Here is a 115,343-nt window from a genome sequence, read left to right as displayed (position 1 = left end):
CCTGACGTCCCGGCCCCGTGAGGGCCGCACAGCCGCCTGTGCGGTCCTCCGGTACCGGCCGACGGGTTCCCGGGCGTCGCGACGCCTCGCAGGCCGTGTCCGGGCCGTCTGTGGACGCGGGCAGGCGGGGGAGGCGGGCGGTCGCAGGGGGCGCCAGGAGTGCCCGGGCCCGGGAGTCCGGCGCGCACCGGGAGTCCGGCGCGCACGGGGATCCGGAGCGCATCGCGAGGCCCCGCCGAGCCTCCAAGATCCTTCGATTTCTTCCCACTCCCGCCGAACTCGGCCGAGTCCGGCGGGTCCGTCGCACCCCGCCCGGCCAAGTGCCGCGTACCGCAGGCGAGTTCACCAGCGTTCGGCAGGGGGCTCCTCGGAGTGCGGCAGGGGCCCCTCGGGGATCGGCACGGTGCCGGGGAGTCCGGCCGGGCTCCGGGGAATCCGGGGAAGCCGGGCTCCGGGGAATCCGGGAAATCCGTCCGGTCCGGCCGTGAACTTTCTTCCGTCCTGGGCCATCGAATGCTGTGTACGGGCCCGGGCAGGCTGGTGGGGAAGCCGGTTGCACCGGGACGCCGCGGCGGGCCCGTGCGGCAGCCGGCGCGGCCCGACCAACCGCGCCACGGACGAGCGAGGAGTGACGGCGTCATGACACAGCAGCACGGCACCACGGGACGCCCGCCGACGGCCGCGGACGTGCACGGGGGGACGTCCGGACCACAGGGCGACCCGCTTCTCTCGTCGGGTGTCCCGTCGTCGGGTGTCCCGCGCTCCCGCGCCCGGTCCCGTGCCGCACGGTTCGCCGTCGCCTCGACCGCGCTGCTCGCCGCCGGTGTGCTGCTCACCGGCTGCGGCGACCCCGAGGGCTCGGGCGACGCGGCACCGCGCAAGGTGTCGGGTGGTGCGGCCCCCGCGGGCGGGGACGCGGGCGAGGCGTCGGCCAAGCCGTCGGGCAGCAAGGACGGCGGCTCCGGCGCGGACGGTTCGGGCACCGAGGCGGGCGGCGGGTCCGCCTCGGGCTCCTCCGAGTCCGGCGCGTCCGCCACTCCGTCGTCCGGCACGGCCGGGGGCTCCGGTGACGACGGGGGCGGATCAGGGGCCGGCGGTCCGGCCGCCTGCACGACGGGCGATCTGCGGGCCTCGGTCGGACCCAACCATCCCGGCGCCGGGCAGCAGAACTTCTCGCTGGTCCTGACGAACCGCTCCGGCAAGACCTGCACCGTGCGCGGCTACCCGGGCATGGCCTTCCTCGACGGCGCGGGCGAGCAGGTCTCCTTCGACCCGCACCGGATGGGCGGCGCCCGGACCACGGTGCGGCTGGCGCCGGGCAACAGCGCCTGGGCGCCGCTGACCTGGTCCAACCCGGAGATGACCGGCGTCACGACGGTCACGCCCGCCACGGTGGAGATCACGCCGCCGAACCAGACGACCTCGCTCAAGGTGCCGTGGAACGACACTCCGGTCACCAACACGGGCAAGGCGTCGGTTCCCAAGATCGGCCCGCTCGCCCCCGGCTCCGGCGCCTGAGACCGCCGCGCGCGGAGAACCGGCGGAGCGCCGCGGACCCTTCCGCCGTACGCCCCCGCGCCGCCCCCGCGCCCGGCCCCGGACCGAACGCCCCGCTCGCGCTCCCCTACGAGAGCGGGGCGTTCGCATGCCCGCGCGATCCGGAGGGCTCCGGCTCGGCCCCAAGTGACGGGGTGCAGACCCTAGTTGCGGGGCCAGACCTCGGACACGGCGTCCTCCACGGCGGACCCGGCGGAACGTGTACCGGAACCCGGGCCGGAGCCGGTCCGGCCCGCGGGCAGCCCGGACGCTCCGGAGGCCCCGGAGAGCCCGGGCAGCAGCTGGGCGGCCAGCAGCGTCGACAGCGCGGACGTGTCACCGCTGCCGCCGTCCGTGCGCAGCACGACCGGACGCGGTGCCCGTCCCGCCAGCGCCGCACCGACGTCGAGCCGCCGGCGCGCCAACTCGTATTGCAGGACGGCCCGGTTGTCCCGGTACGCCTGGGCGAGCCGGCGCTGTGCCCGCGCCTCGTTCTCGGCGGCGATCAGCCCGCTGCGGCCCCGCGTCTCGATCTCGAACCGCACCTTCTGCGCCTGCGTCTCCTGCTGCTCCAGCAGCTGGGCGACCTCTTCGCGTGCCTTGTTCAGCGCCGCCTTGACCTCGACGAGCCGGGCGTCCCGGACCTTCTTCGCCCGCTCGATGTCCATCTGGAGGCTGTCGATACGGCGCTTGCGGGTCAGGCCCCACTCCTGCTCGTAGGCGGTGCGCTCCTTGGCGACGCGCTCCCGTGTCGCCAGGTGCTGCTGGTACTGCGTGGGCAGCTGCACATCGGGGATGTTGGCGCCGGTGATGCGGACGCCGTAGCGGGACAGCTGGCGGTTGAGCAGGTCCTGCATGTCGGCGACGTCGGAGCCGCGCAGATCGTAGGCGCGCTCGGTGCGCACCCGGCGGCCGCGCTGCCGGATGGCGTCCTGGACGGCGCTGGAGAGCACCAGGTCGAAGTTGCCGGCGCCGATCGTGCGGACGAACAGCACCGCGTCGGTGATCCGGAACTTGAGGAAGAAGTCGATGGCGCGCAGCGGCACGTTCTCCTGCGTGGGGCAGGCCACGACGGGCGCCGAGTAGGGGATCTCGGTGGCGGTGTCGACCACGAAGTCCACACGGGACCACGGGTGCCACAGATAGTGCCGGCCCGGGTCGAGGGTGCGGGTGATGGCGCCGTAGCGGGTGAGGATGCCCGTGGTGCCCTGCTCGATCTCGACGATGGACGAGCGCCACCACCACAGGGCGCCCGCCAGCAGGAACGCCAGCCCCAGGAGGTAGCCGACGACGGCGAAGACGCCCCAGGCCGCGCCGGCGGCCCCGCCGTCGTCCCGGACGGCCGCCATGACACCGGCGGACAGCGAGAGCAGTCCCAGCCAGAACGGGACCATCCACCACACACGGCGCCGGTGCCGGGGGATGATCACCGGCACGAGCGTGCCGGCCTCACCGCCCCGCAGCAGCTGCGGGATGTCGCCCCAGGGGGCCACCTCCTCCGTGATGACGGACCTGTGGTTCGTACGTGCGCTGCTCACTGACCGGCCTCCCCGTACTGGCTGTCCACGCTGTCCCCGCCGAAGGCGCCGTCTGCGCCGTCCGGGAAGGCACCGGCTGTGCTGCCCGGGCTGCCCGGGCCGTCTGCGCCGTCTGTGCCGTCTGTGCGGACTGCACCGCCTGTGCCGTCCGGGCCGGCGGCCGGGACGGTCGGGCGCTCGGCCTCGCGCAGGGCGCTGATCTCCGCCTCGCGCTCCTCGATGCGCGCGGCGACCTCGGCGAGCCGTTCGCGGACGGCGGTCACGTCCTGCGCGGAGAACAGCTCGGTGTCCCGCTCGCCCACCAGCTCCCTGGCCAGGGCGAGGAAGTCGACGCCGGCCGCGCCGTCCGCCGCGCCGTCGCCGCCGACCCGGATCAGCCGCGGCAGATGGTCGGCGACCTGCTCCAGGGTGTCGAGCACCTGCTGTTCGTAGCGGTACTCCAGGATCTCGGGGGCCTCGGCCGCCGTCACCGCGCGGATGTCCAGGGCCTGCGCCTCCAGCAGTGCCGCGTTCGCCTTCGCCTCCGACTCGGCCTGCACATAGCGCTGCCGGGCGAGCGCCTCGGCACGGTTGGTCTCCCGCTCGACGGCGGTGTCCATCTGTGCCTGGTGCTGGGCGATCTCGGCCTGGATCGCGGACAGTTCCTCCTGCCGCGTGGCCAGTTCCTTGCTCAGATCACCCTCGTCCTGTTCCTTGCGCAGCTGCAACTCGTACTCGTGGGTGTACGCCTCCTTGGCGACGCGCACCATCTCGGGCGACGCCAGGTCCATCCGGTAGCCGCGGTCGGAGGGCTCGGCGTGGGTGATGTTGGCGTTCGTCAGCTCGACCGCTGGCCGGAACTGCTGGTTCAGCTGCCCCAGCAGCCGTCCCGTGTCCTCGCCCACCATGTCGTAGATCCCGGCGGCCTCCTGCTCGTAGATGAGGCTGCGGATCGTCTCGCTGACGGCGTTGCCCAGCTTCTCCTCGAAGCCGCGCACCGCACCGAGCGTGTAGACGAACTCGACCGGGTCGCTGATGCGGAACTGGATGAACAGGTCGATGGACGCCTTCACCCCGCCCCGGGTCGGCGCCTCCCGCACGGGTGCGTTGAACGGGTACTCGCGCGTGGTGTTGACGATGTACGAGACGCGCTTCCACGGGTTGAGCAGGATCACCCGGCCCGGGCCCACCACCTGTTCGAGCTTGCCGAAGCGGGTGATCAGCGCCTGGCAGCCGTCCGGGACCATCACCATGCCCTGCCGCCACCACACGAAGGCCACGGCGCCCAGCGCCAGCACCCAGTAGTGCACGCCGAACAGCGGGTTCGTCCAGGCGCTGCCGTCCGTGAACGAGGACGTCAGCGAGGTGATCACCGTGCCCACCACGCCGATCACCAGCAGCAGCGACACCGGCAGCATGCTGAGGAACGAGCGGCCGCGCGGCATCACCATCGGGCAGATGGTGTGCACCTGCTGAAGGCCCTCGCGGCTCTGGCCGCTGTGGTTCAGCTCCTCGCCCGCGTCGTCCAGCGGGACGGACTTCTGCTCCATGAGCGTCTCGATGGAGCCGCCCTGTTCGCGTGCGGCGGGGAAGTCGGACGGGTCCATGCCGTCCTCGCGCCGCTGCCCGCCCTGGCCCTGCTGTCCCGGATCGCCGTGCCCTGCGCGGCGGCGCACCTCCTCCTCGGCGGCCTCGCGCGCGCTGCCGCCGGAGGCGACGGCCTGCGCGGCTCTGCGCACGCTTTCGCGAGCACTGCGTGTGTCCCGCGGACCCCGTGCCATAGGGTCCCCCCTTCCTTGTGCCGGGTACCGCCGGCGGCCGTACCCGGGTCTTGCGGTGTGTGGGGGGACGCCTTCCGCGGATGTCAAGACCGTAAGCGTCAGGGTCACGGCAGGATTCCGGGCCGTCCCGCTGCCGGGTCCACGCAGCCGCCGGGCCGTTCCGGCCGCCCTTTCTCCCCGGGGCGCTGTTCCGACCGCCCCGCCGCACGCACCGGGGCCCCGGCCGCGGGGATGCGGCCGGGGCCCCGGCGGGCGCCGTGCGTACGGGAGACGTCGGCAGAGACCAGTCGGACGTCGGCGGGCATCAGCAGATGCCGACGGGCGTCCGCGAGTTCGGCAGACGTCAGCTGTCAGCAGGCACGGTCAGCTGTCAGCAGGCACGGCCCGAGTAGGCGTAGCTCCACTTGGTGTCCTTGGGGGCGCGGATGGCGCCGCGCGCGGACACGCACCCGGAGGCACGTACCCCGTCGGACCAGAACTCCTGTGCCTTCGTGTTGTGGAACGTGCGCGCGCCCTGGAGGTGGCCGCGGACGGAGACGCCGACGTTCGTGTCGTAGACGGGATGCTGGTTGCGGAAGCTCTGCCACACCCACAGGTAGCCGTAGTACAGGTTGCACCGCTTCGAGTGGTAGAGCTTGACGGAGCCGATCGTCGAACCGGACCGCTTGATGTAGCCGGTGGAGCCGATCTGGCGGGCGTCCTTGCAGACGGCGGCCTGCCGTGCCGCCGTGCCGTCCAGGCGCGGGGCGGCCCGGCCGTCGGCCGACGGGCCGCGCTGCGGGGCGCGGTCGGCCGAGGCCGCCGCGGGCGCGACGGGGAGCAGCATGCAGGCGGTGGCGACGGCGGCCACGGCGCCCTTACCGAGCAGGGTGGAGCGCATCGAGCGCATGGGGTTCCTCTCTCAGTAGCCGAAGGGTGAGAGCAGACCTTCAGGACATGTCGGTCATGCACGGCACTGTAGGAGCGGTTCTCCCCGTCGGCAGGAAGGTGCGGGCATCACCCACCCGTCGGGGGAAGCCGTAACGCCGTTGCGGCGCGGGCGAGTTGGGCGCGCACGCCGGTGGTGCGGGCCGCCACGGGCACCCCTCGTCGGATCCCCGGCGCGCGGACGCCGGGCCGCCCGGCCTGCCGCCCGGTCTCGCGTCCGGCCTACCGTCGGACGTCCGCCGCCCGGGCCCCGCCGGTGACCACCCCGGGGTCGGGTGCGAGGTACTGCCCGGCGTCCCGGACCAGCGCCAGCGTGAGGGCGCGGAAGATCCGGACCTCCGCATCGTCGTCGCCCGCGCGCACCGCCAGATAGCTGCTCTCCCAGGGCGCGTCCAGCACCGGGACGAACACCGCGCCCGGCCAGGCGTAGTAGCGCGCGAAGGACTTCAGCCCGGACCCGGCCGCCCGCCCGGTCACCACCCCCGTGAGCACCTCCTGCGGCGTCACGGCGCAGTCGGCGCTGCGGCGCCCGGCCCCGTCCCCCACCTGCCCGAAGTACAGGTACTCGGTGAACGGTCGGGGCGTGTGCCCGGGGACGCGGAAGAACGGCAGCTCCGCCACGTCGGCGAGGGTGGCGCCGGTGGCGGCCGCGTCGGCCAGGGACGTACGGGCGTGCACCGCGACGATGCGCTGCTCGGTCGTCAGCACATCGGCCCGTACCCGCTCGTCCCCCGGCACCGGGCGGACGAAGGCGACGTCCACCCGGTCCTCGACGAGCGCCGTCGCGTGCTCGGTGAAGTCCAGCTGGCGGATGCGTACCGGCACCTCGGGGCGGGCCCGCCGGTAGGCGTTGATCGCGGCGGGGGTCAGCTCGGCCGAACCGTGCCCCATGATGCCGACCCGCAGCGGCCGCTGCGGCTTCCTCCGGCTCCCCGGACGGCCTGCCTCCACCAGCTCGCACACGTCGTCCACCGCCGCGTCGGCCGCCTGTAGCAGCGCCCGCGCGTGACCGGCCAGCCGTTCGCCGGCGGGCGTCGGCACCACCGGGCTGCTCCGGGTGAGCAGCCGTGTGCCCAGGTCCGACTCCAGGCGCCGCACATGCTGGGTGACGGCCGGAGGGGACAGGAACAGCCGCGCGGCGGCCCGTGCGAAGTGGCCCTCTTCGACGACCGCCAGGAAGGAGGACAGCAGTCGGAGATCCACAGGCATGGTCTCCAGCGTACGACCGGCCCCCGGCGCAAGGGCCAGGCGTTCACGATTCGTGAAGCCGTGCGGCGCGCTCCCCCTCCGCGGCCGTAGGACTGCACCATGACTCCCCGCGCCCCCACCCCGCCGGACAGACCGTGCCCGCCCTCCGCGCCGTCGTCCGCCGTGCCCCCCGGCCCGGCCCCCGAACCCGGCACAGCAGCACCCGGTCCCGGCCCCGGCACGGGCCCTGACTCCGCCGCCGGTTCCGCCTCCGGCAGCGGCCCGGTCTCCGGGCCCGGATCCGCCTCCGGCACCGGCCGCCACGGCATCCGCGCCGCCTGGATCATGCTGGCGTCCGGCTGGAGCGGCAACCAGTTCTCCGCGCTCCTCGGCGCCTACCGCACGGAATCCGGACTGTCCGAGTCCACCGTGACCGGCCTCTTCGCGCTCTACGTCGTCGGGCTCGCCCCCGGCCTGCTGCTGGGCGGCCCACTGGCCGACCGGACCGGACGCCGCCCCGTGGCCCTGCTCGCGCTCGCTCTCAACCTGCTGTCGACCTGCATGCTGATGGTGGGCGCCGCGCACCCGGCGTGGCTGCTGGCCGGCCGCTTCGTCACCGGAGTGAGCGCCGGTGCGCTGCTCGCAGCGGGCAGCGCGTGGATCAAGGAACTGTCCGCCGGTGCGGCGGAGCACACCGCCGCCCGCCGCGCCGGACTGTTCGTCTCCGGCGGCTTCGCGACCGGCGGCCTCGTCGCCGCGCTCATCGCCCAGTGGGCGCCGCACCCGATGGTGACCGCCTACCTCCCGCACCTGGCTCTGACCCTCGCCGCCGGCGTGGCAGCCCTCCCCGCGCCCGAAACCCTGCCCGGCCGCGCCACCGGCCGCACCCCTGGTCACGCCCCTGGTCACGCCCCTGGCTGCGCCCCTGGCCGTCCCCCGGAGCCGCCGCACCCGGACGGCCCGGGCCCCGCGGCCCCGGCGCCCCGGCAGCACGCCGTGCCCACCGGGCCCACCGGGCCCCGCCCGCACGAGCGGCCGCGCCACTCCTTCGCCCGGTCCGTACTGCCGCTCGCGCCCTGGGTGTTCGCCGCCCCGACCATCGGCTTCGCCACCCTGCCCGGGCTCGTCGACGGCGGACTGGACGGCTGGCGGACCGTGTACGCGGGCCTCGCCACCGCCGTCGTCCCCGGCAGCGGGCTCCTCGCCCAGCCGCCCGGACGACGGCTGGCGGCCCGGCACCCCCTGGCCCCCGCGCTCGCCGCCCTGGTGACGATCGCGCTCGGCCTCGTCCTCGCCGTCCTCGCCACCCTCGCCGCGGCGGCCCACGGACCGGCCCTCGCCCTGCTGGCCGCCGCCGTGCTCGGCGCGGGATACGGCCTCGCGCTCTCCTACGGCCTCACCAGGGTCGCGGCGCTCGCCCCGCCCGACCGGCTGGCCCGCCTCACGGCCCACTTCTGGACGCTCGCCTACACCGGGATGTTCGCCCCGTACGTCGTCACGCTGCTCAGCGGACCGTTCGACCCGCCGGTCCTCCTCGGCGCGGGCGCGGTCCTCGCCCTGCTCACCGGCGTCCTGCTGGCGGTGCTGCACCGCACACCCGCCCCGCGCCGCCCGGACGCCGGCGGAGCACCCTGACAGTTGCCAGGTTCCCGGCCCGCCGGACCACCGCCATGGTGGAGACATGCCGGGAACGCCCGACAGCAGCACAGCGGCCACAGCTGCTGCGGCGGCTACAGCTGCACAGCTGCACAGCTGCACAGCTGCACAGCAGTACAGCTGCACAGCGGCTTCGGCGCCGTGGTGCTGCCGGGGCGTGCACCGGTCACGGGGGAACACGGGGAAGTTCACAGGGAGGGCCACGGCCACGGGGGACACGGTGGCCCTCCCGTGAACGCCCACTGGGCAAAGGCCGTGTCAGTCCTGCTGCGTGTCCGACGGCAGCTTCCGGATCTTCAGGTCCTTCGCGTCGTCGGAGCCGAAGCCGTGGTCGAGCAGCTTGGCCGCGTCCTTGTAGCGGTCCTTGCTGTTGAGCACGGTGCCGACGAGGCTCTTGTCGCCCCGCTTCGCCGCGAACACCAGGCACTCACCGGCCTTGCTGGTGGTGCCCGTCTTGATGCCGATCGCGCCGTCGTAGGCACCGAGCAGCTGATTGGTGTTGTTCCAGGTGTAGTACCGGGTACGGCCGTTGGCCGCCGGCGCCTCGCCCTTGAACTCCTTGGTCTTGACGACCTTGCGGAAGAGCGGCTTCTGCATGGCGTGTCCGGCCAGCTTCGCCAGCTCGTCGGGGGTGCTGACGTCCTCGCCCGTACCGTCGAACGTCGTGAACTTCGTCTTCTTCAGCTGTAGTTCACGCGCCTTCGCGTTCATCTGTGAGACGAAGGAACGCACCCGCTCGGCCCGGCTGTCCCCGTCACCGAAGGTGTCGGCGAGCGCGTACGCGGCGTCCGCGCCGGAGGGCAGCAGCGCGGCGTACAATAGCTGCTGCACGGTGAGCTTGTCGCCGGTCTGAAGGTCGGCCGTGCTGGCGTGGTGCTCCGTGACGTAGTCGCGGTACGCCTGCTGCACGGGAACCTTCTGCTGGAGATCGAGCTTCTCCTCGTCGAGGACGACCGACGCGACCATGATCTTCGTCGTGCTCGCGATGGGCCGCGCCGTGCCGCCCTCCTTGTCGAACAGCGACGTGCCGCTCTCCCCGTCGACCAGCGTCGCGCCCTTGGCCGCGACCGACGGCGCCGGCTTGCTGTCGGAGGTGACGGCCCCCGCGACGAGCGGGGTGACGCCGATCAGCGCACCGCCTGCCGCGACGGCGGCAACTGTCTTGCCTATGACCGAACTTCTCGCACGCATGGAACTCCGTTCGCCGAACGGCGGCCCGCACGACCCGCGCCCGCCTCAAGATCACGCCCGCACCCGACCGCCGCCGCCTTCGCGGGGGCAGTGGCGGCGGCAACCGGGGCGGACACCGAGGTTCGATGCCCGGCGGAACGGAAAAGTTCACAGCTGCGGAAGAAAAATTCCCCGCCGGTCAGCGCCCGCCACGCCCCGCACACCGGCACGGTGACGACGCCAAGTCCCCGACCGGCGGGCTCACTTCCCGTCGGCGGTGGTCCGCTCGATCCAGTCGCGGTGGGCGGTCAGGTCGGTGTAGATGCCGGGCCCGGTGGCGCACTTCGGATCGGCGTCGCCGTCGCGGCTGGTCGCCCCGACCAGTTCCCACCGCCCGGGACGGCCCTTGATCTGCGGCCCGCCGGAGTCGAGCACGCACGCCTGGGCGTTCTCGACGGGGCTGTCGGTGCACAGCTCGTTGTCCTTGTTGAAGTTCTCGCTGCACCGGTCGCCGGGGACGATCTCGGTGTCCAGCTCCTGCAAGCGGATCGGCGGGTCCGGGCACTCGTTGCCGTCCTCGCAGGTCATCCCCCAGCCCAGGATCCGGGTCTCGGTACCCGTCGGCGCGGAGTCGGCCAGCTTGACGGGCTGCGCGTCCACGGGGTGGTCCAGCTTCATCACGGCCACGTCGTCGCGGAACGGCTCGTAGGAGAAGTCCGGGTGCGCGACGATCTTGGTGACCTTCGCCTCGGCACCCTTCCTACGATCCGGGTCGCCGATCCGCACGGTCAGCTGCTGCGGTTCGACGCCCACCGTGCAGTGCCCGGCGGTCACGAGCCAGTCCCGCTTGATCAGCGAAGCTCCGCAGTAGTGGTGGCCGTCCTTCTGCACGCTCGCCATGAACGGGTACGGCGACGTGGCGTCGTGCCCCCCGATGATGGCCGAAGCCTGCGGTGCCACCGCCATGGTGAGCGTGACCGCCCCCGCCACCGCGCACAGTGCCGCCTTGCCGCGCTTGATCATCAGTCCTCCTGCGTCTCGTCCAGCTCCGGTCACACACGAGGCCCGGGGGCGACGTCGGAACGGACCCGGCCCAAGGGCTCCGTGATCCCGCCGATCGTGACCCGCCCGACGCCCACGGCACATCACCCTTCCCGCCCGCGCGGGACCGCCCGGAAGTCGTACGGCCCCAGGGCCGGCTGATGCCACGGGATGATCGCCGGGACGACCGGGGGACTACGGAACGGCCGGGCGGCACGGCCGCGGGATCGCACGAGACCGACGGACGGATCGCCGCCCGCGCGCACCGGAACGACAGCCCGCGAACTCAAGGCAACAACGCGCACCCAAAAACGACGAGGGCCCCACCGGCGAACCGGTGGGGCCCTACGTTCCAGCCCGGTGAGGCTGTGGCGGAGGATACGAGATTCGAACTCGTGAGGGGTTGCCCCCAACACGCTTTCCAAGCGTGCGCCCTAGGCCTCTAGGCGAATCCTCCGCGGAAGACAGTACAGGACACCGGGGGGTGCTCGCGAACTCGGACGGGGGGTCGGTGATCGGTTCGTACGAGCGGTGCGCGATCAGGTAGTGTTGGCGCCAGCCCCTCACGTGGCGTTATCCGACTGAACTCCCCCAGGGCCGGAAGGCAGCAAGGGTAGGTCGGCTCTGACGGGTGCGTGAGGGGCGTTTTCGTGGCCCGGGTCACTTGTCGCCGCTCCCTTATATCGTCGGGGGTGTGTCGTCCCTCGCTCTGTACCGCCGCTACCGGCCCGAGACCTTCGCAGAGGTCATCGGGCAAGAGCACGTAACCGATCCGCTTCAGCAGGCGCTGCGCAACAACCGCGTCAACCACGCCTATCTCTTCAGCGGCCCGCGCGGCTGCGGCAAGACGACGAGCGCGCGGATCCTGGCCCGCTGCCTCAACTGCGAGCAGGGGCCGACCCCGACGCCGTGCGGCGAGTGCCGCTCCTGCCTCGATCTGGCGCGGAACGGGCCCGGTTCGATCGATGTCATCGAGATCGACGCCGCCTCGCACGGCGGCGTGGACGATGCGCGTGACCTCCGTGAGAAGGCGTTCTTCGGCCCGGCGTCGAGCCGGTACAAGATCTACATCGTCGACGAGGCGCACATGGTGACGCCGGCGGGCTTCAACGCTCTGCTGAAGGTCGTCGAGGAGCCGCCGGAGCATCTGAAGTTCATCTTCGCGACGACGGAGCCGGAGAAGGTCATCGGCACGATCCGGTCGCGGACGCACCACTATCCGTTCCGGCTCGTGCCGCCGGGGACGCTGCGTGACTACCTGTCCGAGGTGTGTGAGCGCGAGAGCATCCCCGTCGAGGACGCCGTGCTGCCGCTCGCCGTGCGGGCGGGCGCGGGGTCGGTGCGTGACTCGATGTCGGTCATGGACCAGCTCCTCGCCGGCGCGGGCGCGGACGGTGTGACGTACACCATGGCCACGGCGCTGCTGGGGTACACGGACAGCGCCCTGCTGGACGACATCGTGGACGCCTTCGCGGCGGGGGACGGCGCCCGGGCGTTCGAGATCGTGGACCGCGTCATCGAGGGCGGCCACGATCCGCGCCGTTTCGTGACGGATCTGCTGGAGCGGCTGCGGGATCTGGTGATCCTCGCGGCGGTCCCGGACGCCGTGGAGAAGACGCTGATCGACGCCCCGGGCGATGTCGTCGAGCGGATGCGTGCCCAGGCCGAGGTGTTCGGCGCCGCTGAGCTGAGCCGCGCGGCGGATCTGGTGAACACCGGGCTGACGGAGATGCGGGGCGCGACCTCGCCCCGGCTCCAGCTGGAGTTGATCTGTGCCCGGGTGCTGCTGCCCGCTGCGTACGGCGACGAGCGTTCGGTGCAGGCGCGGCTGGACCGGCTGGAGCGGGGCGTGGCGCTGGGTGCCGCCATGGGCGCACAGTCCGCCCCGGCTCCGGGCCCGGCCCCCGCCGCTGCTCCGGCGCCCGCGCCCGTACCTGCTTCCGCGTCCGGGCCTGCACCTGCTTCCGCGTCCGGGCCTGCGCCTGCGCCCGCTCACGCGCCGGGGCCGCCTGCCGGTCAGCCGGTGGCCGGCGCAGCCGAGGTCGCGCCGCAGTCCGCCGGCCCGGGTGCGCCCGGCGGCGCGCCCGCGGGCGGCGCCCCCGAGGCGGCGCCGCAGCCGGCGGCCGAGCCGGGGCGCAGGCCGGGCGCGTGGCCGGGCGGCACCGGCCCGGGGGGTGCCGGACAGGCCGGACAGAGCGGACAGGCCGGGCAGAGTGGCGCCGGAGCGGGTGGTTCCGGTCCGGGCGGGGAGCCGGGCCGTCGTCCGGGTGCGTGGCCGACCGCCGGTGCGCCGACGGGCGGCCAGACGGCTCCTGCTGCTCCGGGCGCGGGCGCGGGTCCCGCGGGCGGCCCGCCGCCGTCGGGCGGCCCCGGGCCGGCCCCCGCCGCGCCCCAGGGCCAGGCGCCGGTGGGGGATCCCACACAGGTGCGGCAGATGTGGCCGCAGATCCTGGAGGCCGTGAAGAACCGCCGTCGCTTCACCTGGATCCTGCTCAGCCAGAACGCGCAGGTCGTCGGCTTCGACGGCACGACGTTGCAGATCGGGTTCCCCAACCCCGGCGCCCGCGACAGCTTCGCGAACGGCGGCAGTGACGAGATCCTGCGGCAGGCGCTGCACGACGCGCTCGGTGTCCAGTGGAAGGTCGAGGCGATCGTCGACCCGTCGGGCGGTGGCCAGGGGCCGGGCGGTCCGGGGGGCTCGGGCGGCCCCGGCGGCGGTGTGCGGGGGGCGGCGGCTCCGGCCGCGCCCGCTCCGCCGCAGCCGGGTCCGTCCCCCGCGCCGCAGGCTCCGGCGCCGCAGCAGCCGCAGGCGGGCCGGCCGCAGCAGTGGTCGGCTCCGGCCGCCGCGCCGTCGCCGGCTGCCGCGCCGTCCTCGTCGGGCGGGGCGCCGTCGGACGGGGCGCAGGCCGGGCCGGGCGCCGAGCCACCCGCGCAGCGCGGGGGCGCGGGCCCTGCCGGTGGAGCGCCATCCGCCGGGCTGGAGGACGACATGCCGGCGGAGGACGACCCGGATCTGGACGACTCCGCCCTGTCCGGGCACGACCTGATCGTGCGCGAGCTGGGCGCGACGGTCATCGAGGAGTTCCAGCACGAGTGAGCCGTGGTGAGCCACGGGTGAGCCGCCTCGAAGCATGAGCGAGCCGTGCGCGCCGCGGAGGGGGCCCGACGAGACCGGCCGTGCGGGTCCGTACCGCGCCGGGGCGGTCGTCGGGCCGGGAGCCGGAGGTCCCGGAGGCCGCTTCTCCGAGTTCTCGGGGATCTCCGGGTTCTCGGGGTTCTCCGGGTTATCCGGCTTCTTCGGGTTCTCCGGGCGCGGAGCGGCACCCGTGTGTGAGCACGTAGGCTCGTAGCCGAGGGGCGGAGCCCGGCGGACCGGTGTACCGGAGCGCCAGGGTCCGGATCCCGGAGTACGGACAAGCCGTCGAGCGAGCCAGGAGCGATGTCGTGATTCCCGGTGGTGGGCAGCCCGATATGCAGCAGCTGCTGCAGCAGGCACAGAAGATGCAGCAGGACCTGGCCACGGCGCAGCAGGAGCTGGCCGAGTCGTCCGTCGAGGGCACGGCCGGTGGTGGTCTGGTGAAGGCCACCGTGAACGGCTCGGGAGAGTTGCAGGGCCTGGTCATCGACCCGAAGGCGGTCGACCCGGAGGACACCGAGACCCTCGCGGATCTCGTCGTCGCGGCCGTCCGGGACGCGAACGAGGCGGTGCAGGAGCTACAGCAGAGCAAGCTCGGGCCGCTCGCGCAGGGCATGGGCGGCGGCATGCCGGGCCTGCCCTTCTGAGGTTTCCGGAAGGGTCCGGGGCGCGTCCCCGGGCCCTGTCGGGCGGCTAGTGGGGGGGCCGTGCGGGCAACTACCGTACGGAGAGCGGTGGTCCGCGGTGCGGCGGGCCGGCGCGGCAGGCCCCGGAGCAGGTGGCAAGGGCGCCGGGAGCGGGCGGAAAGCGCGAGGAGCCCGAAGTTCTCGGGGACCCGGGGGCCCGGGACCCCGAGGAACCCGGAGACGGGGCCCGAGGCGCGACCGGCCCCAGGACGAAGCACAGAACCCGAAGCACAGAACCGGAACGCAGAACCCGGAACGTGGAAGCCGGAACGCAGACGGAACACAGCAGCCGGAAGACAGAAGCCGGAACACAGAAGGCGCGAAGGAGTCGGAGCGCCCCGGGCGGCGCTCGGACGGCAGAGCACAGGAGCAGGAGCGATCCGTGTACGAGGGCGTGGTTCAGGACCTCATCGACGAGCTGGGCAGGCTGCCCGGCGTCGGTCCCAAGAGCGCGCAGCGGATCGCCTTCCACATCCTCCAGGCGGAGCCGGCCGATGTGCGCCGTCTCGCGCACGCGCTGACGGAGGTCAAGGAGAAGGTCCGGTTCTGCTCGGTGTGCGGGAACGTGGCGCAGGAGGAGCAGTGCCGGGTCTGTCTGGATCCGCGCCGTGATCCGGCGGTCATCTGCGTGGTCGAGGAGCCGAAGGACGTCGTCGCGATCGAGCGGACGCGGGAGTTCCGCGGCCGGTACCACGTGCTGGGCGGGGCGATCAGCCCGATCGAGGGCGTCGGCCCGGACGATCTGCGCATCCGTGAGCTGCTGGCCCGGCTCGCGGACGGCACCGTGACCGAGCTGATCCTGGCGACGGACCCGAATCTGGAGGGCGAGGCGACGGCCACGTACCTCGCGCGGATGGTGTCCGCGATGGGGCTGAAGGTGACGCGGCTGGCCAGTGGGCTGCCCGTCGGCGGGGACCTGGAGTACGCGGACGAGGTCACCCTGGGGCGGGCCTTCGAGGGGAGGCGTCTGCTGGATGTGTGAGGTGAAGCACAGACGGGCGGGGTCCGCGGGGAGCCGGCACGGTCCGCGCCGCAGAATGCCGCCCCGCTGTCCCGGGCTCCTTTCCGGAGCTCTCCCCGCATCCGCGGGGCATGTCATCAGCCGCCCGTGCCCACGCCCCGACGTGCCGGGGTCCGACGCCTGAGCCGTCCGACCCCGCGGGGCCCTGAAGGGGAGAAGGTTGCCCGATGTCCGATGCGACGCTGAACACGATCACGAACAGCCCGGACGACTTCGCCGTCCAGATCTCCGACCAGGTGCAGAGCTTCATCGTCTCGGTCGCCGAGGTCGCCAAGGGGGACGATCCGGACAGCGCCGTCCCCTATCTCCTGCTGGAGGTCTCCCAACTCCTCCTCGCCGGCGGCCGGTTGGGCGCGCACGAGGACATCGTCCCGGACGAGCGGTACGAGCCGGACATCGGACCCGAGGCGGACGTGGACGAGCTGCGGGAGCGGCTCGCCGCGCTGCTGGACCCGGTCGACGTCTACTCCGAGGTCTTCGACCCGTACGTGCCGCGTTCCGCGCCGGTGGCCTGCCGGATCTCCGACGACCTCGCCGATGTCGTCACCGATCTGCGGCACGGCATGGCGCACTACCGCGCGGGGCGCGTCAGCGAGGCCCTGTGGTGGTGGCAGTTCTCCTATCTGTCGAACTGGGGCCCGACCGCTTCGGCGGCGCTGCGCGCCCTCCAGTCCCTCGTCGCGCATGTGCGGCTCGACACCCCGCTGGACGAGCTGAACGGCCTGGACACCGACAGCGACGCGCAGGAGAACGGCGACCTGGAGGACGAGGCGGGGGCGGTCATGGCCGCGGAGATCGCCGAGCCCCTGGGGCTCAAGAACGGCTGAGCCGCGCCCCGGTCGTCCCCGCTGCCGGGCCGGCCGCAGCGCCGAGGTCGAGCCCCAGGTGGGTGCGCAGAGCCGTGTGCCCGTCCGGGGTGAGGGCGAGGGCGCGGGCGGTGCCGGCCGGGGTGAGCCAGCGTGCGGCGAGGGCGTGGGCGCACAGCGCGGCGCCGACGGCCCCGGCGAGATGGGTGCGGCGTTCGGTCCAGTCGAGGCAGGGCCGGACGGCGGGGCGGCGAGTGCCGCGCGGCACGGTGATGCCGAGCCCGGCCAGCCAGTCGGCGCCGTCCGGGGTGAGGCTCAACCCCTGTTCGTCGTCGAGCAGTCCGCGCCCCACCATGGCGTCGGTGATCGCGACGCCGACGGTGCCGGCCAGATGGTCGTAGCAGGTGCGGGCGAAGGCGAGGGCGCGGCGGCGGCCCGCGGCGGAGAGGGTGCGCACCGGGGTCGCACGGGCGGGGGCGAGCGCCGCGAGATCCTCGACGACGGCGGCGACCCGGCCCCCGGCGAGCCGGACGTAGCGGTGCCGGCCCTGCCGGACCTCGGTGAGCAGGCCGCCCCTCACGAGCGCGTTCAGATGCGAGGTGGCCGTGGACGCCGCGACGCCCGCGTGCCGGGCGAGTTCGCCGGCGGTCCATGCCCGGCCGTCGAGCAGGGCGAGACAGAACCGGGCACGGGTGTCGTCCGCCAGCAGCCCGGCGACGGCGGCCAGATCGGGGGCCGTGCCGGGAGCCGCGTCCGCGCGGGGCGCCGCATGCCCGGCGGACGCGGTGTACGGGGAAGCCATACGGCGAGTGTGCCGCCGGGACACTTCGGTGGGCACGGAAGGGTCCCGGCAGGGGTGCACGGCTCAGCCCCGGGCCTGCGGCAGGATGCCCGCGGCGCGCGCGTCCCGGAGCCAGGAGGGGAACTCGGACATCAGGTTCCGGTAGAGCGCGTCGTCGGAGTGTTCCCGGGGGCAGTGGCCCGCCGGGAAGAAGCCGGCGTTGTCGACGAGCCGTTTGCCCGGGGCCGGCAGCTCGTCGAGCTTGCGCAGGAAGTCGAACTGCTTGCTGTCGGTGTCGCCGAAGCCCACGAACTGCCAGAACAGCGGCAGCCGTGCGGCGGTGCACAGCACGTGTTCGGCGGCGGCGCGCGAGGTGGGGCCGCCGTCCGTCTGGAAGACGACGAGCCCCGGTGCGGTGGTGCCGGAAGCGGTGTAGTGGTCGATGACCGCCTGCATCGCCACGTGGTAGTTGGTGCGCCCCATGTGGCCGAGCGCGTCGTGCAGCGCTCCGACGCGGTCCTGGTAGGCGTCGAGGCTCAGTTCGGCGGTGCCGTCGACCTCGGTGGAGAAGAAGACGACCGGCACGATGCCGTCGTCGTCCAGATTGGCGGAGAGCCCGAGCACCTGTTCGGCGAGGTGCTGGACCGTGCCGTCCTTGTAGTAGGGGCGCATGCTGCCCGAGCGGTCCAGCACGAGGTAGACGGCGGCGCGCTGTCCGGCGAGTCCGGCCTTCTCCAGGGAGACCCGCGCGCTCTTGTACAGGCTGACCAGGCCCGGCGCTCGGGCGGTCACCTTGTCGAGGCGGATCGCCGGGGCGTCGGGCCCGGCAGTGGTCTCCGTGCGGTGCGCGGGCCGCTTCACGTAGTCGATGGCCATGCAGTCCCCCCAGGGTGCGGAGCGTCGGGCGCCGGTGCGGAACAAGGGCACAACAGTACGGGCATATGCTGATGTGCCGGTGATCTCCTGGTGTGCCCTCTCCGGCGGGAGCCCGGGCGGGCGCGGGAGAGTCCGCGGCCCAGGGAAGCGCCCGGAGCCTCGTGAGCACAGTCACGTTTCCGTGTGGCCCCGGAAGCAGCGGGCAGGGGATCGGCTGGGCGGGGCCGGGACCCGCCCGGTCGATACACTGAGCCATCAGTGGGCCTCCTGACTGCCGGGCAGCGTCGCGCGGAGCGCCAGGGGCCCGGAGAGTGATTCGAGGAGCGAGCACACGTGGGCCTTGTCGTGCAGAAGTACGGCGGCTCCTCCGTTGCGGATGCCGAGGGCATCAAGCGCGTCGCCAAGCGGATCGTCGAAGCCAAGAAGAACGGCAAGCAGGTTGTCGTTGTGGTTTCCGCGATGGGCGACACGACGGACGAGCTGATCGATCTCGCCGGAGAGGTGTCTCCGGTCGCCTCGGGGCGCGAGTTCGACATGCTGCTGACCGCAGGGGAGCGCATCTCCATGGCGCTGCTGGCGATGGCGATCAAATCCCTCGGTCACGAGGCGCAGTCGTTCACCGGCAGCCAGGCCGGGCTGATCACGGACTCCGCCCACAACAAGGCCAGGATCATCGATGTCACCCCGGGCCGTATCAAGAGCTCGGTCGACGAGGGCAACATCGCCATCGTGGCCGGTTTCCAGGGCGTCTCGCAGGACAGCAAGGACATCACCACGCTGGGCCGCGGCGGTTCCGACACCACGGCCGTCGCGCTGGCCGCCGCGCTGAACGCGGAGGTGTGCGAGATCTTCACGGACGTCGACGGTGTGTTCACCGCCGACCCGCGGGTCGTCAAGAAGGCCCGGAAGATCGACAACATCTCCTTCGAGGACATGCTGGAGCTGGCCAGTTCCGGCTCCAAGGTCCTGCTGCACCGCTGCGTCGAGTACGCGCGCCGCTACAACATCCCGATCCACGTGCGGTCCTCCTTCTCCGGCCTGAAGGGCACGTGGGTGAGCAACGAGAAGCCGGACGGGCAAGGGGAAGAGTCGATGGAGCAGGCGATCATCTCGGGTGTCGCACACGACACGTCCGAGGCGAAGGTGACGGTCGTCGGTGTGCCGGACAAGCCGGGCGAGGCCGCGGCGATCTTCCGGGTGATCGCCGACTCCGAGGTCAACATCGACATGGTGGTGCAGAACGTCTCCGCCGCCTCGACCGGGCTGACCGACATCTCCTTCACGCTGCCCAAGGCCGAGGGCCGCCGGGCGATCAGCGCGCTGGAGAAGGCGCAGAGCACCATCGGCTTCGACTCGCTGCGCTACGACGACCAGATCGCCAAGATCTCGCTCGTCGGCGCCGGCATGAAGACCAACCCGGGCGTCACGGCGACGTTCTTCGAGGCGCTGTCCAACGCGGCGGTGAACATCGAACTGATCTCCACCTCGGAGATCCGGATCTCGGTGGTGACGCGCGAGGAGGCCGTGGGCGACGCGGTCCGCGCCGTGCACACGGCGTTCGGCCTGGACAGCGACTCCGACGAGGCGGTCGTCTACGGCGGCACCGGCCGCTGACACCCGCGCGCCGGCGCCCGCGGGCCGGCACCGGCCTCTGGCGGGCGGGCCGCCGGCGGCGGAGAATTCGCTCCCCGTCCCCTGCAACCGGCAGGACGGCGGGGAGCGTCTTTGTCCGCCTCCGGCATCGTCGGTCTCCTGCCGGGCCCCAAGTGCGCGTCTTCACGACCGAGTTGGCGTGCCCGGGCACCGGGGAGGCCGGGACGGCCGGAACCAACGGGGTATCGAGGAAGAGCTGGTACGTATGAGGGCATACACCGTGCTTAGGGGCGCAATGCCTTTCGCGTACAACCCTGACGGGGGGAAGCGTGTCAAACAGGCGTGGCAGAGGTACTCGGAATCGCAACGGCCCCTGGGCGCGTCGGCTCCACAGCCGGAGGCATGCCCGTGATCGCCCCCTGGCCTGCCGCGCGCCCCGCCCGACTGCACGGACAGCGTGGGGACACTGACGACGCGATGGCAGCGGGCACCACAGTCGACCATCTGACCGAGACCTACCGCGCCCACTACAAGTCCCTGCTGGGGCTCGCGGCGCTCCTGCTCGACGACACCGCCTCGTGCGAGGACGTCGTCCAGGAGGCGTTCATCCGGGTGCACTCCGCCCGGAAGCGCGTCCGCGACCCCGAGAAGACCCTCGCCTATCTCCGGCAGACGGTCGTGAACCTGTCCCGCTCCGCGCTGCGCCGCCGCATCCTCGGGCTGAAGCTGCTGTCCAAGCCGATGCCCGACATGGCGAGCGCCGAGGAGGGGGCGTACGAACAGCTCGAACGGGATCAGTTGATACAGGCGATGCGCGGCTTGCAGCGGCGCCAGCGGGAGGTGCTGGTGCTGCGGTATTTCGCGGACATGACCGAGGCGCAGGTGGCCGAGGTGCTCGGGCTCTCGCTCGGCTCCGTGAAGGCTTACGGGTCGCGTGGCATCGCCGCGCTTCGCACCGCCATGGAGACCACGTCATGAGCGCGGCCCCGGGCCGCCCGGAGGGCGGCGGACAGGAGAGGTCCGGAAACGGACCGGAACAGAACCTTCCGGAGCAGGGTTCTCCGGCACAGAACCCCTCGGAGCCGGATTCCCCGGAGCGGGAAGCCCCGGAGCGGGATTCCTCCGCACCCGGGCGCGACGCCGGACGTCCCCGCCCGGACGGCTCGTCCACGCAGCAGCAGCCGGAGCCGTCCCGGGCGCCGGAGGCGGCCGAACCGGCGCAGTCGGCACCGGTCGCCGGCGCCGCGTCCGACGGCCCGGCCCCCGGCGGCGGCGCGGACGCCCCCGGCGGACCGGCCGAGATCTCCCTGGACGACGACGCCGGGCTGAACCCCGAGGAGGAGGCGCTGCGCCGGCTCCTCAAGGACAGCGTCGACGACCTCGAACCCTCGCCCGACTCCCTCGACCATCTGCGCCGCGCGGTGCCGGCCCGGCGGGCGCACCGCCGCCAGGCGGTGGTCGGCGGTGTGGCCGCGACGCTGGTCGCCGTCGTCGGTGTGCCCGCGCTCTTCTACGGCGGCGTCGTGCCCGGAATCGGCGACGACGAGCACCCGTTGACGGCCTCCAGCAGCCACGGCGAGACGCACGGCCCCGAGGGCGACTCCGGCGACAACCGGGGCAAGGGCCACGACAAGGACAAGGGCGACAAGAGTCACGACAAGGACAAGGGTGGCAAGGGGGGCGGTGACGCCCACCCCTCGCCCTCCGGCGGCCCCGGCCAGGACGGCGCCGATCCGGACGACACCCTCTCCGCGAGCGCGCCCTCCTGCGGCCGCGAGCAGCTGAGCAACGCGACGGCCCAGGCCGGCGCGCCGGACGGCCAGGGCACCGTCTACGGCAGCTTCACCGTCACCAACAGCTCCAGCGACGCGTGCACCGTCGACGGCAGCGGCATGGTCAACGCCTCGGTGCAGGGCGGCCCGGAGCGCGCGCGGGTCACCGTCGTCGACCACACCCCCGGCGACGCGGCTCCCGGCCTCGGCGACCCGGCCGCCGCCTCCGACGATCTGGTGCTGCGGCCCGGCCAGGCGTACATCGTGAAGTTCGCCTGGGTGCCGCAGGGCGGTTGCAACGGCAACGCACCGACGCCGGACGGCAGCCAGGGCGACCCGGAGGTTCCCGATCCGGGAGCGGGCGGCGACGGCGGGGACTCCTCCAACGGCGGCGGCGACGGCGGCGGCAACGGCGGCACCAACCCCGGCGACGGCGGTGCCGGCGGCGGCTCCGGCGAGCCGGGCGGCGGGGGCGAGGACACCAGCGTCGTCCTCACGCACACCCCGGAGGCGTCCGGGCAGCCCGTCGCGCAGACCCGGCTCCAGGGCGGCTGCGGAGGCGGCACCGTCTACCGCACGGGAGTGCTGCGGGGCGAGTGATCCGGGCCGGACTCCCCGGGGACGCGGGACGGGTCCGGGAGCCCCGGGCGGCCGGAGCGCGGCCCGCTGGTCGTACCGTGGGGGCGTGTACCGGTTTCTGCTGACCCCGCGGTGGTGGGGGATCAACGTCTTCGCCGTACTGGCGATTGCGGTCTGTCTGGTGATGGGCAGCTGGCAGCTCAGCCGCTTCGACGCCCGCGTCGACCGCCATCAGCAGCAGGAAGAACAGGAGGAGCAGGCGGCGCACGCGAAGGCCGAGCCGCTCGCCCGGCTGCTGCCGGTCTCCGAGGACACCGTCGGCCGTACGGCGAAGGTCACCGGGCGCTTCGACAGCCGGCATCCGCTGCTCGTCCCCGACCGCGACATCAAGGGCACGGAGGGCTTCTACGTGCTCTCCCTGCTGCGGCCCGAGGCGGCCGGCGCCAAGGCCCTGCCGGTGGTGCGGGGTTGGCTGCCCGGCAGCGCGGACCCGGCGCGGGTGCCGGAGGCGCCCCGGGGCGAGGTCACCGTCTCCGGTGTGCTCCAGGCGTCCGAGTCGCAGAACGACGCCGGACCCGGCGCCTCGGGCGGGCTGCCCGAGGGACAGCTCGGGTTCATCAGCGCGGCGGCGCTCGTGAACGTCGTGCCGTACCAGGTCGAGAACGCGTGGATCACCCAGCAGCACACCGACAAGCCGTTGCGGGCCGTGCCGCCGGTCGCGCCCGACAACACCGGGCTGGACATGAAGGCGTTCCAGAACCTGGGCTACACCGCGCAGTGGTTCCTCTTCGCCGGGTTCGTCGTCTTCATGTGGTTCCGCTTCTTCCGTCGCGAGGTGGAGATCGCCCGCGACGCCGAACTGGGGCTCGCGCCCGGCCCGGACGACCCTCCGCCCCCCGGCGGCTCCGCCACCGATCCGGAACCGCCGCACACCCCGGACCCCGCCGCGGACTCCGGCCCGCGGACGGACCCCGGCGACGCGCCGCGGGCGGATGCCGCCGGGCCGGATGCTGCGCCGGACACCGACCCGGCCCGGGAGCCGGCGGCGGCCCCGGCGCAGCGCACCGCCCCGGCGGCCCCCGCTTCCACTTCCACGACGCGCTGAGGACCGGTTCCGGGCGCGCGAGGGCGCCCGGAACCGGATACGGTCAGTGCGGCCCGGACGGCAGCTCGGGGCTCTTCGGCAGATGCCGCAGCGCGAAGTCGAGTTCGAGGCGGACCTGCTTGATCCGCTCCTCGACGACGAGCGAGCCGTGCCCCGCGTCGTACCGGTAGACCTCGTGCGGGTGCCCGCGCTCCTCCAGCCGCCGCACATAGTTCTCCACCTGCCGGATCGGGCAGCGCGGATCGTTGACACCGGCGGAGATGTACACCGGCGCCTGCACCTTGTCGACGTAGGTGAGCGGGGAGGACGCCTCGAAGCGTTCCGGGACCTCCTCGGGCGTGCCGCCCAGCAGGGTGCGGTCCATGGACTTCAGCGCTTCCATCTCGTCGTGGTACGCCGTGACGTAGTCCGCCACCGGGACGGCGGCCAGGCCGAGCGTCCACGCCTCCGGCTGGGTGCCGAGCCCGAGCAGGGTGAGGTACCCGCCCCAGGAGCCGCCGGAGAGCACCAGCCGGTCGGGGTCGGCCAGGCCGGAGCCGACGGCCCATTCGCGTACGGCCTCGACGTCCTCCAGCTCGATGAGGCCGACGCGGTGCTTGAGCGCGTCCGTCCAGGCGCGGCCGTACCCGGTGGAGCCGCGGTAGTTGACGCGGACGACGGCGAATCCGTGATCGACCCAGGCGGCCGGCTGGCTGGCGAAGGAGTCCGTGTCGTGGTGGGTGGGCCCGCCGTGCACCTCGAAGATCGTCGGGAACGGGCCCTCGCCCGCGGGCTTCTGCACCAGGGCGTGGATCGTCCCGCCGGGCCCCTCGACCCAGGCGTCCTCGACCGGCACGGAGCCGGGCGCCGTCTCACCGGGCGGATCCAGCACGACCTCGCCCGTGGTGGAGCGCACCTGGGGTGGCTGCGCCGCCGAGGACCACAGGAATTCCACGCTGCCGTCGGGGCGTGCGGTGGCGCCGGAGACCGAGCCGGCCGGGGCCTCGATGCGGGTGCGCTCGCCCGTGGCGAGGTCGTAGCGCCACAGTTCGTCGCGGGCGCGGTAGGAGTGGGCGATCAGCAGGGCGCTCGCGTCCGGGTACCACTCGGCGCTCACATCGCCCGGCAGATCCAGCTCCAGCTCCGTGACCTCGCCCGAGAGCGGGTCCCAGATCATGGGCTCCCAGCGGCCGCGCCGCTGGTGGCCGATCAGCAGCCGGGCGTCGCCGGCGACCGGCGCGAAGCCCAGGACGCCGAGGCCCAGTTCCTTCGTGCCGCCCTCGGTGTCGTCCAGCTCGGCGACCGTCGTGCCGTCCGGGCGGACGACGCGGAGCGCGGAGTGCATGGCGTCGCCGTGCTCGGTGTGCTCGATCACCAGCAGCGTGCCGTCGTGCGAGAGATCGCCGACGCCGGCGGACTCGCTGTGCCGGTAGATCTCCTCGGGCGTCCCGGCGCCGGGTCGGACGACATGGATCGTCGTGCCCTCCTCGTCGGTGGAGCGGCCGATGACGAGCGTGCCGTCCCGGCCGATCGCCAGCCCGGCGGGGTAGGCGGGGGCGAGCGCGGGGACGGCCGGTACGTCGGCGCCGCCGGTGAAGGGCTGGCGCATCCAGACGCCGAACTCGTCACCGTCGGTGTCGGAGAACCACCAGATCCACTCGCCGTCCGGCGTCAGCGTGCCGTCCGTCGTGCCGTTCGGACGGTCCGTGACCTGGCGTTGCTCGCCGGTCGTGCGGTCCCAGGCGTACAGCTCGAAGGTGCCCGTCGCGTTGGACACGAACAGCGACCGGGCCGGTGCGTCCTCGGCCCACTCCGGCAGCGAGACACGCGGCGCCCGGAACCGCTTTTCCCAGTCGGGCAGTGCGTTGCGTTCCATGCGCACCATTGTGGAGGTCCGCGAGCCCGAGTGGGGCGCCTGTGGATAACTCTCCTCTACGGTGTACGACCGCGGCTGGTCCGAGCCCCCGGTCCGGGGCCGCTCGGGAGCTGGTCGGGGCTGGTCGGGAGCCGCTGGGAGGGCCGCTCGGGGTCCCGTCCGCGGTCGGTGCGCGGCCGGTGCGCTGCCGGTCCACGGCCGGTTCGCGGTCGGTTCCGGGGAGGGGTTCCGCCCCGGGGCGGGTGCGGCCCCGGCGGCGCAGTAGAGTGCGGCCGGTCCCCTGCCGAAGCCCCGTGTGGGCCCCGCGACGCCCGAGGTAGCCGCTCCGTGCCCCCCGAGAACCCCGACACCCGCGACGTGTCCGACGGCCCCGTCGACGGCTCCCGGGCTCCCGGGGCTTCCGGCCCGTGCGCCGGCTCCGCCGCCCGCGATGCCTCCGGGCTTCCGGCGGACGTCACCGTCGTCGGCGTCGGCGCCGACGGGTGGGCCGGGCTGCCGGAGACCTCCCGTGCGGCGCTGCGCGAGGCGGAGGTGATCCTCGGCGGTGCGCGCCAGCTGGACCTGCTACCCGGCGAGTGCGCGGGCACCCGGGTGCCGTGGCCCGTACCGCTGCGGCCCGCCGTGCCCCGGCTGCTGCGCGAGCACGCCGGGCGCCGTGTCGCCGTGCTGGCTAGCGGTGACCCCCTGCACTACGGCATCGGCCGTGCGCTGCACGAGGAGTTGGCGCCCGGCGCTCCGCGTGTGCTGCCGCACCCCTCGTCCGTCTCGCTCGCCTGCGCACGGCTGGGCTGGCCGCAGGAGGACGTGGAGGTCGTCTCCGCCGTGGGCCGGCCGCTCGCGCGGGTCGCCGCACTGCTGCACGAGGGGCGCCGGCTGCTGGTTCTCAGCTCCGGCGCCGGCACCCCGGGCGAGCTGGCGGCGCTGCTGTGCGAGCGGGGCTTCGGGCCCAGCCGGATGCGGGTGCTCGAACAGCTCGGTGGGGAGCGGGAGAGCGCGTACGAGGGCACGGCCGACGCCTGGGCGCATCCGCCCGGCGACCCGCTCAACATCGTCGCCGTCAGCTGTGTCCGGGCCGGGAACGCCGACGGCCCGCGGCTCGGCACCGTCCCCGGGCTGCCCGACGCCGCCTACGAGCACGACGGCCAGCTGACCAAGCGGTATGTGCGTGCCGCCACGCTCGCCGCGCTGGCGCCTGCACCCGGCGAACTGCTGTGGGACGTCGGCGGCGGGGCGGGCTCGGTCGCCGTCGAGTGGCTGCGTGCCCATGCCGCCTGCCGGGCCGTCGGCGTCGAACGCGATCCGGAGCGTGCCGCGCGCATCGCGCGCAACGCCGAACGGCTCGGAGTGCCGGCTCTGCGCGTGGTGACCGGCACGGCACCCGGCGCGCTGGCCGGACTCCCCACACCGGACGCGGTGTTCATCGGAGGCGGGCTGACCACGCCGGGTCTGCTGGACGCCTGCTGGGAGGCGCTGCGGGAGGGCGGGCGGCTCGTCGCCAACACGGTGACGCTGGAGTCCGAGGCGCTGCTCGCCGAGCGCTGCCGCCGCTACGGCGGTGAGCTGGTCCGGCTCGCGGTCGCCCATGCCGTGCCGGTCGGCGGGTTCACGGGGTGGCGGCAGGCGATGCCGGTGACGCAGTGGTCGGTCATCAAGCGGGAGGCCGGCCCGGCGGACGGCGACACCGCAGCCGACCGGCCGGTAGTCGGCGACAGCAGTGGCGAACAACCTTCAGGAGGCGGCAGATGACGGTCCACTTCATCGGCGCGGGCCCCGGCGCCGCCGATCTGATCACCCTGCGGGGCGCGCGCACGCTGGCCGCCTGCCAGGTCTGCCTGTACGCCGGCAGCCTCGTACCGGACGAGCTGCTGGCGGAGTGCCCGCCCGGTGCCCGCCTGGTGGACACCGCGCGGCTCGACCTGGACGAGATCACCGCCGAGCTGGTGCGCGCGCACGAGGCGGGGCACGACGTGGCGCGGCTGCACTCCGGCGACCCGGCGGTCTTCAGCGCCGTCGCCGAACAGATGCGGCGGCTGGACGCGGCCGGTGTGCCCTACGAGGTGGTGCCCGGTGTGCCCGCCTTCGCCGCGGCGGCCGCGGCGCTCAAGCGGGAGCTGACCGTGCCGACCGTCGGCCAGACCGTCGTGCTGACCCGGGTGGCACGGCAGGCGACGCCCATGCCCGAGGGCGAGGACCTCGCCACGCTCGGCCGCAGCGGTGCGCTGCTGGTGCTGCACCTGGCCGTCCGGTACGCGGACGAGGTCGTCGCCGAACTCCTGCCGCACTACGGAGCCGACTGCCCGGCGGCCGTCGTCGCGTTCGCGAGCCGGCCGGACGAAGTGGTGCTGCGCGGCACCCTCGGCGAGATGGCCGCCCTCGTGCGGGACGCCGGCATCAGCCGTACCGCGGTCATCCTGGTCGGACGCGCCCTCGGCGCCGAACAGTTCGGCGACAGCCATCTGTACTCGCCGGAGCGCGACCGCGGCAGCTGCCGGAGCGCCCGCGACAGCTGAGGTGGCCTTCCGCTATGCGCGCGTGGCGGAAGTTTTCCGCTCCGGCTGCTCCGTTTCCTCCGGCTGCCCCGTCGAGCGGTCGTCCGCCTTCCGCCGCGTGTGCCGGGCGCCTCCCGTCGCCGGGCCGTCGCCCAGCTGTGCCTCCAGACCGTCCAGGAGGTAGGCCAGGCCGGTGGTGAAGCTGCCGGTCCAGTCGTCCTCGTGGAGATAGCCGTTGGCGGCCAGTGTCGGGTACCGCTCCCGGTCGGCCTGCAACGCCTGCTGTCCCAGGCGGCGTTCCTCGTCGGAGATCCGCAGAGCCGTCTCCGACGAGGCCGAGCCCATGACGTGGTGGTAGAGCGCCCAGGTGGCGGCGGAGAGCCCCGCCCCGGCGAACCCGGCCCGGGTGAGCGTCGACTGGAGGATCTCCATCCAGGGGAGGAAGTTGGGCCCGATGGTCGGCGGCACGGGCCAGAGGCCGGATGGGCGCCAGAGGCCGGATGGGCGCCGGGGCCGGTTCAGCGCACCGTGCTGCGGCCGACGACGGTGCCCGCCCGGTCGATGCAGACCACGTCCACCCGTACCGGCGCGCCCCGCAGCACCGCGAGCGCCTCGTCGCGGGCCGCCGCCGCGACCAGATCACCCAGCGGTACCCCCGCGGCCGCGCACAGCTGGAGCGCGGCAAGTCCCGTGTTGGCCGCGGCGACGTCCTCCGCCAGCTGTGTGTCCGCGCCGCCCCGCTGTGCCAGGGAGGCCAGAAAACCCTTGTCCACCTGCGAACGCTTGGAGTGCAGATCCAGATGGCCCGCCGCCAGCTTCGACAGCTTGGCGAAACCGCCGCAGATGGTGAGCCGGTCCACGGGATGGCGCCGGATGTACTTCAGCACGGCGCCCGCGAAGTCGCCCATGTCCAGCAGCGCGTCCTCGGGAAGCCCGTACTCCGCGACCACCGTCTTCTCCGACGTCGACCCCGTGCAGCCCGCCACATGGGTGCGCCCCGCCGCCCGCGCCACGTCCACACCCCGGCGGATGGAGTCGATCCACGCCGAGCACGAGTAGGGCACGACCACGCCCGTCGTCCCGAGGATCGACAGCCCGCCCAGGATGCCGAGCCGGGGGTTCCAGGTGGAGCGGGCGATCTCCTCGCCGTGGTCCACGGAGAGCGTGAGCTCCACGTCGCCGGCGCCACCGTTCTCTTCCGCTACGCGCGCGATGTGCTCGCGCATCATCTGCCGGGGCACCGGGTTGACCGCCGGTTCGCCGACGTCCAGAGGAAGCCCCGGGCGCGTCACCGTGCCCACGCCCGGTCCCGCGCGGAAGACGACACCCGAGCCGGGCGGCAGCGCACGCACCGTGGCACGGACGACGGCGCCATGGGTGACATCGGGGTCGTCCCCCGCGTCCTTCACCACACCAGCTGTGGCGGTCCCGCTCTCCGCGTCCAGCTGTTCCACCGCCAGCGCGAACGACGGTGTCTGGCCCTTGGGCAGGGTGATCGTCACCGGGTCCGGGAAGTCGCCGGTCAGCAGTGCGGTGTAGGCGGCGGTCGTGGCGGCGGTCGCGCAGGCACCGGTCGTCCACCCCGGCCGCAGACGGGTGTGCTTGAGTTGGGCGCCGCGGCCCCCTTGCGCCTCGCCCGTCGGCCCGGGCAGCGCGCCGGCCGCCTCGCGTACCTCACTCACGATGGGAACCGCTTCTCGTGCACGTGCTGATCCTCGGCGGGACCACCGAAGCCCGCCGGCTCGCCGAACTGCTGGAGCCGGAGCCGGTACGCGTCACCAGCTCCCTGGCCGGGCGGGTCGCCGGGCCCCGGCTGCCCGTCGGCGAGGTACGGGTCGGCGGGTTCGGCGGGACCGACGGCCTGGTGCGATGGCTGCGCGCACAGCGCGTGGACGCGCTCATCGACGCCACCCATCCCTTCGCCGAGACGATCAGTTTCCACGCGGCCGAGGCCGCGGCCACCGCCCATGTTCCCCTGCTCGCGCTGCGGCGCCCCGGCTGGGTCCCGGCCGAGGGCGACACCTGGCACACGGTCGGTTCCCTGGACGAGGCCGCCGCCGCGCTGCCCGGGCTGGGCAGCCGGATCTTCCTCACCACGGGCCGGATGGGCCTCGCGGCGTTCGCGGGCCTGCGCGACCTGTGGTTCCTCGTCCGTTCCGTCGACCCGCCGCAGGGCGCGTGCCCGCCGCGGATGGAGGCCCTGCTGGAGCGGGGCCCGTTCACGCTGGAGGGCGAGCGGGCGCTGCTCGCACGGCACCGGATCGACGTGCTGGTCACCAAGGACAGCGGCGGCGCGGCGACGGCACCCAAGCTGACCGCGGCCCGCGAGGCGGGCGTCCCCGTCGTCGTGGTCCGCCGCCCTCCGGTCCCGGACGGCGTCCCCGTGGCGACCACGGCGGATGAGGCCGCTGCCCGGGTGCGCGCGATGGCGGCCCCCGCCCCGTGACAGGCCGGACGGAGACCGGCGGCAGCGGCGCCGGCGGCCGTCCACCGCCGCATGCCGCCTCCCGCCGGCCGCCGCACGCCGTTCGCCGGTTGCTTCACGCCTTCCGCGCGGGCTCCGGGCCCGCCGGGGCGTCCGGGCCGGTCGTGGCGTCCTGGCCGGGCCGGGCCTCCGGCTCGTCCGGGTAGCGCCGCGGCGTCCAGACCGTCTCCCCGCCCGTACCGCGCCGCACGGCCCGCGTCCGGGAGGAGCCGACGATGAGGAGGGTGCGCATGTCCACCTCGTCCGGGTCGAGTTCGGCGAGGCGGACCGTGCGCACGCTCTCGCCGGTCCCGCCCACATCACGGGCGAGGACGACGGGCGTGTCCGGAGCGCGGTGTTCGAGCAGCAGCTCGCGGGCCTTGCCCACCTGCCAGGTGCGGCTGCGCGAGCCGGGGTTGTAGAGCGCCAGCACGAGGTCGGCCGAGGCGGCGGCGCGCAGCCGGTCCGCGATGACCTCCCAGGGCTTGAGCCGGTCGGAGAGGGAGATCGTGGCGTAGTCGTGGCCGAGGGGCGCACCGGCGCGCGCGGCGGCGGCGTTCGCGGCGGTCACCCCCGGCAGCACCCGAACGGGTACGTCCGTGAACTCCTCGGCGCAGGCGGCCTCCAGGACGGCCGTGGCCATCGCGAAGACACCGGGGTCGCCGCCGGAGACGACGGCCACACGGCGGCCCCGCCGGGCCAGCTCCAGGGCGAACTCGGCGCGTTCGGACTCGACACGGTTGTCGCTGCCGTGCCGCCGCTGCCCGGGGCGCCCCGGTACCCGGTCGAGATACGTGGTGTAGCCGACGAGGTCGTCGGCCGCCGCGAGGACGCCCCGGGTCTCGGGCGTCAGCCACAGCGGCCCCGCGGGACCGGTACCGACGACGGCCACCTCGCCCCGGGCACCGGACGTGGCGCCGGTACCGCCGCTGCACTCCGCGCCGTGCCGGCCGCGTCCGCCGTCCGTGCCGTGCGCCGCTGCGTGCGCGTCCGGCTCGTGCTGCCCGGGCTCCGGCTGCGGCCCCTGCCCCTGCCCCTGCTGCCCGGGTTCCGGCTGCCGCTCGGACTCCGGCTGCCGTCCGGATCCCGGCCCGGGCCGCGGTGCGGTCAGCGGCGCGACACGGCTCGGCAGCACGGCGACCGAGAAGTACGGCACGGATCCGGCGTCGGCCGCGGCCAGTTCGCCGGTGCGCTCGCCCTCCATCGTGGCCCGCTCCACATAGTGCGCCTCGTCCAGCCGCCCGGCCCGTTCGAAGGCCCGGCGGACCTTGGGGTAGGTGCGCCCCAGCTTCATCACCACGGCGGCGTCGGTCGCGGCCAGCCGCGCCGTCAGCTCCTCCTCGGGCAGGGTGCCCGGCAGGATCGTCAGCACCTCCTCCGCCTCGGCCAGCGGGGTGCCGAGGCGCGCTGCGGCGGCGCTGACCGAGGTGACGCCGGGGACGACCTCGGTCGGATAGCGGTGCGCAAGCCGCTTGTGCATGTGCATGTAGGAGCCGTAGAAGAGCGGATCGCCCTCCGCGAGAACGGCGACGGTGCGCCCGGCATCCAGATGCGTGGCCAGCCGGGCGGACGCCTCGGCGTAGAACTCCTCCAACGCGCCCCGGTAGCCGCCGGGATGGTCGGTGGTCTCCGTCGTGACCGGGTAGACCAGCGCCTCCTCGATGTGCTCGGGCCGCAGATGCCGGGCGGCGATCGAACGGGCGATGGAACGGCCGTGGCGCGCGCTGTGGTACGCGACCACATCCGCCTCCGCGATGGCCTCCACCGCACGCACGGTCATCAACGAGGGATCACCGGGGCCGAGTCCGACACCGATCAGCCGGCCCCGCGCGGCGCCGGACTCCCTGTCGGCAGCCGCCTCGGCCGCGCCGTTCGCGCCCGCCACGCCGTACACGCCCTCCGCGCTTCCCGAGCTGTCCGCGCCGTGCCTGCCGTCGACGTTGTCCGTGCCGTTCGTGCCGTTCGTGCCTTCCGTGCCGGTCACGCCGTTCGCACCGCTCTCGTCCCGCACGCCGCTCACTCCTCCTCACTCGCGATGGCGTTGAGCGCGGACACCGCGAGCGCGCTGCCGCCGCGGCGCCCGTGGACGACCAAGTGCTCCAGCCCGGACGGGTGTTCGGCCAGCGCCTGCTTCGACTCCACGGCACCGACGAAGCCGACCGGTACGCCGATCACCGCAGCGGGGCGCGGCGCACCCGCCTCGATCAGTTCCAGCAGCCGGAAGAGCGCGGTGGGGGCGTTGCCGATGGCGACGACGGAGCCCTCCAGCCGGTCCTGCCACAGATCGAGCGCCGCGGCGGTGCGGGTCGTCCCCAACTCGGCGGCGAGCCCCGGAACGGCGGGGTCGGCCAGCGTGCACAGCACCTCGTTGTCGGCGGGCAGCCGCCTGCGGGTCACACCGCTGGCGATCATGGCGACGTCGCAGAGGATGGGCGCCCCGGAGCGCAGCGCCGCGCGCGCACGTTCGACGACCCGGGGCGTGTAGGAGAGATCCCGTACGAGGTCGACCATTCCGCAGGCGTGGATCATCCGCACCGCAACCTGGCTGACATCGGCCGGCAGCCCCGCCAGGTCCGCCTCGGCGCGGATGGTGGCAAAGGACTGCCGGTAGATGGCAGCACCGTCCTTCTCGTACTCGAACACTGTGCTCTCACTCATCTGTTTGCCGCACGCCGGCCGCGGCGGCGACCACGCGTGCTGCCGCCACGGTGGCGGCGAGGTCGGAGGGGGAAACGGGCGGTACAGGGGAACCGGGGGAAACCAGGGAGGCAGGAGCGGCAGGGGAGACGGGCGATTCCTCGGGGGTGCCGTCCCCTGCCGCGCCCGCGCCGTGGACAACGGTGACGCGATAGCCGTCCGGCCCGGCGACGACGTCCACCCGATCGCCGGTCGGGCGTCCACAACGCCGCTCACAGCCGGACCAGTGGACGGGAAGCGCGGTGTGTCCTGCCTCGACTCCCGTGCCTTCGAGGGGAGTTGCCGCCGCGTGTGGTACTCCGGCTGACGCACCGTCCGGGGCCCGCAGCGTGGCGGCGGCATCGCCCCGCACATCGGCCAGCGACTTGGCGCAACCCGGGCGCCCCGCGCAGGAACTCACCCCGCGCCAGGGCGAGTCCGGCTCGGTGACCAGCCCCGCAGCGCGCAGCTCCGCCAGAGCCGTCGCCACCTGGTCGGCGGGCACGCGGGGGACGACGACGCTGCGCCAGGGCGTCACCCGCAGCTCGCCACCGCCCGCACGGTCCGCGAGGTCGGCGAGCAGCCGGAAGCCTGCCGCCGACGCCCGGCCGAGCGGTGCGAGCACCACCAACGAGGCGTCTTCGTACGGGGGTTCGGGCAGGTACTTGTCTGTCCGGGGCGACTGCGGAGGCCCGTCGGCGGATGCCGCGGTTGGCCCGTCGGCGGACGTTCCGGCCTGCGCGTCGGTGACAGCTCCGCGCTGCACGTCGGCGGACGTCCCGGTCTGCGTGTCGGCGGTCGTTCCCGGGCGCGCGAGGTCGTCGGAAGCGGGCGCCGAGCGCGGGTACGGGGTCGGGGCCGGGTAAGGGTACGGAACCGTGCCCGGCGCGGCGGCATCGGGGCGCGCGGAGCCGGCGGGGAGCGCGACGGGTACGTCGTCCGCCCGCACAGGAAGGCCGGCGCCGGTCAGCCGACGCACCACACGCCGGGTGAACTCCCGTGCGCCTTCCGGGAGATCACGCACCCGCCAGGCGCGGATGCCGTGCTCGTGTGCGGCCTCCAGAAAGGCCGTGGCGGCGAGCAGTGCGGCACGGGGAGCGTCCGGAGCCGCCACCGAAACGGCGTGGGGCGCGTCTCCGCAGCGCAGCAGCCCGACGTCCGGCGTCCCTGGGGCGGTCCGCGTCCCGGAGCCGGCCCCGGGGGGTCCTGCGCCGGGGACGGACGCGAGCAAGGTCACATCGGCGCCCAGCGCGGCGACATCCCCGCGCCCGTCGTCGAGCGCGAACAGAAACCGGCCGGAGAGCGCGCGTACGGCATCGTCCGCGCACAGCAGGCGGTCCAGTTCGGTCAACCACGGTCGGATGTCCCGGTGGCCGTGCCCGTCGAGGCCGGACAGCGGGCTCGCCACGATGTTGCGTACGCGCTCGTGCGCGGCGGACGGGAGCAGCCGCGCGGTGGTGAGCGCGTCCGCGAGGTCCGCCCCGCAGTCGGCCGGGAGCCCCCGGAACTGCACGTTCCCGCGCGAGGTGAGGTGCAGCGCACCGTCGCCGAGCCGCTGTGCGAGGTCGGCGAGGGCCCGGGCCTGGCCGGAGTCGAGCACCCCGCCCGGAATGCGGACGCGGGCCAGCGCGCCGTCGTCCGCCGCGTGCAGACGCAGCGCGCCCGGGCAGGCGTCGTCACGCTGACGTGCCCGACCGGTCGTCCGGTCGCACGTGGGCGCGACCTGCCGGGCGTGCGCGGCGGGGGTGGGGGGCGTGGCCATGGCGGCGAGCATACCCACCGCGCCCCCTCGCGCCCCCGGCCAGGCAAACCGGGCAAACCGGCCGCCAGGTGCGGGTGATGACTGCCCCGCCGCCGGACCGGCCCGCGCGTCCGCTCAGCGGACTCCCCTTGCCGACCTCGGCCCCTGGAGCCCCGGCCCCTGCACATCTCCGCGCGTGACGCCGGAAGCGCGTTGGCCCGGCACAGCAGGCCGCGACTCGGCACAGCAGAGCGGTGGCCCGGCGGTGGTTGTACGCGGCGAGGCCCGGCAGAGCGGTGGATCTGCGGTGACCCACAGCAGGGCCGAGAAAAGGCGTGCCGGCGCAGCAGGGCCGCGAGAAGAGCCACGGAAACGCGTCCACAGCAGAGGCACGGAAAACTCCCGGCACAGCAGAGCCACGAAAACCTCCGGCGCGGCAGAGCCATGGGCAGGTGCTCGGGCACAGCAGAGCGACGGAAACCTCCGGGCGCAGCAGAGCTGTGGGCAGGCACCTGGGCGCAGCAGGGCCGGGAATCCGTGCGGGCTCGACCGGGTCCGGGCAGGCGTTCGCGCAGCCCGTACTTACCGCAGGTGAGGCTGCCCCCTTACGATGCTCTCCGGCGGATCAGTCCGGTCCGCCATCGCCATCGACGGCGACAGGGGAGGAAGCCCGGTGTGAATCCGGCGCGGTCCCGCCACTGTGAGCCCGGCCTGCGAGGCCGGGTGAGCCAGGAACTCCCGCCGTCCGAGACCGCCCGGGGCGAGGACACCCCGAGGAAGGGCCGAACGCCGCATGCCGCTTTCGTCCGGGGACAGCGCCCCGCACCGCGACACCACCCCGACCAGCGACAACCGTGCCGCCGCAGCGGGCAGCGGGAGCCCCGCGAGCCCGGCGACGGGCGCCACCGGCGCAGCAGCCCCCGGCACGGAGAACAACTCGGGCACGGAAACCCGGGGCACGGAAACTCCGGGCGCGGAAACCCCGGCCGGGGCAGCCACTTCGGAGCCGTCCGCCGCCGCTGTCGCTGCCGCCGACGACACCGCCCCGCGCACCGTCCTCCTCCTCTCCACCTCCGACACGGACCTGCTCAGCGCCCGGGCCGCCGAGGGCCCGGTCCGCTACCGGTACGCGAACCCGTCCCGGCTCGACCTGGCCGAGCTGCCGGCGCTGCTGGACGGCGCCGACCTCGTCGTCGTCCGACTGCTGGGCGGCATCCGGGCCTGGCAGGACGGTCTGGACCAGCTGCTGGCCGACGGCCGTCCGGTCGTCGTGCTCACCGGCGAGCAGGCGCCCGACGCACAGCTGATGGCGGCATCGACGGTCCCGATCGGCATCGCAGCCGAGGCGCACGCGTACCTCGCGCACGGCGGGCCGGCGAATCTCGAACAGCTGGCGCGGTTCCTCTCCGACACCGTTCTGCTGACCGGCCACGGCTTCGAACCGCCGGCCGCCGCCCCGTCCTGGGGCCGTCTGGAGCGCACCCCCCTACCGGGCACGCAGCCGGACACCCCCATGGTCGCGGTGCTCTACTACCGCGCTCACCACATGAGCGGCAACACCGCTTTCGTGCGTCAGCTGTGCGACAGCATCGAGCAGTCCGGTGGCCGGGCGATGCCGCTGTACGTCGCCTCCCTGCGCACTCCGGAGCCGGAGCTGATCGAAGAGCTGCGCGGCGCCGACGTGATCGTGACGACCGTCCTCGCGGCGGGCGGCACCCGGCCCGCCGAGGCGTCGGCCGGCGGCGACGACGAGTCCTGGGACGCCGGCGCGCTCACCGGCCTCGACATCCCGGTCATCCAGGCCCTGTGTCTGACCGTCCCCCGCTCGGACTGGGAGCAGAACGACGAGGGCGTCTCACCCCTGGACGCCGCCAGCCAGATCGCCGTACCCGAGTTCGACGGCCGGCTGATCACCGTCCCGTTCTCCTTCAAGGAGATCGACGCGGACGGTCTGCCGTCCTATGTCGCCGACACCGAACGCGCGGCCCGCGTCGCCGGGATCGCCGTGCGGCACGGCCGGCTGCGCCGGATCGCACCGGCCGACAAGCGGCTGGCGCTCGTCCTGTCCGCCTACCCGACGAAGCACTCCCGGATCGGCAACGCCGTCGGCCTGGACACCCCGGCCAGCGCGGTGGCACTGCTGCGCCGACTGCGCGCCGAGGGCTACGACTTCGGCCCGGCGGAGGAGATCCCGGGGCTGGTCTCCGGCGACGGCGACGAACTGATCCGCGAGCTGATCGAGGCCGGCGGGCACGACCAGGAGTGGCTCACCGAGGAGCAGCTGGCCCGCAACCCGGTCCGGATCCCGGCCGCCGACTACAAGCGCTGGTACGCGACCCTCCCGGCCGAGCTGCGCGAGGCCGTCGAGGAGCACTGGGGCCCGCCGCCCGGCGAGATGTTCGTCGACCGGACGCACAACCCGGACGGCGACATCGTGCTCGCCGCCCTGCGCCGCGGCAATCTGCTCATCCTCATCCAGCCCCCGCGCGGTTTCGGTGAGAATCCGATCGCGATCTATCACGATCCCGATCTGCCGCCGTCCCACCACTACTTGGCGGCCTACCGCTGGATCGCCGCCGCGCAGCAGGACGGCGGTTTCGGCGCCGACGCCATGATCCACCTGGGCAAGCACGGCAACCTGGAGTGGCTGCCCGGCAAGAACGCCGGACTGTCCGCCGCCTGCGCCCCCGACGCCGCCCTCGGCGATCTGCCGCTCGTCTACCCGTTCCTGGTCAACGACCCCGGCGAGGGCACCCAGGCCAAGCGCCGGGTGCACGCCACCCTCGTCGACCACCTCGTGCCGCCCATGGCCCGCGCCGACTCCTACGGCGACATCGCCCGGCTCGAACAACTCCTGGACGAGTACGCGCAGATCTCCGCCATGGACCCGGCCAAGCTGCCGGCCATCCGCGCCCAGATCTGGACGCTCATCCAGGCCGCCCGGCTCGACCACGACCTCGGCATGGAGGAGCGCCCCGACGACGACGGCTTCGACGACTTCCTGCTGCACGTCGACGGCTGGCTGTGCGAGGTCAAGGACGCCCAGATCCGCGACGGACTGCACGTCCTCGGCAACGCACCGGCCGGTGAGGACCGCGTCAACCTCGTCCTCGCCATCCTGCGCGCCCGCCAGATCTGGGGCGGCAAGCAGGCGCTCCCCGGGCTCCGCGAGGCCCTCGGGCTCGACGAGTCGGACGCCACCCGCACCGCCGCCGACACCGCCGAGGAACGGGCCCGCGCCCTCGTCCAGGCCATGGAGGACGCCGACTGGGACCCGGCCGCCGTCCCGGCCGTCGTCGCACGCCACCGCGGCGACGCCCCGGCACAACAGCTGGCGGACGTGCTGGAGTTCGCCGCCGGCGAGGTCGTCCCGCGCCTGTCGCAGACCACCGCCGAACTCGACCACGCCGTCCACGCACTGGCCGGCGGCTTCGTCCCGGCCGGGCCCTCAGGATCGCCTCTCCGCGGCCTGGTCAACGTCCTGCCGACCGGACGCAACTTCTACTCCGTCGACCCCAAGGCCGTCCCCTCCCGCCTCGCCTGGGAGACCGGACAGGCCCTCGCCGACTCCCTCCTGGAGCGCTACCGCACCGACAACGGCGACTGGCCCACCTCCGTCGGCCTCTCCCTGTGGGGCACCAGCGCCATGCGGACCGCCGGCGACGACGTCGCCGAAGCGCTCGCCCTCCTCGGCATCCGCCCCGTCTGGGACGACGCCTCCCGCCGCGTCACCGGTCTGGAACCCGTCCCTCACGAGGAACTCGGCCGCCCGCGCATCGACGTCACCCTGCGCATCTCCGGCTTCTTCCGCGACGCGTTCCCGCACACCATCGGCCTGCTCGACGACGCCGTACGGCTCGCCGCCTCGCTGGACGAACCCGCCGAGCACAACCACGTCCGCGCCCACGCTCAGGCCGACCTGGCCGAACACGGCGACGAACGCCGCGCCACCACCCGTATCTTCGGCTCCCGCCCGGGCACCTACGGCGCGGGCCTGCTCCAGCTGATCGACTCCCGCGACTGGCGCACCGACGCCGACCTCGCCGAGGTCTACACGGTGTGGGGCGGCTACGCCTACGGCCGCGAACTCGACGGCCGCCCGGCGCGCGAGGAGATGGAGACGGCGTACAAGCGGATCGCGGTCGCCGCGAAGAACACCGACACCCGCGAACACGACATCGCCGACTCCGACGACTACTTCCAGTACCACGGCGGCATGGTCGCCACCGTCCGCGCCCTGCGCGGCACCGCCCCCGAGGCGTACATCGGCGACTCCACCCGCCCCGAGACGGTCCGCACCCGCACCCTCGTCGAGGAGACCTCCCGCGTCTTCCGCGCCCGCGTGGTCAACCCCAAGTGGATCGAGGCCATGCGCCGCCACGGCTACAAGGGTGCCTTCGAACTCGCCGCCACTGTCGACTACTTGTTCGGCTACGACGCCACCACCGGCGTCGTGGCCGACTGGATGTACGACAAGCTCACCGAGACCTACGTCCTCGACGAAACCAACCGCGAATTCCTCCAGAAAGCCAACCCCTGGGCCCTGCACGGCATAGCCGAACGCCTCCTGGAAGCCGAATCCCGCGGCATGTGGTCCAAGCCGGACCCCGCCGTCCTCGACGCCCTCCGCCAGACCTACCTGGAAACAGAGGGCAACCTGGAAAACGACGAGGACTGACCTCCGCGACGGGCATTCCCTGCATCCCCGGAGAGGAAGCAGGGAATGCCGTGTCTCAGCAGGTGCGCCGGATCAACAAGGACTCCGGAATTCCGGACAGGATAGGTGGTTCCTTTGCACCGAGGTGAGCGAAGTGCAGGTCTTCGCGAGCGCGGGTGCACAGGACGAAGAACCGCAGACACGCTTCCACACCGGTCGGGTCCTCGGTGTACGCGTCGAGATCCGGGACGAAAACGCTGTCGAACTCCAACCCTTTCATGCTCGCTGTGCTGACTAGCCGAATCGGGCGGGAGGAGAAATCGATGGCGTTCCGGTACCGGTCGTTGTGTGCGTAGGCCTGGGTCGACCCGGCCAGACCGAGCTTTGTGAGGCCGTTCTGGACGGAACGCAAGGTGTGCGTCGACCTGCAGATGACTCCGATGCTCCGCTCCGGATGCGCGTGGAAGCACTGGCGTACAGCGGAGAGAAGGTGCTCCCGGGAAGGGGCTCTCAGCAGCGTCGGTATAGGGCCCGCACGGGTCGGCACAGCGACCTCTGAGTCCCCCCTGACGTGGAACGCGGACGCCAGGGCAGCGATGGCACGGCTGTTCCGGTGGTTCTCGCGGAGTACGATCGGGGACCGGATACCGAGTGCTCTGCGTATCTCCGACAAGGCGCTCTGCTCACTGTCGATCCGCTGGTTCTCGTCCGCGAAGACAGTGATGTCCAGCCCGAGCAGACGGCACAACTGGTAGAAGCCTATGGGCAGGTTCTGTCCTTCATCGATCACAAGGTGCCCGGTCGTCCCGACCTTCCGGGCGAGACAGTTCTGCTGCATCTCGAGCCAGTCGTATGTCCAGTCGTCCTCGTCGATCTGGGGAGGATCGCTCCGGAAACGTGCACTCCAGAATGCCCGGATCCACCGATGGTAGGTGGTCACGTCGAGCGCTTCCGTAAGGTCCGGTGCCAACTGGGCGAGATATTGATGGAGCAGATTGGAACGAGTGAGGAGAGTGACCCCGCGCCCGGCAGTCGCAAGTGCCCACGCCCGGTAGACAGCCATCACGGACTTGCCCGACCCAGGTGTTCCGGTGACCAGATGGCACCCGTGGAAAGGCAGATCGACGACAGCCTGCTGTTCGGTTCCGAGGTCGACGAGGGAGGGGAACGTCATGGCAGCTCGACGGCCTCTGCGGATTCCTCCAGTGCCGCCCGCACCACGTCCCGGAAGAATCCGGGGACTTCGCCGTCACCGATCAACAGCGTTCTGTCGAGTAGAGAGTTGCCCGCTTCGCAGCATGTCTCGGGAAGAAGCGTGCACGCATGGCAGGCTGCTCGGTTGAGGTTGGCCAGGGACCGACCCGTCGAGTCAGCGCACAGTGGGTCCTGTGAACACCACTGGGCCGACTCGAGCAGCCGTACCAGTGTCTCGACGAGATGCGGCGGGCGTCCCTGGCGAACCAGCCCGCCCAACGTTCCTTCCGCATCACCGGCTGCTGTGTAGACGAACACGCCCGCCTGCGGTGGATGATCGCTTCCCGGAGCATGACTTCGCGCATAGACACGTTCCCGGAGAGAAGCCGCGTTGTATCCGCTGTCGTAGGAGAGCTGGCGGATGAAGTGGTGAGCCAGGGTGTGGAGCATGACGAACCGTGGCAGGAGCACGGGCCCGGACCGGGCCCTGAGCCGATCCTTCTGGAAAGAGGCTTCGAGGTTCTCCTCGATACGCCGCGTCCGTTCGCGCACAGCCGGGAGATTCTCCCAGGAACTCAGATGGTCCTCGTCGACGGTGAGGAAGATGCCCTCACCGTAGGTCTCGACAGCGGGGAGCCATTTTGCCCGAGAGGCACCGCCGACCTTGACGACTCTCCCGCCCTCGTCGTCTTCATCGTCGCTCGAAGCAGGCTCGTAGCGTGAAAATCCGGCGAGCGCACGTACTTCGCGCACCCGGTCCGCGACGACAATGGAACCGATCTTCGCAGCCAGTTTCTGCAAGGACCCGGCATCGTCGGACCGGACACCGAGAGTGGAGCGGCGGACCGAAAAGGTGGGGGACTCGGTGACGCTTTCCGGTGCGGACAACGCCGCCCACTCGTCGATGCTCAGGTCGTCGTCCGCGTCGACCACCGTCGGCATCGCGACGGCGTCGTCCGTGTCGCGACGGCGAAGTCCCTCCACGAAACTCTCGGGAACTGAGCAATGGTCTGAGATGACCTGTCTCAGAGCCTCTGCGATCGGGCTTCCCTCCGAGCTTCTGAACTGCGGCCACAGCGAGTGGTCGAATACTCTCTGGGCCGCTTCCTCCTCTGCGGGAAGGTCTGCGGGGGAAGGGATGTCGATCGCCGAGTGCGTGACCGGGAAGTACACATTGGAGGCGCCGCGCTGTACCGCCTGTGGAGTCTCCTCACAGATTTCCGGTTCGTCGCCTTCCGACTGCCACGGATGGGTCCCGGGACACGCCAGACCGACTCGTTTGAGAACGTTCTTCTGGCTGATTCCCGCCAGGCTCCGCCCCGCATGACAGGAGAGACAGGCGACCCGCAGGGCTTCGAGCCCGGAGGAGTCGGGCATCGCGATGAACCGGAGCCTCCGGGCCTGGCACTGGCGTTGGTCGTGGTTCTCGCTGCGGGAATGGGCCCAACGGTGCCAGTCGATGTCCGCCATGTGGCCTGCTCGGCACACCTGGATGAAACGCATGGGGGCCAGCTGGGAGCCACCGGCACAGCGTCTGCAGGCGGGTTGTTTGTCTGCCTGCTCGAGTTCCGGGCGCCACAGGGCCATCCGCCGACAACGAGGACAGAAGAGCCACTTCGGAAACCGTACATAGACAGGCCCGTTCCGGCTGGCGAAAGCCGCCTTGCCGGCGGGGATCACGGGTGCTGAACGGAAGCTCTGCACCCCGAGTTTACGGGCCAGTCGTGGGGACTTCACCTCCTCGCTTCTGCGGGACCAGCTCTGGATGTCGGCGGCTACGAAGGATTCGCCGCGGAGATCGATGATGCCTCCGACTCCGAAAGGAACGATGGTCTGGGCTCTGCGCACCTTGCGTCGAACATCTTTCACTGACTGCCGGCTCCTCTCACGACGACGAGGCACTCCCTGTCCACGTTGCGCATCGACTGGAGGGTCGGCCACATGCCGTCCTGCTTCCCGAAGTCCCGGAGCAGCGACGCGTGCTGACGTCCTTGAGGCTGGTAGTAGAGTCGTCCACCGTCGACGCGGGCGTTCTCTGCCTCCTGTTTCCAGCTCTCCACGAGCTTGTCGAGCTGGTCGGCAGCGGCGCTCGCCTCGCTGGGATCGGCGCGACACACGTGGTCGACGAGGATGTCGCGAACACGCTCCACTTCTGCCTGGTGCTCAAGGAGTTCCCCGGCTCTGTTCTCCGCCGCCAGGCCGATGCCGTGGCGCACGAGAATGGTGAGAACTGCGTGTAGCGCCCGGTCGCGCGACGGCAGGGACCAAGGAGTGACGCTGGTCGGCTCGACGTGCCGGTAGAGCGAACGGTGGTACACGCCGAACGACTCGTAATGGGACCTGTCCCGGGGTTTGGTGGAGCGGAAGAGCGTGACAACCAGCCCTGGGACGTGACGTCGGCCGACGCGGCTGGTGGCCTGGATGTACTCCGAGGTGGTCTTGGGCTGGCCGTTCATGAGCATCAGGCCGAGACGAGGCACGTCGACACCGACGGACAGCATGTTCGTCGTGGCGAGGAAGGACACGCTGTCGCGGCTCTTGAAGTTCTTTCCCAGACGCTCGAGAAGCCGGGGCTGAGCGGCCCTCGAGATGTTGCTGGTCAGTTCCACCACTGAATCGTCGTCCAGCTCACGGCGGTGCGTTTCGTTCTGCGTGAGGTGTTCGAGACGGGCCGGGATGTCGTCCCTGGCGATGGTCACCGTCCGGCCCAGTTCCCGCAAGCTGTTGTGATAAGCGACCACGGTCCAGTAGGCGTCCCGGAGTGTGTCGTCGTCACAGACCTCCTCCGAGGCCTGGAGAGCGGCGGCTCCGACGTGGACCGTCGAGGTGGAAGCAGTGTGCCCCTGGGCCATGACACCTACGTACATGCGCCCCGGCTTCTTCTCGTCCGGGGACGCGAAGTACGAGTGACCGGCATCGAGGCCGGGCGGGGGGAAGAGCTGTGCGGTACGCCCGTAGAGGTTCTGGACCTGCTCCTGCGAGCGCCGAATCGTCGCCGTCGACGCGATCACTTTCGCTGCCGTACCGCCTCGCCTGCACAACTCGAGGACGGCGGACTCGTACAGTCCCACTGTCGTTCCCAATGGTCCTGCCAGCAGGTGCAATTCGTCCTGGATGACGAGAGAGGGAGCGCGCTTACCGTTCCCGCCGAAGAGGCGCCCCGCTCTCGGCTCCCAGGCCAGGCGCGCGAACTTGTCCACCGTGCCGAGCAGGAAGGTCGGCGGTTCTTCGTACATCTGCTCGTCCACGACGGACACCGGGAGCCGTTCGTGGAAGACGCACGAATCCCGCGGACAGAAGAAGTAGGTGGTGGCTCCGTCAGCTCGGATGCCGAAGTCGCGGTCGGATCGGTACCGCTGCGGAACGATCTCGGTACCGCACCAAGGACATCGCTCCAGAAGGAACCTGTCGTCGGGCTCCTCCATCTGTTTCAGAGCCTCGAGTTCCTCCTGCGCCGCGTCGACCCTGTTCGGCGTCGTCTCTCTTCCCACCCATAGCCCGATGGAGACGGGTTCCTCGCCCAAGCTCTTCTCGAGCGGTCCGTCGTGCCCCTTCCTGATGTACTCCAGGGCGCACACGGCTGTAGCGGTCCGTTGGAACTGCTGAGTCGTCAACAGGCTCAAGGTGTAGCGACTCAGTACAGCAGTTCCGCCGCCCTGGGCGCCGAAGCGCAGGCGCCGCCAGAGAATCTCGAAGCATGCGGTGAGCAAGTATGCCTCGGTTTTGCCACCGCCGGTGGGGAACCAGATCAGATCGACCGTCTCGCGGTCCTCGTGCTCGGGGTACATGAGTCCTTCGACCACGAGCAGGAAGAATGCGAGCTGGAACGGGTGCCATGCGTAACTGCCGTCCGGCTCCGTCAGCTCGAGCACCGGATCGGTGCGGCGGCGCCGGTTGCCTGCGAGCTCCGGGCGGCTGTGCAGCATCTGGAGCGCCATCGCCCGGTTCGCCAGCCGGAAGGCCTCGCGCGCGTCCTCACCCGCCCGGGTCGGAGCGGTGATCGCCTCCACCCCCCGCACCATGCGGTTCAGAGCCGTTTCGATGCGACGGAGGATGCGTCCGGCCGGCTCGGCCGCCCAGGGCCCGAAACCGTCTGCCACCGTCTGCTGGTGGTCGTACCACGCGCGATAACCTTCGACGAAGTGCTGCAATTCGTCCCGGAGCTCGGCAGCGGGTACCGGTTGCGACAGGTGTGCGAGACGAAGGACGGGCAAGCTCACGGGGCCGTCGGGTTTGATGTGGTGCACTACCTGTTGGGGCATGACCTCGGCGCGCACAGTGTCGACTTCCCCGTCGTCGTCCCACTCCACCGCGCACCCGTGACCCACTGCTCTCGTGATGACGCGGCGGTACTGGACACGCAGCTCCTCCTCTTCCTCGTCCCGACTGGTGAGGCGGGTGCTGGGGTACTCCATGATCCTCCCGCCGACAGTCGTGGCCTCCACTTCCGCCTGGAAGAGCATGAGGTCCCGGTCCTTGTGAGCGCTCTCCTCCTCGTCGTGCCCGTTGGCGAGCACGCACGTCACGAGGTGTCCCTCGCCGAAGGCCCGCCACCGCACATGCAGAAGTCCGTGTCCGTCCAGCACGCCGATCGGTGAGGCCTGCCCGACGGTGACGGTCTCGGTGCTGGCCAGGCGAGGCTGCCGACGCCAACTGCGGCGCCCGCCCTCCCGGAACGTGAGGTAACGGGAGGCACTGCACGTGACCCGTACGCGATCCGCATCGGTGAAGAAGGAGAAGCCGAGGGACGAGGGCAGCCACGCGTTCGCTTCAGCCACGGGGTCGTCCGCGAAACCGTCCTCCTCGCCGCTCCCTGCCTGGTTCTCGGCGAAATCCTGCTCCCCGTCGTCCCTCGAATGCTCGGACAAGGAGACGCCGCGTGGGTACAGCGTTCCCATCAGGTACCGGCGATCCGGTGGATCCACCAGGGTTTCGTCCTCGGCGTACGCGGGACCGACCAGCTGCCGACGCAGGTATGAGACGAATTCGTCCCGGTGCTCCGGAAGTCGTGTTTCTGCATCGTTCATCAGAGCCTCCCCTGCTGCTTCAGCATGGCCACGCCCAGGTCCTTCAGTGCCTGTCGTGTGCCGGGGCGGCACGCGACCCAGAGTTGGGCGCGTGCCCTTGTCCACGCGACGTAGATCGCGTCGAGCCGTCCCTCAAGATGGGCCGGTTCGAGGTCCAGAAGGCAGACGACATGGTTTTCGTGTCCCTTGAAATCCCCGATGGACGACCAGGTGAGCCGGTGCTTCCTGCGCTCGGTCCCGACCACGTCGGCGAACCGCTCGATCTTCGAGGAACGTTGCGACTGGCAGGCGGAGCTGGTCTCCCACTCCCCCCCGACGGACAGCAAGGTGACGTCCCGAGGTGATACTCCGTTCCGTACCAACTCGTCCACGTACACGTCGAGAGCCCGGGCCTCGTCCTGTGTGTCGTGTACATCGACGAAGCGTACGGGCTCCCCCTCACCAGCAGTGGCGATCCCCAGATCGGCCCCGGTGTAGGAGCGCACCTGGTTCACGATCTGCACGGTGTTGCGGCAGTTGCGCTTCATGGGGCCGTACCGGAACCCCAGGTCGCACAAGTACTGCCATGCCTCCGGGTCGTAGACGTCCGGTGTCAGCACTTGATTGTTCTGGTCGAGCATGAAGATCCACTGGCCGCCGGACAGACCTCCTGCGACCAGTTCCTCCAGGACGTCGAGAGCCTCGAAGGACATCAGGTCCTGAGCCTCGTCCACGATCAGGTGGTCGAAGCTTTGCCCTCGCACCTCGTCGAGCCGGTCGAACGGCAGCACCGTGATCGAGACCTCGGTGAGGACTGCCGCCAGATGCTGCGCGAGAGTGCTGCCGGCGCACGTGAACAGGACGCTGCCCCTGGCCGACTTGCGGCGGGCGGCCTCGGCGGCAAGGAACGTCTTCCCCGTTCCTGCACCGCCGGTCCAGATGAGCCGTGGGTTGGACTCCAACTCGTCGAGCCTGTCGAGCTGTTCCTCGGTGAGCCGCTCGAAGACGACGTCGAGATGGGTCAGGCGTGACTGCAGGTTCGGCACCAGGTCGAAGTCCGGACGAATGGCCGCGAGCATCCGTTTGCGGAGAGATGCGGGCACCGGCGTGCGTGCCCACCTGTTCCGGGCCGACCAGAAGCGGGTCGCCCGCTCGATGCCGGCGGCCAGGCCACGGCCGCCGTCGTATGCCGTGGCCCCGAGGTACTGCTCGGGTTCGAACTCCGTCGTACGGTCGAGGTCGACGTCCGTAGTGATCACGAGGTAACCCCCGGCGACGCCGTGGTCCCTCAGATCGCCGATCAGGGCTCCCAGCTCTCGCTCGAACTCGTGCATGCCCCCACTCGCCTGCTTGAACGGACTCTCCTTCGGTCCGTCCTCGCGGCCCGGTGGGCCGTAGTACCACTTTCCATCGCTTTCGCGCACTCGACCCCCCTTGACCTCAATGAAGAGCAGGAGATCGGGCGTGATGACGACGAAGTCGATCTCACCGACGCGCTTCTTGCGGTGCCTGGGAAGGTGCACGGTGTGCAACGCGACGCTCTGGTCGTCAGGTACCGCCTTCAGCGCGGCGAAGACGCTGCGTTCCGCGTTGCTCCTGGTGTTGCTCGAGATCTCGCTAGGGATGATGCGCATCGACTCTCTCCCCCCTTGTCACGCCAACGCCCCATCAAAATACAGAGGGTTGCCTGGGGGAGTGCCTCCGGCCCGGACAGAAGCTGGCAGACGAGGCCGATGAGTGATGGACTGGTACGTAACAGGGGTGGCCGTACGGGGCGTTGGGGGCAGGATGACCAGGACACGAAGAGGTGCCTCCGGCCAGAGTGAGCACCATACGTTCCCGGAGATCCTCGTTCGACTCGTTCGGCGCTTCACGGCCGAGAGAGTGCAACCCCGGGTGGCGGTGCAGCAGGTACTGCGCGCTGCGCGTCTCGACGCGTCGGAAGCCCAGGCCCTGTCGGAGGCCGTCGCGGCTGCGGAGATTGCCGCGGAGCCTCAGAGGGACGGTCGGGGCCTCGCGGACGATGTGGGCTCCTCGGAGCAGCAGGTGGCCGACGGGGACACCGCTCACTGGGACCCGTTCTCGGACTCGGAACTCGGCGAGGACACGGAAGAGCCCGACATCGAAGCATTCCGGGGAACGGATCACGTCGGCGACTTCGAGGCTGCTCGCAGTGCTGCGCGTCGGGTGCTCGAGGTGGATCGACGGCGGGCGAACCCGCAACGAAGGATTCTCACGGCCGAGGAGGAAGTCGGCCTCTGCCTGCTGTACCGGGGGAGGGAGGAAATATCTGGCCCACTGCCCGACGGTTACACGGTTGGGTTGCCACGGGAGGGCGAGGCCCACAGGGCTCTGTCCGCGATGATCGCCCATAATCAGCGACTCGTTCACAAGATTCTCCGGGACCTCGGACATCGGCCGGGAGGCCCCATGTACGAGGATCTTGTACAACATGGGGCGATCGGTGTGATGCGCGCCGTCGAGAAGTTCGACGTCACCCTGGGCTGCAAGTTCTCGACCTACGCGACTTGCTGGATCCGGCAACGGATCACGCGGGCCATCGCCAACGAGGGAACCTCCATCCGGCTGCCGGTTCACATGAGGGTGGATGTGGAGAAGGTGCGTCGAGCCGAGAGAGCTTGTCTCGACCAAGGGCTGAAGCCGAATGTGGACGATCTCGCTCTCGCTTGCGAGATGAGTTCCGAGAAAGTCGCGAAGTGTCTGCAACTGAGTCGCCGAGTGGTGCTCTCGTTGGAACAGCCTGTGAGTGCCGACACGACTCTCGGGGAACTGGTGGTTGATGCCTTCACGCCCGTACCGGGGCCTGAACAGGTGTTGTGGCCGGTGTTCGCTCGCCAGGAGATCCTCAATCTGTTCGACTCCTGCCCCCTGTCGGAACGGTCCCGGAAGGTTCTCCTGCTCCGCTACGGCTTCGTGGACGGGACACCATGGACTCTTGAGGAGATCGGAAAGGAGTTCGGCGTCACGCGGGAGCGCATCCGACAGCTCGAGAAGTGGGCCTTCAAGGATCTGAGGGTGCACTTGGGCCTGGAGCCCGACGACCCGGCCTCGGAACGCCGCCGGCGGCGGGCTGTTTGTGAAATGAGCGTCGCGGGTTCCGCGTCCTCCGGCGGCTCCGATGGCTCGGTCAGGGATTCGTACGGGTGGAAGGCCCCGCCGCGCAACGGTGGTTGCGAGCAGGAAGTGGAGAGCAGTGCCGACGGAGAAGAGGGAGCGGTGACGTCGGTGAACATCGGGTTCGGTCGATGGATGGCCGAACGTATGCGAATCAGAGGGTGGGACGCGGTCGAGGCGGGGCGTCGGCTCGCAGTGCCACAGGCCACCGTCGAGGCCTGGCTGAACGGCAGCTCCGAACCCCCGCCTGAACTTCTCGCTCGGGCACAGGAGTGTCTTGAAGCCGAGTCGGGGGCGGACGGTTCCCGTGCCACTCCGGAGCAGCCGGCGAACGATATGAGTCAGGTCGTCTGGTACCACCGCCCCGGCCACGATGACGGAGGGCGTGAATTCGGAAACGCGGCTGCTTTCGCCTTCGAGGCGGACGTGGAAGTCCTCGCCCGCGAAGCGACACAGAACAGTCTCGACGAGCGCGTCAGATGTAACGACCGACCGGTCAGGGTTTCCTACACGCTGCACGAGCTGACAGGGGACTTCCTGACACGCTTCTGCGAAGCGATCCACTGGGACGATCTTCTCCCGCATTTCGAAGCGGCTGCTGCGCAGGACCAGAAGGTGGGCCGTGCCATCCGAGCAGGTCTGCGCGAGATGATGGACAAGGACCGGCTCGTTCTTCTCCGGGTGGATGACTACAACGCCAACGGGCTCACCGGTGACGACTACGAGGACGGTCGTTTCGCCGCAGTCGTCCGGCGCCAGCTCGACAGCCGAAAGTCGGACCTGATGGCCGGAGGGTCGTACGGCCTGGGCAAGGCCACGCTCTGGAGTACCAGCCGGTTGGGCCTCGTGCTCATCAATTCGACGCTCTGTGAGCCCCATGAAGGCCGGACGGAGCGTCGTTTCATCGGACGGCTGGACCTGCCCTGGCGAGAGGTGGCCGGCAAGAGGTATGCCGGCCCCGCTTGGCTGGGACGGCCCGATGACGAAGCCGGTAACGGTGAGGTCGCGCGTTCGTGGTGGGCCGACGAAGCGACGGCAGAGCTTCTCCACCTCACTCGTGGAACCGACGAACCCGGCACGTCGTTCCTGATCGTCGGGGCACACGACGTGGCCAGCCTCACCGAGGTCGGACAGGGCACGGAAGGGGATGCGGGGGACGACGAGGACAGCCTGGAACGTATGCACAGAAGGTTGGTGCAAGCGCTCGGACGGAACTTCTGGGCCGCCATGACGTCGGGAGGCGACCACCAGCCGTTGTTGGAGGCTTCGGTTCGGTCTTTGCGGAACGGAGCGGAATTCATCGCCGAGGAGAAGGTGGAGCCGGAGGTCCACCAGCCCGCACGGACGAGGGCGCTCCGGGCGTTCCTGTGCGGCACCACGGTGGACCGTATCACCGAGGAGGAACAGGTGGCATGCACCACTGTGCCGCTGAAAGTACCGGAGAAGGACGGAACCTCCGGAACCGCCGGTGAGCACCGGGCAGTACTCCTCGTCACGCGGGCCACGGACACCGACGGAAAGCCGAACAGGGTGACTGCGATGCGCGGTAACCGTATGACAGTCAAGGTGAGTCATGTGCCGGGCCTGCCCATCGGCACCAACCCGTTCCAAGCGGTCCTGCTCGCCGGCCTGGCTGCCGGGCCGGACGCTCCCTTCGCCGCAGAGGCGGAGGAATTCCTCCGTACTTCCGAACCGCCGGAACACAACAAGTGGGGACAGACCGAGGAACTGAGAATGCGCTATTCGCCCTCGGCACATCGGCGGATCGCCGCGCTCACGACCGAGACCAATCGGGCCGTCCACGCCCTCGTCGCGATTCGCCAGGAGAAGAAGCTCACGGGTGCCGGCAAGGTGAGCAGACGCCTCAAGGTGTCGGGCAAACCCTCCCCCAGAGCCGTGGGAGTGGCGGAGCGCCCGAGGATGGACGACCTGGAGGCTGTCGTCGACCCAACAGGAGCGTGGCGGATCACTGCTGAGGTCAGGCTTCCGCCACGGGCGGAGACCTGGCGCATGACGCCCGTCGCCAAACTCGAGGTCCGCTCCGGTCCCCGACCGGTGGTCGATTGGGCCGAACTTGTCGCCATCAGCCACTGCGAACTCGACGACGGGGTTCTGTGCTTCACACCGGGAAGCCGCCGGGCCGTGTTCCGGGGCGTCACCGATGTTTCGAGTCACCCTGTGCGTGCGGCACTGACCGGCCTCGTCGTCGAGTTGCAGGAGGGCAGGTGGGTCGGGGCATGAGGGCTTACCCGTACCCCCGATTGAGCGGGGCGGTGACGGCCAGGGTCACAGCCGTCCGTTTGCGCGGCCCCGGCGAACACCGCGAGCAGCTGGACGTCAGGGCCTGCTCGGCCGTCGAGCAGGTCGTGGCGCTCGGCAGGGCGGAGCGGGACGACTGGCGGACCGCCCGGATCGGACTTGCCGCCTCTGTACCCGCCCGGGAGATCCGGAGGAAGGGACATTGGTCCGATGTATCCGTCGTCGCGGTTCTGACAGAGGGAGCGACGAACGCGCGGAGTGTCGCGCGTCTGTCGCCGGCGCCCGGGAGCGAGGGGGACTGGGCCGGTGAGATCGAGCTGGATCGGGACGATCACCTGGATCGTGCGTCGCTCACCGTGCACGTGGTCGCCCGCGTCGAGGGGGTGGCCGGCAGGATCATCGCTTCGACCGAACAGGAGTGGATGATCGATATGACGGCCGACGCTCCGCTCCGGGCCCGTCAACTCGATGTACAGACCGTCAGTTTCACACGGGGTGCCGAGTGGCTGAGAGCATTCCGTGACGCACCGTGGGTTGTGGATGCATCGGGGCGCATGCCCAACGTTCGCCTGAACTCCGACTTCGAGGGACTCGCCGCGTTGATGGAGGGCCAGGGCTCGAAGGTGGAGAGAGTGGTCGGAGAAATGCTGTTGGCCCAGATCTGCGCTGACGTCTGGACTGCTGTTTTCCACACGGCGATCGGTGACTTGGAGGTCGAGGACGACGGGACACCGCTCTTCCCACCGGATTGGCGTGGTGCCGTTCTGCGCGAGATGCTTCCCGACATCTTTCCCGGGCGTTCGGCGGAAGACGCGCTACGAGAGGTGCATCTGCGGCGGATCGGTGAGGGAAGCTGGGCGGATCTGCAGCCGCGCATCCACTTGGCGGCCGCGCGCCGATCCGATGTGCCGAAAGCGTTGGCCACCACTGTGCGCGACATCGAACTACTCGAGCAGGAGATGCACGCGTGACCTCCCGTCCCGAACACCTGCCGGAGCACCTTGCCCTGCTGACCGATGCGCAGGCTGCGGAGTTCATCTCGGACGGGCTGCTCGAAGGACGTGAGGACGTCCCGTCCATCGCATTGAACAAGATCGCCGAGCCGCTGCCCGGAGACGAGACACGGTGGCAGCTACACCGTGTACGAGACCTGATCGACGATGCGCTCGGTGCAATCAGGGACGCGCGTCCGACGGCGGCCGACGCATGGTTGGCCCCGCGGCTGCACGAGACACTTCGGCTGACCCGCCGAGAAGCGTCCGAGAAACGGCTGTGGACTTACCTGGCCCTGGGTGTCGCCCCGGACTATGTCGTCTGGCGACACAGATCGGAGCCGAAGGGGCAAGGTCGGTACGGACGCGTGTCCAGGGGGAGATTCGTCGGCCCCCACTACACACAGGCCTTCGCTCGTCTCTGGTGGTCTGCCGAACTCTTCCGCGACGGCTCGGACTACCGGCCCGTGGTTGTCGCCTGCGGCAATCAGGACATGCTCAACTCCGCACTACGACTGGATGTCGTCGATCACCGTCCCACTGCACTGGCCCTCGTGCGGCTCCTGGAAAAGGGGACCGTGCGTACCGGACGAGAGGTCAACGCGCTCACCTCGGCCGTCAACGCGGCAGCGGCGACGTTGATGTACGACGTCATGGCTCCGGACGTCGAGCGGGACCGCGATGTCGTGCGCGATTGGATCAGGGCATCGGAGTCGGCTGTTCCCTCGCCCCGCAACGATCTGCCGGAGGGACCGGAAGAAGAGCGCGCCCCGGCTGATGCGGTGGACGTCCTGTCCTCGCTCTTCGAGGAGTTGTTCACCAACGCGCCGGTCAGGGGGAGGGCTTCCGCCGGGGGGGACTGATCTTGTGCGAATCCGGAGGACAACGGCTCTGATCCCCACACCCGAAGGCACGGAGCTGGTCCGTCGTGGCCCGGGGCACAGCAGGCCACGTGGTCGCGGCGGCAAGCTCGGCCGCAGACGGAGCGTTCCCTCGCAGCGCTTTGCTGAGTACATACATACCGAGCCGGGGAGGTACAGCATTGCCCACCTGCTGCGCCTGGTCGTTCCCCGACCAAGGGAAGTTGTGCGGAAAGGTCTGGAGCACTCCGGACTCGGGGATCGTGAAGCGATCGTATCGCTGGGCCTTGTACTCGGCTTGGTTTCTGTACACCCGGTTCCGTGAGACCTTCCCGGTGACCGTGAACGCAGGCTGGGAGGCGAGGCGACGGCCTCGCTTCTTCGGGTCGCCGCCGGAACCGTAGTTCGAGACCACGAAGAACTGCATCTTTCCGTCTTGCACGAGCCGGGACACATCCAGTGGGGACCCGTCCGACTTGCTCGCTGCATCGAGCGCCTGCGCCATGGAGACCCAAGGTCGCCGGGCACGAGGGATATCGGAATCGGGCAGGAGCCCGTCGGCATCGGTGGCCCCCTTGCCCCGGCGCAGTTCGAAGGGCAGGTGCGTCGTCTCGGGAGGTTCGACCGCGCCCTGGCCGGGGCGTCGGGCGACCAGGACAGCACGTGTCCGAGTCTGTGGTACACCGTACCGCTCCGTTTTCAACTTCCAGCAACTCGTCTCGTACTTGACACCGTTGAGCCTCCCTTCGCCTCCGCCGAGAAGTTCGGCGTACACCTCCCACAGAGGCATGACTGCCGGCACCTGCTCCAGGACGATCACCTTGTACGGGTCGCGGCCCTCCGTCTCGATCGCCTTGAGCAGCCAGCGGAGGGGTTCCAGAACGAGAGCGGTGCGTGGGTCGCCGAGAGCATGCAGGTCCTTGTCGACTTCGGCCTCGTCCTTGCCCTCCACAAGGCGATGGATGAACTCCTTCACTGTCTCCAGCGCTCGCCGTCCCGCTCCGTTGCCGGCGACGGAAAAGGACTGGCAGGGCGGCCCCCCCGTGAGCACCTCGACCGACGAGGGGATCTCGTGGAAGCGGGTCTCACGCATGACGCTGACATCGGCGTGAATAGTCGGCAGACCTGCTGCGTAGCGTGTCTCGCACGCGTTCCGGTCCCACTCGATCCCGATGCTGTCGTAGCCCAGGAAGTGCGCTGCCACATCGAGTCCGCCGGGGCCGGCGAAGAGGTCCAGTATGCGGACCCGGTCAAGATGAGGAACTCGTGTTCCAGGGCTGTTCATGGGGTTGAAGTGTAGCCGGCGGCAGGACGATGGGACTCAGGCGAGTCCGTACGGGCGGTCGGTCCGAGTACTTGGCCGACCGGGCTGTGCAGGGCCGTCCTCCTCTTCTTTCCGATGGATTCCCTGTCCGATGGACGGTCCCTCTGAGGAGCGGGCCGGCCTGCCACGATCGTGACCATTCGTGCTCTCCTGTCTCCGCGGTCCGGAGGCAGCCCGGGCAGCGGATGTCGCGGGAAAGGCTACTTCTACGGCTAGTCTGTAGGACGACCTTCTTCGGGCCTACCGCTACGAAGGTCACCTTTTGTGTCTGTGTCCTGCCCACGGTGGTTAGTGGGGCGCTGACCGCCCGAGTCCCCGACGGTGCCATGTGACCTCGACAGCGGAATCACAACACCTGCGGCTCTTCGTCTGCATGCGTGTTCCTCCCCTCTCCTACAGACCAGACATGTTCGTGGATTCTTCCGTCTGGAAGCGTTGTATACAGGGCAGGGAGCCGACGGGCCGCCCGTACGATCCGCTGCTCACCGTCTTCGACCGGGCTCGCCTCGACCCATGGCCAGTATTCGCCGTCAGAGGAACAGTCCGTCCGCCTCCGGGCGTGAGGCCGAAGAGCCGGTGGTCGGTTCACCGCCGCCTGCCCTGTCGCGGCTGCTGCACTCTGCCGGCCTGTTCTCGTTCGACAGCAGTAGCCACCTGACGCACGACGGTCGTCGGTGACTCGTGCTCCCAGAATCGCAGGACGGTCCACCCCTGGGACCTCAGATGGGCGTTCGTCTCTCGGTCCCGCTCCATGTTGCGGTCGAGCTTTCGCTGCCACCATTCCGCATTCGCTTTGGGGCTGGTGGCGTGCTCCGGGCAACCGTGCCAGAAACAGCCGTCGATGAGGACGGCCAGTCTCGCACGCGTGAAGGCAATGTCGATCTTGCGACGGTTCATACCGGGTACCGGGTAATGGACCCGGTAGCGGTACCCGGAAGCATGGAGGAGACGTCGCACAGCCCGTTCAGCGCCTGTGTCCTTGCTGCTCTGTCTGCTCATGCGGGCCGAGACGTCGGGGCTTGAGGGGGCTACTGTGCGCATTTTCCCAGTGTCCTACCGTCACATGTGCCAGTGTGCTGTTGTGGCCGATCATGCCTGGTGGAAGATGCACGGCCGAGTTCTCTGACCTCGACCGAGGCAGTTCTCCTCGGTCGATGAGAGGGCGGATGTCGCGGACAGCCCGACAAACCCCAGAAAAAAGCTGAGAGGCCTGTCCGACTTATGCGGACCAGGCCTCTCGCTCTGTGTTTCTCCAGTCGGGGTGGCGGGATTTGAACCCACGACCTCTTCGTCCCGAACGAAGCGCGCTGCCAAGCTGCGCTACACCCCGGAGCAACGACGACTACTTTAGCCCAGCTGAGCGCTGAGGCGAAATCCGGTTCCGGGGCCGCACCGGGGCCCGCTCCGCCGGAGCTGTGAGGCGGGCGTCTGTGCAGGTCAGAGGGGGAAGCCGGGCGGTCGCGGGGTGGGGCCGGCTCCGGGGTGGGAGTCGGCCCCGTGGGCGAGGTGGTGCCGGGGGAGCCTCGGGTGTGAGGCGGGTCTCACGGGGTGGCGGCCCGGGTGGAGGCTCAGTCCTCGCGGGGCATGAGGGTCAGCAGGGTCGCTTCCGGGGGGCAGGCGAAGCGGACCGGGGTGTAGCGGTTGGTGCCGCATCCGGCGCTGACGTGCAGGTACGACTGACGGCCGCCGGCGCGATGGGTGGAGAGGCCCTTGACGCGGTCGGTGTCGATGTCGCAGTTGGTCACGAGCGCTCCGTAGAACGGCACGCACAGCTGGCCGCCGTGAGTGTGCCCGGCGAGGACGAGCGGGTAGCCGTCGGCGGTGAACGCGTCGAGCACGCGCAGATACGGAGCGTGGACGACGGCGAGGGAGACATCGGCGTCGGTCTCCGGGCCGCCGGCGACCTCGCCGTAGCGGTCGCGCTTGATGTGCGGGTCGTCCAGGCCGGTCAGCGCGATCTCCTGGCCGCCGGGAAGCTTGATCCGGCCGCGGGTGTTGGACAGGCCGACCCAGCCGGCGGAGTCGAACGCGTCCCGCAGGTCCTCCCACGGGTTGTGGATGGCGCCGACGGCGGGCGGATTGCCGTTGAGCCCGTGCCGGCCGCTGGCCCGCTCCAGCAGGTACTTGGCCGGATTACGCAGCTTGGGGCCGTAGTAGTCGTTCGAACCGAAGACGTAGGCGCCCGGGAACTCCATCAACGGGCCCAGCGCGTCGAGGACTTCGGGCACGCCTTCCGGGTCGGAGAGGTTGTCCCCGGTGTTGATCACGAAGTCCGGCCGCAGCCCGGCGAGATCACGCAGCCAGCGCTGCTTCTTGCGCTGGCCGCCGACCATGTGGATGTCGGAGACCTGGAGCACGCGCAGCGGATGCATGCCGCGTGGCAGCACGGGCACGGAGACCCGTCGCAGTCGGAAGGAGCGGACCTCGATGCCGGCCGCGTACCCGACGCATGCCGCGCCGAGTGCCGTGATGCCTGCTGCTGTCTTCAGGGGAATGCGGTATCGCGCGCGCATGGGCCCATGGTCGCAGACTCGCCGCGATCACCGCATCGGATCGGACGCCCGGAGGACTCGAACCGGACGGCCGGAGGACCCGGGCCGGACGGCCGGAGGAACCGGGCCGGGCGCCCCGCGGAGCGGTCCCGCGACCCGGTGTGTGCGGTGGCGCCGGGGAACCCGGAGAGCGGAAACCCGGAGGGGCCTGTCGCCGGGTGCTGGCACACTGACCTCATGACCACGCTCAAGTCCCGGCTGCAGGACGACCTGACCGCAGCGATCAAGGAGCGCGACGAGCTGCGTTCCGCCACATTGCGGATGACCCTGTCCGCGATCACGAACGAGGAGGTCGCGGGCAAGAGCGCACGCGAGCTCTCCGACGACGAGGTGCAGCAGATCCTCGCCCGTGAGGCCAAGAAGCGCCGCGAGGCGGCCGAGGCGTTCGAGAACGGCGGCCGTACGGAGCAGGCGGAGCGTGAGCGTGCCGAGGGCGAGGTGCTCGCGGACTATCTGCCGAAGCCGCTGACGGACGAGGAGCTGGAGGCGCTGGTCGCCGAGGCGGTCGCGGAGGCGAGGGCGTCCGGTGCGGAGGGCCCCCGCGCGATGGGCGCGGTCATGAAGATCGTGAACCCGAAGGTGGCCGGCCGTGCGGAGGGTGGCCGGGTGGCCGCGGCGGTGAAGAAGCAGCTGGCGGGCTGAGCCCGGCCCGGCGGAGCGACTGCCGGGCCGATGCCGTGCCGGGTGGGGCCCACGAGTCGGCCCCGCCCCTGGGGTCCCGCCGGTCAACTCGTGCCGCGCGCCTTCCGGTTCGGCTGCGCCGAGGGCTCCCGGGCGGCGTTCCAGCGTGCCGGGACCTGCGGCCTCGGTGCGTTGGGGCCCACGACCTCAGCGTGCTGGCGTCTGCCACTTCGGTGCGTTGGAGCCCATGACCTGGCGCGTTGGAGCCCGCACCTCAGCTGTGTTCGGCCCGCACAAGGGCCAACGGCTGCTGGGCGCTACGACTCCCCGGGCCTGCCTGGCCTGTCGGGTCCGCCGGGCGGTGAACTGCCGTGCGGGCCGCGGGAGTCGGTCGGCGCGCGAGGCACACGGGCCGGGCCGGCCGCGCAGGCGCAGCCGTCACGGTGCGCCGTGAAGACAACGACATCGACACAGCGCAAGGGGCGCATCCCGGGTGGGATGCGCCCCTGTTGTGTGGGAGGGCGGTGAGGGCCGGGCTCACGGCCAGCCGTCGCCCCAGTCGCCTCCGCCGTCTCCCCAGCCGCCGTGGCCACCGCCGGGCCAGTCGCCGCCGCCGTTGCCACCGCCGTTGCCCCCGCCGCCGATGATGTCCGGGGGCACATCGGGCAGGTGATCGTCCGGCTTGTCGTCACCGTGATCGTTCCCGTGGTCGCCGCCCCCGTTGTCGTGCCGGGGCGGCTTCGGGTGTTTGGGGCGCTTCTTGTCGGGGTCCTTGATGCGGACGTGGTGGAACTCGGGTGCGGGCTTGTCCGAGAGGGCCCCGCTCATCGCGTCGCGCCAGATGGGTCCGGGGACCTCGCCGCCGAAGACCTTGTCGTAGGTGCGGCCGCCGATGGAGATGTTGGTCATCTGGGTGCGGTGTGCGGGGTCGCCGACCCAGACGGCGCCGGACATGTTCGGGGTGTAGCCCACGAACCAGGCCGCGTAGCGCTGGTCGGTCGTACCCGTCTTGCCCGCGCTGTCCCGGCCGTCGAGCCCGGCCTTCTGTCCGGTGCCGTCCTCGACGACGCCGCGGAGCAGCGCGTTGACGGTGTCCGCGGTCTTGGCGGACATCGCGCGCTCGCACTTCGTCTTCGGCACCGGCAGCTTCTTGCTGTGCGAGTCGGTGATCGATTCGATGGCGACGGGGGTGCAGTGCACACCGCGGTTGGCGAAGGTCGCGTAGCCCTCGGCCATGGTCAGCGGGGACATCTCCTGGGTGCCGAGGGAGATCGACGGCACCTGGTCGATCTTCTTGCCGTCGGCGCGGGCGATGCCCATCTTGTCGGCCATGGTGGTCACGGGGCAGATCCCGGTCTCGCTTATCAGGGAGACGAAGTAGGTGTTGACCGACTTCGCGGTCGCCTCCTTCATCCGGTACGGCCCGACCTCGCTCTCGTTCTCGTTCTCGACGGGCGCCTTGCCGCTCCACTTGCCCTTGCAGGTGTCGACGGGCGAGGGGTACTGCATGCGGTACGGCGAGGGGTACTTCTTGTACGGGCTCATGCCCTTCTCCAGCGCCGCGGCCGCGATCACCGGCTTGAAGGTGGAGCCCGGCTGGTATCCGGCGCCGCCGCCCATGTCCTTGTCGACGGAGAGGTTGATCTGCGTCTCGTCCTCGCCGAAGCCGTAGGGCCGGGACTGGCCCATGCCCAGGATCCTGCCGGTGCCGGGCTCGACGATCGAGACGGCCGTCGCGACCTTGTCGGACTTGTTGACGTGCTGCTGGACGGACGCCTGCACGGATTCCTGCGCCTTGGGGTCCAGCGTCGTCTTGATGGTCAGGCCGCCCTGGTTCCAGCGCTTGGCGCGGGCCTTGCGGGTCTTGCCGAAGGCGGGGTCGGTGAGGAAGACCTCGCGGACGTAGTCGCAGAAGAAGCCGGCGCCCTTCTCGGCGGTGATGCAGCCGTTCCGGGGTCGGCTGATCTTGAGGTCGATCGGCTGCTTCTTCGCTTCCGCCGCCTGGGCGCGGGTGACGTCGTGGTGCACGGCCATCCGGTCCAGCACGGTGTCGCGGCGCTTCTTGGCCTGCTCGGGGTTGCTGACCGGGTCGTAGCGGGTGGGCGACTGGACGATGCCGGCGAGCATCGCCGACTCGGCCAGCGACAGGTCCTTGGCCGGCTTGGAGAAGTACCGCTGGGCCGCCGCCTCGACGCCGTACGCCTGCTGCCCGAAGAACGTGATGTTGAGGTAGTTCTCCAGGATCTTCTTCTTGCCCAGCTCTTCCTCGACCTGGATCGCGTACTTGAGTTCCTTGATCTTGCGGCCGATCGTCTGCTGGGTGGCGAGCGCGACCTTCTCGCGGTCGTTCCCGGCCTCCTCGACGAAGACGTTCTTCACGTACTGCTGGGTGAGCGTGGAGGCGCCCTGGGAGACCTCGCCGGACTGTGCGTTGCGGTTCACCGCCCGCAGCACGCCCTTGAGGTCGACGGCGCCGTGCTCGTAGAAGCGGGCGTCCTCGATGGCGACGATCGCCTTGCGCATGTAGGGCGAGATGTCCTTGAGGTCGACGACCGTCCGGTCCCGTGAGTAGACCTTGGCGATCTCGCCGCCGTTGGCGTCCAGGATGGTCGTGCGCTGACTCAGCGGAGGACGCTTGAGGTTCACGGGGAGCTCGTCGAAGCCTTCGACCGTGCCCTTGGTCGCGAGGCCGAGCGAGCCGACGGCCGGGAGCGCGAGCCCGGCCATCACCGCCCCCGCCAGCACACTGACGCCGATGAACTTGGCGACCTGCTGGGGGAGGGACTGCCCTCGGCCCGCGCGCTTCTTAGCCATGGGGAAGAGCCTACGACGGGTGCACCCGCACAGGGCCGTGGGGAAGCGTGGCAATCGCCGGACACGGGCGCGGGGCTTCACTTAAGCTGAGGCGCGCTCCCGGTCTCACTCGCGTCACACCGGTAGCTCCGGCCCCTTCCTCCCCTTTCTCCCCCGTGCTCCGCCTCACTCGTGTGAGTGGCCTTGCCCGCCTGGTAAGCCGTCATATGCCGGAGGTAGTCGCCGCGCAGGTGCCGAGGAGAGTGCGCCACGGCCCGCGCGGGCCGGTGCGCGGACACCGGCGGCCGGAGCGGGCCCCGGCTCCCCGCCCGGAAGACCCGGAAAGGTCCTGGTTGTCGGCGGCTCACTCCGTTGGGTGATCTGCCGCGTACGCATAGTCCGTTCGGGCCATTCAAGATTGGGCCCGAAGGGGGTGTTGTGCCTTTCCTGCCTTCCGTAACGTCCTCAACTGGCAACGGTGAATATGCCGTTCGCCGCCGTGGGGGAGCCTCGATTCGGGAGAGGACGGCACCGGCAATGAGCTGGGTGACAGACTGGAGTACGCAGGCGGCCTGCCGCACGACGGATCCGGACGAGCTGTTCGTCCAGGGGGCGGCGCAGAACCGCGCCAAGGTCGTGTGCACCGGATGCCCGGTGCGGACGGAGTGCCTGGCCGACGCTCTGGACAACCGTGTGGAGTTCGGCGTCTGGGGCGGGATGACCGAGCGCGAGCGCAGAGCACTGCTGCGGCGCCGGCCGACGGTCACGTCCTGGCGGCGCCTGCTGGAGACGGCGCGCTCCGAGTACGAGCGCAGCACGGGCGGAATGCTGCCCGTCGAGATGGAGCCCGAGCAGGACTACGCCGCGGCGGGCTAGGGCGAGCCGGGCGGACCGCCGAGGCGGCCGCGTCCGCACCCCCGGGCCGGGAGCATCGCCCCTGCCCGGTCGTTCCCCGTGCCGTCGGGTACGTGACGCCCGCCGGATACGCCGTGCAGGACCGGCGCCGGGTCATCGGCTGCCGGCGCGCGCGCCGTGTTCGCCCGCTCGGTGTGTTGAGCGCGGTCGGTGTGTTCCGGCGTGCTCAGCCCGTGTGCACGCGCCCCCGCGCCAGGCGTTCCCCTATCGCGCGCAGCCCGTCGAGGTCGTGGACGTCGCCGGGGAGCGCGCCGACCTCGGCCACCGGAACCTCCGGGTGGAGAGCCGTGAAGCGCTCCCTGGTGCGCTGTTCACGGTCCTGGAGCCGCATGCGTTCGGCGTGCAGCCGCAGCAGGCCGGCCGTCAGCAGGGCGTCGGCCTCGTCGTCGTTCCCGTCGTCTGTTCCGCCGGCGGGAGCGACAGCGTCCGTTTCAGCGGCGGGAGCGTCGGGGCCGTCCGCGCTGTGGGCGCTGCGGGTCCGGTCCGCGTGCCCGGCCTCGTCGGCGTGTGCGGGCGGCGCCGCCGGCTCGTCCGTGAGCGTGCCGGGCTTCGTCCCCGGGGCCGTCGGAGTCCTCTGACTCCTCGCAGACCGTGCAGAACTCGCAGTTTCCGCAGCCCTCGCAGAGGTGTCCGGGGAAGTGCCGTGGGGTGCCGCGGGGGTGACGGCGGTGCCCTCGGGGAGGTGTTCGGGGCCGGCCGGGGGAGGGGCCGGGCATCCTTTCTGACTGTTCCCCGCGCCGTGATCGACAATGCCGGCCCCGGCAAGATTTTCGGCGGCCTCCAGGGCCCGTTCGGCGCCGAGCCGGGCGGCCCCGCTGGTGTGCACCCGGTTGAGGACGAGCCCCGCGAGCGGCATCCGGTCGGCGCCGAGCCGCTCCACGAAGTAGGCGGCCTCGCGCAGCGCGTCCCGCTCGGGCGCCGCGACGACGAGGAACGCCGTGCCGGGCGCCTGGAGCAGCCGGTAGGTGGCGTCGGCGCGGGTGCGGAAGCCGCCGAACATGGTGTCCATGGCGGCGACGAAGGTCTGCACATCGCGCAGGAGCCCGGCGCCGAGCAGCTTGTCGAGGGCGCCGGTGAACATCGACAGCCCGGCCATGCCGAGGTTGACGACCTTCATCCCGGCCCGGCCGCCGACCTTGGCCGGGGCCGTCAGCAGCTTGATGAACCGTCCGTCCAGGAAGGAACCGAGCCGCTTGGGCGCGTCCAGGAAGTCCAGCGCGGAGCGGGAGGGCGGGGTGTCGACGACGATGAGGTCCCAGTCGTCCTCGGCCCGCAGCTGGCCGAGTTTCTCCATCGCCATGTACTCCTGCGTACCGGCGAATCCCGCGGACAGCGACTGGTAGAAGGGGTTCGCCAGGATCGCCTTCGCCCGCTCCGGATCCGCGTGCGCCTCGACGATCTCGTCGAACGTGCGCTTCATGTCCAGCATCATGGCGTGCAGTTCGCCGCCCGCCGAGCCGTCCACCCCGGGCACCCGGCGCGGGGTGTTGTCCAGTTCGGTCAGCCCCATGGACTGGGCGAGGCGCCGGGCCGGGTCGATGGTGAGGACGACGGTCCTGCGGCCCCGCTCGGCGGCCCGGACGCCGAGCGCCGCGGCCGTCGTCGTCTTGCCGACCCCGCCCGAGCCGCAGCACACGACGATGCGGGTGTGCGGATCGTCGAGGAGCGGATCGATCTCCAGCACATCCGCCGTCGGCGGCCCCGGCTCCGTCCCGCCGGGGTCCGGCCGCTGCCGGTCGGCCGTGTCCGTGGCCGCTGCCTCGCTCATGGCTGCTGCCTCCCCTTTTCCGGTGACGGGGGTCTGTGCGCCGGTGACGGAGACCTCACGGGTGCGTTCCGTGCGGCCGGGTCCGCTGGGCCGGCGGCGTCCGGCGGTCCGGGCGTGCCTGCTGTGCGGACAGCTCGTCGAGCGCGGCACGCAGCCGGCGGGCCAGCCGGTACAGGCCGGCCAGCTCGACTCCGCCGCTCAGCAGGCCGAGTTCGAGCAACGGCAGCTGCTGCCGGTGCAGTTCGTCGCGCAGCCCGCGCTCCAGGACGAGGCGTTCCGCGTGCTCGCGGCCCTCGTCCAGCAGCGGCGCGACGAGCCGTTCGGCCCGGCCGCCGCGGCGTGCCCCGCCCAGCCCGGCGCGGGCGAGCGCCCGGGCGATGCCGTCGTGCCGCGCCCCGGCGGTCGTCAGCTGCTCCTCGCCGGGCAGCCGGGGGCGCACCTGGTTGACGACGATGTTGCCGACCGGCAGCCCGGCGGCGCGCAGTTCGGCGATGCCGTCCACGGTCTCCTGGACCGGCATCTCCTCCAGGAGCGTCACCAGGTGCACCGCCGTCTCCGGCGACTTCAGCACGCGCATCACGGCCTGGGCCTGGTGGTGGACGGGGCCGACCTTCGCCAGGCCGGCCACCTCCTCGTTGACGCCGAGGAAGCGGGTGATGCGTCCGGTGGGCGGTGCGTCCATGACGACGGCGTCGTAGACGGGCCGCTGCTGCTTGTCCCGGCGGCGGACCGCCTCGCAGGTCTTGCCCGTCAGCAGTACGTCCCGCAGCCCGGGCGCGATGGTGGTGGCGAAGTCGACGGCGCCCAGCCGCTTGAGGGCGCGTCCGGCGCTGCCCAGCTTGTAGAACATCTGGAGGTAGTCCAGGAGCGCCCGTTCGGCGTCGACCGCCAGCGCGTACACCTCGCCGCCGCCGTGCGTCACGGCGATCTTGCGTTCCTCGTACGGCAGCGGTTCCGTCTCGAAGAGCTGCGCGATGCCCTGCCGGCCCTCGACCTCGACCAGCAGGGTGCGGCGCCCGCCCTCGGCCAGCGCCAGCGCCAGCGCGGCGGCGACGGTCGTCTTGCCGGTCCCGCCCTTGCCGGTCACCACGTGAAGCCTGCTCACGGCTGGGAGCCTAACCAGCCTGCGGCAGGCGTACGCGTGGGGCTCCGGGCGACCGCGACGGGGGCGCCGGCGGGCCCGGGCCAGCCGTTAGGGTCTCTCCCATGACGAAGTGGGAATACGCGACGGTGCCGCTGCTCGTGCACGCGACGAAGCAGATCCTGGACACCTGGGGCGAGGACGGCTGGGAGCTGGTGCAGGTCGTGCCGGGCCCGAACCCCGAGCAGCTGGTGGCCTATCTGAAGCGGGAGAAGGAAGCGTGAGCGCCGTCGAGGACCGGCTGGCCGGGCTGGGGCTGACCCTGCCCGCGACGGCCACACCCGCCGGCGCCTATGTGCCGGCCGTCCCGAGCGGCAGCCATGTCTTCACCTCGGGCCAGCTGCCGCTGGTGGAGGGCGCGCTGCCGAAGACGGGCAAGGTCGGTGCCGAGGTCACGCCGGACGAGGCCAAGGAGTTGGCGCGTACGGCGGCGCTGAACGCGCTGGCGGCCGTCAAGTCCGTCGCGGGTGATCTGGACCGGATCGTCCGCGTGGTCAAGGTCACCGGATTCGTCGCCTCCGCACCGGACTTCACCGGGCAGCCGGGCGTCATCAACGGTGCGAGCGAACTGCTGGGCGAGGCGCTGGGCGACAACGGCGTGCACGCGCGCAGCGCGGTCGGTGTGGCCGTCCTGCCGCTGGACTCGCCCGTCGAGGTCGAGATCCAGGTCGAACTGGCCGACTGAGCGCCGTGGAGGGGCCGTGCGGGATCTCCGCGCGGCCCGGCACGGTCCGGGAGGTGCCCCGGCCCGCGGTGGCGTGCCGGAACGGGGCCTCGCTTCTGGAACGACCCCTCGAACGTGCGGACGGAGAGCCGTAGCATCCGCCCATGTCGTCGTCGCACACCAGCCGGAACGGTCAGTGGTATCCCCCCGAGTGGCCGGAGCGCATCCGTGCCCTGGCCGCCGGGGAGCTGACGCCCGTCACCCCGCGCACGGCCGCGACGGTCATGCTGCTGCGGGACCCCGAGCACGAGGCCGACGGTGCTGCCGGGCCCGGCGGTGCCGCCGAGGCCGCCCGGTCCAAGGGGCCTGTCGTGCACATGTTGCGCCGCCGCGCCTCCATGGCGTTCGCCGGCGGCGCCTACGCGTACCCCGGCGGCTCCGTCGATCCCCGGGACGCCCGCCCCCTCGCCTCCGCCGGGCCGACCGGAGCACAGTGGGCCGAGCGCCTCGGCACCGACCCGGACACCGCGCGCGCCGTCGTGTGCGCCGCCGTACGCGAGACCTTCGAGGAGTCCGGAGTGCTGCTCGCCGGCCCGGACGCCTCGACCGTCGTCGCCGATGTCACCGGCGCCGACTGGGAGGCCGACCGGGCCGCGCTCGTCGCCCGCGAGCTGTCCTTCGCCGACTTCCTGGAGCGGCGCGGGCTCGTCCTGCGCGACGATCTGCTCGGCGCCTGGGCCCGCTGGATCACCCCCGAGTTCGAGGAACGGCGCTACGACACCTTCTTCTTCGTCGCCGTCCTGCCACGCGGCCAGCGCACCCGCAACGCCTCCACCGAGGCCGACCGCACCGTCTGGGTCCACCCGCGGGACGCCGCCGAGGGCTACGACAAGGGCGAGCTGCTGATGATGCCGCCCACCATCGCGACCCTGCGCCGGCTCGCCCAGTACCCGACGGCCGAGGCCGCGCTGGCCGCCGCACCCGGCGAGGACCTCACCCCCGTCCTCGCCCGGGCCCGCCTGGAGGGCGACGCGCTGGTGCTCAGCTGGCCGGGGCACGACGAGTTCACCAAGAGGATCGAGAGGTCATGACGGACGCAGCAGCGCTCCCCGGACAGCCCCGCGGCGTGGTCGAGGGCCCGGCCACCGCCCGCGCCCACTGCGTGCTGGCGCCCAACCCCTCGCCGATGACGCTGGACGGCACCAACACCTGGATCGTCGCCGAGCCGGACGCCGCCACGGCCGTCGTCATCGACCCGGGGCCGCTGGACGAGGGCCATCTGCGCCGCGTCGTCGACACCGTCGAACAGGCGGGCATGCGCGTCGCGCTCACCCTGCTCACCCACGGCCACGCCGACCACTCGGCCGGCGCCGCCCGGTTCGCCGAGCTGACCGGCACGGCCGTGCGGGCCCTCGACCCGGCGCTGCGGCTCGGCGACGAGGGCCTGGGCGAGGGCGACGTCGTCACCACCGGCGGCCTGGAGCTGCGTGTCGTGCCGACGCCCGGGCACACCTCGGACTCGCTCAGCTTCCATCTGCCGGCGGACGCCGCCGTGCTCTCCGGCGACACGGTGCTGGGCCGCGGCACCACCGTCGTCGCCCACCCGGACGGCAACCTCGGCCACTACCTCGACTCGCTGCGCCGGCTGCGCTCGCTGACGTCCGACGACGGCGTCACCCGGGTGCTGCCCGGGCACGGCCCGGTGCTGGACGACGCACAGGGCGCCCTGGACTTCTATCTGGAGCACCGCGCGAGCCGGCTCGCGCAGGTGGAGCAGGCGGTGCGGGAGGGCCACCGGACGGCGTCCGAGGTCGTCGCGCACGTGTACGCGGACGTGGACCGCTCGCTGTGGCCCGCGGCCGAGCTGTCCGTCCGCGCGCAGCTCGATCACCTCAAGGAGCGCGGCGCGCTCTGACGTCCGCGCCGGGGCGCGAAGCCGCGCAGGGGGCGCCCACGCGGAGGAAGGCGCCCTGTCCGGCCGGGACGCGGCCCTGGCGGCGCCGGGGCGGTCGAGCGCGGCCGAGGCGGCCGAGCGGCCGGGACAGGGGCGGCAGGGCGGCGGCCGGGCCCGGAACGCGCGAGGGGCGCCCTCCGGGCAGAGCCGTGGAGAGCGCCCCTCGCGGCACGGAACCGATGCCGTTCCCGTGCGTCCGGCGGGCGGTGTGCGGCGTCAGCGCGAGCGCTTCGCCAGCCGCTCGATGTCCAGCAGGATGACGGCGCGGGCCTCCAGCCGGAGCCAGCCACGCCCCGCGAAGTCGGCGAGCGCCTTGTTGACCGTCTCCCGGGAGGCGCCCACGAGCTGGGCCAGCTCCTCCTGCGTGAGGTCGTGCACGACGTGGATGCCCTCCTCCGACTGCACGCCGAAGCGGCGGGAGAGATCCAGCAGCTGCTTGGCGACGCGGCCGGGCACATCGGAGAAGACCAGGTCCGACATGGAGTCGTTGGTGCGGCGCAGCCGGCGCGCGATGGCCCGCAGCAGCGCGGTGGCCACCTCGGGACGGGCGTTGAGCCAGGGCTGGAGGTCGCCGTGGCCCAGGCCGAGGAGCTTCACCTCGGTCAGCGCGGAGGCCGTGGCCGTGCGCGGGCCCGGGTCGAACAGGGACAGCTCACCGATCAGCTCGCCCGGGCCCAGCACGGCGAGCATGTTCTCCCGGCCGTCCGGCGAGGTGCGGTGCAGCTTGACCTTGCCTTCGGTCACCACATACAGGCGGTCGCCCGGGTCTCCCTCGTGGAAGAGGGCCTCGCCGCGTGCCAGCGTCGTCTCTGTCATGGAAGCACGCAGCTCAGCGGCCTGCTCCTCATCGAGCGCCGCGAAGAGCGGGGCGCGCCGCAGAACGTCGTCCACGAGTTCTCTCCTTGTCGACCGGCCCATCGGATCCGTGGATCCCATGATGCCGGACGGTGAAACAGTGCGATCAGTCACAGCAATCAGTCACAAGTTTGACGCACGCACACCGTAGCCCCCAAGGCAGGGGCGGACAGCCGCGGGAATCGGCTGCGTGCGGGGCGAACGTCGGCGCTCCCCCTTAGTCTGGCCGAGTGTCCAGTACCCCGGGAAAGCCCAAGGGAAGCGGCCCCGGGAAGAACCGAAGTGAGGGGGCCGCGCGGGTGACGGCTACGGAGGATTCCGCTGTGGGCGAACAGGCGACGGGGAGGCGGGCCACGGCCCCCGGGGAATCCGGCGCACAGGACGGCGGATCCCGGGCCGAGGCCGCTCCCGCGGGCAAGAAGACCGCGGCGAAGAAGACCGCGGCGAAGAAGACCGCCGCCGAGAAGACGTCGGCCGAGAAGACCGCGGCCAAGAAGACCACCGCCGAGAAGAGCGTGGCCAAGAAGGCCGGGGCGGCCAGGAAGACGTCGGCCGAGAAGACGTCGGCGGGCAGGAGCGCCGCCAAGAAGACGGCCGGGAAAGCCGCCGGGAAGACGGCCGGGAAGACGGCTGCGAAGGCTGCTCCGGCCAAGAAGGCGGCGGTTGGCCGGAAATCGGCTTCCGCGGGCGGGCCGGCGGCCGGTGAGTCCCGGGCGGCCAGGGCACGCCGTGCGGAGCGGATCAACGAGGCGCTCGCCGAGGTCTACTACTACGCGCACCCCGAGCTGGACTTCGAGAACCCCTTCGAACTGCTCGTCGCCACCGTGCTGTCGGCGCAGACCACCGATCTGCGCGTGAACCAGACGACGCCCGCGCTGTTCGCCGCGTACCCGACGCCCGAGGACATGGCGGCCGCCGACCCCGAGCAGCTGGAGGAGCTGATCCGGCCCACGGGCTTCTTCCGCTCCAAGGCGAAGTCCCTGCTGGGGCTGTCCGCCGCGCTGCGTGACGAGTTCGGCGGCGAGGTGCCGCGCACCGTGGACGAGCTGGTGACGCTGCCGGGGGTGGGCCGCAAGACGGCCTTCGTCGTGCTCGGCAACGCCTACGGGGTGCCGGGCCTGACCGTCGACACGCACTTCGGCCGCCTCGTGCGCCGCTGGCATCTCACGGACGAGACGGACGCGGTGAAGGTCGAGCGGGAGATCGACGCGCTGCTGCCGAAGAGCGAGTGGACGATGTTCTCGCACCGCACGATCTTCCACGGCCGGCGTATCTGCCACTCCCGCAAACCGGCCTGCGGCGCCTGCCCCATCGCCGAGCTGTGCCCCTCGTACGGCGAGGGCGAGACGGACCCGGAGAAGGCGAAGAAGCTGCTCAAGTACGAGATGGGCGGCCGGCCGGGGCAGCGGCTGAAGCCTCCGGCCGACTACCCGGGGCAGCCGGCGCCGCCGCTGCCCTCCCGGGACCCGGCCGACGGAGCCGCCCGGTGACGCACGCCCGTTCCCGGCACGACGGCGCCTCCGCCTCCGTCGAGGTGAGCGAGGAGGGGCTGCCCGGCTGGCTGCTGCCGGTGCGGGACGCGGCGCGGACGGTCCGGCCCGAACAGCTGAGCAGCTTTCTGCCGCCGCCCGACGGCGCGGGGCGCCCCTCGGCCGTGCTGGTCCTGTTCGGCGAGGGCCGGCAGGGTCCCGAACTGCTGCTGATGGAGCGCGCCTCCAGCCTGCGCTCGCACGCCGGTCAGCCCTCGTTCCCGGGCGGTGCGCTCGATCCGGAGGACGGGGATCCGCTCGGCGACGGCAGGATCCGGGCCGCGCTGCGCGAGGCCGAGGAGGAGACGGGCCTCGACCCCACCGGCGTCCAGGTGTTCGCCGTGCTGCCGAGTCTGTACATCCCGGTGAGCCGGTTCGTCGTCACGCCGGTGCTGGGCTGGTGGCGCCGCCGCACCCCGGTCGCGCCGGTGGATCCGGCCGAGACCGCACGGGTGTTCACCGTGCCGGTGGCCGAGCTGACGGACCCGGCCAACCGTGCGACGGCCGTGCACCCGCGGGGCCACACGGGCCCGGCCTTCCTGGTCGGTTCCGCGCTGGTCTGGGGTTTCACCGCGGGAGTGATCGACCGGATCCTGCACTACTCCGGCTGGGAACAGCCCTGGGACCGCGAACGCCGGGTCTCGCTCGACTGGCACACATGAGACGGTATCTCTCCGTCGTCCCCGGGGGTCGGTCACGGACGGGACGGCGTGCGACCGACGCTGACCGACAGGTGGACCCGAGGCGAGGCTGATTCGGTGAACGTGCTGGACGTACTGCTGGTGCTCGCGGCCGTGTGGTTCGCGATCGTCGGATACCGGCAGGGCTTCGTCGTCGGCATCCTCTCGGTGATCGGGTTCCTGGGCGGCGGACTCGTCGCCCTGCTGGTGCTGCCCCTGCTGTGGGACGAGCTGACCGACGACGCCCAGCCGGGCACACTGGGCGCGGTGGGCGCCGTCGCCGTCGTCATCGTGTGCGCCTCCGTCGGCCAGGCGGCGACCACACATCTGGGCAACCGGGTGCGCCGGCACATCACCTGGTCACCGGCGCGGGCCCTGGACGCCGGCGGCGGTGCGGTCGTCAACGTGCTGGCGATGCTGGTCGTGGCGTGGCTGATCGGCTCGGCGCTGGCCCAGACGACGCTGCCGACCCTGGGCAGGGAGGTCCGCGGCTCCAAGGTGCTGCTCGGCGTCTCCCAGGTGATGCCCCAGCAGGCGGGCGGCTGGTTCGCCGACTTCTCCTCGGTGCTGGCCAAGAACGGCTATCCGCAGGTGTTCTCGCCGTTCTCGGACGAGCCGATCCGCAACGTCTCGCCGCCCGACCCGAAGCTGGCCGGCAGCCCGGTGCCGCAGCGGGCCAAGCGCAGCATCGTCAAGGTCCTGGGCACGGCGCCGAGCTGTGCCAAGGAACTGGAGGGCACCGGCTTCGTCTTCGCCCGGGACCGGGTGATGACCAACGCGCACGTCGTCGGCGGGGTGCACGAGCCGACGGTGCAGATCGGCGGCGAGGGCCGCCGCTACGACGCCCGGGTCGTGCGCTACGACTGGAAGCGCGACATCGCCGTGCTGCACGTCCCCGGGCTGGACGCGCCGGCGCTGCGCTTCAGCGAGCGGCCGGCCGCCAGCGGGGACGGCGCCATCGTGGCCGGCTTCCCGGAGAACGGCGCGTTCGATGTGCGCTCGGCGCGGGTGCGCGGCCGTATCCAGGCCAACGGCCCGGACATCTACCACCGCGGCTCCGTGAACCGGAACGTCTACTCCCTGTACGCGACCATCCGGCAGGGCAACTCCGGCGGCCCGCTGCTCACTCCGGACGGCCGCGTCTACGGGGTGATCTTCGCCAGGTCCCTGGACGACCGGGACACCGGCTACGCGCTCAGCGTCGACGAGGTGCGCGAGGACATCCGCAAGGGCCGCACGGCGGTGCGCCAGGCGGACACCCAGGGCTGCGCGATGTGAACCGGGCCGGGCCCGTCCGCTCAGGGCCGGGTGTGCCGCAGCCTGGCCCCGACCCAGCGCGCCCGCCGGCGCAGCAGATGCGGAATGCCCGGCTCGGGGGCGTCGCCGTGCATCCGGGCCGCGAGGCGGGCCGAGCCCGGCGTACGCGGGGCCTTCGGATGACTGCGATTACGTGCCACGTCACGGAAGTCGTGCGTCCAGCCCATACCCCGGTCCTTGCCCCTGGCCCATGGTCAGTAATCGCCCCTGGTTCGCTCAATCGGCCTATGCGGCGGGCATGTGTGCGGGCGTCGGCGGGCGGGCGGCGCGGGCCTCGGGGCCGGGCGGCGGCGGGCCAGGACGGTCCGCCGCGCCTGCCGTCGGGCGGGGCTCAGCGGTCGGGCTCGGGGTCGCCCAGCCAGTGCACGAGTTCGGTGCTGAACGCCACCGGGTCCTCCTCGTGCGGCCAGTGCCCGAGACCGTCGAACAGCCGCCAGCGGTAGGGGGCTTCGACGTACGCGCCGGAGCCGGCCGCGCTCCGGATACGCATCACCGGATCGAGCGAGCCGTGCAGATGGAGCGTCGGGACGCGCACGGGCCGCTTCATCCGCCGGTAGAACTGCACACCGTCCGGCCGCGCCATGGAGCGCACCATCCAGCGGTACGGCTCGATCGAGCAGTGCGCGGTCGACGGGATGCAGATGGCCCGCCGGTAGTTCTCGACGGCGGCGTCCTCGTCCGGCCCGGAGAGCTTGGGCCCGGCCCAGTCGCGGATGAGACGGCCCACCAGGGCGCCGTCCTCGGCGACGAGTTGACGCTCCGGCACCCAGGGCCGCTGGAAGCCCAGGATGTGGGAGCCGGCGGCGGTCTGCCGCGGATCGGCCAGCATCGCGGCCCGCCACCGGCGCGGGTGCGGCATGGAGGAGACGACGAGCCGGCGGATCAGTTTCGGCCGCATCACGGCGGCCGTCCAGGCCAGATAGCCCCCCAGGTCGTGCCCGACGAGCGCCGCGTCCGGCTCGCCCAGCGAGCGGATGACGCCGGTGACATCGAGGGCGAGGTTGGCCGGATCGTAGCCGCGCGGGGTGCGGTCGCTGCCGCCGACGCCGCGCAGATCCATGGCCACGGCACGGTAGCCCGCCTCGGCCAGCGCGGGCAGTTGGTACCGCCAGGTCCACCAGTACTGCGGGAAGCCGTGCAGCAGGAGAACCAGCGGGCCCTCGCCCATCTCGGCGATGTGGAACCGTGCGCCGTTGGCGGCCACGTCCCGGTGTGTCCACGGGCCGTCGACGCGGACGATCGCCGCCGGGCTCTCTGCGAATGTCATACCGCCGAGCGTGTCACATGCTCCTGCGGCGTGTTCCCGCTCCCGCTCTTCCCCTCGGCTTCCGTACGCGGGTGCGGACGCGCGTGCGAGAGCACGGCGGCGGTCTGCTTGGCCGAGGCGATCGACTTCTGCGGGCCCTTGCTCTTGGAGATCTTCTTGAACTTCATGGCGGCCAGGCCCAGCAGGATCAGCGCGAGCACGATGTAGGCCCCGCCGACGATGAGGAACGACCAGGCCAGACCGAGGCCGAGGTTGTGGATCCCGTAGGCCGCGGCGAAGCTCAGCACAGGCAGCGCGAACAGCAGGAACACCCCGGCGACGATGGCCGCCCCGCTGCCCAGCACACCGCGCTTCACGTCCTGCCGGAGCTCGGCCTTGGCCAGTGCGATCTCGTCGTGCACCAGCGCGGACATCTCCGCGGTCGCCGCCGCGACCAGCTGTCCGAGGCTGCGGCCGTCGTCGGCTGCGCTCATCCCTGTGTCTCCCTCGAAGTCGTACGGATCCGGGATTCCGGCTGCCCTGGCTGACGTGCCGGATTACCGGTCAGTCAGGTCAGATCATGCCGGACCATCGTCCACCACGTCCCGGCGCCCGGCCACTTCGGCGAGCCTGCGGTGCTCCGCCGCCTTGGCCTCGTGCAGTGCGGCCATCCGCAGGTGGTACTCGGGGTTGTCCTGCTCGTAGATGTCCGGGACGCCGTCGCCGTCCTCGTCGCGCTCCTCCTCGTCCAGCAGCGAACGGTGCCTGCGGGCACGGAACTTGAGCAGGATGCCGGCGCACACGGTGGCCAGCAGGCTGCCGGTCAGCACCGCCGCCTTCGCGGTGTCGGCGAGCCCGGCATCGTCGGCGAACGCCAGCTCGCTGATGAGGAGAGAGACGGTGAAGCCGATTCCGGCGAGCACCGCGACCGCCAGGACGTCGGCCCAGCCCAGCTCCCGGTTCAGCTCCGCCTTGGTGAAGCGGGCGGTGACCCAGGCCCCGCCGAACACACCGAGCGTCTTGCCGGCCAGCAGACCGAGGACGACGCCGAGCGTCTCCGGCTCGGTGAACACCTCCGTCATCGCGCCGCCGGAGACCGCGACGCCCGCGGCGAACAGCGCGAACACCGGTACGGCCAGCCCCGCCGACACCGGCCTGACGAGGTGTTCGATGTGTTCGGCCGGCGAGCTGTGCTCCCCGTCCCGGACGGTGCACCGCAGCATCAGGCCCATCGCCACCCCGGCGACCGTCGCGTGCACACCGCTGGCGTGCATCAGACCCCAGACGACGATCGCGAGCGGCACGTACACGTACCAGCCGCGTACGCCCCGGTGGTGCAGGAACCAGAACAGGCCGAGCCCGACGACGGCCGCGCCCAGCGCCGCGAAGCTGATGCCCGCCGAGTAGAAGACCGCGATGATCACGATGGCGCCGAGGTCGTCCACGACGGCCAGCGTCAGCAGGAACGCACGCAGCGACGAGGGAAGACCGGTGCCCAGCACGGCGAGGACCCCCAGCGCGAACGCGATGTCCGTCGCCATCGGGATGGCCCAGCCCCGGACGTCCCCACCGCCGCCGACCGCGAGCGCGACGTAGATCAGCGCGGGGACGACCATGCCGCACACCGCGGAGACGATGGGCAGCGCCGCCGCCTTCGGATCGCGCAGCTCGCCGGCGACCAGCTCGCGCTTCAGCTCGATCCCGGCCACGAAGAAGAAGACCGTCAGCAGCCCGTCCTTGGCCCAGTCGGCCACCGACAGGTTCAGATGCAGCGCCTCAGGACCGAAGTGGAAGTTCCTGACGTCCTCGTAGAGGCCCTGCGCCGGGGTGTTGGCGAGCAGCAGGGCGACGACGGCGGCGGCCAGGAGCAGCATCCCGCCGACGGTCTCGGTGCGCAGCGCGTCGGCGAGGAAGGTGCGTTCGCCCAGGGGCAGACGGCCGAGGAAGACGGAACGGCGGCCGTTGTCGCGCGGGGGCGGCGTCATGGAGGGAGCTCCTTGTCGGGGCTGGACGGCTGGGAACAGACCTGTGGCCTGTGCCGACCAGACTTCCCGGCTCGCCCCGTGCGCCGCCGCCCTCTGCGGGCCGCGGCGTCGTCTGCCAAGGGTAACCACAACGCGGCGAGGGGCACCCGGCCCGGCCGGATGCCCCTCGTCCCGTGTGCGGTGCCGTGCGCTCAGTCCTCGCTGGGCGCGCTCGGCAGCTTCGACTGGATGAGCTCCATCACCGAGGAGTCGGTGAGGGTCGTCACATCACCCAGCGTGCGGTTCTCGGCGACGTCCCGCAGCAGCCGCCGCATGATCTTCCCCGAGCGGGTCTTGGGCAGCTCCGCGACCGGCAGGATCCGCTTGGGCTTGGCGATCGGGCCGAGCTGCTTGGCCACGTGGTTGCGCAGCTCGTCGACCAGGGACGAATTCTCGGCGGTCCCGGCGCTCTCGGCCTCGGCCGCGTCCCCGCGCAGGATGACGAACGCGCAGATGGCCTGCGTCGTCTGCGGGTCGGTGGCGCCCACGACGGCGGCCTCCGCCACCTTCGGGTGGGACACCAGCGCGGACTCGACCTCGGTCGTCGCGATGTTGTGACCGGAGACGAGCATCACGTCGTCGACCCGGCCGAGCAGCCAGATGTCGCCTTCCTCGTCCTTCTTGGCGCCGTCGCCCGCGAAGTACCGGCCCTCGAAGCGCGACCAGTAGGTGTCCAGGAAGCGCTGGTCGTCGCCCCAGATGGTGCGCAGCATCGACGGCCACGGCTCGGTGAGCACGAGGTAGCCGCCGGAGCCGTCCGGTACCTCGTTGGCCTCGTCGTCCACGACGGTCGCGGCGATGCCGGGCAGCGGAACCTGCGCGGAGCCGGGCTTGGTCTCGGTGACCCCGGGCAGCGGGCTGATCATGATGGAGCCGGTCTCGGTCTGCCACCAGGTGTCGACGACGGGCGTGCGGTCGGCGCCGATGTGGTGCCGGTACCAGACCCACGCCTCCGGGTTGATGGGCTCGCCGACCGAGCCGAGGATGCGCAGCGAGGAGAGGTCGTACTTGGCGGGGATGTCGTCGCCCCACTTCATGCACGCTCGGATCGCCGTCGGCGCGGTGTAGAGGATCGTCACGCCGTACTTCTGGACGATCTCCCACCAGCGGCCCTTGTGCGGGGAGTCCGGGGTGCCCTCGTAGAGCACCTCGGTGGCGCCGTTGGCCAGCGGCCCGTAGACGATGTACGAGTGCCCGGTCACCCAGCCGACGTCGGCCGTGCACCAGAAGACGTCGGACTCCGGCTTGAGGTCGAAGACCGCGTGGTGCGTGTAGGCGACCTGCGTGAGGTAGCCGCCCGTGGTGTGCAGGATGCCCTTCGGCTTCCCCGTGGTGCCCGAGGTGTACAGGATGAACAGCGGGTGCTCGGCGTCGAAGTCCTGCGGCGTGTGCTCCTCGGACTGGCGGCCGACGACGTCGTGCCACCACACGTCGCGCCCCTCGGTCCAGGAGATGTCCTCCTGCCCGGTCCGCCGGACGACCAGGACGTTGCGGACGTTCTCGGTGCCCGGGCGGGTGAGCGCCTCGTCCACCGCCGGCTTGAGCGCGGAGGGCGCGCCCTTGCGGTAGCCGCCGTCGGAGGTGATGACGACGCGGGCGTCGGCGTCCTGGATGCGGGTGGCCAGCGCGTCGGCGGAGAAGCCGCCGAAGACGACCGAGTGCGGTGCGCCGATGCGGGCGCACGCGAGCATCGCGACGACCGTCTCCGGGATCATCGGCAGGTAGATCGCGACCCGGTCGCCGGTCTGCACGCCCAGCTCGGTCAGCGCGTTGGCGGCCTGCGAGACCTCACGCTTGAGGTCGGCGTAGGTGAGCGTGCGGGTGTCCCCGGGCTCGCCCTCGAAGTGGATGGCGACGCGGTCCCCGTGACCGGCCTCGACGTGCCGGTCGACGCAGTTGTAGGCCACGTTGAGCTTGCCGTCCTGGAACCACTTGGCGAACGGCGGGTTCGACCAGTCGAGCGTCTCGGTCGGCTCGGTGCCCCAGGTCAGCCGGCGCGCCTGCTCGGCCCAGAAGCCCAGCCGGTCAGCCTTCGCCTGCTCGTACGCCGCGGCCTGCACATTGGCGTTCGAGGCCAGTTCGGCGGGAGGGGCGAAGCGCCGCTCCTCGTGCAGAAGGTTGGCCAGGCTCTCGTTGCTCACGACATCTCCCTTTCCCGGAGTGTGCGCTGTATCCCGGGGCCTAGCTCATCAGCCGTCCCGGGGCCGTGACAAGGGTCGTAGACGAAACTGGTGTAGACCTGTCACGGTGTCCGGGCCGTCCCGGTCCGCCGGAATCCCGGGCCGCCCGGCGGTGGTTCGGCCCCCCGCCACCGGCTCAGCCCACGGCCCGGCCGGGCCGCACGGCACGGAAGACCGCACGGTCCACGTCCGTCCCCTCGACATCCAGCACATACGCCTGCGCCTCGCCCACGTGGAAGTACATGCCGTGCAGTTCGAGCTTCCCCGCGCCGACGCGCCGTGCCACGCACGCGTGCGCCGTCAGATGTTCGAGCTGCTGGACGACGTTGGCCAGACACAGCGCTTCCAGCTCGTCGGCCGTCTCCCGGTCGGCCAGCCGGGGAACGGGCCGGTCCGGCGCTCCCAGCCGGCGCAGACTCGGCCGGGCGTGCCGCAGCCACCGGCCCAGCGAACCGGCCGCGTCCCCCGGACCGCCGGTGCTGCCGCGCACCGCCTGCATCGCGCCGCACCCCGAGTGCCCGCACACGGTCACCGACTCGACCTCCAGCACGTCGACGGCGTACTCGATGGCCGCGGCGACGGAGTCGTCCCCCGCGTCCTGACCGGGCAGCGGCACCAGATTGCCGACGTTGCGCACGGTGAAGAGGTCGCCCGGCCCACTGGACGTGATCATGCTGGTGACCAGCCGGGAGTCCGCGCAGGTCAAAAAGAGGTGCGAGGGCCGCTGCCCCTCCTCGGCCAGCCGTGCCAGCTCCTCGCGCACGAGCGGCGCCGTCGCCCGCTGGAAGTTGCCGACCCCGCCCAGGAGTTGACCGCGCCGCGGAGTGTGCGCCGGCTCCCCGCCCTCCGGGCGCGTGCACTGGTGATTGCGCCACGGCATCCACGGCGTACAGGTGTGCGCCGCGGACGGCTCGGCCAACTGCCGCCCCGCGCCGTTCACCACCTCGACCCCGCCGCCCGAGGCCCGGTGTGTGGCGCTCCAGTCCTCCAGCGCCTCGTAGGCCGCGTGGTCCATGAACGTGCCGCGCAACTCCACCACCACATCCGCGCCTTCGGGCACCCGGGCCAGCGCCCGGCTCAGCCGCGGAACGGCCAGGAACGTCAACTGCCCCCGCACGACGATCCGCAGAGGCTCCCCGCTTCCGGCCCCGCCGTCGTCGTCCGCCTGGATCCGGGTGTGCGCGAGCCGGTGCAGCGCGACGGCCACGGCCACACCGATCCCGATGCCGACGCCCTCCAGTACGCCGATGAGCACGACCCCGGCCAGCGTGGCCCCGAACACCAGCGCCTCGCGGTGCCGGCTGACCGCCCTGATGTGCGTGAGGTTCACCATCCGCACGCCGACGACCATCACCAGCGCACCGAGCGCCGCCAACGGGATCCACTCCAGCAGCGGGACGAGCAGCCCGGCGGCCACCAGGACCCACAGCCCTTGCAACAGCGCGGAGTTGCGGCTGACGGCGCCCGCCGCGATGTTCGCGCTGGTGCGCACCGCCACACCGGTGACCGGCAGCCCGCCGGCCAGCCCCGAGACGATGTTCGTCGCGCCGTGCGCCCGCAGCTCCTTGTCCAGATCGCTGCGCGGCACCCGGCCGTCGTTGCGCTGCGCAGCCAGCTTGTCGGCCGCGACGGCGGACAACAACGCCTGCACGCTGGCGACCAGAGTCAGCGTCAGCACAGCGGTGGCCGGCCCGAGCAGCGGCCCGTCCGGCAGCGCGGGCAGCGCGTGCGCACTCCAGGACGGCAACTCGACCCGCGGCAGCCGCATGTCACCGAGCACCGAGGCCGCGGTCGCCAGCCCGACGGCCACCAGCGCGGCGGGCACCTTCCCCGCCAGGCGGCCGCCCGGCCCGCCGCGCCGCGTGAGCCGGGGCCACGCGAGCAGCACGAAGACGGTCAGCAGGCTGATGGACAGCGCCGCCGGCTGCACGGCGACCAGCCTCTCCGGCAGCTCCAGCGCATTGGTCAGCGGCGAACTGTCGGGCTCGCCGCCGAGCATCACATGCAGCTGAGCGAGCGCGATGGTGACGCCGATCCCGGCGAGCATGCCGTGCACGATCGCGGGACTCACGGCGAGTGCGGACCGCGCGATCCGCAGACACCCCAGCCCGATCTGTGCGACCCCGGCCGCGACCGTGATCGCACACGTCGCACGCCACCCGTACGTCTGGATCAGCTCCGCCGTGATGACGGTCAGCCCGGCTGCGGGCCCGGTGATCTGCAACGGGGCGCCGCCGAGCCAGGCACACACCAGCCCGCCCACGGCCCCGGCGACCAGACCGGCCTGCAACGGGGCTCCGGCGGCCAGGGCGATGCCGAGCGAGAGGGGCAGGGCGATCAGGAAGACGGTGAGGGAGGCCGCGAGATCGGCAGCCCACCGCCCCCGTGCTCCGCGCCTCTGACCTGCGGGACGGCCGGGTTTCTCGGAGGACCGGCCCCGGCCGGTTCCTCGGGGGCGGTCGGGCTCGGGCTCACCGTCCCGGAGCGGGGTGCAGGCGGACATCGTGTCTCCTTCGCTGGATGGCACGGTGCGTGACCGTCTGATTACTCCCAAGCATCAGTAAAGCGAGCGTAATGCGGAGTAAAGAGCCGTAGAAGGGCGAGGCGGCGCTCCGCGGCCTGCTTCCGCCCATCGAGTGAACGGCCGGGGAAGTCTGCTTGTCGTATTTGTCGTTTTTAAGGCTTATGGAACTTTTGGTGCGCACGTACTGCCGGTCCGGTTCGCGGCCGGCGGACTCGCGAGAGGACGAGGTGCGCGATGACAGCTACGCGAAGACGAACCGCCGCACCGCTGGCGGGGACGACGACGCTGGCCCTGGCCCTGGTCGTCAGCGGATGCTCCGGGGGGGCGGCGGACCGGCCGGACGGCGCCCCGCAGCCGGCGCCCGAGGCGCCGCCGCACAGCAAGGTCCGGCTCATCGGTGACGGTTCGACGGCGTTCACGGGCCGGCAGCCGCGCCAGCCGCACCCGCGCAAGCTGGCCGGCCGCAAGCCCCCGCAGTTCGTCGTCTTCTCCTGGGACGGAGCGGGTGAGGACAGCAAGCGGCTCTTCTCCCGCTTCCGCGAGGCCGGAAGGAAGTACGGCGCCGCCCAGACCTTCTTCCTCAGCGGCGTGTACGCGCTTCCGGAAAAGGAGGCGAAACGTTACTCCCCACCCGGTCACCAGCAGGGCGCCTCGGACATCGGCTATCTGAAGAAGCAGAACGTCCGCTCCACGCTCAAGCAGGTGCGCAAAGCCTGGCTGGAGGGACATGAGATCGGCACCCACTTCAACGGCCACTTCTGCGGCCCCGGCGGTGTCGGCGACTGGTCCGTCGAGCAGTGGAAGAGCGAGATCCGCCAGGCCCGCTGGTTCGTCGAGAACTGGAAGACCACGACGGGCTGGGAGGACGCCAAGCCGTTGCCCTTCAACTACACGCACGAGATGGTCGGCGGCCGGGCACCCTGCCTGGAGGGCCAGCAGAACCTGCTGGATGCCGCGCGCCAGATGGGCTTCCGCTACGACTCCTCCGGCAACGGCACCCAGGTCTGGCCCGACAAGCGCAAGGGTCTCTGGGACCTCCCCCTCCAGCAGGTCCCCATGCCCGGGCGGAAGTTCGAGACGCTCTCGATGGACTACAACTTCCTGGCCAACCAGTCGGGGACCGTCAACGGCGACCCGGCCAAGCGCCCCGCCTGGCAACGCCAGATGCGCGACGGTCTGCTCCAGGGGTTCCGCCGCGCCTACACCACGAACCGGGCGCCCATGATCATCGGCAACCACTTCGAGGACTGGAACGGCGGCATCTACATGGACGCCGTCGAAGAGGTCATGAAGACCGTCTGCCGCAAGAAGGAGGTGCGCTGCGTCTCCTTCCGGCAGCTCGTGGACTGGCTGGACGCTCAGGACCCGCGCACGCTGGAGAAGTTGCGCTCACTCGGCGTCGGCGAGAAGCCCCCGGGCGGCTGGCGCTCCTACCTCGGCCGCGCGCACTCCGCCGGCGCGGAGGGGGCACGGGCACTCGGCAAGGCGCACTGACCGGCGAGGAAAGCAAAGGGGGGCACAGCAGGGCGAGGAAAACGCAAAAGGCTGTGTCCGGGCCCCGTTCCGGCTGCGCGGGAACCGGGGCCCGGGCGGCCCGTCAGACCGGCTGCGGCGCCGCCTCCTCGCGCAGCACGAACGACGGGTCCACCTGCGCCGCCAGGTCGACGCCCGTCCTGGTGTTGCCCCAGCTCTCGGCGTTCCGCAGGTGGAAGTGGACCATCTGCCGCATGTACCGCTCCCAGTCCCGCTGCGGATACACCGCGTCCGCCGTCTCGTACAGCGTCTCCAGCGCACGGGAGTTGGAGCCCTCCAGCTCGGCGAACGGGCGGCCGCGGCCCTTCTCCATGGCGCGCACCCACTCGGAGTGCCCGACCGCCACGAGCAGGTCGTCGCCCACGGCCTCGTGCAGGAACTCCAGGTCGTCGTCGCTGTGCACCTTGTTCCCGACGACCTTGAGCGGCACGCCGAAGTCCCGTGCGTACTCCTTGTACTGGCGGTACACGGAGATCCCCTTCCGGGTGGGCTCCGCGACCAGGAACGTCATGTCGAAGCGGGTGAACATCCCCGAGGCGAACGAGTCGCTGCCCGCCGTCATGTCGACGACCACGAACTCCTCGCGCCCGTCCACCAGATGGTTGAGGAACAGCTCCACCGCGCCCGTCTTGGAGTGGTAGCAGGCGACACCGAGGTCGGACTCGGTGAACGGCCCGGTGGCCATCAACCGGACGGGTCCGCCGTCCAGCGGGACGTTCCGGGCGCACGCGGTGTAGACCGGGTTGTCCTCACCGAGCCGCAGCAGACGTGAACCCTCGCCGGGCGGCGTGGTCTTGATCATCGTCTCGGCCGAGGTGATCCGCGGATTGGCGCCGCGCAGATAGTCCTTGATCAGCGGAAGGTGCGCTCCCATGGCGGGCAGCGCGGCCGACTCCTCCTCCGAGAGTCCGAGTGCGGCCCCCAGGTGCTGGTTGATGTCGGCATCGACGGCGACGACGCGCGTACCGCGTGCGGCGAGGTGGCGGATGAACAGCGAGGACAGGGTCGTCTTGCCGCTGCCCCCCTTGCCTACGAAAGCGATCTTCATGTTCAAAAGAGTAGGCGTGCGGACGGGGTGCTCCGAACCTGCGCGTGAAGAAGACCACTCGAACGTGGTGCTGCGGTGTGCGTAGGGTCGTACCCATGAGTAGCTCCCGAGGCTCCGCCCACTCCGCCGACGGCACGACGGCGGCCGGTACGCCGGCCGACCCGCTGGCCCCGCTCGCCGCGCTGCCCGGCGTACCGGAGGCCGTGGAGTCCGTACGCAAGGCGGTGGACCGCGTGTACCGGCACCGTGTCATGCGGCGGCGCAGCAGCGAGGTCAGCGCGGAGGCGGCGCTGCGCGGAGCCCGGTCGTCGGCCGCGTTGGAGGGGGCCGACTGGGCGCTGGAGGAGGTCAGGCGGCGCAGCGACTTCGGCGTCGAGGGGGAGCCGCGCACCGTGGGCGCGGCGCTGCGGGTCACCGCGGAAGCCGGTCAGCTGCTGGACATCTGGCCGCAGTCGCCGCTGCGGGTGCTGGCGCGGCTGCATCTGGTGGGAGCCGGGCGTGCCGCACCCGACGAGACGGTCGGGCGCCCGCGCCGTGCCGGTGAGCGGGTGCACGGCCCGGATCTCGGCTTGCAGCTGCCGGCCGCCGACGAGGTCGCTGCCCGGCTGGACGGGCTCGTGGGCCTGGTCACCGGGGTGTCGTCCGCGCCGGCGCTGGTGACCGCCGCCGTCATCCACGGCGAACTCCAGGTGCTGCGCCCCTTCGGCTCGTACAACGGGCTGGTCGCCCGGGCCGCCGAGCGCATCGTGCTCGTGGGCAGTGGACTCGACCCGAAGGCCGTCTGCCCTGCCGAGGTCGGCGCCGGCGAGCAGGGCGGCGAGGCGTATCTGGAGGCGCTGCGGCAGTACGCCTCCGGCACCCCCGAGGGGATGTCCGCCTGGATCGCCTTCTGCGGCAGGGCTGTCGAGCTGGGGGCGAGGGAGAGCACCGCGGTCTGCGAGGCGATGCAGCGCGGGGCCGCCTGAAGTCCGCAGCCTCCTGTGAACCGGCACAGCTGTGGCCTTCTGCTGAACCGGCACAGCTGTGGCAGTTTTTCGACCGGTACAGCTGCGGCGGCCCCGAACCCAGGAGTCCAGGGCGCGAAAATGCGGCGGCTCCACCGTGAGGATGGAGTCGCCGCCGGCATGTCCACCGGGTTACCAGTGCGTGCAACCGAATCCTGTCCATCAGGGCGGTTCTTTGCCCGTTCCCTGCTGGGACCTGCCCGATCCGCGGGCTTCGCGTCGCGTGGGTGCCCGGTATTCATGCGAGGCGGTCCGTGGGGCCTTGAGTAACGGGATCCTCTCGGATGCCGTTGGTCTCGCGGGCCGTCAACTCCTTTGTACCGAACGGCGGGACCGACCGGAAGAGGTCGGCACAGAACTTTACTTTTCCCGTCAAATACGGGCATAACGGGCTGCGGAACTCTCCCGCTGGGCCCCGATCGGCGACAGCTGTGCGACCTGCGGTGCGGTGTGCCGGACCGCTGTGCTCCCCGTGCGCCCGCGGCCGGTCCGCCGTGGCTAGGAAGCCCGCAGTCCGTCACCGCCGTGCGGGCGCGTCTGCCGGCGGCTGTTGAACCAGACGACCCCGGCTGTCGCTATCGCGGCGCCCATGGCGACGGCGGCGAACGCGACCGCGGGCCGGGACGACAGGGAGAACGACGGGATCCGCTGCCGCAGCCGTACGGGCCGCGAGAAGGACAGGACGGGCCACCCGCGGGAGGCCGCCTCCTTGCGCAGGGCCCGGTCCGGGTTGACGGCGTGCGGGCTGCCCACCGCCTCCAGCATCGGCAGATCGGTGACGGAGTCGCTGTAGGCGTAGCAGCGGGCCAGGTCGTACCCCTCCGCCGCGGCCAGCTCGCGGATCGCCTCCGCCTTGGTGGGGCCGTAGGCGTAGTACTCGATCTCGCCCGTGAAGCGGCCCTCCTCGACGACCATCCTGGTCGCGATGGTGCGGTCGGCGCCGATCATCGCGCCGATGGGCTCGACGACCTCGGCGCCCGAGGTGGACACGATGACCACGTCGCGGCCGGCGAGATGGTGCTCCTCGATCAGGGACGCCGCCTCGTCGTAGATGATCGGATCGATGACACCGTGGATCGTCTCCGCGACGATTTCCCGTACCTGCTGGACATCCCAGCCGCGCACCAGTTTCGACAGGTATGCGCGCATCCGCTCCATCTGATCGTGGTCCGCGCCGCCGAGGAGATATACGAACTGCGCGTATGCGGTCCGTAGCACTGCGCGGCGATTGATCAGGCCACCCTGATAGAAGGGCTTGCCGAAGGTGAGCGTGCTCGACTTCGCAATGACCGTCTTGTCCAGATCGAAGAAGGCAGCAGTGCGGGGCATCGGGACGTTTTCCACGGGTCCGAGCATAGGCGCCAACCATTCGGCGTAAGGTGGGGCGCGTGGGTTTGCCTGAGAAGGCTCTCGGGTACACCATGGAAGTCACGGATCGTTCGCGACCGTGCTAACCCGGCCCGACTCCTCCCCCCCCCGAGTCGGCCGTGGAGACGACCCCCGCTCTCCCCCCCGGCGGGGGTCGTCGCATGTCCGGAGGCTTTTTCTCACTCCGAGGGCCGCGGTCGGCGGCTTTTCTGATCTTCGTGGCGGTTTCTGCCGCCCGTCGCACCCTGTAACGCACCGTAATCGAGGCGCTGCTCTCCGGAAGTCACCGGTATGGGTGAGGGAGTTATTCACAGGCGCCGGCTTGTCCACAGATTCGGAGCATGATCCCCGCGTTTTTCCGGAGCGCCACATCCTGATTCCCGACCGCCTCCGCAGGTGTTTGCGGAAGCGAGTGCATGACATGTGAAGGGGGTTGGGATCATGGCCGAAAACATTCTGATTGTCACCGAGGACGACGAGCTCCTCGATGACCTCCTGCGACTCTCCGCAGCCGCCGGCGTCGAAGTGCACGTGGCACACGGAGCCCCGGCAGGCGGTACGGGGTGGGCGGCCTGGAGCGGGGCCGGATCCTGGGAGCACGCACCGCTCGTCCTCGTCGGCGACGACTGCGCCGGATCCCCCGGCTTCCCCGGAGCGGCCGCGGGGAGCGGTGGCGGGGTGCTGCGCCGGCCCGGAGTCCTGCTGGTCGGGAAAGACATGGACGATCCGGGGGTGTGGGAGCGCGGAGCCCGCATCAGCGCCGAGGCCGTGGTGATGCTGCCAGACGCGGAGAGCTGGCTGGCCGGCCGCATCGCGGACGCCTCGGAGGAGGTGACCGGACCGGCACTCACGGTCGGTGTGGTCGGCGGCCGGGGCGGAGCGGGCGCCTCCACCCTGGCGTGCGCGCTGGCGGTCACCGCGGCGCGCGAGGGGGAACGCACGATGCTCGTCGACGGTGATCCGCTCGGCGGCGGGCTGGACGTGCTGCTGGGCGCCGAGCGGGCGGAGGGACTGCGCTGGCCCGCGTTCGCCGAATCCCGCGGGCGCGTGGGCGGTTCGGCGCTCGCCGACTCCCTCCCCTCGACGCACGACCTGAGCGTCCTCAGCTGGGACAGGGGCGATTGCGTGGTGGTGCCCGCGGACGCCATGAAGTCCGTGCTCGCCGCGGCGAGACGGCGCGGCGGGGTCGTGGTCGTCGATCTGCCGCGCCAGGTGGACGAGACGGTCGCCGAGGCCCTCGTGCAGCTCGATCTCGGATTGGCCGTCGTCCCGGCGGAACTGCGGGCCGTGGCCGCCGCACACCGCATGGTGACGCGGGCACAGCTGGTGGTGCGGGACCTGCGGGCCGTGGTCCGCGCCCCCGCCGGGCCGGAGGGCAGGCGGGGTTACACACCCGGGTTGGACGACGAAGAGGTGGCCCGGCTGCTGGGTCTGCCGCTCGTCGGAGAACTCCCCTGGGAGCAGGGGCTGTTGCACGACGTCGAGCGGGGGCTGCCGCCCGGCCACGACAAGGACGGTGCCCTGGCCCGCTTCTGCCGGGAGTTCTGGGCGCGGGCACGGCACGGGGGAGAGGTGGCCGCATGAGCACCCCGAACGGAACGGCGCGGAACCCCGCACCGGGGCGGCGCCCCGTGCCCGCCGTGCCCCGGGCGCGGCAGGCGCGCGGAACCGCGCTGGACATCGGAGCCGCGCTGCTGGAGGACGTACGGCGGAGCCTCGCCGAGTCGGGTGCCGAGCCGACGCCCGCCCGGGTCGCCGCGGCGCTGCGGGCCAGGGGGCGGCTGCTCGGCGACAGGGCCGTGCTGGGCGTGGTCGAGGCGCTGCGCTCCGAACTGGTCGGCGCCGGGCCCCTGGAGCCCCTTCTCGCCGATCCCGAGGTCACGGACGTCCTGGTGACCGGGCCTTCCGAGGTCTGGGTCGACCGCGGGAGCGGCCTCGAAAGGACCGGTGTGCGCTTCGCCGATGCCGCGGCCGTCCGGCGCCTGGCGCAGCGGCTGGCGACGTCGGCAGGCCGCCGGCTGGACGACGCACGGCCGTGGGTCGACGCCCGCCTGCCGGACGGCACCCGGCTGCACGCCGTCCTGCCGCCCGTCGCCGTGGGCTCGACCTGTCTGTCCCTGCGGGTGGTGCGCCCGAAGGCGTTCACACTGGAGGAACTGGTCGCCGCCGGGACGGTGCCACCGGGCGGGGAGAGGCTGCTGCGGGCCGTCTTGGACGCACGGCTGTCCTTCCTCGTCAGCGGAGGAACGGGCTCGGGGAAGACGACGCTGCTGTCCGCGCTGCTGGGTCTGGCCGGCCGCCGCGAACGCCTCGTCCTCGCCGAGGACTCCGCCGAGCTGCGCCCCGAACACCCGCACGTAGTAAGGCTGGAGGCGCGCCCGGCCAACCAGGAGGGCGCGGGCCGGGTCGATCTGCGGGACCTCGTGCGGCAGGCGCTGCGGATGCGGCCGGACCGGCTGGTCGTCGGCGAGGTGCGCGGCCCCGAAGTGACCGACCTGCTCGCGGCGTTGAACACGGGCCACGAAGGCGGCTGCGGGACGGTGCACGCGAACGCCGCGGCGGACGTCCCGGCCCGGCTGGAGGCCCTGGCGGCCACGGCCGGACTCGACCGCGCCGCCCTGCACAGCCAGTTGGCGGCTGCTTTGGATGTCGTCGTCCATCTCGTGCGGGACGCGGCCGGGCTGCGACGGATCGCCCAGATCCACGTCCTGGAGCGGGACGGCGACGGGCTGGTCACCACCGTTCCGGCGGCGGTGTGGGCCGGGCCGCGCGGGGGCGGCCGGCGGACCGCGTGCGGCTTCGTGCCGGAGCGGGGCTGGGCCCGGCTGGAGACCCTGTGCCGACGGAACGACGGTGATCGGAACGACGGCGATGTGCGGTACGCCGGGCCCGCCGCGGCCGAGGGGCGGGGCACATGACGACCGACGGCGTGATCCCGGGAGCGGGCCCGGTGGCGTACTCCGCGTATGCGGCCATGGTCTGCGCGGGAGCCGCGGCCTGGCTGATGGCGGGGGCCGGAGACCCGCCGGGGCGGGCGCGGCTGCTGCTGGCCGACGGGGCCGAACCGGTGGGCCGCGGCCTGCCGCAACTCCCCGACCGGCTCAGGAACTGGAGCCTGGCACTCCGGCGCCGGTTCGACGGGCGGGCCGGGCACGAATGGTGGTGCCTGCCCGGTGCGCTGCTTCTGGCGGTGCTCGGGGCCTCCTGGATTCCCCTTCTGCTCGGAATCGCCGCCGTGCCGCTGGTCCGCAGGCTGCTGCTGCGCCGCCGGGCGGTGCGGGAGGCGCGGGCCAGGGAAGCCGCCGTCGTGGAGCTGTGCGCCGCGATGGCCGGGGAGTTGCGGGCCGGTCGGCAGCCCGAGGCGGCACTGCTGGCGGCGCCGGCGGAGACGACGGAGCGCTTCGGTGAAGCCGGTGCCGCGCTGCTGGCGGCGGCCAGGTTCGCCGGTGACGTCCCGGCCGCGCTGCGGAACGCGGCGAGACGGCCGGGAGGCGAGGGGCTGTCCGGCGTGGCGGCCTGTTGGCAGGTCGCCGTCGAGGGAGGCGCCGGGCTCGCCTCGGGTCTCGACCGGGTCGGCGCGGCCGTGCGCACCGTCCGGGACCAACGCGAGGATCTGCGCGCCCAGTTGTCCGGGCCACGGTCCACCGCCGTCGCGCTGGCCCTGCTGCCCGTGGTCGGGCTGCTGCTGGGCGGTGCCATGGACGCCCGGCCCCTGGACGTCCTGCTGCACAGCCCGGCCGGGCTGGCCTGTCTGGCGGCCGGGGCCCTGCTCGAAGCAGCCGGGCTGGCCTGGGTCGCACGCATCGTCCGAGGCGCCGAGGGCGCGGCTGAGCCCGCAGGTGGGCGCCGATGAAGGGGGCATGGCCCACGGGGCACTTGATGGAGGCAGCGGCCGGGGACGGAAGCCGATCGGTTGTCCCCAGCCTGTGGACAACCATCGCGGTGGCGGCGGTGCTCCTTGCCGTCTGCGAGGTGGTCCTCGCCGTCCGCGCCGACCGGGGCGCCCGCAGACGGCGGGACGGCGTCCTCGTCGGGCGCCGGCCGGAGGCGGAAGCCGGACCGCCGATGAGCAAGATCATGCGCGGCTGTCTGGACCGTATCGGACGGAGAAGAGCCCGGGACGGGCTCGCGGCCGCGGGCGTGGCACTCGGCGGAGCCCTCCTGCTGGGCGGCATGTCCGGGCTGCTGGCAGGGGTGCTCGGCGCGGTCCTGGCGTTCGGCTGGCTGCGCCGGCACGCCGCGCGGGAAGCGGCGGCGTCGGGAGACCAGGAGGAGCGGCGGCTGGAGGAGCAACTCCCGTTGGTGGCCGAGCTGGTGGCGGCGTGCCTGGCGGCCGGTGCGGGCCCGCACCGCGCGGCCGCGGCCGTCGGGGACTCCCTGGACGGACCGGCGGGTGCGCGGCTGAAGCGGGTGGCGACCGAACTGCGGCTCGGTGCCGAACCGGCGGTCGCCTGGGACGCGTTCGGGCAACGGCCGGGCGCCGTCCGGCTGGCCCGCTGCATGGCACGTGCGGAGGCGTCCGGCGTGCCCGCGGTGGAGCCCGTTTCCCGGCTGGCGGCGGAGTTGCGCGCGGAGCGCGCCCGCGCGGCCTCCGGCCGGGCGAGACGGGCGGCCGTGCTGGTGACCGGCCCGCTCGGCCTGTGCTTTCTGCCGGCGTTCCTGGCGATCGGAGTGGCTCCGGTCGTGCTGGGGATCGCCCGGTCCCTGTGGTGAACCGCCGTAGCCCTGTGGCGCACGGCAGCGGTCCGCGGTGGGAACTCGGACGCACCCGCGGCCCCCGAGGACGCCTTCGGCGCCCTTGGCGACAGCAACCGACTGAGGAGGCAGGAGTGTTCGTGATCGGGGAAGAAGTCGGCAGGCGGGCGTGGTGGGTCCGGCTGCGGACAAGAAGGCGGCTGAGGTGTGCGGTGGGCCTCGATGCCGACGGTGACCGGGGGATGAGCACGGCGGAGTACGCCGTCGGCACCGTCGCGGCGGTCAGCTTCGCGGTGGTCCTCTACAAGATCGTCACCGGCGACACCGTCACCGGGGCGCTTGAGGGCCTCATCGAGCGGTCGCTCGATGGCCCGTTCTGACCTGCCCGGTGGGCACCCCCGGACAGCCGTCTCAGCCCGTCCCCGACGAAGAGACGCCGGCGCCGGGTTCGTGACAGCCGAGACCGCGGTGGTCGTTCCGCTGCTGGTCGCCCTGGTGGGCGCGCTGCTGTGGGGCCTGGCGGCGGCGGTCCAGCGCATCCAGTGCGTGGACGCGGCCCGTGCCGGGGCGCGTGCCGCTGCCCGGGGCGAGTCGGCGGCGACGGTCGAGCAGGCCGTCCGGGAGACGGCCCCATCGGGCGCACGGCTCAGCGTCGGGCGGACCGGCGGACTCGTCCGGGTCGGGGTCCGGGCACGCACGGCCGGGCCGGGCCCGCTGGCAGTGGAAATCCGGGCCGAAGCCGTGGCCCTCGACGAAAGGAGAGCAGATGAGGGGTGGACGGACCCGATCGGGCAAGGCAAGGGCACAGCCGAGACGGACGGCGCGGCTGCGCGGTGAGCGGCGGAGCCCCGGAAGGTCGCGCGGGCCCTGGCGCGCAGGCGCCCCCGCGGCCCCCGGCCCGGGCAGACCGCTCGGCCGGGCAGCGGCGCGGAAGGAGGCCACCGCCCACGGCCGGCCGCCGGGGCGGGGCGCGAAGCGCCGCCGGACGCGCGGCCGTCCGGGAGTGGACGACGGCTCGGCGACGGTCTGGGCCGCCGTCGTGGCCACGGCGTTGTGCGCGGTCTTCGGGGCGTTGCTGGCCTACGGGGAGGCCGTGGCGGTACGCCATCGGGCCGGTGGAGCCGCCGATCTGGCGGCCCTGGCGGCCGCGCACCGGGCCCCGGACGGCGAACGCCGGGCCTGTGCCACGGCCCGGAAGGTGGCCCGGGCCCAGCACGCCCGAGTGACCCGCTGCGCCCTGCGCGGCACCGTCGTCGACCTTGACGCCCGGGTCACCCGCGGCCCGTTGACCGCCCAGGTCCGCTCCCGCGCGGGCCCCGCCGGGCACGCGCCACTGCGGGCGGAGGGCGGCCCATGACGCCGGTGCGACGGATGTGGGCCTCCGGTCGATTCCCGTGGCTCGGCTCGCACGGGAATCGGGCCGCAGCTGCCCGCCTTCCTCTCCGGGGCCGACCGAGCGGCAAGGGTGGTCGGCGCACTCGGCCTGGTCCTGAACGGGGACGTCTCAGGCGCCGGTTCGGCCCGGCAACCGGCTCGCGCTGGGCGGGAGTTGGGCGGCCCAGGTTGCCGGGTGAAGCCGTCACCAGCTGACGTGCGGCAGGCGAACTGACGTCGGCGGGGCGGTGTGCCGTCCGGCGGAGTGGTGGCCAGTGGATCGGTGATGGGCGCGGTGCGGAGGCCGGAGTCGGAAGGTTGCGGAAGTGGAGCGTGAGGGACATGCGGCGCGACGAGCCTGAGGTGGGGCAGCTGACGAGCCACCGCGCTGAGGTAGCCGCCGAGTCACGGAGCTGAGGCAGCTGTCGGGTCATCCAGCTGAGGCAGTTGTCGAGCTCTCCGGGCGCAGCCGGTCAGGCAGGGCTCTCGCGAGAGAGGGGGAGTTCACGGGCGCGGAGGCGGAAGGGGCGGAGGTTGCCGGGGACGGCTCAGTGGGCGGATTTGAGGAGTTCGGTGAGGAGGCGGACGGCTCCGCGTTTGTGGAGGGGGTCGTTGGCGTTGCCGCACTTGGGGGACTGGATGCAGGACGGGCAGCCGGCCTCGCACTCGCAGGCGGCGATGGCGTCCCGTGTGGCGGTCAGCCACTCCTTGGCGGTGTGGAAGCCGCGTTCGGCGAAGCCCGCGCCGCCGGGCTGCCCGTCGTAGACGAAGACAGTGGGAAGGAGGGTGTCCGGGTGGAGGGCGATGGAGACGCCGCCGATATCCCACCGGTCGCAGGTGGCGAAGAGCGGAAGCAGCCCGATGGCGGCGTGCTCGGCGGCGTGCAGGGCGCCGGCGAGGATGTCGGGGTCGATGCGGGCGGCATCGAGCTGGTCCTCGGTGACCGTCCACCACACGGCCCGGGTGCGCAGGGTGCGCGGCGGCAGATCGAGCTTCGTCTCGCCCATCACCTCGCCGGTCACGAGTCGGCGCCGCAGATAGGAGACGACCTGGTTGGTGACTTCGACGGATCCGAAGCACAGGCGTGCCTCGCCCCAGGCCACCTCGGCCTCGGTGTCCAGGATGGCCAGCGCCGTGGTGTCGCGGGCCATGGTCGTCCATGGCGGGCTCGACTCCTCCACGAGCGCGGCGGCGTCGTCGAGGTCGAGCCGGCGGACGACATAGGTCCGCCCCTGGTGGAGGTGGACGGCGCCTTCGTGGACGGTGGTGTGCGCGGCTCCGGCGTCGACGGTGCCGAGGAGCCGGCCCGTGCCCTCCTCGACGACCTGGACGGGTTTGCCGCCGCTGCCGCGGATGTCGGTGAGGTCGGCGGCGCGTTCCTTACGGGTCCAGTACCAGCCGGAGCCGCGGCGGCGCAGCAGCTTGCGCTCTTCCAGCTTCCGCAGCAGTTGTCCGGTCTCCGGGCCGAAGAGCTCGAAGTCGGCCTCGGCGAGCGGGATCTCGGCTGCTGCCGCGCACAGATGGGGGGCGAGGACGTACGGATTGTGCGGGTCCAGGACGGTGGATTCGACCGGTGTACGGAAGAGGGATTCGGGATGGTGGACGAGATAGGTGTCGAGCGGCTCGTCGCGGGCGATCAGCACGGCCAGCGCGCCCTGGCCGCTGCGTCCGGCCCGGCCGGCTTGCTGCCAGAGCGAGGCACGGGTCCCGGGATAGCCGGTGATCAGGACGGCGTCGAGCCCTGAGATGTCGATGCCCAGTTCGAGTGCGTTGGTGGCGGCGAGACCGAGCAACTCACCGGTGTGCAGGGCCCGTTCGAGGGCGCGGCGTTCCTCGGGCAGGTATCCGCCCCGGTAGGCGGCGACCCGTCCGGCGAGGCCCCGCCGCCGTATCCCGGGGAGGCCGTCCCCCGCCAGGAGGCTCGCGCCGGCTTGCGAGGCGCCCGCACGGAGCGCGTGCTCACCGGGTGCACCCGCGCCGGACGCGCCCGCACCGTTCGTCCCGGGCGCATCCGGCGTGCGCCAGGCGCCGGCGCTCCGCGGCGCTCCGTCCGCACCCCGGGCGGCTTCGGCACCGAGCCCGCCGTCGGCGCCGGGCACGACCCCGTTACCGAGGCCGGCGTCGGCGGACCGGTCGTGGGGCGTGGCCGCCCGGGGCAGGGCGTCGGTCGTGCCGCTGTCGTGGGTGGCCGCGGTCTCCGCCGGGCCGAGGTCCCAGGGGTCCACGCGGTCGTCCACGCGGTCGTCCACGTGGTCGTCCCTGCGGTCGTCGGGGTGCGCGGCGCGGGGTGCGGGGACGCCGGAGAGCCGGTCCTGGGCGATGAGGGAGATCAGCTCGGCTCCCCGCCGGGAGCGGACGAAGGCGACGGTGCGCACCTGCTGGAGCGCGAGTTCGGTGAGGAGTTCGGCGGCCTCGGCGGTGGCGGTGCGCCGCACGGGGGCGCCCCGCTCGCCCTCCAGGTCGGTGAGCGGCGGTTCCCACAGGGCGAACACGGTCTCGCCGCGCGGAGAGGTGTCCTCGGTGATCTCGACGTGCCGTACGCCGGTGAGCCGCGCGGCTCCCTCGCCGGGCGAGGCGGCGGTGGCGGAGGCGAGCAGGAAGACGGGGGACGCGCCGTACCGGGCGCACACCCGGCGCAGCCTGCGCAGGACCTGTGCGACGTGGGAGCCGAAGACGCCCCGGTAGGTGTGGCATTCGTCGATGACGATGTAGCGCAGGCCGCGCAGGAAGGAGGACCAGCGGGAGTGCCCGGGCAGGATGCCGCGGTGCAGCATGTCCGGGTTGGTGAGGACGTAGTTCGCGTACAGGCGTACCCACTCCCGTTCCTCGACGGGGGTGTCGCCGTCGTACACGGCGGGCCGCACGGAGGTGCCGAGGGGGCGGGCCAGGCCGGCGACGGCGCGGCGCTGGTCGGCGGCGAGCGCCTTGGTGGGGGCCAGGTAGAGCGCGGTGGCTCCGCGGCCGTTCGGCGCCTCGGAGCCGTCGAGCAGGCGGCTGAGGACGGGGGCCAGGTAGGCGAGGGACTTCCCGGAGGCGGTGCCCGTGGCAATGATCACGGAATCGCCGTTCATGGCGTGCTCCGCGGCGCGTGCCTGGTGCTCCCAGGGACGGCCGATGCCCGCGGCGCGAATGGCTTCGATCACTTCGGGCCGGATCTGGCCGGGCCAGTCTGCATGGCGACCGTTCCGCGGGGGCAAGTGCTCCGTATGAGTGATGCGCTCGGCGCGGTCCGACCCCCTGGCCAGCCGAGCGAGCACAGCGCGAGGGTCGCTACGGGGCACCGAGCGGTCCGGCTCGGCCCGCCCGGTAGCGTCCGCGGGCTGGGTGCGCTGTTCGTTGGCCATCGGTACCGAGTGTGTCACCGGCGAGGCGGACAATGGCCGCAAGGCGTCGTACTCGCCTGGTGGTAAGTGATTGGATGCCTCTGCGGCTGCCGATCCGTCCCCTGCCTTTGGGGGCACCTCTCTCCGTCAGGCAGGGGGAGGGAGAACCGAGGGGGCTGACCGCTCGATAGCAAGGTGCTGGAGGATCTGTGGACCTGTCCCTGTCGACCCGTACCGTAGGCGATCGCACGATCGTCGAGGTCGGTGGCGAGATTGATGTATACACCGCGCCCAAGCTGCGTGAGCAGCTGGTCGAGCTCGTGAACGACGGCAGCTACCACCTCGTCGTGGACATGGAAGGCGTCGACTTCCTCGACTCCACCGGCCTCGGCGTGCTCGTCGGCGGGCTGAAGCGGGTGCGTGCCCATGAGGGCTCCCTGCGCCTGGTCTGCAACCAGGAGCGCATTCTCAAGATCTTCCGTATCACTGGGCTGACCAAGGTGTTCCCGATCCACCCGTCCGTCGACGAGGCCGTCGCGGCCACCGACTGACGAGTCCGCGTCGTCGCCCGCCCTTCGGGGCGGGGCGGCGGACCGGACGACCGGAAGCCCGGTGCCGGCAGCGGCACATCGGGCCTCGGGCCCCGCTGAGGGCGGTGGCCCACAGAAGCCGAGGGAAGACCCGAGGGGGATGGCATGGCCACCGTTGAACTCCTGTTCAGTCCGCTGCCGGAGCACGTCCGGACGGCGCGGCTGGTGGCTGCCGCGGTGGCGCGGCGCTCAGGGGTGGACGAGGCCGTGCTGGACGAGGTGCGGCTCGCCGTGGGCGAGGCGTGCACCCGCGCCGTCGGCCTGCACATGGCGCACGGCGTCGAGGGCCCGGTCCGGGTCTCTCTGATCGAGGACGAGAAGAAGTTCGCCATCGAGGTCGCCGACGAGGCGCCGCACCGGCGGTTCTCCGTGCCCGGCGCCTCCGTCGGCACCGCGCCCCTCTCCTCGTCCGGCGGCACCGGCAACGGCCACGCGGAGGCCGAGGGTGCGCTCGTGCCGGGCGCCCGGGGCGAGATCCCCGAGCCGACCGCCGAGGAGGACGAGGGCGACGGCGAGATGGGGCTCGCGGTGATCAGCGGGCTCGTCGACGACGTCGAGGTGTCCGCCGACGAGAACGGCGGCGTCATCCGGATGAGCTGGCCGACGGCTCCGGAGTCCCTCGTCCCCTGAGCCGGCCCCCCGGCTCCCCCCTCACCGCGGCTCCGGCCCTTCCGGGCCGCGTTCCTCATCGCTTCAACCGGCGCTCCGTGCCCCGGAGTTCCCCCACGGCTGCTCTCCACTTCCCGGGCGCGCCTCTCGGCGGCCGTGCGGCTCTCCGGCTGTGCCGTGAGGCCGTTCGCGGCCTCTCCGTCCCCAGGCCCTCGCGCGGGGCCGTGCGCGGGCTCTGTGGAAGCCCCGGGAGAGTGACGGGTGAAGGGATCGTTCCGCGCCCTCCCTGGGAGTGGGTGCGAGGTACGGAAGAGGGCTGTTGCGCCCGTTTCTTCGATCTTCCGGGTGGATATTCGTGATCTCCCGATCACTTCCCGGCGTATTTCTGACCAGGTGATTTCCCGGGCCCCTGATCATTTGGGAGATCATTCTTTCGGGGTCAGCCGAATTTGCGGCTTCCCTCGTGCGAGCGAATTACCGGGCCGGGGAAGCGGCCGATCTTCGCCGGTGGGGGCGAATTCCCGCTGCTGTGCTCTGTTTGGATCGAGTGGCGCTCCCTACAATCCGTCCACATCTTTGCAGCAGGACGCCTGAGCGTGCTTGCGCGCGCCCATGTGCCAAACGTCAAGGAGGACGAATGGCGGGGCAACTCAGCCCACTTTCCCACCCCCGGCTCCTCGCTGATGCCGCAGAACTGACCAGTGGCAACCGCGGACTCGCGATCGTGATCGCGGTCGTCGCGCTGGCAGCGCTGGGCGTCGCCGTGGTGCTGGTACGACAAGTGCTCGCAGCCGGTGAAGGCACCGACAACATGAAGAAGATCGCGTCCGCGGTGCAGGAGGGCGCGAACGCGTATCTGGCGCGACAACTGCGCACCCTCGGGGTATTCGCGGTGGTCGTCTTCTTCCTGCTCATGCTCCTGCCGGCCGACGACATGAAACAGCGGATCGGCCGCTCGCTGTTCTTCCTGGTCGGTGCGGCTTTCTCGGCGGCCACCGGCTATATCGGTATGTGGCTCGCGGTGCGCAGCAATGTGCGCGTGGCTGCCGCTGCGCGTGAGGCGACTCCCGCGCAGGAAACGGTGTCCGCGGATCTGACCGCCGTTTCGCACCGGGCCATGAAGATCGCATTTCGCACGGGCGGCGTCGTCGGAATGTTCACCGTCGGCCTCGGGCTGCTCGGTGCGGCGTGCGTCGTGCTCGTCTACGCGGCCGACGCGCCCAAGGTGCTGGAGGGCTTCGGCCTCGGTGCGGCGCTGATCGCGATGTTCATGCGGGTCGGCGGCGGCATCTTCACGAAGGCCGCGGACGTCGGCGCCGACCTCGTCGGCAAGGTCGAACAGGGCATCCCCGAGGACGATCCGCGCAACGCGGCGACGATCGCGGACAACGTGGGCGACAACGTCGGCGACTGCGCCGGTATGGCGGCGGACCTGTTCGAGTCGTACGCGGTGACGCTCGTCGCGGCGCTCATCCTCGGCACGGCGGTGTTCGGCGACTCCGGGCTCGTCTTCCCGCTGCTCGTCCCCGCGATCGGCGTGATCACCGCGATGATCGGGGTGTTCGCGGTGGCTCCGCGCCGGGCGGACCGGAGCGGGATGACGGCGATCAACCGCGGGTTCTTCATCTCCGCCGTGATCTCCCTGGTGCTGGTGGCCGTGGCCGCCTTCGCGTATCTGCCGTCCAGCTACGCGGATCTCAAGGGCGTCTCGGGCAGTGACGCGCCGGAGATCCTGGGACACAGCGGTGACCCCCGGATCCTGGCGATCGTGGCGGTCGCGATCGGCATCGTGCTGGCCGCCGTGATCCAGCAGCTGACCGGCTACTTCACGGAGACGAACCGGAAGCCGGTGCGGGACATCGGCAAGACCTCGCTGACGGGCCCGGCGACGGTGGTGCTCTCCGGTATCTCGATCGGGCTCGAATCGGCCGTCTACACCGCCCTGTTGATCGGTCTCGGCGTCTACGGGGCCTTCCTGCTGGGCGGCGGCACGGTGATGCTGGCGCTGTTCGCCGTGGCGCTGGCGGGGACCGGGCTGCTGACGACCGTCGGCGTGATCGTCGCCATGGACACCTTCGGGCCGGTCTCCGACAACGCGCAGGGCATCGCGGAGATGTCCGGCGACGTCGAGGGCGCCGGGGCGCAGGTGCTGACCGATCTGGACGCGGTCGGGAACACCACGAAGGCGATCACCAAGGGCATCGCGATCGCCACCGCGGTGCTCGCCGCCGCGGCCCTGTTCGGCTCCTACCGCACGGAGTTGGGCAAGGCCCTGGACACGGCGCAGCAGAGCGCGGGCAAGATGCTGGACCTCGTCGACATCGCACAGCCCAGCACGCTGGTCGGGCTGATGTTCGGGGCCGCGGTGGTCTTCCTCTTCTCGGGGCTGGCCATCAACGCCGTGTCCCGGTCGGCGGGTTCGGTGGTCTACGAGGTGCGCCGGCAGTTCCGGGACCGGCCCGGGATCATGACGTACACCGAGCAGCCCGAGTACGGCCGCGTCGTGGACATCTGCACCAAGGACGCGCTGCGGGAGCTGACGACGCCGGGGCTGCTCGCCGTGATGGCGCCGATCTTCGTGGGCTTCACGCTGGGCGTCGGCGCGCTGGCCGCGTTCCTCGCCGGGGCGATCGGGGCCGGCACGCTCATGGCCGTCTTCCTCGCCAACTCCGGCGGCGCCTGGGACAACGCGAAGAAGCTGGTCGAGGACGGGCACCACGGCGGCAAGGGGAGCGAGGCGCACGAGGCGACCGTCATCGGCGACACGGTCGGCGACCCGTTCAAGGACACCGCGGGCCCGGCGATCAACCCGCTGCTGAAGGTGATGAACCTGGTGGCGCTGCTCATCGCGCCCGCCGTCGTCAAGTTCAGCTACGGGCAGGACCAGAGCGTCGGTGTCCGGGTGACGGTGGCGGCGCTCTCCGCCGTGGTCATCGTGGGCGCCGTGTACCTCTCCAAGCGGCGCGGGATCGCCGTGGGTGAGGAAGACAACACCGAAAGGGTGGCGAAGCCCTCCGATCCGGTGGCCGCCTCCTAGCCGGCGGCGACCGGCGCGGCGGCCGGTACGGCGGCTTCCGTGCAGCTCAACACGTGGGCGGGCGGGGCGCGTTGGCGCCTCGTCCGCCTCGTCGTGTGCCGGGATCCGTGTAGCCGGAACGCATGTGACTGCTGACCGGAATGTCGGGATGTGCGTTGTGGTGCAAATGGCTGTAATCCCGGACAGATGAATTGTGCGGCTCGTCGCGGCTCCCGCCCCGGCGTGTATGTTCCGGGCCGAACAGCCATGGAAGGGACCGATCCGGTGAACAAGAAGCTTGTGGCCGCGCTGTCCGGCAGTGCGGCACTCGTACTCGCGCTGACCGGGTGCAGCGACGACAGTGGCGAGAAGGCGGACGCCTGGGCCAAGCAGGTCTGCGACAAGGTCAGGCCCGAGGTCCAGAAGATCCAGAAGGCGAACGCCTCCATCGACGAGGCTTCCCCCCAGACGCACTCCCGCGCCGACGTCAAGAAGACCGACTCGGCCGCCTTCCAGCAGGTCTCCGCGGCGTACGGATCTCTGGCGAACTCCATCGACAAGGCGGGCGATCCGCCGGTGGACGGCGGAGCGAAGATCCGCAAGGACGCCGTCAAGGAACTGCGGAGCCTCTCCAGCCAGTACAAGGGCCTGAAGACGAAGATCGACTCGCTGAGCACGGCGGACAACGACAAGGCCAAGGCCCAGTTCTCCAAGGGCCTGGAGGACGTCGCCTCGCAGATCAAGACGCTCGGTGAGAGCGGGAACAAGGCGCTGGAGAACCTCCAGAAGGGCGACCTCGGCGAGGCCGTCGCCAACCAGGAGGACTGCCGTAAGAAGCCCGGCGCCAAGAAGTCCTGACGGGGCGTGGACCCCGGCCGCCGAGGCGGCGGCGAGCGGCGCTCCCGCGCTCTCCCGGCCCCGGCCCTCTCGCGGATGCGACGGGCCGGGGCCCTCGTCTGTCCGGCGGCGTCGGGCGGGGGTGCGCGCTGATCCCGTGTCAGGACCGTTACGGCGCACCGGGCATGCCGCGGGGCCGGCCCGCCCGCGCTCCCGCGGGGGCGCGGGGTGATCCGGCCGGGGCGGCGGGCGCGGGCCGGCCGCCGGGCCGAGGAGAATGGGCGCCGTGAGTACAGAAGCGCTTCCCCAGGCAGGAGACGAGAGCACCCGGCGACTGAGGGAGGCTCTGCGTGCCGCACGGTTCACCGCCGACGGGCTGCTGGACCTCCTCGGCGCGCCCGCCTACGCGGCGCTCGCCCGCGGCGAGACGGTGCCCGCGCTGCGGGCCACCCGCGACGAGGGCCCGCTGCCGCTCCTCGTCCGGCTCTTCCTGCTCCAGCAGCCGGTGCCGTACGCGCGGGTGAGCGAGGTCCTGCCGGCCGAGGAGGCGCTCGCCGACGGCTGGCTGGAGCGGGTGCCGCAGGCCGACGAGGTGCGCGCGACGGTCGATGTGCGCCCCTACTCCGGTCCGGCGGAGCAGGACTGGTGGATCGTCTCCGACCTCGGCTGCGCCGTCGGCGGCGCGGGCGGCATCGGTTCGGCGGGCAGCGGCGGGCCCGGCGGCGGCCGGGCCCCTGCCGAGGGCGCCGTGCTCGGCGTCGGCGGGGCCTCCACGACGCTCGCCGGGATCACCGTGCGCGACCCGGTGGGCCGCGTTCTCGACCTCGGTACCGGCTCCGGCATCCAGGCCCTGCACGCCGCCACGCACGCCTCGCACGTCACCGCGACCGACGTCAATCCGCGCGCCCTGCGCTTCGCGCGGCTCACCCTCGCCCTGTCCGGCGTCCCGGAGCCGGAGCTGCGCGAGGGCTCGCTGTTCGATCCGGTCGCCGGCTCGGAGCCCTACGACCTCATCGTCTCCAACCCGCCGTTCGTGATCTCACCGGGAGCCCGGCTCACCTACCGGGACGCGGGGATGACCGGGGACGAGCTGTGCCGGACGCTGGTGCGGCGCTCCGTCGACCATCTGGCGCCCGGCGGCTGGTGCCAGATGCTGGCCAACTGGGAGCACCGCGACGGGGAGGACTGGCGCGAGCGCGTCTCCTCCTGGGTGCCGCGCGGCTGCGACGCGTGGATCGTGCAGCGCGAGGTGCAGGACGTGGCCCAGTACGCGGAGCTGTGGCTGCGCGACGCGGGTGACCACCGCGGGGATCCGGCCGACTACGCGGCGCGGTACGACGCCTGGCTGGCGGAGTTCGAGGCGCGCGGGACGAAGGCCGTCGGCTTCGGCTGGATCACCCTGCGGCGCACGGAAGCGGAACACGAGGCGGTGCTGGCCGAGGAGTGGCCGCACCCGGTGGAACAGCCGCTCGGCGAGGTCGTCCGGGAACACTTCGCGCGCCAGGACTTCCTGCGCAGGACGGGGGACGCGGCACTGCTGGAGCACCGGTTCACGCTCGCCGACGAGGTGGTGCAGGAGCAGGTGGGGATGCCGGGCGCGGAGGATCCGGAGTATGTCGTGCTGCGTCAGAACAGGGGCATGCGGCGGGCGACGACGGTGGACACGGTCGGCGCCGGGTTCGCGGGCGTGTGCGACGGGACGATGACCGCGGGGCGGATCCTGGACGCCATCGGCCAGCTGCTCGGCGAGGACCCGGCGCGGTTGCGGGAGCGGACGCCGGCCGCCATCCGGATGCTGGTCGAACAGGGCTTTCTGGAACCGGTCGAGGGGCCCGCCGGGGCGTAGCGCGCGGCGGCGTCCAGGACGGTCGCGGGCTCCGGTCCCAGCCCGTGCGGCGGGCCGGGGCCCGGACATGCAGCCGGGCCTCGGGCGGGCGTGATGCCTGGTTGTCGGGTTACCGTTCGAGTGGCGTTGTGGACTTTTCCCGTTTGACATGGAGGCGGGAGGTACCGTCACACTCCGCAGCGACACGATGCAGCAGCGCAGCCGACCGGAGAGAAGAGCAGAAGTTGTCCCCGACCCACGAGACCGCAAACGGTGGGCGCCGACTCGTGATCGTCGAGTCACCCGCCAAGGCGAAAACGATCAAGGGCTATCTCGGCCCTGGCTATGTGGTCGAGGCCAGCGTCGGGCACATCCGCGATCTCCCCAACGGCGCAGCCGAGGTCCCCGCGAAGTACAAGGGCGAGCCCTGGGCCCGGCTCGGTGTGAACGTCGATCACGATTTCCAGCCGCTGTACGTCGTCAACAGCGACAAGAAGGACCAGGTCAAGAAGCTCAAGGAGTTGCTGGCCGACTCCGACGAACTCCTGCTGGCCACCGATGAGGACCGCGAGGGCGAGGCCATCGCCTGGCATCTCCAGGAGGTGCTCAAGCCCAAGGTCCCGGTCAAGCGGATGGTCTTCCACGAGATCACCAAGGACGCGATCCAGAACGCCGTCCGCAATCCGCGCACCCTCAACCAGCGGCTCGTCGACGCGCAGGAGACCCGCCGCATCCTCGACCGGCTGTACGGCTACGAGGTCTCGCCGGTGCTGTGGAAGAAGGTCATGCCGCGGCTGTCGGCGGGCCGCGTGCAGTCGGTGGCGACCCGGCTCGTCGTCGAGCGGGAGCGCGAGCGCATCGCCTTCCGTTCCGCCGAGTACTGGGATCTGACCGGGACGTTCGCGGGGCAGGCGGGGGATGCCTCGGCGGGCGACCCGGGCACCTTCGGGGCCCGGCTGGTGTCGGTCGACGGCCGGCGCGTCGCACAGGGCCGCGACTTCGGCCCGGACGGGCAGCTCAAGGACCCGGCGGGTGTGCTGCACCTGGACGAGGAGGCCGCGCGGACGCTGGCCGCCGCGCTGGAGAACACCGACTTCGCGGTCCGCTCCGTCGAGTCCAAGCCGTACCGCCGCTCGCCGTACGCGCCGTTCCGTACGACGACGCTCCAGCAGGAGGCGAGCCGCAAGCTCGGCTTCGGAGCCAAGGCCACGATGCAGGTGGCGCAGAAGCTGTACGAGAACGGCTACATCACGTACATGCGTACGGACTCCACGACGCTCTCGGACACCGCGGTCGCCGCCGCCCGGTCCCAGGTCACCCAGCTGTACGGCAGCGACTACCTGCCGGACAAGCCGCGCACCTACGCGGGCAAGGTGAAGAACGCGCAGGAGGCGCACGAGGCGATCCGGCCCTCCGGCGACCGCTTCCGCACCCCCGCCGAGACGGGCCTGACGGGCGACCAGTTCAAGCTGTACGAGCTGATCTGGAAGCGGACCGTCGCCTCTCAGATGAAGGACGCCGTCGGCCAGTCGGTGACGGTGAAGGTCGGCGGACGCTCCGCCGACGGGCGGGACGCCGAGTTCAGCGCCAGCGGCAAGGTCATCACCTTCCACGGCTTCCTCAAGGCGTATGTCGAGGGCGCCGACGACCCCAACGCCGAGCTGGACGACCGCGAGCGGCGGCTGCCGCAGGTCGCCGAGGGCGATCCGCTGCGCGCCGAGGACATGTCCGTCGACGGGCACGCCACCAAGCCGCCGGCCCGCTACACCGAGGCCACGCTGGTCAAGGAGCTGGAGGAGCGGGAGATCGGGCGTCCCTCGACCTACGCCTCGATCATCAGCACCATCCTGGACCGGCGGTACGTGTTCAAGAAGGGCACGGCGCTCGTCCCCTCCTTCCTGAGCTTCGCCGTGGTCGGGCTGCTGGAGAAGCACTTCGGCCGGCTGGTCGACTACGACTTCACGGCCAAGATGGAGGACGACCTCGACCGCATCGCGGCCGGCAACGCCGAGGCCATCCCGTGGCTGCGCCGCTTCTACTTCGGTGAGGGCGCCGAGGGTGCCGAGGGCGCCGGGGGCGGGCCTGCCGCCGGAGGCGGGGACTCCGCCGCATCTGCCGCATCGGCTGCCGACTCCGGCAACGGCGACGGCGACCACCTCGGCGGTCTGAAGGAACTGGTGTCCGACCTCGGTGCGATCGACGCACGCGGTGTCTCCTCCTTCCCCGTGGGCGAGGGCATCACCCTGCGCGTCGGCCGCTACGGCCCCTATGTGGAGGGCCCCAGCGAGAAGGAGGGCGAGCCCGGCCACCGCGCCGACGTGCCCGACGACCTCCCGCCGGACGAGCTGACCGTCGACTACGCCAAGGAGCTGCTGGCCAAGCCCAGCGGTGACTTCGAGCTGGGCACCGACCCGGACACCGGCCGGCCGATCGTCGCCCGGGACGGGCGCTACGGCCCCTATGTCACCGAGGTCCTGCCCGAGGGCACGCCCAAGACGGGCAAGAACGCCGTCAAGCCGCGCACCGCCTCGCTCTTCCGGTCCATGTCGCTGGAGACGATCACGCTGGAGCAGGCGCTCAAGCTGCTGTCGCTGCCGCGCGTCGTCGGCGTCGACCCCGAGTCCGGCAACGAGATCACCGCGCAGAACGGCCGCTACGGCCCCTATATGAAGAAGGGGACGGACTCGCGCTCGCTGGAGAGCGAGGAGCAGATCTTCACCATCACGCTGGAGCAGGCGCTGGAGATCTACTCCAAGCCCAAGCAGCGGGGGCGGGCAGCGGCCAAGCCGCCGCTCAAGGAGCTGGGCACCGACCCGCAGACCGAGCGTCCCGTCGTCGTCAAGGACGGCCGGTTCGGCCCGTACGTCACCGACGGCGAGACGAACGCCACGCTGCGCCGGGACGACGACCCGGAGACGATCACCCCCGAGCGGGGCTTCGAGCTGCTGGCCGAGAAGCGGGCCAAGGGCCCGGCGAAGAAGACCGCCAAGAAGACGGCGGCGAAGAAGAGCACCTCGGCGAAGAAGACGACGGCGAAGAAGACCGCTGCGAAGTCGACGGCCGGCAAGTCCACGGCCACCAAGTCGACGACGGCCAAGAAGACCGCGTCGAAGTCGACGGCCAAGAAGAGCACCGGTACGGCGAAGAAGGCCGCCGGCGGGTCCGCCGCGAAGAAGAGCGCCTCCGGCGGCGAGGACTCCGGCGCGGACGCCTGATCGCTCCCGCTCGACGGCCCCCGTCCCGCCCGCGGTGACGGGGGCCGTCGGCGTGGGCACGGGGGGCGAAGTCCGCCAGAGCGGACAGTTGTTCGGGTACGGACGCCGAATGCTCCGCCAGGGCTATACGCTGGCGGGATGACGCGTGCAGAGCAGCCAACGGGCGCGACTTCTCAACCCCCCACCGCCCCCGACGACTCCCTGGCCGCGGAATCCCGGGAAGGCGCCGTGCGGGCGCTGCTGCGCTTCCCGCCGCTGCGGCGGCTGTGGAGCGCGCAGTTCACCAGCGGGGTCGGCGACATGCTGGCGCTGCTGGTGCTGCTTCTGCTGACGATGCAGGCGGCAGCGGTGCGCGGGGTCGCCGGGGATCCGGTCTTCGGCGGGGGTTACCGGGGGATGGCCTTCGTCGTCACCGTCGTCCTCGGGCTGCGGCTGCTCGCGACGCTGCTGTTCGGGGCCGTGCTGCTGGGGCCCGTCTCCTCGCTCGTGCACCGGGAGAAGAAGCTCCTGGACAAGCGCTGGACGCTGTTCGGCACGGATGTGCTGCGGGCGGCCGCGCTGATCGTCGCCCCGCTGTGGATCGACTGGGTGCCGGGCAGCGCCTTCCTCGTGCTGCTCATCACCGTCTTCGTCACCGGCGCCGCCGAGCGGTTGTCCACCGTCACCCGGGACTCGGCCGCGCCCGCGCTGCTGCCGGCACCGCCCGCTGAGGGCGACGCCGTCCGGCCGCTGCCCGACCACCACGACGCGCTGCGCCGGCTGTGGCTGCGCTCGTCCTTCGTCGCGCTGCCGATCGCCGCGGCCGGGCTCGTCGTCGTCACCCTGATCAGCAATCTGCTGGGCGCCGGCGTCGACTGGTTCTCGACGCACCAGTCCGCGCTCGCCGCCTATGTGGCGGCCGGGCTGTTCGCCGCCGCCGCTTCGATCGTCTACTTCCTCGAACTCCCGGACGGCCCGACGCCGCGTCCGCGCTCCCCGCTGGAGGGGCTGCGCCGGCCGCGCACCGCCGGCGGCCCGGACGGCGCGGGCAGCGCCGACAAGGGGCGCACCGGCGCGGTCCCGCTGCTCGTCCTGGCCGGTGGCGCCGTCTCCGGCGCCGTTGCCGCCGCTGTCGCGCTCGCTCCGCTGCACGCGGCCGACCTCGGTGGCGGTCCGGTGGCCTTCGCGCTGTTCGCGCTGGGGCTGAGCGGCGGCACCGTCGCCGGTATCCGCCTCGCGCCGCGCACGCTGCCCGCGCTCTCCCGGCGTCGGCTGCTGGCGCTCGTCATCGGGCTGACCGGTGCCGCGCTGCTCGTCGCCGGGCTCGTCGGGGACATGACGACGGTGTGCGTGCTCCTGGCGCTCTCCGGCGCCGGCGCCGGTATCGCGGCCAACACCCTGCACACCCTGCTCGACCAGGAGACCGAGGAAGCGCGCCGCGCCCGCACCACCGAACACCTCCAGGCCGCCGCGCGGCTCTCCGTCGCCGTGTGCGCGCTCGTCGCGCCCGCGCTGGCCGCGCTCATCGGGCCGCACCGGGTCGAGAACGGCTCCTTCGTCTTCGACCACGGCGGCGCCGCCTTCGCACTGATGCTCGCCGGCGCGCTGCTGCTGCCCGTCGGCGCGCTCGTCCTCGGCCGCGCCGACGACCGGCAGGGTGTGCCGCTGCGGCGCGATCTGCTGGACGCCTTCGGCGGCGGCCGGCCGGCGCAGGCCCCCGCGGAGAACGGCTTCTTCCTCGTCCTCGAAGGCGGCGACGGGGCCGGCAAGTCCACCCAGGTCGAGGCCCTCGCGGAGTGGATCAGGAACAAGGGCCACGAGGTCGTCGTCACCAAGGAGCCGGGCTCGACGCCGGTCGGCAAGCGGCTGCGCTCGATCCTGCTCGACGTCTCCTCGGCCGGGCTCTCGCACCGCTCCGAGGCGCTGCTGTACGCCGCCGACCGCGCCGAGCACGTGGACTCCGTCGTCCGGCCGGCCCTTGAGCGGGGCGCCGTCGTCATCTCGGACCGCTACATCGACTCCTCCGTCGCCTACCAGGGCGCCGGGCGCGATCTGTCCCCCACCGAGATCGCCCGTATCTCCCGCTGGGCCACCGACGGACTCGTGCCGCATCTGACCGTGCTGCTCGACGTCGACCCGGAGACGGCGCGCGAGCGCTTCACCGAGGCACCCGACCGGCTGGAGTCCGAGCCGGCCGAGTTCCACCAGCGCGTCCGCTCCGGTTTCCTGGCGCTGGCCGCCGCCGACCCGGCGCGCTACCTCGTCGTCGACGGCGCCCAGGAGCCCGAGGCCGTCACGACCACCGTGCGCCACCGGCTCGACCAGGTGCTGCCGCTCTCCGAGGCCGAGAAGAAGGCCCAGGAGGAGGCGCGCAAGCGGGCCGAGGAAGAGGCCCGGCGCAGGGCCGAGGAAGAGGCCGCGCGCAAGGCCGAGGAGGAGCGCAAGGAGCGCGAGCGCAAGGAGCAGTTGGAGAAGCTCCGGCGCGAGGAGGAGGAGCGCAAGCGCCGCGAGGCCGAGCTCGAACGGCAGCGCGAAGAGGCCCGTAAGGCGGAGGAGGACCGGCTCCGCGCCGAGGAGGCCCGGCGCAAGGCCGAGGAGGAACGCAAGCGGCGCGAGGCCGAACAGCGCGCCCACGAGGAGGAGCAGGAGCGCCTGCGGCAGCGCAAGGCCGAGGAGGACCGGCTCCGCGCCGAGGCCGAGGAGCGCCGGCGCGAGCGGCAGCGCAAGGCCGAGGAGGCGCTGCTCCGGGCCGAGGAGGCGCGTGCGGCGGCCGAGCACGGAACCGGCGCGGGCACGCAGGCCACGGCCGAGGGCGCTGCGGCGCCGCCGTACTCGATGCGCAAGGAGTCCTCGTCGACGGGTGAGGAGACCCGGGACCGGGCGTCCGGGCGGACGGCCCCGGGCGCGCACGACCGGACGCGCGAGGAGACGACCGGCGAAGCGCCGCAGTCCGCACGGGAGTTCGCCCCCGACGGCACGGAGGCCGACACCGCGCAGATCCCGCAGGTTCCGGCGCCCGGCGCCGACGAGCCGCACCAGCCGTCCGCCGGCGGCCGGGACGACAGCGAGGAGACGACGCAGCTCCCGCAGGCCGCAGCGCCCGGCAGCGGGAACGGCCCCGGGGTCCCCGACGGTTCCGACGGCTCCGACAGCGAGCGGACCGCCCAGCTCCCGCAGGCGGCGCCCGCCTCACCGGACGCCGAGGAGACGACGGTCCTCCCGCAGGTCCCCGAGCCCGGCGCCGAGGACGAGACCGCCCTGCTGCCCCGCGTCGAGGACCCGCGCCAGGCGCGCGGAACAGCGGGTCACGCCGGCGACCGCGCCGATGCCTCCGCCGACGAGGACCGCACCCGCGAGCTGCCGCAGGTCGACGAGGGTGCCCGCCGCCGTCCGTCCTGGGCGGAGGAGACCCCGCTCGACGACGTCCCGTCGCTCGCCGACGAACTCCTCGGCCCGCACGACGACGCCTTCGACGCCCCCGAGTCCTCCCAGTCGCCCGGGGCCGCCGGAGCCTCCGGGCCCTCCGGCTCCTCCGAGGAGGAGAACGACGCCCCGCACGGCCGCGACCGGCGCTGACCCCGGCGCGGCCCCCGCCCCCGGAAGCCGCAGGCACCCGTCCCCGGGTGTCGGCGGCGTCCGGGACAATGGGGAGCATGGCGGTGTGGGATGACTTGGTGGGCCAGGAGCGGGCCACGGCGCAGCTGGAGGCCGCGGCCCGCGATGCCGACGCGTTCGTGACGGCGGAGGCGGCCGAGCCGGGCTCGGCACGGCTGTCCGGCTCGTCGATGACCCACGCGTGGCTGTTCACCGGCCCGCCCGGCTGCGGACGGGCCTCGGCGGCGCGGGCGTTCGCCGCGGCGCTCCAGTGCGTCAGCCCCGATCGCGCCCTCGGTGGCGCGCCCGGCTGCGGCTTCTGCGAGGGCTGCCACACGACGATGGTGGGCACCCACGCCGATGTGGAGATCGTCCGCACCGATCTGCTCACGATCGGCGTGAAGGAGACGCGCGATCTGGTGCGCCGGGCCCAGATGTCACCGGCCGGCGGACGCTGGCAGGTGATCGTCCTGGAGGACTCCGACAGGCTGACCGAGGGCGCGGGCAACGTCCTGCTCAAGGCGGTCGAGGAGCCGGCGCCGCGCACGGTGTGGCTGCTGTGCGCCCCCTCCACGGAGGACGTGCTCCCCACGATCCGCTCGCGCTGCCGCCATCTCGCGCTCCGCACACCCCCGGTGGACGCCGTCGCGGACCTGCTCGTCAGGCGGGACGGCATCGAGCCCGGCATGGCCGCCTTCGCCGCCCGCGCCACCCAGGGGCACATCGACCGGGCGCTCCGGCTGGCCACGGACGAGCGGGCGCGCGCCCGGCGTGAGGCCGTGCTGAAGCTGCCGTCCCGGATCGACGACGTGGGCGGCGCGCTCCGCGCGGCACAGGAGCTGATCGACGCGGCCGGCGAAGACGCCAAACAGGTGTCCGAGGAGCTGGACGCGAAGGAGACCGAGGAGCTGCGCGCGGCCCTCGGTGCCGCCGAGGGCAAGCGCCTGCCGCGCGGCACAGCGGGCGCCATGAAGGAGCTGGAGGACAAGCAGAAGCGCCGCTCCACCCGCACCCAGCGCGACTCCCTCGACCTCGCCCTCACCGATCTGACCGCCTTCTACCGCGACGTCCTGGCCCGCCAGTTGGGCTCGTCCGTCGCCCTCTCGCACGACGAGAGCGCGGACACCGTCGGGCAGCTCGCGGGCACCTCCCGGCCGGAGCAGACCCTGCGCCGGATCGAGGCCGTCCTGGACTGCCGCCGCGCGCTCGACCGCAACGTCGCGCCGCTGCTCGCGGTCGAGGCCATGACGATGGCGCTGCGCGCCGGCTGACGCCCCGTCGCCCCGTTGCCCTGCCGCGCGGCCCCGGCCGGGCCCTCACCCGTACGGGCACCTCCCCGCCTCGCGCGGGCATGTGCGCGTACGGCGCGGATACGCTCACAGCACGTGCAGGGAGCGCACGTGCCGTGAGCGGAGGGACTTGCCATGAATCACACCCGTTTCGTCCGCGGCCCGGGCGCCGCGCTGGTGGGGGCCGCACTGCTGGTCTCCGGCTGCACGAGCGGCGACGGATCCGACGGGACGCGCTCGGGCGCCACCGCCTCGGAAGCGGGCGCGCCCGCCCCGCATCTGCGCCCGCTGCCTGCCGGCGTCCCCGATGAACTGCGGCCCTACTACGACCAGAAGCTCCACTGGAGAGGCTGCGGCCCGGCCGGCTTCGAGTGCGCGACGCTGCGCGTGCCGCTGGACTACGCGCATCCGCAGCACGGGAAGCGCGACGCCGAGGTCCGGCTGGCCGTCACCCGCAGCAAGCCGCGCGGCGGCGACCAGCCGCATTTGCAGGTGAACCCCGGCGGCCCGGGCGGCTCGGCCATCGAATACGTCCAGGAGTCGGCCGGGCTCTCGTACCCGGAAGAGGTACGCAAGCGCTACTCCCTGGTCGGCATGGACCCGCGCGGCGTCGGCCGCAGCGAACCCGTCACATGCCTGACCGACAAGCAGATGGACGCCTACACCCGCGTCGACCAGACACCGGACGACGCCGCGGAGACCCGCGAACTCGCCGACGCCTACAAGAAGTTCGGCAAGGGCTGCGCCCAGCGGTCCGGCAAGCTCATCGGCCATGTCTCGACCACCGAGGCCGCCCGCGACATGGACGTCCTGCGGTCCGCCCTCGGCGACAAGAAGCTCGACTACGTGGGCGCCTCCTACGGCACCTACCTCGGCGCCACCTACGCCGGCCTCTTCCCCGGGCGCTCGGGCCGCCTCGTCCTCGACGGCGCCATGGACCCGTCGCTGTCCTCGCGCCGCGTCAACCGCGAACAGACCGCCGGCTTCGAGACCGCCTTCAAGGCGTTCGCCGAGGACTGCGTACGCCACTCCGGCTGCCCCCTCGGACGCGACAGCGCGGGCAAGGCGGCCGAGCGCATGTCGGCGTTCTTCGCACGCGTGGACAAGAAGCCGCTGAAGACCGGCGACTCCGGCCGCACCCTCACCGAGGCCCAGGCCACCATGGGCGTGATCCGCGCCATGTACGACAAGGGCTCCTGGCCGATGCTGCGCGAGGCGCTCTCCGCGGCCCGGAAGGGAGACGGCTCCCAGCTGCTCGCCCTCTCCGACGACTACTACGAGCGCGGCCCCGACGGCACCTACAGCAACACCATGTACGCCAACGCCGCCGTGAACTGCCTGGACCTGCCGCCCGCCTTCTCCGGGCCCGAGGCCGTGCGCAAGGCCACCGACTCCTTCGAGAAGGCCAGCCCCGTCTTCGGCCGCGGCTTCGCCTGGGCCGCCCTCAACTGCGGCGACTGGCCGCACAAGCCCACCGGTTCGCCGCACCGCATCGCCGCCAAGGGCGCCGACCCGATCCTCGTCGTCGGCACCACCCGCGACCCGGCCACCCCCTACCGCTGGGCCCGCGGCCTCGCCGGCCAGCTGGAGACCGCCCGGCTGCTGACCTACGACGGCGACGGCCACACCGGCTACCAGCGCGGCAGCAACTGCGTCGACCGCGCCGTCAACACCTACCTGCTCTCCGGCACACCCCCGAAGAACGGCACCACCTGCCACTGACAACACCCTCCGTGCCACCCCCGTCACCCACCGCACCCCTGACGGCCACACACTCCCTGACCAGCCCGAACCCCACCCGACCCCCCTCCTCCGCACCCCACAAACCCGGTCCGGAGCACCCACTCGCACCCTGTAGACTTGTCGTCGCTGCGGCTGCCACGCTGGCCGCGCGCAGCATGCCGCCTTAGCTCAGTCGGCCAGAGCGACGCACTCGTAATGCGTAGGTCAAGGGTTCGATTCCCTTAGGCGGCTCCGGCGAAGCCCAGGTCACATAGTCTGTGACCTGGGCTTTTTGATGTTCCGGAGTCGGATGGAGGACCGGCTGGGCGATCGTCTTATGTCTGCGTGAGTCCTGATCGGACAAGGGGTGGACGAGCGTGCAGCGCGTGTGCCAGCAGGCTCAGCACGAGGCGGGTGAAGACGTCCGAGACGTTGAACCGGCCGCGGTGGCGCGGGTGGGCGAGGATCAGGTTCGAGCGGAAGACGGCGACGGGCAGGCCGAACCTCTCGTGCGCCTCGCGCAGCAGCACCTCCCCGGCCCATTTGGCGGCCGCGTGACCGTCGGCGTAGGCGCGCCCGAGGTCGCGGGTGGGGCAGGCGGTGCGGACGTCCGCCGACTCGTCGGCCGCCGACTCGTTCCCGAGGACGACGGCCACCGTCGACAGGTAGGTCAGCTGCTTGATCCGCGAGGTGACCGCGAGCCAGGCTGTCCTGGATGATCTCGCCCGCGCCGCCGCCGAAGCGGTCATCAAGCTCGTGCCACGAGGCTGCGGGCCGGCTCCGGCTCCGGCCATCAACCGGGATTCGCAGGGCGCCTGACACCCACGAACCGCGACGGGGCCGGTCAGCCAACGCCCACCGGCCCCGTCGGCGTGTGAACAGAGAACTGACATCAGGTTCCCTGCAACGGGACTGGCCGCACCTACTCACGCGAGGCGGTGGTCGGCTGACGCTCCTCGGGTTCCTGCTGAGCGGTGGCAGGCGGCTCGCTGTCGCCCCGGGCGAAATCGAGCAGGTCCCGTGCCCGCAGTGGCGGCTCCGAAGGACCTCCCAGCTTCAGGGGGAGGACCAAGGTGACGATGGTCAAGGGGACCACCGCCTCGCCGGGCACACCGACCGCCGACAGGAGCCAGGCGAGGGCGGAGGCGAGAGCGACACCGACAGAGGCGAGGAAGGCCACCCGCTTCCGGGGCTCGCCATGAGCCACCTGCGAAGACACCAGAAGGCTTTCCGGGAGCAGGTTCTGCGGGGTGCCGGCGCACAAGCCGTGCAGAACGGTGGCCAGCTTGCCGGCGAGTTCGTCCACCGCGCCCGCGTCTCCGCGCTGCACGCGCCGCGCGTCCCAACGCAGCGCTTCCCGGACCCTCTTCGCGTGTTCGATGGTCGCGGGCCGCTCCTGCCGGACGTGGTACTTCTTCGCCCGATGTACCAAGACAGCCGCCACCGCGTCGACCGCGCTGTCCAGCCGGGACGGGCTCGCCTCCCGGCGCCGGACCCGGTGCGCGGTGATCAGCGCGTTGCACACCATCCTGGTGACCGGCAGTCCCAGACGGGGTCCATAGACGCGCGCAGCGCCACCGACGGCAGTCAGAGCGAAGAGCAGCACAGCGGCAACGGTCGTGATCAGCGCGGTCAGCCCTGGGATCTTTCCATCCGCGGCATGCGCGTCCAAGGTGGTGAGGTTGAAGAGGACGAGCGCCGGACAGCCGATGACGACGGCTGTTGCCGTAGCCAGCACCTGTGCCTTCATCAGCCGCTCGCGCAGCGCCCCGCGAAGAGCGAAGGGCAGCCGGAACTCGGCCATAGCCGCCTCCAGCCGGGCCAGCATCCGCAACCGGCCGCCGAGTGCGCGCGGGGCACCACGGCGACGTCGCCGCCGCAGCGCCACCCACACGTACACCGTGTAGGCCCAGCGCACCAATGTCGGTGCGACCAGCAGTCCGTAGATGGCACCCCCCATCATCCAGGTGAGGTCGGTCGCAAGCTGATCTTGCAGTCGTTCTGCCTGGCTCATTCGCCACCCCAGTCCGTACGGCCGGTGCCACCGGCTTCGGATCAACAGAGCAGGAACGGACGATTTCTTGTCAGGGTTCCACAAGAGCCATCGCACCGGAGAGCAACCCTTCACGGCACACCGTGTCCAACCCCCGGGCACTGGGCCCGGTGTAGCCGACCTGCGGGCCGCCCCTTTGCGGGCGTGCCGTCGCCGGGCCGGGACGACGGGCCGAGCGGGTGCACACGGCGGAACCCCGAGGCCGTGAAGGCGTCGGGGTTCCGTGGCGGTGTTGCGTGGGGGGAGAGCTGCGCGGTGCTGCTCAGACCTGTGCCGGGGTGCGGGCGGGGTGGGCCGGTGCGGCCGGGGTGGTGCCGGTCGCGGGGCGGCGGCCGGTGAGCAGGAGCACGGCGATGAGGACGATCTGGCAGCCCATGATCAGGGCCTGGGTCGCGGGGGTGTGCACGTCGAGCAGGATCATCGTCGTGTTGACGGCGAAGTGCACGGCGATCGAGGCGAGGACGCCGGCCCGGTCGTAGGCGCAGGTGACCAGCATGGCCATGGGGATGTTGCCGGCGGCGAAGAGCACACCGCCCGGGGTGGCGAGGCCGAGGTCGTGCTGGACGGTGCCGTCGACGAAGAACAGCGGCAGGTGCCACACGGCCCAGATGACGCCGAGCACCAGGGCGATCCGGAAGCGGCCCATCGTGGCGCGCATCCTCGGGTAGGCGGTGCCGCGCCAGCCCGGCTCCTCGGAGAGCGGACCGGAGATGATCATGCTGACGAGGAACGCCGCCGGGCCGCCCATGTCCTGCATCACGTCCCGGCTGTCCGACCAGCTCAGCGCGGTGTCGCCGGCCGCGTGGCCGATCACCGCGGCGCCCAGCACCGCTCCCGAGGCCGCCACCATGAGCAGCGGTGCCCAGAGCAGGGCGGCCGGGCGGAACCGCACCGCGTGCTCCGGCACCGGCTCGCGCCGCCGCCTGCGCCGTATACGGATCACCAGGGCGCCTGCCAGCGGGCCGAAGGCGCCGAGCAGGAAGGGCGTGTAGGTGGGGGTGCCGGGAGTCGCCGGTCCGCCGAGGCCGATCGCCGTGCCCCAGCAGGCCCAGCTCATACCGAAGGCGATGACCAGGAAGAGGATCAGGTCGCCGCGGCGGCGGGCGGGGGTCGCCGGGTTCTCGGAGTGCGCGGGCACGGTTGTCTGCGAAGGAGACATGCCTGGGTCCTTTGTGTGAGCCGTCGTGCGGGGGAAGGCCGTGCCGCTCGCCTCGGGGTGTGTGTGGTCCGGGGAGCGCGTGACCGGGTGGCCGGACAGGGTGCGGCCCGAGCAGACGAGGGTTCGCCGGCTCGCTTCTCAACTTCGAGAACATTATCAGAAGTGAGACTGTGGGGAATCCCGTCGGGCGCGGCCGGGCCGGTGCTCGTCGTCGCGCCGGAACTCGTCGGGGCAGCGGACCGAAGCTGTCCGCTACTCCCGGAAGGGTGGTGCGCGCGGCGAACAGGCCGCCGAGAACCGCTAGGAGAAGGGCCCACCGATGGGTATCAGGACCACCACCCACCTCAACTTCCGCGGCACCGCCCGGCAGGCGCTGACGTTCTACCAGGGCGTGTTCGGGGGCCGGCTGACCCTCGCGACGTACGGGGACCTCGGTGCGCCGAAGGAGGCGCCCGGCGCGGACAAGATCGTCTTCGGGCAGGTGGAGAGCGAGGACGGCTTCCGCGTCATGGCCTACGACATCCCCGGCGCCGACGACGCCGACCCGGCCGCGCTCGCGGGGTCGACCCGCCGGGAGAACGGCACGACCGTCACCGACCGCACCTTTTTCCAGTCCGTGAGCGGCGAGACCCTCGACGAGGTCGCCGGCTACTGGAAGGCGCTCTCCGACGGCGCCGACATCATCGAGCCCCTCGCCGCCTCGGCCTGGAGCGCCGGGTTCGGCATGCTCACCGACCGGTTCGGGGTCACCTGGGTTCTCGACGTCCGCGCGCCGGACGCCGGGTGACGCGGCCCGCCCTGCCGGGGCGGACCGGTCGGACGGGCGGGGCCGGCCGGTGTGGCCGGACCGGCCCGTCCGGGAGTTCGGCGCCTGGCGGATCAGCGGGGGCGGGCCTCGACGCGGGCCAGATGGTCGCGGATCAGGGCGAGGTACTCCGTGCGCAGCGGGGCGGATTCCAGGTAGGGCATATGGGCCGCGCCGGGCTGGGTGAGGTGGCGGGCGTCCGGGATGCGGGCGGCGATGTCGGCCAGGTGGGCGGGGACGCAGGTGTCGAACTCGCCGCCGAGGACGAGCGTCGGGACGCCGATCCTGTCGAGTTCGTGGAAGATGTCCCAGTTCTTCAGGGTGCCCGTCACGTGGTAGTCGGCGTGCCCGATCAGGGTGCGGTACGTCGTCGTGCTCGTCTTCGCCGGGTCGAGCCGGGGGATGGCCGTGCGGACGAGGTGGGCGCGCAGGTAGGCGGCCTGGGCGAGGTGGTAGTCCGGGTCGTCGGTCTCGCCGCGCAGTTCGCGGCCGTAGGTGCGGTCCAGCACGTCGCCGGGCAGCTGCGCCAGGAGGTCGCGGACCTCCGCCTCGAACCGGGGGATGGCGGCCAGGCCGTTGGAGCAGATCAGGCTCGTCCAGTCCGGGTCGCGCTCCGCCGCGTACTGGAGGGCGAGCATGGCGCCCCACGAGTGGCCGTAGACGTGGGGGCGCTCCAGGCCGAGTTCCTCGATGACGGCGCCGAGTTCGTCGAGGAAGCGGTCCACCGTGAGCAGCGCGGTGTCCTCGACCGGGTCCGAGCGGCCGACGCCGAGCTGGTCGTACCAGACGACCTCGCGGTCAGCGGCGAGCGTCTCGAAGGGTGCGAACAGCGGGTCGCTCGGGTAGCCGGGGCCGCCGTGCACCAGCAGCAGCGGTGTGCCGCCGCCGCCCGTCCTGCGGTACCAGACCTTGCCGCCGGGGACGGCGATCCTGCCCTCCGTCGTCACCGGCCGTCCTCCTCGCGGGGCGGGCGCCCGGCTCCGGCGGGGTGGGAGCCGTGGGGGCTGCCGGGCTTCCGGTGCTGCTGCCGCATGGCAGGGGTCTCCTTCGCTCCTGGGGGACGTCGGGCGGTCGGGCCCACCGTAGAAAGAGCGCCCGAGCTGCGGAAGGCTTGAACTTTTCGCGGTCGTCGGGCAGGGCGCCCCCGCCAGGTGGGCTGCGGCGGGCGGGAGTTGGGGCCGGTCCGGCGGCGGGAGCGGCCGGAGGTGCTCCACGGGCGGAAGTCGCGGGAGAGGCGCGTGAACTTTCGGGGCGGAGGCTGCATCAGACCTGGAGACCGGCTGGTGCGGCGCGGGGTCCGTGAGAGGCGGACGGGAGGGCGGTCGACCGGCGAGGAGCACAGACGAGGCAGGTGAGAGCAGTGGGAGAGCCGTGGGGCGAGGGCGCCGTGGCGCGGGGCCGGCGGGACGTCCGTCGTGGCGGTGGCGTCGTACGCGGGGGCCGTCGGGGGCCCGGCGAGGGACGGCGGCCCGGTGTTCGGCCCGGTGATGTGCTGGCCGTTCTCGCGCTCGTCGCCGGGATCGTGCTGGGGGTCGGTTCGTGGCGTACGTACGCCACGGAGAGCGCGGGGCGGGAGGGCGCGGAGGACGGGGCGGACCGGGGGCCGGCCCTGGTGAAGCCGAAGGAGGTCATCAGGCCGGTGCCGGCCGGTGCTTCGGCGCACTGCGCCGGGGCTCGGCGGCCCGCGGGGGTGGCCCGGGCGGCGTCCGCGCCGGGGGG

General features: G+C 72.1%; 85 protein-coding genes, 3 tRNA genes, 1 other RNA gene, 1 pseudogene and 1 riboswitch (1 of these 91 running past the window's edge). Of the genes and pseudogenes, 50 read left to right on the top strand and 40 right to left on the bottom strand.

The features are described 5' to 3' along the window. Both SCA03_RS36975 and SCA03_RS14315 read left to right on the top strand, forming a co-directional pair. On the top strand, window positions 1-5 hold the end of the coding sequence (locus SCA03_RS36975) for a serine/threonine-protein kinase (RefSeq protein ID WP_308697815.1). The gene continues 2,329 nt to the left of window position 1, outside the view; only the last 5 of its 2,334 coding nucleotides appear in the window; its start codon lies beyond the left edge, outside the window; its stop codon occupies window positions 3-5. Window positions 6-639: 634 nt separating this feature from the next. Beyond that, window positions 640-1,518: a DUF4232 domain-containing protein gene (locus SCA03_RS14315; RefSeq protein ID WP_078873837.1), complete on the top strand. Its 879-nt coding sequence runs from the start codon at window positions 640-642 to the stop codon at window positions 1,516-1,518. Window positions 1,519-1,700: 182 nt separating this feature from the next. Here SCA03_RS14315 and SCA03_RS14310 read toward each other — a convergent pair whose 3' ends face one another. From SCA03_RS14310 to SCA03_RS14295, 4 genes are all read right to left on the bottom strand, one after another. Beyond that, window positions 1,701-3,074 carry an SPFH domain-containing protein gene (locus SCA03_RS14310; RefSeq protein ID WP_030887190.1) on the bottom strand — a complete coding sequence of 458 codons (1,374 nt, stop codon included), beginning with the start codon at window positions 3,072-3,074 and terminating at the stop codon, window positions 1,701-1,703. After that, the gene (locus SCA03_RS14305) at window positions 3,071-4,834 is read right to left on the bottom strand and encodes an SPFH domain-containing protein (protein WP_086818185.1); all 1,764 of its coding nucleotides are present in this window, start codon (window positions 4,832-4,834) and stop codon (window positions 3,071-3,073) included. The genes SCA03_RS14310 and SCA03_RS14305 overlap by 4 nt, the downstream gene beginning before the upstream one ends. Before the next feature lie 370 nt (window positions 4,835-5,204). Further along, a complete protein-coding gene (locus SCA03_RS14300; RefSeq protein WP_051846015.1) occupies window positions 5,205-5,723 on the bottom strand; it encodes a hypothetical protein in 519 nt (172 codons plus the stop codon). A 260-nt stretch (window positions 5,724-5,983) separates the two neighbouring features. Then, entirely contained in the window at window positions 5,984-6,970 is a 987-nt protein-coding gene (locus SCA03_RS14295; protein ID WP_212767766.1) for a LysR family transcriptional regulator, read from the bottom strand. A gap of 99 nt (window positions 6,971-7,069) precedes the next feature. On the opposite strand from SCA03_RS14295, the gene SCA03_RS14290 reads away from it, so the two are divergent. Then, the gene (locus tag SCA03_RS14290; protein WP_230988669.1) at window positions 7,070-8,584 is read left to right on the top strand and encodes an MFS transporter; all 1,515 of its coding nucleotides are present in this window, start codon (window positions 7,070-7,072) and stop codon (window positions 8,582-8,584) included. 279 nt (window positions 8,585-8,863) lie between these two features. Here the strand turns inward: SCA03_RS14290 and SCA03_RS14285 are convergent, their stop codons facing one another. From SCA03_RS14285 to SCA03_RS14275, 3 genes are all read right to left on the bottom strand, one after another. Continuing rightward, window positions 8,864-9,796 (bottom strand): D-alanyl-D-alanine carboxypeptidase family protein, encoded by a 933-nt coding sequence (locus tag SCA03_RS14285; RefSeq protein ID WP_086818140.1) that lies wholly within the window; start codon window positions 9,794-9,796, stop codon window positions 8,864-8,866. Between the two features lie 240 nt (window positions 9,797-10,036). Continuing rightward, window positions 10,037-10,798 (bottom strand): S1 family peptidase, encoded by a 762-nt coding sequence (locus SCA03_RS14280; protein WP_086818141.1) that lies wholly within the window; start codon window positions 10,796-10,798, stop codon window positions 10,037-10,039. A gap of 387 nt (window positions 10,799-11,185) precedes the next feature. Beyond that, window positions 11,186-11,273, bottom strand: a tRNA-Ser gene (locus SCA03_RS14275). 98 nt (window positions 11,274-11,371) lie between these two features. On the opposite strand from SCA03_RS14275, the gene ffs reads away from it, so the two are divergent. From ffs to SCA03_RS14250, 5 genes are all read left to right on the top strand, one after another. Continuing rightward, window positions 11,372-11,466: signal recognition particle sRNA small type (gene ffs, locus SCA03_RS14270), an RNA gene on the top strand. A 44-nt stretch (window positions 11,467-11,510) separates the two neighbouring features. Further along, a complete protein-coding gene (locus SCA03_RS14265) occupies window positions 11,511-13,913 on the top strand; it encodes a DNA polymerase III subunit gamma and tau (RefSeq protein ID WP_141275411.1) in 2,403 nt (800 codons plus the stop codon). Window positions 13,914-14,260: 347 nt separating this feature from the next. Further along, a complete protein-coding gene (locus tag SCA03_RS14260; RefSeq protein WP_078873378.1) occupies window positions 14,261-14,599 on the top strand; it encodes a YbaB/EbfC family nucleoid-associated protein in 339 nt (112 codons plus the stop codon). Window positions 14,600-15,020: 421 nt separating this feature from the next. After that, window positions 15,021-15,620 carry a recombination mediator RecR gene (gene recR / locus SCA03_RS14255; protein WP_030883177.1) on the top strand — a complete coding sequence of 200 codons (600 nt, stop codon included), beginning with the start codon at window positions 15,021-15,023 and terminating at the stop codon, window positions 15,618-15,620. A gap of 206 nt (window positions 15,621-15,826) precedes the next feature. After that, the gene (locus SCA03_RS14250; protein WP_030883175.1) at window positions 15,827-16,486 is read left to right on the top strand and encodes a DUF5063 domain-containing protein; all 660 of its coding nucleotides are present in this window, start codon (window positions 15,827-15,829) and stop codon (window positions 16,484-16,486) included. Here the strand turns inward: SCA03_RS14250 and SCA03_RS14245 are convergent. Together SCA03_RS14245 and SCA03_RS14240 are read right to left on the bottom strand one after the other, a co-directional pair. Beyond that, window positions 16,473-17,267, bottom strand: coding sequence for an ArsR/SmtB family transcription factor (locus SCA03_RS14245; protein WP_078873366.1), 795 nt, complete (start codon window positions 17,265-17,267; stop codon window positions 16,473-16,475). The two genes, SCA03_RS14250 and SCA03_RS14245, sit on opposite strands and share 14 nt — an antisense overlap. Window positions 17,268-17,330: 63 nt before the next feature. Continuing rightward, the gene (locus SCA03_RS14240; RefSeq protein WP_030883170.1) at window positions 17,331-18,122 is read right to left on the bottom strand and encodes a VWA domain-containing protein; all 792 of its coding nucleotides are present in this window, start codon (window positions 18,120-18,122) and stop codon (window positions 17,331-17,333) included. Between the two features lie 333 nt (window positions 18,123-18,455). Between SCA03_RS14240 and SCA03_RS14235 the strand changes: the two genes are divergently transcribed. The 4 genes from SCA03_RS14235 (at window position 18,456) to SCA03_RS14220 (ending at window position 23,171) form a co-directional block, all read left to right on the top strand. Continuing rightward, complete coding sequence (locus SCA03_RS14235; protein WP_030883167.1) at window positions 18,456-19,736, top strand: aspartate kinase; 1,281 nt, start codon at window positions 18,456-18,458, stop codon at window positions 19,734-19,736. 381 nt (window positions 19,737-20,117) lie between these two features. Next, on the top strand, window positions 20,118-20,693 hold the full coding sequence (locus SCA03_RS14230) for a SigE family RNA polymerase sigma factor (RefSeq protein WP_030883165.1): 576 nt from the start codon (window positions 20,118-20,120) through the stop codon (window positions 20,691-20,693). Beyond that, a complete protein-coding gene (locus SCA03_RS14225) occupies window positions 20,690-22,087 on the top strand; it encodes a DUF4232 domain-containing protein (RefSeq protein ID WP_107428936.1) in 1,398 nt (465 codons plus the stop codon). Before SCA03_RS14230 ends, SCA03_RS14225 begins: the two co-directional genes overlap by 4 nt. A gap of 85 nt (window positions 22,088-22,172) precedes the next feature. Further along, complete coding sequence (locus SCA03_RS14220) at window positions 22,173-23,171, top strand: SURF1 family protein (RefSeq protein WP_078874678.1); 999 nt, start codon at window positions 22,173-22,175, stop codon at window positions 23,169-23,171. 43 nt (window positions 23,172-23,214) lie between these two features. Here SCA03_RS14220 and SCA03_RS14215 read toward each other — a convergent pair whose 3' ends face one another. Then, complete coding sequence (locus tag SCA03_RS14215) at window positions 23,215-25,026, bottom strand: S9 family peptidase (RefSeq protein ID WP_086814401.1); 1,812 nt, start codon at window positions 25,024-25,026, stop codon at window positions 23,215-23,217. 492 nt (window positions 25,027-25,518) lie between these two features. Here SCA03_RS14215 and cbiE point away from each other — a divergent pair, with 492 nt between their 5' ends. Further along, a complete protein-coding gene (gene cbiE / locus SCA03_RS14210; RefSeq protein WP_230988683.1) occupies window positions 25,519-26,772 on the top strand; it encodes a precorrin-6y C5,15-methyltransferase (decarboxylating) subunit CbiE in 1,254 nt (417 codons plus the stop codon). Beyond that, window positions 26,769-27,536, top strand: a complete 768-nt coding sequence (gene cobM, locus SCA03_RS14205) for a precorrin-4 C(11)-methyltransferase (RefSeq protein ID WP_030883155.1) — start codon at window positions 26,769-26,771, stop codon at window positions 27,534-27,536. Before cbiE ends, cobM begins: the two co-directional genes overlap by 4 nt. 12 nt (window positions 27,537-27,548) lie before the next feature. Here the strand turns inward: cobM and SCA03_RS14200 are convergent, their stop codons facing one another. Beyond that, window positions 27,549-27,983, bottom strand: a complete 435-nt coding sequence (locus SCA03_RS14200; RefSeq protein ID WP_230988667.1) for a TetR/AcrR family transcriptional regulator C-terminal domain-containing protein — start codon at window positions 27,981-27,983, stop codon at window positions 27,549-27,551. Between the two features lie 50 nt (window positions 27,984-28,033). Next, window positions 28,034-29,197, bottom strand: a complete 1,164-nt coding sequence (locus tag SCA03_RS14195) for a cobalt-precorrin-5B (C(1))-methyltransferase (RefSeq protein ID WP_371863936.1) — start codon at window positions 29,195-29,197, stop codon at window positions 28,034-28,036. A 17-nt stretch (window positions 29,198-29,214) separates the two neighbouring features. On the opposite strand from SCA03_RS14195, the gene SCA03_RS14190 reads away from it, so the two are divergent. After that, window positions 29,215-29,961 (top strand): cobalt-precorrin-6A reductase, encoded by a 747-nt coding sequence (locus SCA03_RS14190; RefSeq protein WP_086814400.1) that lies wholly within the window; start codon window positions 29,215-29,217, stop codon window positions 29,959-29,961. 94 nt (window positions 29,962-30,055) lie between these two features. On the opposite strand, the gene cobJ is transcribed toward SCA03_RS14190, so the two are convergent. The 3 genes from cobJ to SCA03_RS36165 form a co-directional block, all read right to left on the bottom strand. Further along, the gene (gene cobJ / locus SCA03_RS14185) at window positions 30,056-31,759 is read right to left on the bottom strand and encodes a precorrin-3B C(17)-methyltransferase (RefSeq protein WP_230988681.1); all 1,704 of its coding nucleotides are present in this window, start codon (window positions 31,757-31,759) and stop codon (window positions 30,056-30,058) included. A 236-nt stretch (window positions 31,760-31,995) separates the two neighbouring features. Beyond that, window positions 31,996-32,622 (bottom strand): precorrin-8X methylmutase, encoded by a 627-nt coding sequence (locus SCA03_RS14175; protein ID WP_030883148.1) that lies wholly within the window; start codon window positions 32,620-32,622, stop codon window positions 31,996-31,998. 7 nt (window positions 32,623-32,629) lie between these two features. Then, window positions 32,630-34,417 (bottom strand): ferredoxin-like domain-containing protein, encoded by a 1,788-nt coding sequence (locus tag SCA03_RS36165; RefSeq protein WP_230988666.1) that lies wholly within the window; start codon window positions 34,415-34,417, stop codon window positions 32,630-32,632. A 620-nt stretch (window positions 34,418-35,037) separates the two neighbouring features. Further along, a riboswitch (cobalamin riboswitch) is annotated at window positions 35,038-35,134 on the top strand. Between the two features lie 55 nt (window positions 35,135-35,189). On the opposite strand from SCA03_RS36165, the gene cobN reads away from it, so the two are divergent. Then, entirely contained in the window at window positions 35,190-39,074 is a 3,885-nt protein-coding gene (cobN, locus tag SCA03_RS14160) for a cobaltochelatase subunit CobN (RefSeq protein WP_230988665.1), read from the top strand. Window positions 39,075-39,129: 55 nt separating this feature from the next. On the opposite strand, the gene SCA03_RS14155 is transcribed toward cobN, so the two are convergent. Genes SCA03_RS14155 through SCA03_RS14140 form a run of 4 tightly spaced genes read right to left on the bottom strand, consistent with a single transcriptional unit; the run spans window position 39,130 to window position 46,887 of the window. Next, window positions 39,130-40,227, bottom strand: coding sequence for a helicase domain-containing protein (locus SCA03_RS14155; protein ID WP_086814774.1), 1,098 nt, complete (start codon window positions 40,225-40,227; stop codon window positions 39,130-39,132). Further along, window positions 40,224-42,095, bottom strand: coding sequence for a DrmB family protein (drmB, locus tag SCA03_RS14150; RefSeq protein ID WP_230988680.1), 1,872 nt, complete (start codon window positions 42,093-42,095; stop codon window positions 40,224-40,226). Before drmB ends, SCA03_RS14155 begins: the two co-directional genes overlap by 4 nt. Before the next feature lie 17 nt (window positions 42,096-42,112). After that, on the bottom strand, window positions 42,113-45,274 hold the full coding sequence (locus SCA03_RS14145; RefSeq protein ID WP_086814773.1) for a helicase-related protein: 3,162 nt from the start codon (window positions 45,272-45,274) through the stop codon (window positions 42,113-42,115). Further along, the gene (locus SCA03_RS14140; RefSeq protein WP_086814772.1) at window positions 45,274-46,887 is read right to left on the bottom strand and encodes an NERD domain-containing protein; all 1,614 of its coding nucleotides are present in this window, start codon (window positions 46,885-46,887) and stop codon (window positions 45,274-45,276) included. The genes SCA03_RS14145 and SCA03_RS14140 overlap by 1 nt, the downstream gene beginning before the upstream one ends. 106 nt (window positions 46,888-46,993) lie before the next feature. On the opposite strand from SCA03_RS14140, the pseudogene SCA03_RS37230 reads away from it, so the two are divergent. From SCA03_RS37230 to SCA03_RS14125, 4 genes and pseudogenes are all read left to right on the top strand, one after another. Further along, window positions 46,994-48,283: pseudogene (locus tag SCA03_RS37230) on the top strand (sigma-70 family RNA polymerase sigma factor); the annotation flags it as partial. Window positions 48,284-48,523: 240 nt separating this feature from the next. Next, window positions 48,524-50,629 (top strand): transcriptional regulator, encoded by a 2,106-nt coding sequence (locus SCA03_RS37225; protein ID WP_230988679.1) that lies wholly within the window; start codon window positions 48,524-48,526, stop codon window positions 50,627-50,629. Continuing rightward, on the top strand, window positions 50,626-51,618 hold the full coding sequence (locus SCA03_RS14130; protein ID WP_086814776.1) for a hypothetical protein: 993 nt from the start codon (window positions 50,626-50,628) through the stop codon (window positions 51,616-51,618). Before SCA03_RS37225 ends, SCA03_RS14130 begins: the two co-directional genes overlap by 4 nt. Beyond that, the gene (locus tag SCA03_RS14125; RefSeq protein ID WP_086814770.1) at window positions 51,615-52,502 is read left to right on the top strand and encodes a DUF6339 family protein; all 888 of its coding nucleotides are present in this window, start codon (window positions 51,615-51,617) and stop codon (window positions 52,500-52,502) included. The genes SCA03_RS14130 and SCA03_RS14125 overlap by 4 nt, the downstream gene beginning before the upstream one ends. Here the strand turns inward: SCA03_RS14125 and SCA03_RS14120 are convergent. From SCA03_RS14120 to SCA03_RS14105, 4 genes are all read right to left on the bottom strand, one after another. After that, complete coding sequence (locus tag SCA03_RS14120; protein WP_086814769.1) at window positions 52,471-53,784, bottom strand: DNA cytosine methyltransferase; 1,314 nt, start codon at window positions 53,782-53,784, stop codon at window positions 52,471-52,473. The genes SCA03_RS14125 and SCA03_RS14120 overlap by 32 nt on opposite strands. 624 nt (window positions 53,785-54,408) lie before the next feature. Next, entirely contained in the window at window positions 54,409-54,864 is a 456-nt protein-coding gene (locus SCA03_RS14115) for a very short patch repair endonuclease (protein ID WP_086814768.1), read from the bottom strand. Between the two features lie 215 nt (window positions 54,865-55,079). Beyond that, a tRNA-Pro gene (locus SCA03_RS14110) sits at window positions 55,080-55,153 on the bottom strand. 238 nt (window positions 55,154-55,391) lie between these two features. Next, window positions 55,392-56,336 (bottom strand): metallophosphoesterase, encoded by a 945-nt coding sequence (locus tag SCA03_RS14105; protein ID WP_030883139.1) that lies wholly within the window; start codon window positions 56,334-56,336, stop codon window positions 55,392-55,394. Window positions 56,337-56,552: 216 nt separating this feature from the next. Here SCA03_RS14105 and SCA03_RS14100 point away from each other — a divergent pair, with 216 nt between their 5' ends. Next, window positions 56,553-57,017 (top strand): GatB/YqeY domain-containing protein, encoded by a 465-nt coding sequence (locus SCA03_RS14100; RefSeq protein ID WP_086815083.1) that lies wholly within the window; start codon window positions 56,553-56,555, stop codon window positions 57,015-57,017. Window positions 57,018-57,533: 516 nt separating this feature from the next. Here SCA03_RS14100 and SCA03_RS14095 read toward each other — a convergent pair. Next, entirely contained in the window at window positions 57,534-59,810 is a 2,277-nt protein-coding gene (locus SCA03_RS14095; protein WP_086815084.1) for a transglycosylase domain-containing protein, read from the bottom strand. 516 nt (window positions 59,811-60,326) lie between these two features. Here SCA03_RS14095 and SCA03_RS14085 point away from each other — a divergent pair. Then, window positions 60,327-60,665 (top strand): WhiB family transcriptional regulator, encoded by a 339-nt coding sequence (locus SCA03_RS14085; protein WP_030883135.1) that lies wholly within the window; start codon window positions 60,327-60,329, stop codon window positions 60,663-60,665. 205 nt (window positions 60,666-60,870) lie between these two features. Here the strand turns inward: SCA03_RS14085 and bagB are convergent, their stop codons facing one another. Both bagB and bagA read right to left on the bottom strand, forming a co-directional pair. Next, window positions 60,871-62,472, bottom strand: a complete 1,602-nt coding sequence (bagB, locus tag SCA03_RS14080) for an ATPase BagB (protein ID WP_141275409.1) — start codon at window positions 62,470-62,472, stop codon at window positions 60,871-60,873. Window positions 62,473-62,527: 55 nt separating this feature from the next. Further along, window positions 62,528-63,577: an ATPase BagA gene (gene bagA / locus SCA03_RS14075; protein WP_078873364.1), complete on the bottom strand. Its 1,050-nt coding sequence runs from the start codon at window positions 63,575-63,577 to the stop codon at window positions 62,528-62,530. Between the two features lie 101 nt (window positions 63,578-63,678). Between bagA and sp36 the strand changes: the two genes are divergently transcribed. From sp36 to SCA03_RS14055, 4 genes are all read left to right on the top strand, one after another. After that, the gene (sp36, locus tag SCA03_RS14070) at window positions 63,679-63,837 is read left to right on the top strand and encodes a Sp36 family protein (RefSeq protein WP_086817371.1); all 159 of its coding nucleotides are present in this window, start codon (window positions 63,679-63,681) and stop codon (window positions 63,835-63,837) included. After that, window positions 63,834-64,298 carry a RidA family protein gene (locus SCA03_RS14065; RefSeq protein WP_086817373.1) on the top strand — a complete coding sequence of 155 codons (465 nt, stop codon included), beginning with the start codon at window positions 63,834-63,836 and terminating at the stop codon, window positions 64,296-64,298. Before sp36 ends, SCA03_RS14065 begins: the two co-directional genes overlap by 4 nt. 143 nt (window positions 64,299-64,441) lie before the next feature. Continuing rightward, on the top strand, window positions 64,442-65,368 hold the full coding sequence (locus tag SCA03_RS14060) for an NUDIX hydrolase (protein ID WP_086817374.1): 927 nt from the start codon (window positions 64,442-64,444) through the stop codon (window positions 65,366-65,368). Next, a complete protein-coding gene (locus SCA03_RS14055; protein WP_030883130.1) occupies window positions 65,365-66,192 on the top strand; it encodes an MBL fold metallo-hydrolase in 828 nt (275 codons plus the stop codon). Before SCA03_RS14060 ends, SCA03_RS14055 begins: the two co-directional genes overlap by 4 nt. Window positions 66,193-66,447: 255 nt before the next feature. Here the strand turns inward: SCA03_RS14055 and SCA03_RS14050 are convergent, their stop codons facing one another. Continuing rightward, window positions 66,448-67,122, bottom strand: a complete 675-nt coding sequence (locus SCA03_RS14050) for a Crp/Fnr family transcriptional regulator (RefSeq protein WP_030883129.1) — start codon at window positions 67,120-67,122, stop codon at window positions 66,448-66,450. Window positions 67,123-67,409: 287 nt separating this feature from the next. Between SCA03_RS14050 and nth the strand changes: the two genes are divergently transcribed. From nth to SCA03_RS14035, 3 genes are all read left to right on the top strand, one after another. Continuing rightward, window positions 67,410-68,576: an endonuclease III gene (nth, locus tag SCA03_RS14045; protein WP_086817376.1), complete on the top strand. Its 1,167-nt coding sequence runs from the start codon at window positions 67,410-67,412 to the stop codon at window positions 68,574-68,576. After that, on the top strand, window positions 68,573-69,277 hold the full coding sequence (locus SCA03_RS14040) for an NUDIX hydrolase (RefSeq protein ID WP_086817378.1): 705 nt from the start codon (window positions 68,573-68,575) through the stop codon (window positions 69,275-69,277). Before nth ends, SCA03_RS14040 begins: the two co-directional genes overlap by 4 nt. Window positions 69,278-69,373: 96 nt before the next feature. Beyond that, window positions 69,374-70,573, top strand: a complete 1,200-nt coding sequence (locus SCA03_RS14035; RefSeq protein WP_030883125.1) for a MarP family serine protease — start codon at window positions 69,374-69,376, stop codon at window positions 70,571-70,573. Between the two features lie 20 nt (window positions 70,574-70,593). Here SCA03_RS14035 and SCA03_RS14030 read toward each other — a convergent pair whose 3' ends face one another. The 6 genes from SCA03_RS14030 to SCA03_RS14005 all read right to left on the bottom strand — a co-directional run bounded on the left by SCA03_RS14030 (window position 70,594) and on the right by SCA03_RS14005 (window position 78,565). Beyond that, window positions 70,594-70,779: a hypothetical protein gene (locus tag SCA03_RS14030; protein WP_030883124.1), complete on the bottom strand. Its 186-nt coding sequence runs from the start codon at window positions 70,777-70,779 to the stop codon at window positions 70,594-70,596. A gap of 164 nt (window positions 70,780-70,943) precedes the next feature. Further along, window positions 70,944-71,879, bottom strand: coding sequence for an alpha/beta fold hydrolase (locus tag SCA03_RS14025; RefSeq protein WP_030883123.1), 936 nt, complete (start codon window positions 71,877-71,879; stop codon window positions 70,944-70,946). Beyond that, a complete protein-coding gene (locus tag SCA03_RS14020) occupies window positions 71,876-72,352 on the bottom strand; it encodes a phage holin family protein (RefSeq protein ID WP_030883121.1) in 477 nt (158 codons plus the stop codon). The genes SCA03_RS14025 and SCA03_RS14020 overlap by 4 nt, the downstream gene beginning before the upstream one ends. 84 nt (window positions 72,353-72,436) lie before the next feature. Further along, window positions 72,437-73,843 carry a Na+/H+ antiporter NhaA gene (nhaA, locus tag SCA03_RS14015; RefSeq protein ID WP_086817380.1) on the bottom strand — a complete coding sequence of 469 codons (1,407 nt, stop codon included), beginning with the start codon at window positions 73,841-73,843 and terminating at the stop codon, window positions 72,437-72,439. A gap of 191 nt (window positions 73,844-74,034) precedes the next feature. Continuing rightward, window positions 74,035-76,023: an acetate--CoA ligase gene (gene acs, locus SCA03_RS14010; protein ID WP_086817381.1), complete on the bottom strand. Its 1,989-nt coding sequence runs from the start codon at window positions 76,021-76,023 to the stop codon at window positions 74,035-74,037. A 175-nt stretch (window positions 76,024-76,198) separates the two neighbouring features. Beyond that, a complete protein-coding gene (locus SCA03_RS14005) occupies window positions 76,199-78,565 on the bottom strand; it encodes a SulP family inorganic anion transporter (RefSeq protein ID WP_086817383.1) in 2,367 nt (788 codons plus the stop codon). A gap of 255 nt (window positions 78,566-78,820) precedes the next feature. On the opposite strand from SCA03_RS14005, the gene SCA03_RS14000 reads away from it, so the two are divergent. Continuing rightward, window positions 78,821-80,080: a polysaccharide deacetylase family protein gene (locus SCA03_RS14000; protein WP_170297844.1), complete on the top strand. Its 1,260-nt coding sequence runs from the start codon at window positions 78,821-78,823 to the stop codon at window positions 80,078-80,080. A gap of 103 nt (window positions 80,081-80,183) precedes the next feature. Here the strand turns inward: SCA03_RS14000 and SCA03_RS13995 are convergent, their stop codons facing one another. Continuing rightward, entirely contained in the window at window positions 80,184-81,167 is a 984-nt protein-coding gene (locus SCA03_RS13995; protein WP_030883115.1) for an ATP-binding protein, read from the bottom strand. A gap of 95 nt (window positions 81,168-81,262) precedes the next feature. Here SCA03_RS13995 and SCA03_RS13990 point away from each other — a divergent pair, with 95 nt between their 5' ends. Then, a complete protein-coding gene (locus SCA03_RS13990; RefSeq protein ID WP_051846025.1) occupies window positions 81,263-82,132 on the top strand; it encodes a Fic family protein in 870 nt (289 codons plus the stop codon). A 537-nt stretch (window positions 82,133-82,669) separates the two neighbouring features. On the opposite strand, the gene SCA03_RS13985 is transcribed toward SCA03_RS13990, so the two are convergent. Continuing rightward, window positions 82,670-83,527, bottom strand: coding sequence for an HAD family hydrolase (locus SCA03_RS13985; protein WP_030883110.1), 858 nt, complete (start codon window positions 83,525-83,527; stop codon window positions 82,670-82,672). A gap of 453 nt (window positions 83,528-83,980) precedes the next feature. On the opposite strand from SCA03_RS13985, the gene ssd reads away from it, so the two are divergent. From ssd to SCA03_RS36150, 7 genes are all read left to right on the top strand, one after another. Continuing rightward, window positions 83,981-85,123 (top strand): septum site-determining protein Ssd, encoded by a 1,143-nt coding sequence (ssd, locus tag SCA03_RS13980; RefSeq protein ID WP_086817327.1) that lies wholly within the window; start codon window positions 83,981-83,983, stop codon window positions 85,121-85,123. Beyond that, window positions 85,120-86,457 carry a TadA family conjugal transfer-associated ATPase gene (locus tag SCA03_RS13975; protein ID WP_141275408.1) on the top strand — a complete coding sequence of 446 codons (1,338 nt, stop codon included), beginning with the start codon at window positions 85,120-85,122 and terminating at the stop codon, window positions 86,455-86,457. Before ssd ends, SCA03_RS13975 begins: the two co-directional genes overlap by 4 nt. Continuing rightward, window positions 86,454-87,392 (top strand): type II secretion system F family protein, encoded by a 939-nt coding sequence (locus SCA03_RS13970; RefSeq protein WP_030883103.1) that lies wholly within the window; start codon window positions 86,454-86,456, stop codon window positions 87,390-87,392. Before SCA03_RS13975 ends, SCA03_RS13970 begins: the two co-directional genes overlap by 4 nt. A gap of 89 nt (window positions 87,393-87,481) precedes the next feature. After that, window positions 87,482-88,252 (top strand): type II secretion system F family protein, encoded by a 771-nt coding sequence (locus SCA03_RS13965; protein ID WP_230988662.1) that lies wholly within the window; start codon window positions 87,482-87,484, stop codon window positions 88,250-88,252. Continuing rightward, complete coding sequence (locus SCA03_RS36795; protein ID WP_268932849.1) at window positions 88,180-88,614, top strand: DUF4244 domain-containing protein; 435 nt, start codon at window positions 88,180-88,182, stop codon at window positions 88,612-88,614. Before SCA03_RS13965 ends, SCA03_RS36795 begins: the two co-directional genes overlap by 73 nt. A gap of 70 nt (window positions 88,615-88,684) precedes the next feature. After that, on the top strand, window positions 88,685-89,071 hold the full coding sequence (locus tag SCA03_RS13955; protein ID WP_230988660.1) for a TadE family type IV pilus minor pilin: 387 nt from the start codon (window positions 88,685-88,687) through the stop codon (window positions 89,069-89,071). A gap of 166 nt (window positions 89,072-89,237) precedes the next feature. Next, a complete protein-coding gene (locus SCA03_RS36150; protein ID WP_141275406.1) occupies window positions 89,238-89,591 on the top strand; it encodes an Rv3654c family TadE-like protein in 354 nt (117 codons plus the stop codon). Between the two features lie 565 nt (window positions 89,592-90,156). On the opposite strand, the gene SCA03_RS13945 is transcribed toward SCA03_RS36150, so the two are convergent. Beyond that, entirely contained in the window at window positions 90,157-92,952 is a 2,796-nt protein-coding gene (locus tag SCA03_RS13945) for a DEAD/DEAH box helicase (RefSeq protein WP_249400455.1), read from the bottom strand. 188 nt (window positions 92,953-93,140) lie between these two features. On the opposite strand from SCA03_RS13945, the gene bldG reads away from it, so the two are divergent. From bldG to SCA03_RS13895, 10 genes are all read left to right on the top strand, one after another. After that, window positions 93,141-93,482, top strand: coding sequence for an anti-sigma factor antagonist BldG (gene bldG, locus SCA03_RS13940; RefSeq protein WP_030883084.1), 342 nt, complete (start codon window positions 93,141-93,143; stop codon window positions 93,480-93,482). Between the two features lie 144 nt (window positions 93,483-93,626). Next, window positions 93,627-94,151 carry an ATP-binding protein gene (locus tag SCA03_RS13935; RefSeq protein WP_030883081.1) on the top strand — a complete coding sequence of 175 codons (525 nt, stop codon included), beginning with the start codon at window positions 93,627-93,629 and terminating at the stop codon, window positions 94,149-94,151. A gap of 616 nt (window positions 94,152-94,767) precedes the next feature. Continuing rightward, window positions 94,768-97,167 carry a sodium-translocating pyrophosphatase gene (locus SCA03_RS13930; RefSeq protein WP_030886584.1) on the top strand — a complete coding sequence of 800 codons (2,400 nt, stop codon included), beginning with the start codon at window positions 94,768-94,770 and terminating at the stop codon, window positions 97,165-97,167. 264 nt (window positions 97,168-97,431) lie between these two features. After that, the gene (locus tag SCA03_RS13925) at window positions 97,432-98,004 is read left to right on the top strand and encodes a small secreted protein (protein ID WP_037849723.1); all 573 of its coding nucleotides are present in this window, start codon (window positions 97,432-97,434) and stop codon (window positions 98,002-98,004) included. Between the two features lie 256 nt (window positions 98,005-98,260). Continuing rightward, window positions 98,261-99,829 carry a DUF7059 domain-containing protein gene (locus SCA03_RS13920; protein WP_086815308.1) on the top strand — a complete coding sequence of 523 codons (1,569 nt, stop codon included), beginning with the start codon at window positions 98,261-98,263 and terminating at the stop codon, window positions 99,827-99,829. Window positions 99,830-100,053: 224 nt separating this feature from the next. Continuing rightward, a complete protein-coding gene (gene topA, locus SCA03_RS13915; RefSeq protein ID WP_086815307.1) occupies window positions 100,054-103,023 on the top strand; it encodes a type I DNA topoisomerase in 2,970 nt (989 codons plus the stop codon). Window positions 103,024-103,161: 138 nt separating this feature from the next. Continuing rightward, window positions 103,162-106,578: a dTMP kinase gene (gene tmk, locus SCA03_RS13910; RefSeq protein ID WP_086815306.1), complete on the top strand. Its 3,417-nt coding sequence runs from the start codon at window positions 103,162-103,164 to the stop codon at window positions 106,576-106,578. Between the two features lie 77 nt (window positions 106,579-106,655). After that, window positions 106,656-107,867: a DNA polymerase III subunit delta' gene (locus SCA03_RS13905; protein ID WP_086815305.1), complete on the top strand. Its 1,212-nt coding sequence runs from the start codon at window positions 106,656-106,658 to the stop codon at window positions 107,865-107,867. Window positions 107,868-108,020: 153 nt separating this feature from the next. After that, complete coding sequence (locus SCA03_RS13900; RefSeq protein ID WP_030883069.1) at window positions 108,021-109,607, top strand: alpha/beta hydrolase; 1,587 nt, start codon at window positions 108,021-108,023, stop codon at window positions 109,605-109,607. A 178-nt stretch (window positions 109,608-109,785) separates the two neighbouring features. Further along, a tRNA-Thr gene (locus tag SCA03_RS13895) sits at window positions 109,786-109,859 on the top strand. A gap of 83 nt (window positions 109,860-109,942) precedes the next feature. On the opposite strand, the gene SCA03_RS13890 is transcribed toward SCA03_RS13895, so the two are convergent. From SCA03_RS13890 to SCA03_RS13880, 3 genes are all read right to left on the bottom strand, one after another. Then, entirely contained in the window at window positions 109,943-110,356 is a 414-nt protein-coding gene (locus SCA03_RS13890; RefSeq protein ID WP_230988659.1) for an SDR family oxidoreductase, read from the bottom strand. A gap of 173 nt (window positions 110,357-110,529) precedes the next feature. Beyond that, entirely contained in the window at window positions 110,530-111,621 is a 1,092-nt protein-coding gene (locus SCA03_RS13885; RefSeq protein ID WP_086815106.1) for a hypothetical protein, read from the bottom strand. A gap of 301 nt (window positions 111,622-111,922) precedes the next feature. Then, window positions 111,923-112,819, bottom strand: a complete 897-nt coding sequence (locus SCA03_RS13880; protein ID WP_030886634.1) for a CPBP family intramembrane glutamic endopeptidase — start codon at window positions 112,817-112,819, stop codon at window positions 111,923-111,925. 319 nt (window positions 112,820-113,138) lie between these two features. Between SCA03_RS13880 and SCA03_RS13875 the strand changes: the two genes are divergently transcribed. Next, window positions 113,139-113,606, top strand: coding sequence for a VOC family protein (locus SCA03_RS13875; RefSeq protein WP_030883034.1), 468 nt, complete (start codon window positions 113,139-113,141; stop codon window positions 113,604-113,606). Window positions 113,607-113,698: 92 nt separating this feature from the next. Here SCA03_RS13875 and SCA03_RS13870 read toward each other — a convergent pair whose 3' ends face one another. Continuing rightward, complete coding sequence (locus SCA03_RS13870) at window positions 113,699-114,571, bottom strand: proline iminopeptidase-family hydrolase (protein ID WP_030883032.1); 873 nt, start codon at window positions 114,569-114,571, stop codon at window positions 113,699-113,701. Window positions 114,572-114,975: 404 nt separating this feature from the next. Between SCA03_RS13870 and SCA03_RS35720 the strand changes: the two genes are divergently transcribed. Next, the coding region (locus SCA03_RS35720; protein ID WP_218037776.1) for a hypothetical protein at window positions 114,976-115,343 on the top strand (368 nt) is incomplete at its 3' end.

The sequence above is a fragment of the Streptomyces cacaoi genome, from assembly GCF_006539165.1.
Classification (GTDB): Bacteria; Actinomycetota; Actinomycetes; order Streptomycetales; family Streptomycetaceae; genus Streptomyces; species Streptomyces cacaoi.
This window is presented reverse-complemented; position numbering and strand designations above follow the sequence as displayed.

Coding starts and splice junctions, on each gene's coding strand:
- SCA03_RS14315 (WP_078873837.1), top strand. CDS start 640: ATGACACAGCAGCACGGCACCACGGGACGCCCGCCGACGGCCGCGGAC.
- SCA03_RS14305 (WP_086818185.1), bottom strand. CDS start 4,834: ATGGCACGGGGTCCGCGGGACACACGCAGTGCTCGCGAAAGCGTGCGC.
- SCA03_RS14300 (WP_051846015.1), bottom strand. CDS start 5,723: ATGCGCTCGATGCGCTCCACCCTGCTCGGTAAGGGCGCCGTGGCCGCC.
- SCA03_RS14295 (WP_212767766.1), bottom strand. CDS start 6,970: ATGCCTGTGGATCTCCGACTGCTGTCCTCCTTCCTGGCGGTCGTCGAA.
- SCA03_RS14290 (WP_230988669.1), top strand. CDS start 7,070: ATGACTCCCCGCGCCCCCACCCCGCCGGACAGACCGTGCCCGCCCTCC.
- SCA03_RS14285 (WP_086818140.1), bottom strand. CDS start 9,796: ATGCGTGCGAGAAGTTCGGTCATAGGCAAGACAGTTGCCGCCGTCGCG.
- SCA03_RS14280 (WP_086818141.1), bottom strand. CDS start 10,798: ATGATCAAGCGCGGCAAGGCGGCACTGTGCGCGGTGGCGGGGGCGGTC.
- SCA03_RS14250 (WP_030883175.1), top strand. CDS start 15,827: ATGTCCGATGCGACGCTGAACACGATCACGAACAGCCCGGACGACTTC.
- SCA03_RS14245 (WP_078873366.1), bottom strand. CDS start 17,267: ATGGCTTCCCCGTACACCGCGTCCGCCGGGCATGCGGCGCCCCGCGCG.
- SCA03_RS14240 (WP_030883170.1), bottom strand. CDS start 18,122: ATGGCCATCGACTACGTGAAGCGGCCCGCGCACCGCACGGAGACCACT.
- SCA03_RS14230 (WP_030883165.1), top strand. CDS start 20,118: ATGCCCGTGATCGCCCCCTGGCCTGCCGCGCGCCCCGCCCGACTGCAC.
- SCA03_RS14225 (WP_107428936.1), top strand. CDS start 20,690: ATGAGCGCGGCCCCGGGCCGCCCGGAGGGCGGCGGACAGGAGAGGTCC.
- SCA03_RS14215 (WP_086814401.1), bottom strand. CDS start 25,026: ATGGAACGCAACGCACTGCCCGACTGGGAAAAGCGGTTCCGGGCGCCG.
- cobM (WP_030883155.1), top strand. CDS start 26,769: ATGACGGTCCACTTCATCGGCGCGGGCCCCGGCGCCGCCGATCTGATC.
- cobJ (WP_230988681.1), bottom strand. CDS start 31,759: ATGACCGTGCGTGCGGTGGAGGCCATCGCGGAGGCGGATGTGGTCGCG.
- SCA03_RS36165 (WP_230988666.1), bottom strand. CDS start 34,417: ATGGCCACGCCCCCCACCCCCGCCGCGCACGCCCGGCAGGTCGCGCCC.
- cobN (WP_230988665.1), top strand. CDS start 35,190: ATGCCGCTTTCGTCCGGGGACAGCGCCCCGCACCGCGACACCACCCCG.
- SCA03_RS14155 (WP_086814774.1), bottom strand. CDS start 40,227: ATGACGTTCCCCTCCCTCGTCGACCTCGGAACCGAACAGCAGGCTGTC.
- SCA03_RS14145 (WP_086814773.1), bottom strand. CDS start 45,274: ATGAACGATGCAGAAACACGACTTCCGGAGCACCGGGACGAATTCGTC.
- SCA03_RS14140 (WP_086814772.1), bottom strand. CDS start 46,887: ATGCGCATCATCCCTAGCGAGATCTCGAGCAACACCAGGAGCAACGCG.
- SCA03_RS37225 (WP_230988679.1), top strand. CDS start 48,524: ATGGCCGAACGTATGCGAATCAGAGGGTGGGACGCGGTCGAGGCGGGG.
- SCA03_RS14130 (WP_086814776.1), top strand. CDS start 50,626: ATGAGGGCTTACCCGTACCCCCGATTGAGCGGGGCGGTGACGGCCAGG.
- SCA03_RS14120 (WP_086814769.1), bottom strand. CDS start 53,784: ATGAACAGCCCTGGAACACGAGTTCCTCATCTTGACCGGGTCCGCATA.
- SCA03_RS14115 (WP_086814768.1), bottom strand. CDS start 54,864: ATGCGCACAGTAGCCCCCTCAAGCCCCGACGTCTCGGCCCGCATGAGC.
- SCA03_RS14105 (WP_030883139.1), bottom strand. CDS start 56,336: ATGCGCGCGCGATACCGCATTCCCCTGAAGACAGCAGCAGGCATCACG.
- SCA03_RS14100 (WP_086815083.1), top strand. CDS start 56,553: ATGACCACGCTCAAGTCCCGGCTGCAGGACGACCTGACCGCAGCGATC.
- SCA03_RS14095 (WP_086815084.1), bottom strand. CDS start 59,810: ATGGCTAAGAAGCGCGCGGGCCGAGGGCAGTCCCTCCCCCAGCAGGTC.
- SCA03_RS14085 (WP_030883135.1), top strand. CDS start 60,327: ATGAGCTGGGTGACAGACTGGAGTACGCAGGCGGCCTGCCGCACGACG.
- bagB (WP_141275409.1), bottom strand. CDS start 62,472: ATGAGCGAGGCAGCGGCCACGGACACGGCCGACCGGCAGCGGCCGGAC.
- sp36 (WP_086817371.1), top strand. CDS start 63,679: ATGACGAAGTGGGAATACGCGACGGTGCCGCTGCTCGTGCACGCGACG.
- SCA03_RS14060 (WP_086817374.1), top strand. CDS start 64,442: ATGTCGTCGTCGCACACCAGCCGGAACGGTCAGTGGTATCCCCCCGAG.
- SCA03_RS14055 (WP_030883130.1), top strand. CDS start 65,365: ATGACGGACGCAGCAGCGCTCCCCGGACAGCCCCGCGGCGTGGTCGAG.
- SCA03_RS14030 (WP_030883124.1), bottom strand. CDS start 70,779: ATGGGCTGGACGCACGACTTCCGTGACGTGGCACGTAATCGCAGTCAT.
- SCA03_RS14025 (WP_030883123.1), bottom strand. CDS start 71,879: ATGACATTCGCAGAGAGCCCGGCGGCGATCGTCCGCGTCGACGGCCCG.
- SCA03_RS14020 (WP_030883121.1), bottom strand. CDS start 72,352: ATGAGCGCAGCCGACGACGGCCGCAGCCTCGGACAGCTGGTCGCGGCG.
- nhaA (WP_086817380.1), bottom strand. CDS start 73,843: ATGACGCCGCCCCCGCGCGACAACGGCCGCCGTTCCGTCTTCCTCGGC.
- SCA03_RS14005 (WP_086817383.1), bottom strand. CDS start 78,565: ATGTCCGCCTGCACCCCGCTCCGGGACGGTGAGCCCGAGCCCGACCGC.
- SCA03_RS14000 (WP_170297844.1), top strand. CDS start 78,821: ATGACAGCTACGCGAAGACGAACCGCCGCACCGCTGGCGGGGACGACG.
- SCA03_RS13995 (WP_030883115.1), bottom strand. CDS start 81,167: ATGAAGATCGCTTTCGTAGGCAAGGGGGGCAGCGGCAAGACGACCCTG.
- SCA03_RS13990 (WP_051846025.1), top strand. CDS start 81,263: ATGAGTAGCTCCCGAGGCTCCGCCCACTCCGCCGACGGCACGACGGCG.
- SCA03_RS13985 (WP_030883110.1), bottom strand. CDS start 83,527: ATGCTCGGACCCGTGGAAAACGTCCCGATGCCCCGCACTGCTGCCTTC.
- ssd (WP_086817327.1), top strand. CDS start 83,981: ATGGCCGAAAACATTCTGATTGTCACCGAGGACGACGAGCTCCTCGAT.
- SCA03_RS13975 (WP_141275408.1), top strand. CDS start 85,120: ATGAGCACCCCGAACGGAACGGCGCGGAACCCCGCACCGGGGCGGCGC.
- SCA03_RS13970 (WP_030883103.1), top strand. CDS start 86,454: ATGACGACCGACGGCGTGATCCCGGGAGCGGGCCCGGTGGCGTACTCC.
- SCA03_RS13945 (WP_249400455.1), bottom strand. CDS start 92,952: ATGGCCAACGAACAGCGCACCCAGCCCGCGGACGCTACCGGGCGGGCC.
- SCA03_RS13935 (WP_030883081.1), top strand. CDS start 93,627: ATGGCCACCGTTGAACTCCTGTTCAGTCCGCTGCCGGAGCACGTCCGG.
- SCA03_RS13930 (WP_030886584.1), top strand. CDS start 94,768: ATGGCGGGGCAACTCAGCCCACTTTCCCACCCCCGGCTCCTCGCTGAT.
- SCA03_RS13920 (WP_086815308.1), top strand. CDS start 98,261: ATGGGCGCCGTGAGTACAGAAGCGCTTCCCCAGGCAGGAGACGAGAGC.
- tmk (WP_086815306.1), top strand. CDS start 103,162: ATGACGCGTGCAGAGCAGCCAACGGGCGCGACTTCTCAACCCCCCACC.
- SCA03_RS13905 (WP_086815305.1), top strand. CDS start 106,656: ATGGCGGTGTGGGATGACTTGGTGGGCCAGGAGCGGGCCACGGCGCAG.
- SCA03_RS13900 (WP_030883069.1), top strand. CDS start 108,021: ATGAATCACACCCGTTTCGTCCGCGGCCCGGGCGCCGCGCTGGTGGGG.
- SCA03_RS13890 (WP_230988659.1), bottom strand. CDS start 110,356: ATGACCGCTTCGGCGGCGGCGCGGGCGAGATCATCCAGGACAGCCTGG.
- SCA03_RS13885 (WP_086815106.1), bottom strand. CDS start 111,621: ATGAGCCAGGCAGAACGACTGCAAGATCAGCTTGCGACCGACCTCACC.
- SCA03_RS13880 (WP_030886634.1), bottom strand. CDS start 112,819: ATGTCTCCTTCGCAGACAACCGTGCCCGCGCACTCCGAGAACCCGGCG.
- SCA03_RS13875 (WP_030883034.1), top strand. CDS start 113,139: ATGGGTATCAGGACCACCACCCACCTCAACTTCCGCGGCACCGCCCGG.